The 115,343-nt window shown below is 64.1% G+C and carries 99 protein-coding genes, 2 pseudogenes and 3 riboswitches (1 of these 104 running past the window's edge); of the genes and pseudogenes, 33 read left to right on the plus strand and 68 right to left on the minus strand.

The annotated features are described in order from the left end of the window. Positions 1-266 (plus strand): hypothetical protein (locus ACODS1_RS07805; RefSeq protein WP_489085186.1); only part of this gene is annotated, 266 nt, incomplete at its 5' end. Positions 267-366: 100 nt separating this feature from the next. Here the strand turns inward: ACODS1_RS07805 and ACODS1_RS07810 are convergent. Beyond that, on the minus strand, positions 367-2,019 hold the full coding sequence (locus ACODS1_RS07810; protein ID WP_489085187.1) for a BCCT family transporter: 1,653 nt from the start codon (positions 2,017-2,019) through the stop codon (positions 367-369). Positions 2,020-2,211: 192 nt separating this feature from the next. Further along, a complete protein-coding gene (locus tag ACODS1_RS07815) occupies positions 2,212-3,879 on the minus strand; it encodes a BCCT family transporter (protein ID WP_489085188.1) in 1,668 nt (555 codons plus the stop codon). A 282-nt stretch (positions 3,880-4,161) separates the two neighbouring features. Here ACODS1_RS07815 and cls point away from each other — a divergent pair, with 282 nt between their 5' ends. Next, entirely contained in the window at positions 4,162-5,607 is a 1,446-nt protein-coding gene (cls, locus tag ACODS1_RS07820) for a cardiolipin synthase (RefSeq protein ID WP_489085189.1), read from the plus strand. 3 nt (positions 5,608-5,610) lie between these two features. Here the strand turns inward: cls and ACODS1_RS07825 are convergent, their stop codons facing one another. The 8 genes and pseudogenes from ACODS1_RS07825 to cfaB all read right to left on the minus strand — a co-directional run bounded on the left by ACODS1_RS07825 (position 5,611) and on the right by cfaB (position 17,809). Then, the gene (locus ACODS1_RS07825) at positions 5,611-6,822 is read right to left on the minus strand and encodes a PepSY-associated TM helix domain-containing protein (protein ID WP_489085190.1); all 1,212 of its coding nucleotides are present in this window, start codon (positions 6,820-6,822) and stop codon (positions 5,611-5,613) included. Positions 6,823-6,872: 50 nt separating this feature from the next. After that, positions 6,873-8,963 carry a TonB-dependent siderophore receptor gene (locus ACODS1_RS07830; protein ID WP_489085191.1) on the minus strand — a complete coding sequence of 697 codons (2,091 nt, stop codon included), beginning with the start codon at positions 8,961-8,963 and terminating at the stop codon, positions 6,873-6,875. 295 nt (positions 8,964-9,258) lie between these two features. After that, complete coding sequence (locus ACODS1_RS07835; protein WP_322980087.1) at positions 9,259-9,666, minus strand: DUF1850 domain-containing protein; 408 nt, start codon at positions 9,664-9,666, stop codon at positions 9,259-9,261. Next, entirely contained in the window at positions 9,663-11,690 is a 2,028-nt protein-coding gene (locus tag ACODS1_RS07840; protein WP_489085192.1) for a TRAP transporter permease, read from the minus strand. The genes ACODS1_RS07835 and ACODS1_RS07840 overlap by 4 nt, the downstream gene beginning before the upstream one ends. A gap of 243 nt (positions 11,691-11,933) precedes the next feature. Further along, on the minus strand, positions 11,934-12,887 hold the full coding sequence (locus ACODS1_RS07845; RefSeq protein WP_489085193.1) for a TAXI family TRAP transporter solute-binding subunit: 954 nt from the start codon (positions 12,885-12,887) through the stop codon (positions 11,934-11,936). A 491-nt stretch (positions 12,888-13,378) separates the two neighbouring features. Then, positions 13,379-14,719, minus strand: a complete 1,341-nt coding sequence (locus ACODS1_RS07850) for a sigma-54-dependent transcriptional regulator (RefSeq protein ID WP_489085194.1) — start codon at positions 14,717-14,719, stop codon at positions 13,379-13,381. A gap of 113 nt (positions 14,720-14,832) precedes the next feature. Continuing rightward, on the minus strand, positions 14,833-16,584 hold the full coding sequence (locus ACODS1_RS07855) for a sensor histidine kinase (protein WP_489085195.1): 1,752 nt from the start codon (positions 16,582-16,584) through the stop codon (positions 14,833-14,835). Positions 16,585-16,625: 41 nt separating this feature from the next. Then, positions 16,626-17,809 (minus strand): annotated as a pseudogene (gene cfaB, locus ACODS1_RS07860) (C17 cyclopropane fatty acid synthase CfaB). Positions 17,810-18,373: 564 nt separating this feature from the next. Between cfaB and ACODS1_RS07865 the strand changes: the two are divergent. Both ACODS1_RS07865 and ACODS1_RS07870 read left to right on the plus strand, forming a co-directional pair. Continuing rightward, a pseudogene (locus tag ACODS1_RS07865) lies at positions 18,374-19,360 on the plus strand (methyl-accepting chemotaxis protein); the annotation flags it as partial. A gap of 141 nt (positions 19,361-19,501) precedes the next feature. Further along, the gene (locus ACODS1_RS07870) at positions 19,502-20,215 is read left to right on the plus strand and encodes a methyl-accepting chemotaxis protein (RefSeq protein ID WP_489085340.1); all 714 of its coding nucleotides are present in this window, start codon (positions 19,502-19,504) and stop codon (positions 20,213-20,215) included. A gap of 6 nt (positions 20,216-20,221) precedes the next feature. On the opposite strand, the gene ACODS1_RS07875 is transcribed toward ACODS1_RS07870, so the two are convergent. The 7 genes from ACODS1_RS07875 to cbiE form a co-directional block, all read right to left on the minus strand. Beyond that, positions 20,222-21,229, minus strand: coding sequence for a FecCD family ABC transporter permease (locus tag ACODS1_RS07875; RefSeq protein WP_489085196.1), 1,008 nt, complete (start codon positions 21,227-21,229; stop codon positions 20,222-20,224). Continuing rightward, positions 21,226-22,254: an ABC transporter substrate-binding protein gene (locus ACODS1_RS07880; protein WP_489085197.1), complete on the minus strand. Its 1,029-nt coding sequence runs from the start codon at positions 22,252-22,254 to the stop codon at positions 21,226-21,228. Before ACODS1_RS07880 ends, ACODS1_RS07875 begins: the two co-directional genes overlap by 4 nt. Next, a complete protein-coding gene (locus tag ACODS1_RS07885) occupies positions 22,254-23,060 on the minus strand; it encodes an ABC transporter ATP-binding protein (protein ID WP_489085341.1) in 807 nt (268 codons plus the stop codon). Before ACODS1_RS07885 ends, ACODS1_RS07880 begins: the two co-directional genes overlap by 1 nt. 79 nt (positions 23,061-23,139) lie before the next feature. After that, a complete protein-coding gene (locus ACODS1_RS07890; RefSeq protein ID WP_489085198.1) occupies positions 23,140-25,239 on the minus strand; it encodes a TonB-dependent receptor in 2,100 nt (699 codons plus the stop codon). 264 nt (positions 25,240-25,503) lie between these two features. Further along, a riboswitch (cobalamin riboswitch) is annotated at positions 25,504-25,697 on the minus strand. A gap of 121 nt (positions 25,698-25,818) precedes the next feature. Beyond that, positions 25,819-26,511, minus strand: a complete 693-nt coding sequence (locus tag ACODS1_RS07895; RefSeq protein ID WP_489085199.1) for a (2Fe-2S) ferredoxin domain-containing protein — start codon at positions 26,509-26,511, stop codon at positions 25,819-25,821. Between the two features lie 230 nt (positions 26,512-26,741). Continuing rightward, a complete protein-coding gene (locus ACODS1_RS07900) occupies positions 26,742-27,461 on the minus strand; it encodes a cobalt-precorrin-6A reductase (protein WP_489085200.1) in 720 nt (239 codons plus the stop codon). Continuing rightward, on the minus strand, positions 27,458-28,660 hold the full coding sequence (gene cbiE, locus ACODS1_RS07905; protein ID WP_489085201.1) for a precorrin-6y C5,15-methyltransferase (decarboxylating) subunit CbiE: 1,203 nt from the start codon (positions 28,658-28,660) through the stop codon (positions 27,458-27,460). Before cbiE ends, ACODS1_RS07900 begins: the two co-directional genes overlap by 4 nt. A gap of 56 nt (positions 28,661-28,716) precedes the next feature. Further along, positions 28,717-28,911: riboswitch (cobalamin riboswitch) on the plus strand. Between the two features lie 92 nt (positions 28,912-29,003). Between cbiE and cobG the strand changes: the two genes are divergently transcribed. From cobG to ACODS1_RS07935, 6 genes are all read left to right on the plus strand, one after another. Then, positions 29,004-30,317, plus strand: coding sequence for a precorrin-3B synthase (cobG, locus tag ACODS1_RS07910; RefSeq protein ID WP_489085202.1), 1,314 nt, complete (start codon positions 29,004-29,006; stop codon positions 30,315-30,317). Continuing rightward, a complete protein-coding gene (locus ACODS1_RS07915) occupies positions 30,310-30,936 on the plus strand; it encodes a precorrin-8X methylmutase (protein ID WP_115290359.1) in 627 nt (208 codons plus the stop codon). Before cobG ends, ACODS1_RS07915 begins: the two co-directional genes overlap by 8 nt. Further along, on the plus strand, positions 30,933-31,676 hold the full coding sequence (locus ACODS1_RS07920) for a precorrin-2 C(20)-methyltransferase (RefSeq protein WP_489085203.1): 744 nt from the start codon (positions 30,933-30,935) through the stop codon (positions 31,674-31,676). Before ACODS1_RS07915 ends, ACODS1_RS07920 begins: the two co-directional genes overlap by 4 nt. A gap of 263 nt (positions 31,677-31,939) precedes the next feature. Continuing rightward, positions 31,940-33,595: a precorrin-3B C(17)-methyltransferase gene (gene cobJ / locus ACODS1_RS07925; RefSeq protein ID WP_489085204.1), complete on the plus strand. Its 1,656-nt coding sequence runs from the start codon at positions 31,940-31,942 to the stop codon at positions 33,593-33,595. 148 nt (positions 33,596-33,743) lie between these two features. Next, positions 33,744-34,586, plus strand: coding sequence for an AraC family ligand binding domain-containing protein (locus ACODS1_RS07930; protein WP_489085205.1), 843 nt, complete (start codon positions 33,744-33,746; stop codon positions 34,584-34,586). Positions 34,587-34,646: 60 nt separating this feature from the next. Beyond that, a complete protein-coding gene (locus ACODS1_RS07935) occupies positions 34,647-35,252 on the plus strand; it encodes a LysE family translocator (protein ID WP_489085342.1) in 606 nt (201 codons plus the stop codon). An 8-nt stretch (positions 35,253-35,260) separates the two neighbouring features. On the opposite strand, the gene ACODS1_RS07940 is transcribed toward ACODS1_RS07935, so the two are convergent. Next, positions 35,261-36,244, minus strand: coding sequence for a GlxA family transcriptional regulator (locus tag ACODS1_RS07940; protein ID WP_489085206.1), 984 nt, complete (start codon positions 36,242-36,244; stop codon positions 35,261-35,263). A gap of 93 nt (positions 36,245-36,337) precedes the next feature. Here ACODS1_RS07940 and ACODS1_RS07945 point away from each other — a divergent pair, with 93 nt between their 5' ends. Continuing rightward, on the plus strand, positions 36,338-36,949 hold the full coding sequence (locus ACODS1_RS07945; protein ID WP_322980067.1) for a LysE family translocator: 612 nt from the start codon (positions 36,338-36,340) through the stop codon (positions 36,947-36,949). Between the two features lie 5 nt (positions 36,950-36,954). Here the strand turns inward: ACODS1_RS07945 and ACODS1_RS07950 are convergent, their stop codons facing one another. Continuing rightward, positions 36,955-37,524 carry a flavin reductase family protein gene (locus ACODS1_RS07950; protein WP_489085207.1) on the minus strand — a complete coding sequence of 190 codons (570 nt, stop codon included), beginning with the start codon at positions 37,522-37,524 and terminating at the stop codon, positions 36,955-36,957. A 151-nt stretch (positions 37,525-37,675) separates the two neighbouring features. Here ACODS1_RS07950 and ACODS1_RS07955 point away from each other — a divergent pair, with 151 nt between their 5' ends. After that, on the plus strand, positions 37,676-38,983 hold the full coding sequence (locus tag ACODS1_RS07955; protein ID WP_322980065.1) for an MFS transporter: 1,308 nt from the start codon (positions 37,676-37,678) through the stop codon (positions 38,981-38,983). Between the two features lie 7 nt (positions 38,984-38,990). Here the strand turns inward: ACODS1_RS07955 and ACODS1_RS07960 are convergent, their stop codons facing one another. From ACODS1_RS07960 to ACODS1_RS07970, 3 genes are read right to left on the minus strand one after another with little or no spacing between them, the layout of a single operon-like run. After that, positions 38,991-41,249 carry a TonB-dependent receptor gene (locus ACODS1_RS07960; RefSeq protein ID WP_489085208.1) on the minus strand — a complete coding sequence of 753 codons (2,259 nt, stop codon included), beginning with the start codon at positions 41,247-41,249 and terminating at the stop codon, positions 38,991-38,993. A 22-nt stretch (positions 41,250-41,271) separates the two neighbouring features. After that, a complete protein-coding gene (locus ACODS1_RS07965) occupies positions 41,272-42,501 on the minus strand; it encodes an MFS transporter (RefSeq protein WP_489085209.1) in 1,230 nt (409 codons plus the stop codon). Beyond that, a complete protein-coding gene (locus ACODS1_RS07970) occupies positions 42,485-42,874 on the minus strand; it encodes a hypothetical protein (protein WP_489085210.1) in 390 nt (129 codons plus the stop codon). The genes ACODS1_RS07965 and ACODS1_RS07970 overlap by 17 nt, the downstream gene beginning before the upstream one ends. A 146-nt stretch (positions 42,875-43,020) precedes the next feature. On the opposite strand from ACODS1_RS07970, the gene ACODS1_RS07975 reads away from it, so the two are divergent. Beyond that, a complete protein-coding gene (locus ACODS1_RS07975; protein WP_489085211.1) occupies positions 43,021-43,974 on the plus strand; it encodes a helix-turn-helix transcriptional regulator in 954 nt (317 codons plus the stop codon). A gap of 50 nt (positions 43,975-44,024) precedes the next feature. Here ACODS1_RS07975 and ACODS1_RS07980 read toward each other — a convergent pair whose 3' ends face one another. After that, positions 44,025-44,465, minus strand: coding sequence for a helix-turn-helix domain-containing protein (locus ACODS1_RS07980; RefSeq protein WP_489085212.1), 441 nt, complete (start codon positions 44,463-44,465; stop codon positions 44,025-44,027). A gap of 138 nt (positions 44,466-44,603) precedes the next feature. Here ACODS1_RS07980 and ACODS1_RS07985 point away from each other — a divergent pair, with 138 nt between their 5' ends. The 3 genes from ACODS1_RS07985 to ACODS1_RS07995 all read left to right on the plus strand — a co-directional run bounded on the left by ACODS1_RS07985 (position 44,604) and on the right by ACODS1_RS07995 (position 48,748). Then, the gene (locus tag ACODS1_RS07985) at positions 44,604-45,773 is read left to right on the plus strand and encodes an MFS transporter (RefSeq protein WP_489085213.1); all 1,170 of its coding nucleotides are present in this window, start codon (positions 44,604-44,606) and stop codon (positions 45,771-45,773) included. Positions 45,774-45,993: 220 nt separating this feature from the next. Continuing rightward, on the plus strand, positions 45,994-48,150 hold the full coding sequence (locus ACODS1_RS07990; protein ID WP_489085214.1) for a TonB-dependent receptor family protein: 2,157 nt from the start codon (positions 45,994-45,996) through the stop codon (positions 48,148-48,150). 16 nt (positions 48,151-48,166) lie between these two features. Then, positions 48,167-48,748: a hypothetical protein gene (locus tag ACODS1_RS07995; protein ID WP_489085215.1), complete on the plus strand. Its 582-nt coding sequence runs from the start codon at positions 48,167-48,169 to the stop codon at positions 48,746-48,748. Positions 48,749-48,791: 43 nt separating this feature from the next. Here the strand turns inward: ACODS1_RS07995 and cobF are convergent, their stop codons facing one another. The 5 genes from cobF to cobW all read right to left on the minus strand — a co-directional run bounded on the left by cobF (position 48,792) and on the right by cobW (position 56,410). After that, the gene (gene cobF / locus ACODS1_RS08000; protein WP_489085216.1) at positions 48,792-49,559 is read right to left on the minus strand and encodes a precorrin-6A synthase (deacetylating); all 768 of its coding nucleotides are present in this window, start codon (positions 49,557-49,559) and stop codon (positions 48,792-48,794) included. Next, positions 49,556-50,266 carry a vWA domain-containing protein gene (locus ACODS1_RS08005; protein ID WP_489085343.1) on the minus strand — a complete coding sequence of 237 codons (711 nt, stop codon included), beginning with the start codon at positions 50,264-50,266 and terminating at the stop codon, positions 49,556-49,558. The genes cobF and ACODS1_RS08005 overlap by 4 nt, the downstream gene beginning before the upstream one ends. After that, entirely contained in the window at positions 50,248-51,249 is a 1,002-nt protein-coding gene (locus tag ACODS1_RS08010) for a magnesium chelatase ATPase subunit I (RefSeq protein WP_489085217.1), read from the minus strand. The genes ACODS1_RS08005 and ACODS1_RS08010 overlap by 19 nt, the downstream gene beginning before the upstream one ends. A gap of 235 nt (positions 51,250-51,484) precedes the next feature. Continuing rightward, entirely contained in the window at positions 51,485-55,231 is a 3,747-nt protein-coding gene (gene cobN / locus ACODS1_RS08015) for a cobaltochelatase subunit CobN (protein ID WP_489085218.1), read from the minus strand. Positions 55,232-55,360: 129 nt separating this feature from the next. Continuing rightward, entirely contained in the window at positions 55,361-56,410 is a 1,050-nt protein-coding gene (gene cobW / locus ACODS1_RS08020; protein ID WP_489085219.1) for a cobalamin biosynthesis protein CobW, read from the minus strand. A 94-nt stretch (positions 56,411-56,504) separates the two neighbouring features. Further along, positions 56,505-56,700: riboswitch (cobalamin riboswitch) on the minus strand. Between the two features lie 86 nt (positions 56,701-56,786). Here cobW and ACODS1_RS08025 point away from each other — a divergent pair. Further along, positions 56,787-57,218 carry a cobalamin biosynthesis protein gene (locus tag ACODS1_RS08025; RefSeq protein ID WP_489085220.1) on the plus strand — a complete coding sequence of 144 codons (432 nt, stop codon included), beginning with the start codon at positions 56,787-56,789 and terminating at the stop codon, positions 57,216-57,218. Next, a complete protein-coding gene (gene cobM / locus ACODS1_RS08030) occupies positions 57,215-57,970 on the plus strand; it encodes a precorrin-4 C(11)-methyltransferase (protein ID WP_489085221.1) in 756 nt (251 codons plus the stop codon). The genes ACODS1_RS08025 and cobM overlap by 4 nt, the downstream gene beginning before the upstream one ends. A gap of 222 nt (positions 57,971-58,192) precedes the next feature. Here cobM and ACODS1_RS08035 read toward each other — a convergent pair whose 3' ends face one another. From ACODS1_RS08035 to rpmH, 24 genes are all read right to left on the minus strand, one after another. Beyond that, positions 58,193-58,423 (minus strand): hypothetical protein, encoded by a 231-nt coding sequence (locus ACODS1_RS08035; RefSeq protein ID WP_119692619.1) that lies wholly within the window; start codon positions 58,421-58,423, stop codon positions 58,193-58,195. Further along, positions 58,420-60,270, minus strand: a complete 1,851-nt coding sequence (glmS, locus tag ACODS1_RS08040) for a glutamine--fructose-6-phosphate transaminase (isomerizing) (protein ID WP_489085222.1) — start codon at positions 60,268-60,270, stop codon at positions 58,420-58,422. Before glmS ends, ACODS1_RS08035 begins: the two co-directional genes overlap by 4 nt. An 11-nt stretch (positions 60,271-60,281) precedes the next feature. Then, positions 60,282-61,052 carry a DeoR/GlpR family DNA-binding transcription regulator gene (locus tag ACODS1_RS08045; protein WP_489085223.1) on the minus strand — a complete coding sequence of 257 codons (771 nt, stop codon included), beginning with the start codon at positions 61,050-61,052 and terminating at the stop codon, positions 60,282-60,284. 73 nt (positions 61,053-61,125) lie between these two features. After that, complete coding sequence (locus tag ACODS1_RS08050; RefSeq protein ID WP_489085224.1) at positions 61,126-61,737, minus strand: LysE family transporter; 612 nt, start codon at positions 61,735-61,737, stop codon at positions 61,126-61,128. 50 nt (positions 61,738-61,787) lie between these two features. After that, positions 61,788-62,297: a M23 family metallopeptidase gene (locus ACODS1_RS08055; protein ID WP_489085225.1), complete on the minus strand. Its 510-nt coding sequence runs from the start codon at positions 62,295-62,297 to the stop codon at positions 61,788-61,790. Between the two features lie 14 nt (positions 62,298-62,311). Beyond that, entirely contained in the window at positions 62,312-63,673 is a 1,362-nt protein-coding gene (gene glmU / locus ACODS1_RS08060) for a bifunctional UDP-N-acetylglucosamine diphosphorylase/glucosamine-1-phosphate N-acetyltransferase GlmU (protein WP_489085226.1), read from the minus strand. Between the two features lie 116 nt (positions 63,674-63,789). Continuing rightward, the gene (locus ACODS1_RS08065) at positions 63,790-64,215 is read right to left on the minus strand and encodes a F0F1 ATP synthase subunit epsilon (RefSeq protein ID WP_322980045.1); all 426 of its coding nucleotides are present in this window, start codon (positions 64,213-64,215) and stop codon (positions 63,790-63,792) included. An 80-nt stretch (positions 64,216-64,295) separates the two neighbouring features. Then, the gene (gene atpD, locus ACODS1_RS08070; RefSeq protein ID WP_268180114.1) at positions 64,296-65,672 is read right to left on the minus strand and encodes a F0F1 ATP synthase subunit beta; all 1,377 of its coding nucleotides are present in this window, start codon (positions 65,670-65,672) and stop codon (positions 64,296-64,298) included. A gap of 30 nt (positions 65,673-65,702) precedes the next feature. Further along, positions 65,703-66,563 (minus strand): F0F1 ATP synthase subunit gamma, encoded by an 861-nt coding sequence (gene atpG, locus ACODS1_RS08075; protein WP_013717978.1) that lies wholly within the window; start codon positions 66,561-66,563, stop codon positions 65,703-65,705. Positions 66,564-66,613: 50 nt separating this feature from the next. Beyond that, complete coding sequence (atpA, locus tag ACODS1_RS08080; RefSeq protein ID WP_322980044.1) at positions 66,614-68,158, minus strand: F0F1 ATP synthase subunit alpha; 1,545 nt, start codon at positions 68,156-68,158, stop codon at positions 66,614-66,616. A gap of 21 nt (positions 68,159-68,179) precedes the next feature. Further along, the gene (locus tag ACODS1_RS08085; protein ID WP_013717980.1) at positions 68,180-68,716 is read right to left on the minus strand and encodes a F0F1 ATP synthase subunit delta; all 537 of its coding nucleotides are present in this window, start codon (positions 68,714-68,716) and stop codon (positions 68,180-68,182) included. A gap of 14 nt (positions 68,717-68,730) precedes the next feature. Then, positions 68,731-69,201 (minus strand): F0F1 ATP synthase subunit B, encoded by a 471-nt coding sequence (locus ACODS1_RS08090; RefSeq protein WP_442443678.1) that lies wholly within the window; start codon positions 69,199-69,201, stop codon positions 68,731-68,733. Between the two features lie 56 nt (positions 69,202-69,257). Continuing rightward, the gene (gene atpE, locus ACODS1_RS08095; protein WP_003097235.1) at positions 69,258-69,515 is read right to left on the minus strand and encodes a F0F1 ATP synthase subunit C; all 258 of its coding nucleotides are present in this window, start codon (positions 69,513-69,515) and stop codon (positions 69,258-69,260) included. Between the two features lie 151 nt (positions 69,516-69,666). After that, positions 69,667-70,533, minus strand: a complete 867-nt coding sequence (atpB, locus tag ACODS1_RS08100; RefSeq protein ID WP_489085227.1) for a F0F1 ATP synthase subunit A — start codon at positions 70,531-70,533, stop codon at positions 69,667-69,669. A gap of 17 nt (positions 70,534-70,550) precedes the next feature. Next, a complete protein-coding gene (locus ACODS1_RS08105; protein ID WP_489085228.1) occupies positions 70,551-70,955 on the minus strand; it encodes a F0F1 ATP synthase subunit I in 405 nt (134 codons plus the stop codon). A gap of 159 nt (positions 70,956-71,114) precedes the next feature. Then, positions 71,115-71,984: a ParB/RepB/Spo0J family partition protein gene (locus tag ACODS1_RS08110; RefSeq protein ID WP_322980040.1), complete on the minus strand. Its 870-nt coding sequence runs from the start codon at positions 71,982-71,984 to the stop codon at positions 71,115-71,117. An 11-nt stretch (positions 71,985-71,995) separates the two neighbouring features. After that, the gene (locus ACODS1_RS08115; protein WP_489085229.1) at positions 71,996-72,784 is read right to left on the minus strand and encodes a ParA family protein; all 789 of its coding nucleotides are present in this window, start codon (positions 72,782-72,784) and stop codon (positions 71,996-71,998) included. Between the two features lie 12 nt (positions 72,785-72,796). Next, positions 72,797-73,444, minus strand: coding sequence for a 16S rRNA (guanine(527)-N(7))-methyltransferase RsmG (gene rsmG, locus ACODS1_RS08120; RefSeq protein WP_489085344.1), 648 nt, complete (start codon positions 73,442-73,444; stop codon positions 72,797-72,799). Then, positions 73,441-75,333, minus strand: a complete 1,893-nt coding sequence (gene mnmG, locus ACODS1_RS08125) for a tRNA uridine-5-carboxymethylaminomethyl(34) synthesis enzyme MnmG (protein ID WP_489085230.1) — start codon at positions 75,331-75,333, stop codon at positions 73,441-73,443. The genes rsmG and mnmG overlap by 4 nt, the downstream gene beginning before the upstream one ends. An 811-nt stretch (positions 75,334-76,144) precedes the next feature. Further along, positions 76,145-77,512 (minus strand): tRNA uridine-5-carboxymethylaminomethyl(34) synthesis GTPase MnmE, encoded by a 1,368-nt coding sequence (mnmE, locus tag ACODS1_RS08130; RefSeq protein ID WP_489085231.1) that lies wholly within the window; start codon positions 77,510-77,512, stop codon positions 76,145-76,147. Positions 77,513-77,668: 156 nt separating this feature from the next. Beyond that, positions 77,669-79,411, minus strand: coding sequence for a membrane protein insertase YidC (gene yidC, locus ACODS1_RS08135; protein ID WP_489085232.1), 1,743 nt, complete (start codon positions 79,409-79,411; stop codon positions 77,669-77,671). Between the two features lie 2 nt (positions 79,412-79,413). Continuing rightward, entirely contained in the window at positions 79,414-79,659 is a 246-nt protein-coding gene (gene yidD, locus ACODS1_RS08140; RefSeq protein WP_322980018.1) for a membrane protein insertion efficiency factor YidD, read from the minus strand. Beyond that, a complete protein-coding gene (rnpA, locus tag ACODS1_RS08145) occupies positions 79,652-80,056 on the minus strand; it encodes a ribonuclease P protein component (RefSeq protein ID WP_322980017.1) in 405 nt (134 codons plus the stop codon). Before rnpA ends, yidD begins: the two co-directional genes overlap by 8 nt. A 13-nt stretch (positions 80,057-80,069) precedes the next feature. Further along, positions 80,070-80,204 carry a 50S ribosomal protein L34 gene (gene rpmH, locus ACODS1_RS08150; protein ID WP_003246698.1) on the minus strand — a complete coding sequence of 45 codons (135 nt, stop codon included), beginning with the start codon at positions 80,202-80,204 and terminating at the stop codon, positions 80,070-80,072. A 518-nt stretch (positions 80,205-80,722) separates the two neighbouring features. Between rpmH and dnaA the strand changes: the two genes are divergently transcribed. From dnaA to gyrB, 4 genes are read left to right on the plus strand one after another with little or no spacing between them, the layout of a single operon-like run. Then, entirely contained in the window at positions 80,723-82,216 is a 1,494-nt protein-coding gene (dnaA, locus tag ACODS1_RS08155; RefSeq protein ID WP_322980016.1) for a chromosomal replication initiator protein DnaA, read from the plus strand. Positions 82,217-82,247: 31 nt separating this feature from the next. Next, entirely contained in the window at positions 82,248-83,351 is a 1,104-nt protein-coding gene (dnaN, locus tag ACODS1_RS08160) for a DNA polymerase III subunit beta (RefSeq protein WP_489085233.1), read from the plus strand. Beyond that, on the plus strand, positions 83,351-84,454 hold the full coding sequence (recF, locus tag ACODS1_RS08165; protein WP_489085234.1) for a DNA replication/repair protein RecF: 1,104 nt from the start codon (positions 83,351-83,353) through the stop codon (positions 84,452-84,454). The genes dnaN and recF overlap by 1 nt, the downstream gene beginning before the upstream one ends. Positions 84,455-84,458: 4 nt before the next feature. Beyond that, a complete protein-coding gene (gene gyrB, locus ACODS1_RS08170; RefSeq protein ID WP_489085235.1) occupies positions 84,459-86,879 on the plus strand; it encodes a DNA topoisomerase (ATP-hydrolyzing) subunit B in 2,421 nt (806 codons plus the stop codon). 161 nt (positions 86,880-87,040) lie between these two features. On the opposite strand, the gene ACODS1_RS08175 is transcribed toward gyrB, so the two are convergent. From ACODS1_RS08175 to glyQ, 11 genes are all read right to left on the minus strand, one after another. Next, positions 87,041-88,696 carry a phosphoethanolamine transferase gene (locus ACODS1_RS08175; RefSeq protein ID WP_489085236.1) on the minus strand — a complete coding sequence of 552 codons (1,656 nt, stop codon included), beginning with the start codon at positions 88,694-88,696 and terminating at the stop codon, positions 87,041-87,043. 746 nt (positions 88,697-89,442) lie between these two features. Further along, positions 89,443-90,375: a phosphatidate cytidylyltransferase gene (locus ACODS1_RS08180; RefSeq protein ID WP_489085237.1), complete on the minus strand. Its 933-nt coding sequence runs from the start codon at positions 90,373-90,375 to the stop codon at positions 89,443-89,445. A gap of 1 nt (position 90,376) precedes the next feature. Next, positions 90,377-90,997, minus strand: a complete 621-nt coding sequence (locus tag ACODS1_RS08185) for a lysophospholipid acyltransferase family protein (protein ID WP_489085238.1) — start codon at positions 90,995-90,997, stop codon at positions 90,377-90,379. A gap of 9 nt (positions 90,998-91,006) precedes the next feature. Then, positions 91,007-91,441: a hypothetical protein gene (locus ACODS1_RS08190; protein WP_489085239.1), complete on the minus strand. Its 435-nt coding sequence runs from the start codon at positions 91,439-91,441 to the stop codon at positions 91,007-91,009. Beyond that, positions 91,431-92,768 (minus strand): phosphatase PAP2/dual specificity phosphatase family protein, encoded by a 1,338-nt coding sequence (locus tag ACODS1_RS08195; RefSeq protein WP_489085240.1) that lies wholly within the window; start codon positions 92,766-92,768, stop codon positions 91,431-91,433. The genes ACODS1_RS08190 and ACODS1_RS08195 overlap by 11 nt, the downstream gene beginning before the upstream one ends. Beyond that, positions 92,768-94,522 (minus strand): bifunctional alpha/beta hydrolase/class I SAM-dependent methyltransferase, encoded by a 1,755-nt coding sequence (locus ACODS1_RS08200; protein ID WP_489085241.1) that lies wholly within the window; start codon positions 94,520-94,522, stop codon positions 92,768-92,770. The genes ACODS1_RS08195 and ACODS1_RS08200 overlap by 1 nt, the downstream gene beginning before the upstream one ends. A 28-nt stretch (positions 94,523-94,550) precedes the next feature. Next, on the minus strand, positions 94,551-95,156 hold the full coding sequence (locus ACODS1_RS08205) for a CDP-alcohol phosphatidyltransferase family protein (protein WP_489085242.1): 606 nt from the start codon (positions 95,154-95,156) through the stop codon (positions 94,551-94,553). Between the two features lie 212 nt (positions 95,157-95,368). Continuing rightward, positions 95,369-96,136 (minus strand): lysophospholipid acyltransferase family protein, encoded by a 768-nt coding sequence (locus tag ACODS1_RS08210; protein WP_489085243.1) that lies wholly within the window; start codon positions 96,134-96,136, stop codon positions 95,369-95,371. A gap of 13 nt (positions 96,137-96,149) precedes the next feature. Further along, positions 96,150-96,680 (minus strand): D-glycero-beta-D-manno-heptose 1,7-bisphosphate 7-phosphatase, encoded by a 531-nt coding sequence (gmhB, locus tag ACODS1_RS08215; RefSeq protein WP_489085244.1) that lies wholly within the window; start codon positions 96,678-96,680, stop codon positions 96,150-96,152. A gap of 66 nt (positions 96,681-96,746) precedes the next feature. Continuing rightward, positions 96,747-98,801, minus strand: a complete 2,055-nt coding sequence (gene glyS, locus ACODS1_RS08220) for a glycine--tRNA ligase subunit beta (RefSeq protein WP_322980004.1) — start codon at positions 98,799-98,801, stop codon at positions 96,747-96,749. Further along, positions 98,798-99,790 (minus strand): glycine--tRNA ligase subunit alpha, encoded by a 993-nt coding sequence (glyQ, locus tag ACODS1_RS08225; RefSeq protein WP_322980003.1) that lies wholly within the window; start codon positions 99,788-99,790, stop codon positions 98,798-98,800. Before glyQ ends, glyS begins: the two co-directional genes overlap by 4 nt. A gap of 173 nt (positions 99,791-99,963) precedes the next feature. Here glyQ and ACODS1_RS08230 point away from each other — a divergent pair, with 173 nt between their 5' ends. From ACODS1_RS08230 to ACODS1_RS08265, 8 genes are all read left to right on the plus strand, one after another. Beyond that, positions 99,964-100,518 carry a DNA-3-methyladenine glycosylase I gene (locus ACODS1_RS08230; protein WP_489085245.1) on the plus strand — a complete coding sequence of 185 codons (555 nt, stop codon included), beginning with the start codon at positions 99,964-99,966 and terminating at the stop codon, positions 100,516-100,518. After that, entirely contained in the window at positions 100,515-101,123 is a 609-nt protein-coding gene (locus ACODS1_RS08235) for a pyridoxamine 5'-phosphate oxidase family protein (RefSeq protein ID WP_489085246.1), read from the plus strand. The genes ACODS1_RS08230 and ACODS1_RS08235 overlap by 4 nt, the downstream gene beginning before the upstream one ends. A gap of 54 nt (positions 101,124-101,177) precedes the next feature. Then, positions 101,178-102,065: a lysophospholipid acyltransferase gene (locus tag ACODS1_RS08240; protein ID WP_489085247.1), complete on the plus strand. Its 888-nt coding sequence runs from the start codon at positions 101,178-101,180 to the stop codon at positions 102,063-102,065. A 130-nt stretch (positions 102,066-102,195) separates the two neighbouring features. Continuing rightward, complete coding sequence (locus ACODS1_RS08245; protein ID WP_489085248.1) at positions 102,196-102,462, plus strand: PilZ domain-containing protein; 267 nt, start codon at positions 102,196-102,198, stop codon at positions 102,460-102,462. Positions 102,463-102,602: 140 nt separating this feature from the next. Beyond that, the gene (mprF, locus tag ACODS1_RS08250) at positions 102,603-105,245 is read left to right on the plus strand and encodes a bifunctional lysylphosphatidylglycerol flippase/synthetase MprF (RefSeq protein WP_489085249.1); all 2,643 of its coding nucleotides are present in this window, start codon (positions 102,603-102,605) and stop codon (positions 105,243-105,245) included. Between the two features lies 1 nt (position 105,246). Next, positions 105,247-106,500: a virulence factor family protein gene (locus ACODS1_RS08255; protein ID WP_489085250.1), complete on the plus strand. Its 1,254-nt coding sequence runs from the start codon at positions 105,247-105,249 to the stop codon at positions 106,498-106,500. A 310-nt stretch (positions 106,501-106,810) separates the two neighbouring features. Beyond that, on the plus strand, positions 106,811-107,182 hold the full coding sequence (locus ACODS1_RS08260) for a C40 family peptidase (RefSeq protein WP_489085251.1): 372 nt from the start codon (positions 106,811-106,813) through the stop codon (positions 107,180-107,182). Between the two features lie 139 nt (positions 107,183-107,321). Next, positions 107,322-107,972 carry a 7-cyano-7-deazaguanine/7-aminomethyl-7-deazaguanine transporter gene (locus ACODS1_RS08265; protein ID WP_489085252.1) on the plus strand — a complete coding sequence of 217 codons (651 nt, stop codon included), beginning with the start codon at positions 107,322-107,324 and terminating at the stop codon, positions 107,970-107,972. A 163-nt stretch (positions 107,973-108,135) separates the two neighbouring features. Here ACODS1_RS08265 and ACODS1_RS08270 read toward each other — a convergent pair whose 3' ends face one another. The 5 genes from ACODS1_RS08270 to def form a co-directional block, all read right to left on the minus strand. Continuing rightward, complete coding sequence (locus ACODS1_RS08270; protein ID WP_489085253.1) at positions 108,136-108,462, minus strand: tetratricopeptide repeat protein; 327 nt, start codon at positions 108,460-108,462, stop codon at positions 108,136-108,138. Between the two features lie 75 nt (positions 108,463-108,537). Continuing rightward, complete coding sequence (trkA, locus tag ACODS1_RS08275; protein WP_322979994.1) at positions 108,538-109,911, minus strand: Trk system potassium transporter TrkA; 1,374 nt, start codon at positions 109,909-109,911, stop codon at positions 108,538-108,540. Between the two features lie 11 nt (positions 109,912-109,922). Beyond that, the gene (rsmB, locus tag ACODS1_RS08280; RefSeq protein ID WP_489085254.1) at positions 109,923-111,236 is read right to left on the minus strand and encodes a 16S rRNA (cytosine(967)-C(5))-methyltransferase RsmB; all 1,314 of its coding nucleotides are present in this window, start codon (positions 111,234-111,236) and stop codon (positions 109,923-109,925) included. Beyond that, on the minus strand, positions 111,233-112,165 hold the full coding sequence (gene fmt, locus ACODS1_RS08285) for a methionyl-tRNA formyltransferase (RefSeq protein WP_489085255.1): 933 nt from the start codon (positions 112,163-112,165) through the stop codon (positions 111,233-111,235). Before fmt ends, rsmB begins: the two co-directional genes overlap by 4 nt. 56 nt (positions 112,166-112,221) lie before the next feature. After that, positions 112,222-112,728: a peptide deformylase gene (gene def / locus ACODS1_RS08290; protein WP_322979991.1), complete on the minus strand. Its 507-nt coding sequence runs from the start codon at positions 112,726-112,728 to the stop codon at positions 112,222-112,224. A gap of 152 nt (positions 112,729-112,880) precedes the next feature. Between def and ACODS1_RS08295 the strand changes: the two genes are divergently transcribed. The 3 genes from ACODS1_RS08295 to tsaC form a co-directional block, all read left to right on the plus strand. Then, positions 112,881-113,918 carry a LysM peptidoglycan-binding domain-containing protein gene (locus ACODS1_RS08295; protein ID WP_489085256.1) on the plus strand — a complete coding sequence of 346 codons (1,038 nt, stop codon included), beginning with the start codon at positions 112,881-112,883 and terminating at the stop codon, positions 113,916-113,918. 82 nt (positions 113,919-114,000) lie between these two features. After that, positions 114,001-115,104 (plus strand): DNA-processing protein DprA, encoded by a 1,104-nt coding sequence (gene dprA, locus ACODS1_RS08300; protein ID WP_489085257.1) that lies wholly within the window; start codon positions 114,001-114,003, stop codon positions 115,102-115,104. Positions 115,105-115,178: 74 nt separating this feature from the next. Continuing rightward, on the plus strand, positions 115,179-115,343 hold the 5' portion of the coding sequence (gene tsaC / locus ACODS1_RS08305; RefSeq protein WP_489085258.1) for an L-threonylcarbamoyladenylate synthase type 1 TsaC. 393 nt of this gene lie beyond the right edge of the window; only the first 165 of its 558 coding nucleotides appear in the window; it begins with the start codon at positions 115,179-115,181; its stop codon lies beyond the right edge, outside the window.

Consider the following 115,343-nt stretch of genomic DNA (forward strand, 5'->3'; position numbering starts at 1 on the left):
GATGGCCCACCGCGGCGGGCCTCTGGAACGACGATGGAGTGAGCGAACCCTGGCGCAGCCAGGGCCGGATGAACGGGCGGAGGGTTTTGGTTACTTTTGCCCGTCAAAAGTCACTCGCCCGGGAGGGCGAAACCAGAAACATCAACAAAAACGCGGCAATTCGGAACAGATATCCAAAACATCAACACAAATTTGCCAATCCGGTATCAATCAAACAGCCCCTGCTAGCCCACGCCATGCACCAAGTCTCCAGCCTTGAGCAGTGACGCTCATCCATGCTCAACGCCCATAAACGACAACGCCCCTATCCCGAGATAGAGGCGTTGTATCGGGCCAAGGCCGCCGACAGCGGCACCGGCTTACTGCTTAGCGCGGTTCGCTCATCAGCCCTTTGATGATCGCCACGCAGCCGACCAGCAGCACGATGGTGAACGGCAGACCGGTGGACACCGCCATGGCCTGCAGGGCCACCAGGCCACCGCCGAGCAGCAGTGCCACAGCCAGCGCACCTTCCATGACCACCCAGAACACCTTCTGCGAAACCGGCGAGTTGATCTTGCCGCCTGCGGTGATGGTGTCGATCACCAGCGAACCGGAGTCCGACGAGGTGATGAAGAACAGCACGACCAGGACGATGGCAGCGAACGAGCTGATGGCGCTGATCGGCAACTGATCGAGCATGACGAACATCTTCAGCTCCAGCGCAGCCTGGCTCAGCTCGGTCAGACCACCCAGGGCCTGGTGCAGCGCGGTGCCACCGAAGGTGCTCATCCAGATCACCGAAACCAGCGACGGTACCAGCAGCACGGCAGTGAGGAATTCACGCACGGTACGGCCACGGCTGACGCGCGCGATGAACATGCCCACGAACGGCGACCAGCTGATCCACCAGGCCCAGTAGAAGGCCGTCCAGCCTTGGCTGAAGTTGGCGTCTTCACGACCGACCGGGTTGGACAGCGCCGGCAGGTATTGCAAGTAAGCGCCGAGGTTGTCCAGCACACCACTCAGCAGCAGCGCGGTGGGGCCGGCGATCAGCACGAACAGCAGCAGCACCAGGGCCAGACCCATGTTGAGTTCGGAGAGGATCTTCACACCCTTGTCTACGCCGGTCACCACCGAGCACAGCGCGATCAGGGTGATCACGGCGATCAGCACGACCTTGGTGGTGGTATCGGCCGGCAGGCCGAACAACACATGCAGGCCCGCCGTGGCTTGCTCGGCACCCAGACCCAGCGAGGTCACCAGACCGAACAGGGTGGCGAATACCGCCAGGATGTCGATGATGTGGCCTGGCCAGCCCCACACGCGCTCACCGAGCAGCGGGAAGAAGATCGAGCGGAACGACAGCGGCAAGCCTTTGTTGAAGGCGAACAGACCCAGCGCCAGGGCGACGATGGCGTAGATCGCCCAGGGGTGCAGGCCCCAGTGGAAAATGGTGGTGGCCATGCTCAGACGCGCCGCTTCAGCGGAGTCGCCGGCAGCCCCGCCCAGCGGTGCCCAGTCGGTGCGCACGCCATTGGCATCGACCACCGTACCGCCCAGGGCGGTGCCGTAGTGCGACATCGGCTCGGCAACGCCGTAGAACATCAGGCCAATGCCCATGCCCGCCGCGAACAACATGGCGAACCAGGAGAAATAGGAGTAGTCGGGGCGGGCCAGGGTGCCGCCAAGACGTACCTTGCCCAACGGAGAAACGATCAGACCCAGGCACAACAGCACGAAGATGTTGGCCGAGCCGATGAAGAACCAGGAAAGGTGTACGGTCAGCCAGTCACGCACGGACTTGAACAGGGGTTCGACCTGATCGTGCATGGCCATGGCCAGGGTGACGAAAACCAGTGCGGCAACGGCCGATACCAGGAACACCACACCGTGGATATCCAGATTGACCAGATAGCGGCCACGGATGTTGTCCTGGCCGACCACGTAATCGGTGTCGATGAGATTTGCCGCGCCACTTGGGGCGGGAATACCGTCTGCTGTTGAGTCGTTCTTGCGTGACGCGGGGCCTTGGCTCAAGGGGCTGCTCCTTCTTTTTTTATTCGCGAGCAATGCGGCGATTGCCGCTGCTATACGCGGATGCAGACGCTATCAGAAGGAAAATCGGCCCTGCGCTGCGCAAGCGGCGCGGGCTTTCCCATTAGCGACCGCCAGGCGGGAATGAAAAAACGCGCCCGAAGGCGCGCTCTTTTCATCCAGCCGACGGGCGCGTCAGCGTGGTTCGCTCATCAGCCCCTTGACGATGGAAATGCAGCCCACCAGCAACACGATGGTGAACGGCAGCCCCGTCGACACCGCCATGGCCTGCAGCGCCACCAGGCCGCCGCCGAGCAGCAGGGCGATGGCGATGACGCCTTCGATGCTGGCCCAGAACACGCGCTGCGGTACCGGCGCATTGACCTTGCCGCCGGCGGTGATGGTGTCGATCACCAGCGAGCCGGAGTCCGACGAGGTGATGAAGAACACCACCACCAGCACGATGCCGATGAACGAGGTGATGCCGGTCAGCGGCATCTCGCCGAGCATGCTGAACAGCTTCAGCTCCAGGCCGGCGTCCTGCGCACCGGTAAAGCCATCGACCAGCAACTGGTTGATCGCGGTACCACCGAAAGCGGTCATCCACAGCACCGACACCAGCGACGGCACCAGCAGCACGGCGACGAGGAACTCACGCACGCTGCGGCCACGGCTGACCCGCGCGATGAACATGCCCACGAACGGCGACCAACTGATCCACCAGGCCCAGTAGAAGGCGGTCCAGCCCTGGCTGAAGTTGACGTCCTCACGCCCCACCGGGTTGGCCAGCGCCGGCAGGTATTGCAGGTAGGCGCCGAGGTTCTTGAAGAAGTCGGTGAAGATCACCAGGGTCGGCCCGACGATGATCACGAAAAGCAACAAGGCCAGGGCTAGGGCCATGTTGATCTCCGACAGGCGCTTGACACCCTTGTCCAGACCGGCAACGACCGAAGCCAGGGCGATCAGGGTGATGGCCACGATCAACAGCACCTTGGTCATGTCCGTGGCGGGAATGCCGAACAGGTACTCCAGGCCGGCAGCCGCCTGCTCGGCACCGAGGCCCAGCGAGGTGACCAGGCCGAACAGCGTGGCGAACACCGCGAGGATGTCGACCACATGCCCCGGCCAGCCCCAGACGCGCTCACCGAGAATCGGGTAGAAGATCGAACGGATCGACAGCGGCAGGCCCTTGTTGAAGGAGAACAGCGCCAGCGCCAGGGCGACGATGGCGTAGATCGCCCAGGGGTGCAGACCCCAGTGGAAGATGGTCGCGGCCATGCCCAGGCGCACGGCCTCCTCGGCATTGCCCTGAGCACCACCGAGCGGCGCCCAGTCCGTGCGCACACCATCGGCTCCAACGGTGATGCCGCCCATTGCCGAACTGTAGTGCGACATCGGCTCGGAAACGCCATAGAACATCAGACCGATGCCCATGCCAGCGGCAAACAGCATGGAGAACCAGCCCATGTAGGTGTAGTCGGGCGTCGCGTCCTTGCCACCGATGCGCACTCGGCCCAAGGGCGAGAAGATCAAGCCGATACAGAGCAGGACGAAGATGTTGGCGGCACCGATGAAGAACCAGGCCATGTGGTGGGTGAGCCAGTCACGTACACCGCTGAACAGCGGCTCGATCTGGTTCTGCAGGGCCAGGGCCAGCACCACGAAGATCACCGCGACCAGCGCGGAGATGGTGAAGACCTTGCCGTGAATGTCCAGGGAGAAGACGAACTGCCCCTGAATGTTGTCCTGACCGATGACGTAATCGGTGTCGATCAGGTTGGCCTCACCGGTCGGTGCCGGGATGCCCTCTTGAATTTCCGCTGCGGGTGGCGGGGTCGTGTCATGCGAAGGGACGTTTCCCATGGTTGGCGTGCTCCTTGATGCGTTTGACTCGCTAGACGAGCGTGAACAGGACGAATGCCCTCCTCCAGTTGAAGTCGACCGACGAGTAGGTCGAACCGAAAAGGGTAACACATGAATTCCGCTCACTCAGAATCCAAGACACGTGAAAGCCCCGAATAATTCCCCAGCAGATGGCTTTTTGCCCGCCTCTGCCATTGCCCACACGGGCATGGCAGGATGGTCGCGAACGCTACGCACCCCACGTGGTCAGCTGCTTACAGCTCGTGCAAAGGAAGACGCTGCATGCCCGCGGATTTCGGCATTCCCCACCTGTTCGCCTACCTGATCGCCGTCATTCACACCCTGGGCGTACTCGCGGCCATTCACGCGGTGCTCACCGTGCGCACCGCGCAGGGCGCCCTGGCCTGGGGCCTGTCGCTGTTCTTCATGCCCTACCTGACGCTGCTGCCGTATCTGGTGTTCGGTCGCAGCCGTTTCGATGCCTACGTGCGCGCCCGGCGCCAGGCCGACAGGGAAATGCGCCTGGCAATGGCCGAGCAGGATTGGCGCCCCTGGGTCGAGGAAGCCAAGGCCGCGCACCTGTCCCCTGCCTACGAGCGCCTGCGTGCGCTACCGCGCCTGTCACATCTGCCGGGTCTGACGGGCAACCGCGTACAGTTGCTGATCGATGGCGAGGCCACCTTCGAAGCGATCTTTGCCGCACTGGCCAGCGCTCGGCAGGTGATCCTGCTGCAGTTCTTCATCATCCGCGACGATGCGCTCGGCCAGCGCCTGCGCGACGTGCTGCTGGAGCGTGCTGCCGCTGGCGTGCAGGTGCACGTGCTGTACGACGGCGTTGGCAGCCACTCGCTGCCCCGTGCCTACATCGATCATCTGCGTCGGGGCGGCGTGCAGGTGCATGCCTTCCCGACGCGCGCCGGGCTGTTCAATCGCTTCCAGCTGAATTTTCGCAACCACCGCAAGATCGTCGTGGTCGACGGCGAGATCGGCTTTCTCGGCGGGCTCAACGTCGGCATCGAATACCTCGGGCAGAAGCCACCCCTGGCGCCCTGGCGCGACACCCACGTAGAAGTGCTCGGGCCCGTGGTGGCGAGCCTGCAGGAAGCCTTCGCCGAAGACTGGTACTGGGCCTGCCGCAAGCTGCCACCACTGCTGCTGCCAAGCAAACAGGACGACCCCGGCCTGCTCTGCCAGGTGATTGCCAGCGGCCCGGCCGACGCGCAGGAAACCTGCTCGCTGCTGTTCGTCGAAGCGATCCACGCAGCGCGCGAACGGGTGTGGCTGAGCAGCCCCTATTTCGTCCCCGACGAAGCCTTGTCTGCGGCCCTGCGCCTGGCGGTGATGCGCGGCGTCGATGTGCGCCTGCTGCTGCCGTCACGCCCCGACCACCGCATCGTCTATGCCGCCTCCAGCCTGTATGCCTTCGAGGCACTGCGCGCCGGAGTGAGAATCTTCCGTTACCAACCGGGCTTCCTGCACCAGAAGGCCCTGCTGATCGATCACGATGCCTGCGTGCTGGGCAGCGCCAACCTGGACAACCGCTCCTTCCGCCTGAATTTCGAGGCCAGCCTGCTGACCTTCGACGAGGCCTTCAATGCGCAGGTCGCCAGCATGCTGGAAGCGGACTTCAGCCGCTCACGCGAGCTGGTCAATGCCGACCGCCGCAACCTGCACCGCCTGCAACAGCTGGGCATGCGCGTGGCGCGGCTGATCTCGCCGATCCTCTGACGCTCAACCGACGAGCTGCGCCGTCGCCCGACTGCGCTGCTCGGCGAGCATCCGCGAGCGGCGCTTCTTCGCCCAGATCACCAGCCCGGTCAGCGACAGGCCGGCCACCGCCAGGCCCAGCAGCGACACCAGGATGCGCCCCGGCAGACCGATGATGCGCCCCGAGTGCAGCGGGAACTGCGCCTGCAGGAAGATATCCCCAGCGCTGCCGGTACCCGGCACATGGGCGCCGGCCAGTTCGCCGCTGCGGCTGTCGACATAGATCCACGGGTTGCCCAGGCCGGCATCGCCGTGATCCTCGCCGGGCGCATAAAAGCCGACGCCATAGACGCCGAACTCGGCGGAATGGAACAGGCCGCCGGGCGGCGCCTGCCAGCCCAGGCGTTTGGCCTCGGCTGCGGCGATGGCGATGGCCTCGCGACGGTCGATCTGCGGCACGATCTGCTTGTCCAGCGTCACCGGCGTACGGCTGGCGAAAGGGCTCGGCGTCAGCGGCGAAACCAGCTCCACCAAGGGGCGCACCACCTGGCGTTCGAGGTTCATCGATACCGAAGTGACCGCCAGGATCAACAGCAGCAGCCAGATCCATACGCCGCCGGAGCGGTGCAGGTCAAAGTTCAGCTTGTAGCCGCCCTGACGCCAGCGAAAGGCCAACGACTTGCGCCAACTGCGCCAGTTGGGAAACGACAGCCACAGCGCCACGAAGCAGTCCAGAAACCAGACGATGGCGACGATGCCGAAGACCAACATGCCCAACTCGATACCGAAACCATCCGGGATATGCAGGCTGTAGTGCAGCTTGTAGAGAAATGGCAGCAGGTTCTCCCGGCTCAGGGAGATCGCGCCCCACTCGCGCTGGCCCTGGACATCACCACTGACCGGATCGATGCCGAGCTGGTTGAAGCCCAGCGTGTAAGCCTTGCCGGCGGCCGGATCGATGCGCGGATCGACGAAGATATTCAGCGCATGGCCCGGTTCCAGCGCCAGCGGCATGAAGCTCACCTGCAGACGCGGATCACGCGCCTCCAGAGCATCGGCCAGTTGCAGCGGTTCCTGCGCTGGCCCTGCGCTTTGCGCGTCGAACAGGTGCGGATTGAGCCACTCGTCCAGCTCGTGATCCCAGGAAATGATCGCGCCGGTCAGACCGGCGGTGAACAGGAACAGGGCGATGAATAGACCGCACCAGCGGTGCAGCAGTACCAGAATCGGGCGCATGACAGTCTCTCGTCGAACGTGCGGGCCGCTGCAGCGAGCGGCCCGTTCGCTCAGTACTTCCAGGTCAGGGTGGCGCTGACGTTACGTGGCGCGCCGTAATAGGCCTGAGTCCAGTACAGGCTGGTCAGGTACTTCTCGTTGGTGACGTTGTTGAGGTTGGCCGACACGCTCCAGTTACGGTCGATGTCGTAGCTGGCCATCAGGTCGACCACGGCGTAGGCATCCTGCTCGGCGATACCGTTGCGAATATCGTCCTGCCAGCGCATGGCGCCCCCCACCTTGAGCTTTTCCAGGCCGGGTACACGGTAGGTGGCCGCTGTCTTGACCATGTGCTTGGGCGAATAGGTCACACCATGCGAGCCATCGGCATTGGTGATATCGACGAAGGTATAGCCCGCGCTGAGCTGTAATCCCTGCACCGGTTCGCCGGAGAACTCCAGCTCGTACCCTTCGCTGGTCAGCCCCTCCACCGCACGGTAGTAAGCGCGACCCGCATCCGTTCCCGCTTGTTCGGCAAAGTTGTCCTGCTCGGTACGAAACACCGCCAGAGCCACGTTGACCCGGTCGTCGAACAGCTCGCCCTTCACCCCCACCTCGTAGTTCACGCCCTCGACCGGTGCCAGGCGAGAGCCTGTGATATCGGTCTTGGTCTGCGGATCGAAGATTTCGGTGTAGCTGGCATAGACCGAGTACTCATCGGTGAGGTCGTAAACCAGACCGGCATAGGGCACCACCTTGCCGCTGTTCTTCGACGACTTGTCCGCACCGTAGTTGTTGCCATCACTCTTCACATCGACCACTCGGGTGCCAGTGATAAGACTGAGGTCATCGGTCAGACTCCAGCGGGCTGCGCCGTAGACACTCTTCATGCGATCAGTGAAATCACTGCCCCGAGTGGGCTGATCGTTCAAGGGTCTGCCGATGTCTCCATTCCAGTCGTCCAGGGGCGGCAACGCACTGCCGGTGGTCGAGTCGTAATAGGAGATATCGCTCAGTTCCGAGCGCGACCAACTGGCCCCAAGCGCGGCCTCATGCTGGCGCCCGGCAAGGCTGAATGGGCCACTGGCCTGCAGGTCGACGATCAGTTGCTTGTTCTCGTCCTTGTACTCGGAGGGATAGCTGGTCAGCCCTAGGCCGGTCTCCCTGTTCGGCGTGCCCGCCATGTAGAACAGAGAGCCGTCGCCCTTCTTCTCCACCCGCGTCAGCACCGCCTTGGCCTGCCAGTCGTTGGCGAAGCTGTGCGCCAGCTCGGCGAAGGTGCGGTTCTCCTTGACGTCCCAGTAGGCCCAATCAGCCGACGTACTGGTGGAACGCGAGTAGTGGGTTTTCGAACCATCGGTGTAATTCAGCGGCAATGCCCCCCACATCGGCGAGTTGGCATCGCTGGTCTGCAGGGTATGGCCCAGGGTAAAGACGGTGCTGTCGTCCAGATCGAAATCCAGCACGCCATGGAACACGTTCTTCTCACGCGAGTAGCGGTCGAGGTAGGAGTTCTTGTTTTCGTTGGCGTACACCAGGCGCCCGCGCACCGTACCAGCGTCATTGAGCGCACCGGATACGTCGGTGTCGATGCGGCGCTTGTCCCAGGAGCCGGCGGTCAGGTCGACCCGCGCCTTGGGCGTGACGGTCGGTCGCTTGCGCACGAAGTTGACCGTCGCCGACGGGTTGCCAGTGCCGGAGATCAGGCCGTTGGCACCGCGAATGACCTCGACTCGCTCGTACATGGCGGTGTCCAGATCACCCTCGACGTTGCCGTAGACGAAGGGCACGGAGATGCCGTCGTACTGAAAGTTGGTGATGTCGAAGCCACGCGCGGTGTAGTAGGTGCGATCCGTCTCGACTTCCTGCACCTGCACGCCTGGCGCTGCCTTGAGCGCATCGTTGACGCTGGTGAGCTGGAAGTCGCGCAGTTGCGCTTCGGTAATGGTGGAAACCGCCTGCGGCGTCTGCCGTGGCGTCAGATCGAGCTTGGTCGCGGCGCTGCTGCGCTTGGCTTTGTAGCTGTCGGTATCGGACATCTCGCCGCTGCCCACCACGGATATGGCCTGGAGTTCCATGCTCTGCTGCTCGTCGGCCAAGGCCTGGTTGAAGCTGCAAGCTGCCGCGACGGCCACGGCCAGATGGGTCTTTTTACTGAACAAGGGACGGTCTCCTGATGCGCTGTCGATTGCTGCTGACAGTCCCTTTGCAGCCTTTGCCTCACTGGCGCATCTGCACAACGCAAATGCTAATGATTATCCTCAATATGGTCACAGCAGATCCTCTATTGGTCAACGCTAATTATTTGCATTTGCTCTAATTTCTCGAATGAGCAGAGCCTCTCTGACAGGAATCGACGGCCCAAACGAACAAAACCCCCACAGGCTCGCACCGTATGGGGGTTTCTTCTTTGCGCCGACGCTTGTGGCGCCGGGAGCCTGGTTCGCGCTGGCGAACCTAACCCGCTGAGGGTGCGGGGGTGCTCAGCTCACAGCTCCAGAGTTCCAACGCCGGCTGGCTCGCTTTTGGCGGGCCGAGCCAGTCGCTCATCGGGCGACAACGCTGGTCGATACACAGTTGGTAATCCCCCGCTTCGGGCGTGCGCCCAACGCGCAGGGGTTGCAAGGGCGGTAGCTGACGCTGGTAGTGCCAGCTGCCATTGCGCAGTTCGGCGCCGTCAGGAATCTCCATCCCGGCGCCCGAGCCTTTGACCCGCGCCTCGCCGAGGATCAAACCCTCGGCGCTGACGCGGTAATCCTCTTCCCAGCGGATCTTCTCGATGGTGTGGTTCCAGGCCAGGGTGAACGCGGGCGTGGGCAGCGATGCCCACACCACGCCGGCCATCCCCAGGCACAGGCCGATCACGCCGTCGCCACCTGGGCGCGTCGCGCGCGCCACAGATGCTGAGCGATGAACAGCGCGCTGAGGGCGAAGCCGATTTCATCGCTCGACGGCGTGGCCAGGATCAGGCTGGCACCGGCGGCGAAGCCCAGCAGGCGCTCCCACCAGCTCAGCTTGGCCTGCAGGTAGCCGGTGAAGATTGCGCCGAGCAGACCGATAGCCAGTACCGCCTTGAACACCACGTAGACCGTTGCCAACAGGCTGTCGCCCTGCAGCATCAGGGCGGGCGAATAGACCGCCATGAAGGGCACGACGAAACCGGCCACGGCGATACGTACGGCCCACAGGCTGATCTTCAGACCCGTCTCCTTGGCGATCGGCGCGGCAGCGAAGCAGGCCAGCGCCACCGGCGGGGTGAGGTCGGCCATGATGCCGAAGTAGAAGACGAACATGTGCGAGACGATCAAGGGTACTCCCAGATCGAGCAGCGCCGGGGCAGCGATGGAACTGGTGATGATGTAGTTGGGAATGGTCGGGATGCCCATGCCCAGCACCAGGCAGGTGAGCATGGTCAGCACCAGCGAGAGGAACAGGTTGTCCTGACCGATGGCGAGGATGTAGCCGGCGAAGGTGGACGCGACCCCGGTCAGCGACACCACACCGATGATCACCCCGACCAGGGCGCAGGCGATCCCCACCGGCACCGCATGCCGCGCGCCTTCGACCAGTGCGTGCAGGCACAGAGTCAGGGTGTCGCGACCGCCCTTGACGAACCAGCACACCGCCACCAGCGCCGCGATGACGCCAAACACCACGCCGATGCCGAGCTGGAAGAAACCGGCGCAGAGCACGCCGAGGGCGATCCAGAAGGCGAAGCGCATGGCCTTGGACGACACCTGCAGGATGATCGCCGAGCCGAGGATGACCATGGCGGTCAGCGCCAGGCCGACGGTGCCGGAGAACAGCGGCGTGCGCCCGGAGAACAGCAGGTAGACCAGAATGGCCAGCGGGATCAGCAGGAACCAGCGCTCACGCACGGCCTTCCAGGGGTTCGGGCATTCATCCTTGGGTAGGCCGCGCAGGTTGGCGCGCTTGGCCTCCAGATGAACCATCCAGAACACCGAACCGAAGTACAGCAGCGCCGGAACCAGCGCGGCCTTGGCCACCTCGAAGAACGGCACGTTGATGGTCTCGGCCATGATGAAGGCCACGGCGCCCATGATCGGCGGCATGATCTGGCTGCCCATCGACGAGGTCGCTTCGACGCCACCGGCGAAGGCCGGCTTGTAGCCGAAGCGCTTCATCAGCGGGATGGTGAACTGCCCGGTAGTGACCACGTTGGCCACGCCGGAGCCGGTGATGGTGCCCATCAGCGCGGACGAGACCACCGAGACCTTGGCCGGGCCGCCCAGCTTATGGCCGAACAGGCCCATGGCGAAATCGGTGAACAGCTTGATCATCCCGGCCTGCTCGAGGAAGGCGCCGAACAGGATGAATAGGAAGATGTAGGTGGCCGAGACGTAGGTCGGCGTGCCGTACAGGCCTTCGGTGCCGAACGACAGCTGGTTGACGATCTGGTCGATGCCGTAGCCCCGGTGCATCAGGTCGCCCGGCAGGTACTGACCGAGCAGGCCATAGGCGAGAAACAGCGCGCAGATGATCGGCAGGGCAATGCCCATGACCCGGCGCGCGGCCTCGAACACCAGCACGATCAGGGTCAGGCCGACGATCATGTCGGTGCTGGTCATGTCACCCGAGCGCTGGATCAGATCCGCCTCGAAGTACCACTGGTAGAAAGCCGTGGCCATGCCCGCCAGGCCCAGCAGCCAGGCCAGCGGTTGCCACGGGCGGCCCTTGCCCAGCGCCGGAAAGCTGATGAACACCAGCAGCAGCAGGAAGCCCACGTGCACCGCACGCAGCACCTGGGTCGACACCGGGTGGAAGGCCGCCGTGATGATCTGGAAGACGGAAAACAGCAGCGCGACGGCAAAGAGTGCCTTGGGCCAATCCGAAGGACTGGCAGCCAGGTCGTTGTTCTGATCACTCATGGAGTGCAAACCTCATGACTACATAGGATGCGGAGACAGACTCGCCAACAAAACCCACCGCCGTTTAACGCCGGTTTTATTCGCGATTCTGGGAGCTCTGCCCATTCCGGTCTTTGCGCTGTAGGAGCGGCTTCAGCCGCGATCAGCTCGCAAACATCGCGGCTGAAGCCGCTCCTACAAAAGCAAGGTCGGCGTGGATGCAGAGCGATCAGGCCGCGACTCATGTCGCGGCCTGATTCGGCATTACAGCGCGCCGACTTCCTTGTAGTAACGCTCGGCGCCTGGGTGCAGCGGGATCGGCAGGTTCTTGGCAGCGTTTTCCAGCTTGATGTCCTTGGCCGCGGAGTGGGCGTTGCCCAGGCGGTCGAGGTTGTCGAACATCAGCTTGGTCATCTGGTAGGCCACCTCGTCGGACACGCCTTCATGGCTCACCAGGATGTTGGTGATGGCCACGGTGGGCACGTCGGCGTCCTGACCGTCATAGGTGCCGGCCGGGATGGTCGCCGGCTGATAGGCGGCGTTGCCGATCTTGGCGGTGACATCCGCCGGGATCGAGACGAAGTTGATCTTCATGGTCGAGGCCAGGTCGCGGATGGCCGCCATGCCCAGACCAGAGGATTGCAGGGTGGCATCCAGCTGGCGGTTCTTGATCAGCTCGACCGACTCGGCGTAGGGCAGGAACTCCACCGCAGCCATGTCCTTGTAGGTCAGGCCGGCGGCGGCGAAGATGGCGCGCGCGTTGAGTTCGGTACCGGACTTCGGTGCACCCACGGAGATGCGCTTGCCTTTCAGATCGGCCAGGGTCTTGATGCCGGAATCGGCGTTGGCGACGATCTGGATGTAGTTCGGGTAAGTACCGGCGATGGCGCGCAGCTTCTTCAGCGGCGCCTTGAAGCCGGCATCTTCCACGCCGTTCCAGGCGTCGGCGACCGAATCACCGAGGGCGAAGGCCAGTTCACCACGGCCAGCCTGCAGCAGGTTGAGGTTTTCCACCGAGGCCTTGGTGGCCTGTACCGAGGTCTTGGCGCCGTCGATGCCGGTGGTATAGAGCTGCGACAGGGCAACGCCGATCGGGTAGTACACACCGCTGGTACCGCCAGTGAGCACGTTGATGAAGGTCGGCGCAGCGAGCACGGCAGTGCTGGCAGTCAGGGCTGCAGCGGCGGCGAAAAGGCCGAATTTCTTGGTCAGTCGCATGGAAGTATCTCCGTCGTTGTTATGGCTTTATGCAGAGGTTCACTGTAGACGACGCCCTCCGCAGCACACGGCGAGCGCAGTCGTACCGCGCAATCAGCGGCGCAGGGTGCAGCGTCGGACAAGTACCGCAGCGTTGGCGGTCGGATGGCGGCCCATGCACGGCAATACAGGCGGCATGGCGCGGGGGGCATGACAGTTCATGGGCTGACCTCTTGTCGTTCTTATGGTCGCCGCATCGGCAAGACACCGCGCGGCTGACATTGCTTTAGCAGATGCCGTGCCAGCGCCTGAAAGGCCCGAGATAGAGGGGTTTTATCAAATGACTCAGGGGTCACTGAGCGGGAAACCGCTCATACCCGCGGAGCCATCGGCAGAAATCCGCCTATACGTAGCCCGGATGCAATCCGGGGCCGGAGCGCGCTGTTTACCCGGATTGCATCCGGGCTACGCTGAAAAACTTTCTCGGCAGGCTGGCTAGCGCAGAACCCGCTTCATTCCTCACCGGCGGGCAGATAGTCGCTGCGCGCCAGCCCGTGGCGCTGCATCTTCTCGTTGAGGGTGCGCCGTGGCAGTTGCAGCATCTCCATCACCGCGGTGATGTTGCCCTGGCATTGCTGCAGGGCGTTGTGCAGGCAGCGCGCCTCGAAGGCTTCCATCTGCTCGGCCAGCGCCTGGCCGGCAAAACGCTCGTCCGGCGACGGGCGGGACAAGCCCAGGGCATGGCGCTCGGCGGCATTGATCAATTCGCGCACATTGCCCGGCCAATCATGCCCGAGCAGGCGCGCCAGCTCGCTCGGCGCCAGCGGCGGCGCCTCGCGCCCATGGCGCAGGGCAGCCTCGTGGGCGAAGTGGTCGAACAGCAGGGGAATGTCCTCACGGCGCTCGCGCAGAGGCGGAATATGCAGGGTGGCGACGTTCAGGCGATACACCAGGTCTTCGCGGAAGCGCCCGGCCTTCACCTCGTCGAGCAGATCCGGCTTGGCCGCGCTGATCACCCGCAGATCGACCTTGATGCTCTTGTTCGAGCCGAGGCGTTCCAGGGTCTTTTCCTGCAACACGCGCAGCAGCTTGACCTGCTGCGCCAGTGGCATGCTTTCCACCTCATCGAGAAACAGCGTGCCGCCATCGGCATGCTCGATGCGGCCGATGCGCCGCGCCTGAGCGCCGGTGAAAGCGCCGCTCTCGTGGCCGAACAGCTCGCTTTCGAAGATGGTCTCGGGGATCGCCGCGCAGTTGAGGGCGGCGAAAGCCTTGTCGGCACGCGGGCTGAAGTCGTGCAGGCAGCGCGCCACGCGCTCCTTGCCGCTACCGGTTTCGCCGCGGATCAGCACATTGACCGAGGTGCCGGCCAGTTCGAGGATCTGCCGGCGCAGGTTCTCCATCGGGCGCGAGATGCCGATCAACTGGCTCTCGATGCGCCCCTTGTCCGCCACCTGCTGGCGCAGCAGGCGGTTCTCGCAGACCAGGCGGCGCTTGTCCAGCGCACGGCGCACGCTGTCGAGCAGGCGTTCGGGGGCGAAGGGTTTTTCGATGAAGTCATAAGCGCCGTTGCGCAGCGCCTGCACGGCCATGGGCACATCGCCGTGGCCAGTGATGAGGATCACCGGCAGGTCACTATCGATCTGCAGCAGCTTGTCGAGCAGTTGCAGGCCATCACTGCCGGGCATGCGCACGTCGCTGACGACGATACCGGGGTAATCGCGGTCCACCGCAGCCAGGGCCTCGGCCGCGCTGGCGCAGGTGCGTACGGTGAAACCGGACAGTTCCAGCCACTGCTGCACCGCCTCGCGAATCGCCGCCTCGTCGTCGACCACTATGACCTGAGCGCTCATGCCACCTCCTCATCAAAACGGCAGGCAGTGTAGCCCGAGCGCGCTTATGTGGGAGGGGCTTTAGCCGCGAACATATGACATCGCCGTCGCGGCTAAAGCCCCTCCCACCGGTATTACGGTGCGGCGGGCAAACGCAGGGTAAACGCCGCGCCCAGCTCGCCATTGTCGGCCTCCAGGCTACCGCCCAAATCACGCACGATGCCGTAGGACACCGCCAAGCCGAGCCCCAACCCCTGCCCCACCGGCTTGGTGGTGAAGAAAGGCTCGAAGACGCGCCCCAGCGTCTCTTCGGCAATACCGCCGCCACTGTCCTCGACGCTCAGCACGCAGTCATCGCCGTCACGGGCGATACGTACCCGCAGCACGCGGGCATCGCACTCGGCCATGGCATCGAGAGCGTTGTGCAGCAGGTTGAGAATCACCTGTTCGAGGCGGATGGCATCGCCCAGCACCTGCACCCCGGCATCGACCTCACGGCGCAACTCCACCTGTTCGCTGCGCATGCGGGGCGCCAGCAGTTGCAGGGCCTGCTCCAGCACGTCGGCCAGGCTCAGGCGTTCGCTCAAGCCTGCCGGGCTCTTGCGGGCGAAGGTCTTCAGGTGGCCGGTCAGCGCGGCCATGCGCTGCAGCAGGCCGTCGACACGCTGCAGGCCGTCGCGCACGGCCTCCGCGCGGCCGCTATCGAGCAGCAGACGCAGGCTGCCGAGCTGCATCTGCAGGGCGGTCAGCGGCTGGTTGATCTCGTGTGCCAGGGCCGCCGACATCTGCCCCAGCGCAGCCATCTTGGCGGCATGCACCAGGCCTTCCTGGGCTTCGCGCAGCTCGCTGGTGCGCAGCTCGACCTCCCGCTCCAGGCGCTCGCGGATGCCGGCCTGCAGGCGCTGGTTCTTGCGCCGCTGAACGAGGAACAGCAGCAGGAAGGCCAGGGTCGTCCACACCCCGGCGGCGGCCAGGCGATAGCTGCGCACGCTGTCGGCCAGGCCGGAGGGCTCGCTGAGCAGGTGCAGCGTCCAGCCTTCCTCGGGCATCAGCAGGCGCTGCCAGAGGTAATCACGATTGCCATCCGGGCCGTCGACCCGCGCCCACTCGGCGTCATCGTCGATGCGGCGGTGCTGCACGCTGGTCAACGGCTGCAGCGATTGCTCGGCGTACTTGCGCACCTCCACCAGCTCGGCGCGCGCCGCCTCGTTCAACGGTTGCAGGGCACGGAAACGCCAGGCCGGACGATTGCTCAGGATCACCACCTGGTAGCTGTCGGCCACCAGCAGCACGCCAGGCTGGCCGACCCATTCGCGCTGCAGCTCTTCCAGCTCCAGCTTGACCACCAGCACGCCGAGCAGGCGGCCGTCGTCGTCACGCACCACATGGGAAAGAAAGTAGCCGGGAATGCCGGTGGTGACCCCCACCGCGAAGTAACGCGAGCCTTCGTTGCGCAACGCGCCCTGGAAGTACGGACGAAAGGCGTAGTTGTTGCCGACGAAACTGCTCCAGTCGCGCCAATTGCTGGCCACCAGGGTGTCGCCGTGGGTGTCGAGCAGATACAGCACGGTCGAGCCCGCTGCGGCATTGAGGCGTTCGAGGCGATGGTTCAGGGCTTGGCGCAACTGTCGATCATGTGGCGTACGCAGCAGCGCCTTGATGTCGCTGTCCAGCGCCAGCACCTCGGGCACCGAGCTGAAGCGCTCGACCAGGGTGCGAATCGACTGCGCATAGAGCTGCAGTTGCCCGCGCGCCTCGACGCTGCGCTCGTCCCAGGCGTGGCGCTCCGCATAGCGGCCGCCCAGCCAGGCACTCAGCAGCAGGCCGACGAGGATCGCCAGGGCGGTGAGCGGAACGCGGTAGCGGGGGCGCTGCAGCAGGGGCATGGGCGGCTCGCGGAGGTGGGCACGAGCCGCATGTTACTGCATCAGCGATAGAGGTCGGCACGCGTCCAGGGCAGATCGTGGCTGCCGTCCTCGCGTGGCTTCACCGCGAGAATCTGGTGCAGGTTCATCCAGCCATGCTGGAAGCCGTAGGCGCAGCCGGCCAGGTACAGGCGCCAGATACGCAGGGCTTTCGCCGGCACCCACTGCGCGGCCTTGTCCAGTTGCTGCTCCAGGCCCTGGCTCCACAGCTGCAGCGTGCGCGCATAGTGCAGGCGTAGGCTCTCGACATCGACGATCTCCAGCCCGGCTTCGCTGATCGCCGTGGCGATGGTCACCAGATGCGGCAGCTCGCCCTGCGGAAACACGTAGCGGTCGATGAACTCGCCCGCGCCCCGACCGACCGGGCGGCCATCGGTGAAGCGCGAGGTGATGCCGTGGTTCATCACCAGCCCGCCGGGCCTGACCGCGCCGAACAGACGCTGGCAATACAGCGCCAGGTTGGCGTGACCGACATGCTCGAACATGCCGACGCTGATCACCTTGTCGAAACGGCCATCCTGCGGCAGGTCGCGGTAGTCGAGGCGCTCCAGGGTCACGCGCTCGCTCAGATCCTCTTCGGCCACGCGCTGCAAGCCCAGCTCCAGTTGCGCCTGGCTGAGGGTGATGCCATACACCTCGGCCTCGAACTCGCGGGCGGCGAAACGCGCCAGGCCGCCCCAGCCACAACCGACGTCGAGCAGCTTGTCGCCCGGCTGCAGGCGCAGCTTGCGGCACAGGTGGCGCATCTTCGCCTGCTGGGCCTGGTCGAGGCTTTCCTTGCCAGTCTCGAAATAGGCGCAGGAGTAGACCATGTCGCGATCCAGCCACAGCCGATAGAACTCGTTGGACAGGTCGTAGTGGTAGCTGATCGCCTCGGCGTCGCTGCGCTTGTCGTGGGCCGTGTGCAGTTCCACCGGCGCGCTGTCGTCACCCAGCAGCGCGCTGCTCAGTGCATCGCCCAACTCGATGGCCGCCTCGATGGGGCCTTCCAGCTCCACCCGGCCCTCGACATAGGCCGCGCCCAGCGCATCCAGGCTGGGGTGGGCCAGTTGGCTAACCAGGCTGGGATCCTTGACCACCAGCGTCAGCCGCGGTTTCGGCCCCAGATCCATCTGCTTGCCGTCCCACAGTTTCGACGCAGCGGCAGTTGCAGGTCACGAAGTGCGGTGGGCAGTTGCGCAAGCATGGTCGTCCCTCCTGATCAGGTGTGATGGAACCTGAAGCAGATGACCGGGCCATGCCTGGCCAGGTTCGCTCAAGCTGACTAACGGCAACAGGCTGCTCTGAACCACCCGTCAGAAGCGCAGCACAGGCCGCACTGATTAATGCTTCAAAAGAAATAAAAGACGCCAGAATTGCATTGGATCGATTTATCCAGCCCTGTCATAGTCCCGCAAGGCTGACTCCACCCTACAGGTCAGGGCGATCCTCTAGCGCCTGCCGCCAGATGATGGGTAAGCCGCCTACTCATAAAGAAAACCTGGCCGATACCATCGAAGCTAATAAGACAACAAGAACGACTGCCCATGCCCTCGACTCCCTGCCTGACTCCACGAGTCATCCGCTGCCAAGAGAATCCTGACGTGGCTCCGTTCAATCGGTGCTGGACTGCTGTGTGCCTGCCCTCGAACACACGCACCGTCCATCCGCCACTCAAGGAGCACGTCGTATGAATCGCTGGTTGGTAAACCTGAGTGTCGCCAAGAAACTGATCGCCGGCTTCGGCCTGCTGCTGATCATGAGCGTTCTGATGTTCTCGGCTGGCTGGTACGCCCTCTCCAACCTGTCCTACCGCATGGATCGCATGAGTGCGGTCAACCAGTTGATGCAGCATCTCTCGGACATGCGCCTGGCGCGTGCCGCGTATCTGCAGAGCAACGGCGAAGAGAAAGCGGCTGCCGAGCTGAAGCAGCAGATCGTCACCATCGAGCAGAATCTGGCCGACCTGCGCGGCTATTTCATGACCCAGGAAAACCAGCAGAAGATCGCCCAGATGGACGAGGCGCTGGGCAACTACCAGGCGCTGATCAAGGACATGGAAGGGGCTTACCAGCAGATCGCCTCGTCGCGAAACTTGCGCCGCAGCAGCGGCGATCAGGCCCTGGCATCCCTGGACAAGCTGGACAGCTATGTCAGTAGCGACACACTGGACGTCGAGCGGACATACGCACGCTACAAGGTGGTGAAGACCATCCAGATGCAGTTCCTCTTCGCCCGCTTCGAGACGCGCGCCTACAGCTACAGCGGCAAGACCGATCAATACCAGTCGACCCTCGATGCCATCGACAAGACCCTGGGCAATCTCCAGCCCCTGCGTGCGACGCTGAGCGATGCGCCGCCCGCACTGTTTCAGGAGATGGAGCAGTCCATCCGCACCTACCGCGATACGCTCGACACCCACCAGGCCGCCCTGCTGCGCATCGATCAGGATCAGAAGAAAGCCAATGCGCTGGTTCTGGCAATGGTCGAGCACTGTCAGGCGCTGTATGACAACCAGATGCAACGGCGCAACGAAGACACCCAGCAGGCCTCGGGGATGCTGCTGGGCTGCCTGGCACTGGCGCTGATCTTCGGCATCGTCGGCGCCCTGCTGATCACCCGGCAGATCGTCCCGGCCCTGCGCAGCGTGCTACACAACGTGCAACGCATCGCCAGCGGCGACCTCAGCCATCAGGATCAGGTGCAGCGCAGTGACGAGATCGGTCAGTTGCAGCAAGGCATGAATGCCATGACCAGCAGCCTGCGGCAGTTGATCGGGCATATCGGCGACGGCGCCGCGCAGATCGCCAGCGCCACCGAAGAGCTTTCCGCCATCACCCAGCAGACCCGTGCCGGCGCCAACGAGCAGAAGCTGGAAACCGATCAGGTGGCCACCGCCATGCACGAGATGGCCACCTCGGTGCAGGACGTGGCGCGCAATGCAGTGGAAACGGCGCACGCGGTCGAGCACAGCGCCCAGGAAGCCAGCAGTGGTGCGCAGATCGTCAACAAGGCCATCGCCCAGATCGACAGCCTGTCCAGCGAGGTGGAGCTGACCGGCGAGGCCATCAGTGCCCTGGCCGAGGAAAGCGGACGTATCGGCGGCATGCTCGATGTCATCAAATCGGTGGCCGAGCAGACCAACCTGCTGGCGCTCAATGCCGCCATCGAGGCAGCGCGTGCCGGCGAAGCCGGGCGTGGTTTCGCCGTGGTCGCCGACGAAGTCCGTGGCCTGGCCCAGCGCACGCAACAGTCCACCCAGGAAATCGAGACGCTGATCGCTGCCCTGCAGCAAGGCACGCTCAAGGCCGTGCAACGCATGGAAGGCAGCCGCAACCTGACCCACAGCAGCGTCGAACTGGCCCGCCAGGCCGGCGCGGCCCTGCACAGCATCACCGCGAGCATCGGCAACGCTCAGGGCATGACCCAGCAGATCGCTGCCGCCGCCGAACAGCAGGGTGCGGTGGCCGAGGAGATCAACCGCAGCGTGCTCAACGTGCGTGGCATCACCGAGCAGACCTACACCGCCAGCGAGCAGACCAGCCAGGCCAGCCAGGAGCTGGCACGCCTCGGCAGCTCGCTGCAAAGCCAGGTGCAGCGTTTCCGTCTGTAAAAGCGACTAGCGGCGCCTGAGCAGGGCCACGAAGAACACCCCGCCGATAGCCGCGGTGACGATGCCGATGGGCAGATCCTGCGGCGCCAGCCAGGTGCGCGCGGCGACATCGATCCAGACCAGGAACAGCGCCCCCAGCAGCGCCGCCACCGGCAACACGCGGCGGTGCTCAGCGCCGACCAGAAAGCGCGCCACATGCGGCAGCATCAGGCCGACGAAGCCGATGGCGCCGGACAGCGACACCAACACGCCGGTGAGCAGGGAAGCCACCACGAACACCAGCAAGCGCACGCGGCGCGGCTCCAGGCCCAGGCTCACGGCGCTCTGCTCGCCGGCCATCAGCGCGTTGAGTGCGCGGCCCAGGCCGAGCAGCACGATCATGGCCAGGGCCAGGCACAACGCCGGTAGCCAAAGCAGTTCCCAGCGCGCCAGGCCGAGGCCGCCGAGCATCCAGAACAGCACCGAGCTGGCCGCATGCGGGTTGCCCAGGTACAGCAGCAGGTTGCTCGCCGCCATCATCACGAACGACACCGCCACCCCGGCCAGCAGCAGGCGGTCGCTCTCCAGACGCCCGCCCCGGCTGGCGATGGCCAGTACCAGCAGCATGCTCGCCAGGGCGCCGATGAAGGCCGCCAACGGCAGGCTGAGCAGCCCGGCGAACTCGCCCAGATAGAGCACCACGATCACCGCACCGAAGGCCGCACCGGAGCTAACTCCGAGTAGATGCGGATCGGCCAGCGGGTTGCGCGTCACCGCCTGCAGCACGGTGCCGACCAGCGCCAGCCCGGCGCCGACCAGCGCACCGAGCAGCACCCGTGGCGCGCGCAGTTGCCAGACGATGCTGTCCTGGCCGCTGTTGATCGGCATCTCGGGCGTGATGCCGAACAGGTGCTGGCCGAGGATCGCCAATACGCGATCTAGCGGCACCTGCGCCGCGCCGAAGGCCAGCGACCAGGCGCAGGACAACGCCAGCAGCCCGGCCAGCCCAAGCAACAGCAGGCGATAACGACTCACCGAGCGAAGGCCTCCGGATGCAGCGCAGCGGCCAGGGTCTCGATGGCGGCGGCATTGTCCAGGCTCGGCGTCACCGCCAGGTAAGGCAGCACCACGAAGCGTTGTTCACGGATCGCGGTGACACCCTGCAGCGCCGGGTGCTGCAGGAGGAAGTCGCGCTTCTGCGCCGCCGTGCGCTCGCCGTAGTCGACGATCAGGATGACTTCGGGATCTTGCTCGACCACCGATTCCCAGCCCACCTTGATCCAACTGCCGGCCACACCGTCCATCACGTTGCGCCCACCAGCGGCCTCGATCAGCGGCTGCGGCATGCCCTGGCGCCCGGTGCTGAAAGGCAGGTCTTCGCCACTGTCGTAGACGAACACCCGTGGCCGCTTGGGCTGTTCACCCAGGCGCGCCTGCACCGCCGCCACCCGCGTCTGCATGCCCTGCACCAGCGCCTCAGCGCGATCCTCGACGGCGAAGATGCGCCCGAGGTTGTGCAGATCGGTGTAGACATCGTCGAGGCTGGCGACGCGTCCCGGCATGACATGCGCGCAGGACTCGCTCAGCTCGTACACCGGGATACCGAAGCGCTCCAGGCTGGCCGGCGTGACCTCGCCGCCGATGCGCATGCCGTAGTTCCAGCCGGCAAAGACGAAATCGGTGCCGGCGCCCAGCAGGTTTTCCAGCGACGGATAGCGCGCGGCCAGTTCAGGCAGGCCGTCGAGCTGTTCGCGCATGCTCGGATCGAGGGTCTTCCAGCCGCTGATACCGGTGTAGCCGGCCATGCGCTCTTTCAGGCCGAGGGCCAGGAGCATGGCGGTCATGTTCACGTCATGGCTCACGGCCCGTTGCGGCGGCTGGGCGATGGTGATTTGTCGGTCACAACTGGTGACGGTGACGGCCCAGACGGGGCTGGCCAGCGCCAGCAGGATTGCACCAATGAATGTAGGAGCGAGCTTTGCTCGCGAAGCTTTTGTCTTTACCCACGATTCGCGAGCAGAGCTCGCTCCTACAGGTTCGACCGTTCGTGAGCGCTTCATCAAAGGATCCAGGTAATACGCGGGTAACCCGCCAGTGGATGGGTGTCGACCAGCGCCTGCACACCGAACACCTGTTGCAGCAGCTCGGCAGTGAGCACCTCGGCAGGCGTGCCGACGGCCACCAGGCGGCCCTGGTCGATCACGCAGAGACGGTCGCAGAAAGCCGCCGCCAGGTTCAGGTCATGGAAGCTGGCCAAGGTCGCCAGCCCCAGCGATTTGATTTGCCGTAACAGTTCGATCTGGTAACGCGGATCGAGGTGGTTGGTCGGCTCGTCGAGGATCAGCAGTTGCGGCTGCTGCACCAGAGCACGGGCGAGCAAGGCACGTTGCTTCTCGCCACCGGACAGGCGGGCGAAATCCTGCTGCGCCCGCTCGCTCAGGCCGACCCGCGCCAGCGCCTCATCGACCAGGCGCTGATCCTCGCTATCGTCGCCGTCGAACAGCCCCTTGTGCGGCGTGCGGCCCATGGCCGCCACCTCGTGCACACGTAGGCCGAAGTCCTGCGGGAATTCCTGCAGCACCACGGCCACGCGCTGCGCGCTCCAGCGTGGCGGGCGCTGCCACAGCGCCTCGCCGCCCAGCTCGACACTGCCGCTGCACGGCCGCTGGAAGCGATAGGCGCAACGCAGCAGGCTGGTCTTGCCGCTGCCGTTGGGGCCGATCAGGCCGAGCAGCTCGCCGTCACCGATGTCCAGGTCGATGGCTTCGAGCAAGGCGCGCTGGCCATCCGGCGACCAGGCCAGGTCACGGATGCGCAGGCGCGGCTCGGGTGCCGCCGTACGGCGGCTCGCGGGCGGCGAGAACAGGCTGAACGACCAGCCCGAGGCGCTACTCACTGACACAAGAACTCTCCACGTGCGGCGCGCCGAGACAGGCACGCGCGCTTCAAAAGCTGTAATCCGCCGTGACGAACAGCGAACGCGGCGCGCCAAGGAACCACTGCTGACCATCGCTGCTGGCACTGGTGGCGTACTGGCGGTCGAACAGGTTATTCAACTCCAGGCCCAGGCGCACGTCCGACAGCATCTGCCAGGCGATATTCGCATCGACCACCGTGTAACCCGGCACCTTCTCGGTATTGGCCGTATCGACATAACGTGCATCGACATAACGCGCGCCGATGCCGGCCTCCACACCACTGCCGAGAGCCTTGTTCAGCCACAGGTTGGCCGTGCGCCTGGGCACGTCGACCGGGCGATTGCCGCTGCGGTCGCCGCCGCCATCGACAAAATCGTCGTACTCGGCACGCACGAACGCCGCGTTGGCCGAAACCTGCCAGCCACGCCCCAGCGCCAGTTCAAGCGTGGCCTCCAGGCCATCAGAGGACTGCTGACCGATCTGCTCGGTGGGTGATGTCGGTGTCTCACGGCTGAGCAGCTTCTCCTTGACGATGTGATAGGCAGCCAGCGTCCACTCGCCCTGCCCGCCCCAGAAAAGCTGCTTGAGGCCGATCTCGGTCTGCTTGGCTTCACTCAAGTCGAACTGTTGCTGGCTCGGGTTGAGAGTGAGCAGGTTGCTCACCCCTTCGGTGCTGGTGGCGTACTGGCCGTACAGCGACAGTTCCGGGGTCAGGGCGAAGACCAGGCCGGCACGCCAGTTGTCGCCCGTGAGGCTGCGGTCGACACGGCTGTCATCGACCCGATTGCTGCGCTCGAGATGCACCTGATCGCGGCGCACGCCAGTGACCAGCGCCAGGCGCTCGGTGAGCTGGGTGCGGTTCTCGGCAAACAGCGAGAACTGCCGGGCCAGGTTCAGCTCGCGTGGGCGGTAACTGTCGGTGCTCTGGTAGCTGCCGCCGCCGGACTGACCGAGCGGTACGCTGTCAGTGAAGGTGTTGTCGAAATCGTGGTGGCGGGAGAAGCGAATATGGTTGTAGTCGACACCGACCACCGTGCGACTGTCGAGGCCGAGCAGGGCGTGATCGAGGCTGAAGCTCTGGCGGTCGCCGAGCTGCTCCTGGTTGTGCTTGATGCGCCAGAAGTCACCGCGCTCGACCGTATCGCCCGGCTGCCAGCGGTAGGCCTCGCTGTTACGCCAGTAGCGCTGGGTCTTGACGTAGTAAAGCTGGTTGTTGGCCGTCAGTGCGTCGTTGATGCGCCAGTCGGTCACCAGGCGGGTGATCTGGTCGTTGTAGTGGATATCGGCGTTGGCGACGTTGTAGTTGCGCTCGCGCAGGCTCTCGCGGAACTTGCCATCGACCAGCGGCGTGCCGAGGTAGCGCTCCGGACTCTGCTCACCCTGGTCGTGGAACAGGGTGAAACTCAAGTCTTCGCTGGCATCCCAGCGCAGCGCGGCGCTCAGCGCCAGGCTGTCGGAATCACCCCGGTCGACCCAGCCATTGCTGGCCTGTTGATTGAGGTTGAAGCGATAGCTCAGTGCGTCGCTCAACGAACCGCCGCTGTCCAGCGCGGCCTGGCGGCGGTCGTCGCTGCCATAACCCAGGCGCAGGTGATTCTCCACCGGCCCAGCGAAGGGCTTCTTCGGCACTACGTTGATCACCGCGCCGGTGGCGCCTTCGCCATAGAGCACCGAGGCTGGGCCTCGCAGCACATCGATACGCGCCACCGACCAGGTGTCCACCGGAAAGGTCACGGTGCCGGCGCCGACGTACTGGCGGGTGCCGTCGTAGAGCTGCATGGTCGCCGAGTGGCCGGTGAAGCCGCGTGCCGATAGCGCGGTGCCACCATTGCCGGGCGTGCCGATAAAGCTGATGCCGGGCGTGCGGGTTACTGCATCCTGTACCGTCAGGTTGTTGCGTTCACGCACCTCGGCGCCGCTCAGGCTGCTGGTGCTGGCCGGGGTTTGCATGGCCGAAAGCTCCAGACGCGAACCGCTGGTGGTGGGCGTGCGCAGGTCGCTTTCGCCCTCCTCGGCGGCCTTGGCCTGGACATCGAGTGCGGGCAGATCGACAGCCTTGTCGGCCAGGGCCAGGCCGCTGAACAGCAGGGCCAGCGGCCAGGTGCAGTGAAGAACAGGGTTTCGCACGGCAGTAGTTCCGTTGTTGCGCGGAGAATCGAAGGATGGAATGTAATTGTTATAACATAACATTATCGATCTTCGCAGCCTGGAATACAGGCAAGCAGGAGCCGTGACCGAAATGGCCAGAGAAGGTTGTTTGAAGCGGAAATGGCGCGCCATGAGTGTTCCATCGTCAGGGAAAAGGCACGGCAATCCGATGGAAATGCGCAACAGCAGACAGGAGCGCGAGCGCGCCCTACTGGAGTCAACGCCCGCCCACCGCGGGTTGCCAGACACAAACGACTCCAGGCCGGTCTCCGGGCTTGCGAGGGTCATGAACGCATCGCCTTCCCATGCGCGTGGCGCACAGTGGCGTATCGATGCGGTCGCTCGCTTACCGTTGCGGGGGCAGCGTCGGACTTCAACCGACTTCCCGTTTCACCTCACGCGCGGCGGCGTGAGACACCTGAAGCGGGGCGGATATGACCACCCGCCTCCGTTCAAGTCAAGGCGCGGGGCCGACTGTGGGAGGCGCTTTAGCGGCGATTGCTCTTCTATAGGAGCAGTTGGGCGGCATTGCGCGTCAGCCGCGAAAGGGGGCGGACATTAAGCCTGCTCATCGATCCGCAACTCCGGCAACGCCCTGCCCGCCACCAGACGCTCGTCGACCAGGCGGATCACCGCCGCTTCATCCTTGATGCCATACCACTCGCCCTGTGGATAAAGGCTCGCGGTCGGGCCCAGGTCGCAGGGAAACTGGCACTGGCTGCGGGTGATATGCACACCGCCCTCGCACTCCAGCTTGCCGGCGGCCTTGAGCCGCTGACGCAGGGTTTTCCACAGGCCCAGCGCGCCCTTGCGCGTGCAGCGCGGGCCGTTGCACAGCAGCAGGCGCTGCGCATGCGGCGGAATCTGCGACCAGGCATGGTGTTCCGGCACGGCTGGCACGTCGCTGCAGGGGATATGCGCTTCGCGGCGCTCGAGCAACGCGCCCAGGCCATCGAGCCAGGTGTCTTGCATGGCGGTGCAAACCACGAATACCTCGCTCCCGTTCCCGCGTTCGGCGATGCACTCGCGCAGCCAGTCGCGGTGCGCAGCATCGGCGCGCGGCTCCAGATCGACCACCAGCAGCGGGCGTGGCGCCTCAATGATGGCCTGCCAGAAGCTGTCCTGCTCGCTGTCATGCAGATGCGCCTCGCCCAGCAGCGTTTCGATACGCTGCTGCAGGCGCTCGGACGATGCACCACGCCCCAGGCCGGGGCCGATAAACAGGATGCGCGCGTAAGGGGCTTGGCTCATGACAGTCTCCAAAACGGGGCGGCAGTCTAGCAGCGCAACGGCAAGCGTAGGGCGGGTGCAACCCGCTAGACCGACATTGGCGGGTTTCACCCGCCCTACAGAAGCAGCGCTTCGCCCCAGGCATCCAACTCGGTGAACTCGCGCGTCACCACTGGCAATGGCAGGCGGCGTGGCGTCAAGCGTAGGGCGGGTGTAACCCGCCGGGCTGACGTTGGCGGGTTTCACCCGCCCTACAGGGGCAGCGCATCGCAGAGGGCGTCCAACTCCGCAAACTCGCGCGTCACCACCGGCAATTCGGGACGACGCAACAGCAGCACCGGCAGGCCCAACTCACGCGCCACCTGCAGCTTCGGCTCGGTGGACGCGCTGCCGCTGTTCTTGCTGATCAGCACGTCGCAGCGGATGCGGGCGAACAGTGCACGCTCCTCGTCCAGGGAGAACGGCCCGCGCGCGCCGATGATCTCGGCGCGCGGCGGTGCCAGCTCGGCCTGCAGGCAGCGCACCGTCCAGTGCTGGTGCTCAGGAATCTCATGCAGATGCGCCAGCGGCTCGCGTCCGGAGGTGAAGAAGGGCCGTTCGAATGGCGCCAATGCGCGGGTCAGTTCATCCCAGCCGTCCACCTCGCGCCAGTCATCCTCCACGCCTGGCTGCCAGCCGGGTCGACGCAGCGCCCAGCAGGGCACGCCGGCGATTTCGGCGGCACGGGCGGCGTTATGGCTGATCTGCGCGGCGTAGGGGTGGGTCAGATCCAGCAGCAGTTCGATGCCTTCGCTGGCGATAAAGGCGACCAGTCCTTCGGCACCACCGAAACCGCCGACGCGCACACGGCAGGCCAGGTCGTCCGGCACGCGTCCCAGACCGGCCAGGCTGTAGACCGTCTCCGGCCCCAGCCGGCGCGCCAGGCGCAGCGCCTCGGTGGTGCCGCCGAGCAGCAGGATCCGCGCACTCATGGCTTGCGCACCGTCAGCAGGGTGATCGGCAGCGCCGCACGCCAGGTGTCGAAACCACCCAGCGGCTGCGCCTGGGCCACGGTCAGACGCAACAGCTCACCGCCGTGCTGCTCGCGAAAACTTACCAGCGCCGCCTCACTCTGAAGGGTCACGGCATTGGCCAGCAGACGCCCGCCCGGCTTGAGCGCAGCCCAGCAGTCATCCAGCACACCGGGCACGGTGACGCCGCCACCGATAAAGATCGCGTCCGGCGCGGGCAGCCCCACCAGCGCCTCGGGCGCATGCCCCGCGACCAGTTGCAGGGCCGGCACACCGAGGGCATCACGGTTATGGCGGATATGCTCCTGGCGCCCCTCGTTGGCCTCGATGGCGATAGCGCGGCAAGCCGGGTGCGCACGCATCCACTCGATGCCGATGGAGCCGCAACCGGCGCCGACATCCCACAGCAGCTCGCCAGGCAGCGGCGCCAGGCGTGCTAGGGTGACGGCGCGGACGTCACGCTTGGTCAGTTGACCATCGTGGCGATAGGCGTCATCGGGCAGGCCACAGGTCGGTGGCAACAATTGCGCCCCGGCATCGGCCAGACATTCCACGGCCAGCAGGTTGAGATCGGCGCCACGCGGCAGGTTCCAGCTTGCGGCCTGGCCATCGAGGCGGCGCTCATCAGGGCCACCAAGGTGCTCCAGCAGGGTCAGACGACTGGCGCCGAAACCACGGGCACGCAGGGCTTCGGCGACCTGAGCGGGCGTGTCGCCATCGGCGCTCAATACCAGCAGGCGCATGCCGGGAAAAAGTTTGCCGTGGAGCATGGCCAGCGGCCGCCCCACCAGCGAAACGACCTCAACCTCCTGCAACGGCCAACCCAGACGCGCGGCCGCCAGGGACACCGAGGACGGCGCGGGTAAAACCAGCAGCTCGTCGGCGGCAACCTGGCGCGCCAGGCTGGCACCGACGCCATAGAACATCGGGTCACCACTGGCCAGCACGCACACCGCCTCCCCACGCCGCGCCAGCAGTGGTTGCAGGTCGAAGGGGCTCGGCCAGGTTTCCCGCTCGCCACTGATGCACGGCGGCAGCAGCGCCAGTTGCCGTGGCGCGCCGACGATGCGAGTCGCCGCCAGAAGGGCGCGGCGCGCGGCCTTGCCGAGACCGGAGTAGCCGTCTTCGCCGATGCCGACCAGGGTCAACCAGGGTTTCATCCAATGTCCTCGCACGGGCCCGACAGAGCGCCTGTCCGCGCTCCGGGCAAAGCGGGCATAATACAGGCTTCGTCGGTGCCCTTGAGTCGATACGACTCCGCAACGGGCCTAAGAGGGAACACGGCTAAACCGTGGCTGCCCCCGCAACTGTAAACAGCGAGTCTGCTGCACCCACGCCACTGGATGTCCGGGAAGGCCGCAACAGACCAAGACCTGTCAGCCAGGAGACCTGCCGACGAACGCTGGTCGCGAGTGCCAACATCGGGCGGGGTGTACCGATGCCATGGAATCCCTTGAGGATTTCGCTGGTTTGGTCGCCGCGTCGTTATCCACAGGTGATCCTTTGCCCGCATCCGTCCGCCCTTCCGCCTGCCCCGGCCTGCTGCGCATCGTGCCTGCGCTGGACGGCGGCATCTGCCGGGTCAAACTGCCCGGCGGCGTGCTGCGCAGCACCCAGGCGCGGGCGATTGCCGAGGCCGCGCTGCACAAGGCCAGCGGCGTACTGGAGCTGACCAACCGCAGCAACCTGCAGATTCGTGGCGTGCTACCCGGCCAGGAAGCACCGCTGATCGATGCCCTGCTCGCTGCCGGGCTCGGCCCGCGCGTAGCCGCCGCCGATGACGTGCGCAACCTGATGCTCAGCCCAGCCGCCGGCCTCGACCCGCAGGCGCGGATGGATGTGCGGCCGCTGGCCAGCCAATTGCTCGACCTGTTGCAGGACACCCCGGCGCTACATGCCCTGTCACCCAAGTTCGCCCTGCAACTGGACGGCGGCGAAGCCCTGGCCATGCGCGAACACCCGCACGACCTGTGGCTGGCCGCCGAGGACAAGCAGCACTTGCTGCTGGGCCTGGCTGGCTGCCCCGGCGACACGCCGCTGGTGCGCATCGAAGCGTCACAAGCGCTCGATGTGGTACGCGAACTCCTGCTGTTGTTCCTCGAACGCGCCACGCCAGAACAATCCCGCATGCGCCATTTGCTGGCGCAGATCACGCCCAGCGAGCTGCTGCAGCAATTGCAGGCACGGCTGGCCTTTGCCCTGCAGCCTGCTGCTAACCCTCGGCAGCCCGCCGTTGTTCACCAGAGTGCGCCGGCAGGAATTTATCCACAGGCGCAGAACGGCCTGTGCATGGTGGTGGCCGGTGCGCAGTTGGGCCGTCTGCATGCCGAACAGCTGCTGACGCTCGCAGAGCTCAGCGAGCGATTGGGCGACAGCGAGCTGCACCTGACACCCTGGCAGGGCGTGCTGCTGGGCAACGTGGCGAAGGAAAGGGCTGACGAATTACTGGCCGCACTGAGCGAACTGGGCCTTCTGACCCAGCTCGACGAACCGCTTCTCGGCCTGGTTGCCTGCACCGGCTCGGCGGCGTGCGCGCGCGGCCTGGCCGACAGCAAGCACCACGCCCTGCATCTGGCCGAGCTGCTGCGCGCAAACGGCGCGCGCCCACAGTTGCACTTAAGCGCCTGTCCGCGCAGTTGCGCCAGCGCTCGCGTGCAGCCCTACACCCTTTTGGCCAGCACGCCCGACCACTACCAGCTCTATCAACGCACGCCCGAGGCGCCCGGTTTCGGCCGTCTGCTGGTGCCGGCCATGACCATCGACGAGGCCGGCGCCTGGTTCGCCCGCCAACACCCCGCAGGAAAACCCGATGCTTGATTACATCCGCGACGGCCAGGAAATCTACCGCCGCTCCTTCGCCACCATCCGCGCCGAGGCCAACCTCGACGGCATCCCAGCCGACCTGGAAAAACTCGCCGTGCGGGTGATCCACGCCTGCGGCATGGTCGACGTGGTCGAGGATCTGCGCTTCTCACCCGGTGCCGGCGCCGCTGGCCGAGCAGCGCTGCTGGCTGGTGCGCCGATTCTCTGCGATGCGCGCATGGTCGCCGAGGGCATCACCCGCCCGCGCCTGCCGGCGAACAACGAGGTGATCTGCACCCTGCACGACGCCGGCGTACCGGAGCTGGCCCGCGAAGTCGGCAACACCCGCTCGGCGGTGGCTCTGGAGCATTGGCGCGAGCATCTGGAGGGCAGCGTGGTGGTGATCGGCAACGCGCCCACCGCCCTGTTCTACCTGCTGGAAATGCTCGATGCCGGGGCACCCAAGCCGGCATTGATCATCGGCATGCCGGTGGGCTTTATCGGCGCGGCGGAATCCAAGGATGCGCTGGCCGCAGACAGCCGTGGCGTGCCCTACGTGATCGTGCGTGGCCGCCGTGGCGGCAGCGCAATGGCGGTGGCAGCGGTCAACGCCCTCGCCTCGGAGGTGGAATGATGGCTGGCCGTCTGCTCGGCCTCGGCGTCGGCCCTGGCGACCCCGAGCTGCTCACCCTCAAGGCCCTGCGCCTGCTCAAATCCGCCCCCGTGGTGGCCTATTTCGTAGCCAAGGCCAAGCATAACGCCGGCCACGGTGGTAATGCCTTCGGCATCATCGAGGCGCACCTGAGCGATGCCCAGCAGCGTCTGCCATTGGTCTATCCGGTAACCACCGAGAAACTCGCCCCGCCGCTGTCCTACGAAGATGTGATCGCCGACTTCTACGACACCTGCGCCGAGCAGATCGCCCAGTTGCTCGATGCCGGCCAGGACGTGGCGGTGATCTGCGAGGGCGACCCGTTCTTCTACGGCTCCTACATGTACCTGCACGACCGCCTGGCCGAGCGCTACGAGGTGGAGGTGGTGCCCGGCGTCTGCTCGATGCTCGGATGCGCCTCGGTGCTCGGCACGCCACTGGTGTACCGCAACCAGAGCTTGAGCGTGCTCTCCGGCGTGCTGCCGGAAGACGAACTGGAACAACGCCTGCGCGACGCCGAAGCGGCGGTGGTGATGAAACTCGGGCGCAACTTCGACAAGGTACGCCGCGTGCTGCGCAAGCTCGGCCTGGACGACCGCGCCCACTATGTCGAACGCGCCACCATGGCCAGCCAGAAGATCGTGCCGCTCGATGAAGTAGAGCCGATGGATTCGCCGTACTTCTCCATGATTCTTGTGCCTGGCCAGAAATGGCGGGGGTGAACGAGCTGCTGCGCGTCGGCCCTACGGCGTTAAAAACAGGCTCGGACTGCTCATTTACAACTCGTAAACTCCGCGTCCTCGCCTGTTTTTGCCTTGTAGGTCTCTAGCTCGCAAGCTCGTCCGGATAAGATTCTTAGGGCGGGTGCAACCCGCCAACAGCGAACTGGCGGGTTGCACCCGCCCTACCCGTCATAAGGCCGTAGCCCGGATGAAATCCGGGAGCCCCATTCCCCGGATTGCATCCGGGCTACAGGATTTACCGCATGAACATCGTCATCCTCGGCGCTAGCGCGCTGGCCACTGCACAACGCCTCAAGGCACTTTATCCACAGGCCGTGATCCATGGTCTGCGCGGCCGTGCCGACGGTGCAGAGCGCCACTACGACGAGTTCGGCGAGCACCTGCGCGCGCTGTATCGCGCCGGTCAGCCGCTGCTGGTGCTGTGCGCCGCCGGCATCGTTATCCGCAGCCTTGCCGCGCTGCTGGCGGAAAAAGGCGCCGAGCCACCGGTGCTGGCCCTGGCCGAGGATGGCAGCGCCGTGGTGCCGTTGCTCGGCGGCCTGGCCGGGGTCAACCGCCTGGCCCGCGAGATCGCCGCGCACCTGGGCGTCACGCCAGCCATCACCACCAGCGGTGAGCTGCGCTTCGGCACCTGCCTGCTGGAGCCGCCTGCCGGCTATGCACTGGCCGATCTGCAGCAAGGCAAGCGATTCGTCAGCGACCTGCTCGGCGGCGAAACGGTGCGTATCGAAGGCCAGGCGCCCTGGCTGGAAGCCGCGCAGTTGCCTGTGGATAACGCCGCCAGTCGGGTCATCCACATCACCCCGCAGGCACGCCCGGCGCAGCCGGACGAACTGCTGATCCACCCGCGCAGCGCCGCCGCACTGATCGAACGCCCCGATACAGAGTTGCCGGCACGTCTGCAGCAGGCGCTGAGCGATGCCAAGCTGGCGCCGCAAGCACTTGCCTGCCTGCTTGCGGACAAAGGCTGGATGGCCAACGCCGAGCTACAAGCCGCCGCAGACGAGTTGAAGCTGCCGCTGCGCTTTATCCACAGCACCACCGAGCTGCCAACCGAGCACCATGCCGGCGACGGCCTGCGCCTGCTGCTGAGTGAACAGCCGCTGGATATCGAACGCCTCGGCCAGCGCCGTGGCCGCCTCAGCGTGGTCGGTCTCGGCCCCGGCGCGGCCGAGCACATGACTCCCGCCGTACGCCGTGCCCTTGACGAGGCCGAAGACCTGCTCGGCTACGACACCTACGTGAAGATGGCTGGCCCGCTGCGTGCCGATCAATGCCTGCACCCCAGCGACAACCGCGAGGAGCTGCAACGCGCCGCCCATGCCTTCGAGCTGGCCGCCAGCGGTCGGCGGGTGGTGATGATCTCCTCCGGCGATCCCGGCGTGTTCGCCATGGCCGCCGCCGTGATGGAGGCGCTGGAAAGCCCGCAGGACGAGACCTGGCAAGGCGTCGAACTGGAAGTACTGCCGGGCGTTTCCGCTGCCCTGGCCACGGCTGCCAAGGCCGGCGCGCCGCTGGGTCATGACTTCTGCCTGATCTCGCTATCGGACAACCTCAAGCCCTGGGCGGTGATCGAGAAACGCCTGGAGCACGCCGCCCTCGCCGACCTGGCCATGGCCTTCTACAACCCGATCTCCAAATCCCGCCCCTGGCAGCTCGGCCGCGCGCTCGACTTGCTGCGCCAGCACCGCGCGCCGGAAACCCTGGTAGTGCTCGGCCGCGATATCGGTCGCCCCGCCGAGGCGCTGCGCAGTCTCACCCTCGGCGAGCTGACGCCGGAGATGGTCGACATGCGCACCCTGGTGATCATCGGCTCCAGCCAGACCCGCCGCTTCCCGCGCGCCGATGGCGGCGAGTGGGTGTATACGCCGCGCTGGTATCCAGCGCCGGCCGACTAGAGCATCGCCCTCAAGCAGGATTGCCAAACGTTTGTAGGGCCAAGGCACTGAGTTTTATCCACAGCCCCAGCCATCTGCACAAACGTTCTAGGCACGCCCGGCAAAGGGGTTAAGCTCAGGCGTTCCACTTTCCAACGCGAGCCGGGCAATGAACGCGCAATCATGGGTCGACCTCAAGCAGGATGCCGATACCGGCATCGAGGTGATCCGTGCGCATTTCGAGGGCCATGCCTACGATCCGCACTGGCACGACAGCTACCTGATCGGCTTCACCGAACAGGGCGTGCAGCAATTCCACTGCCGTCGTGCGCTGTTCAGCAGCGTACCGGGGCAGACCTTCTTCCTCGAGCCCGGCGATATTCACGACGGCCATGCGCCGACGCCGGGCGGTTTCACCTACTCCACGCTCTATCTTGAGCCGGCCTGGCTGCAGCGTGCGCTGCCGGCGTTGTTCGAGCAGGCACCTGGCGACTGCCTGCCCGGCGTGCCGCGCACCCAGCCGGACGACCCCGGCCTGCTGCCGTGCATCGCCAACGCCCTGCAGGCATTACGCGACGGAGAGCCACGCATGGTGCGCGACGCAGCACTCGATACGCTGCTGGAACGCATCTCACGTAGCCTGCACTGGCGCCAGCGCCTGCCGGGTAATCCGCAGATTCCCAGCGTGGCCCTGCGCGCCCGCGACTACCTGCACGCACATTTTCAGCAGAACATCGGCCTCGACGAACTGGCGCGGGCTTGCGGCGTCGACCGCTTTCGCCTAAGCCGCGCGTTCAAGGCAGCCTTCGGCATCGCCCCGCATGGTTACCTGATCCAGCTGCGCCTGGTACGCGCCCGCCGTCTGCTGGCCCTCGGCACGGCGCCAGCGGATGTCGCCAGTGATCTGGGCTTCGCCGACCAGAGCCACCTGGGCCGCTGGTTCCGCCGCGCCAATGGCCTGACCCCAGGCGCCTACCGCAACCGCTGCACAAAGCTTCAAGACCACGGATAGACCGAGCCGGACAATCGCGCCACACCTGATATGGAGCGATGCCCAATGCCCTTCACTGCCATGAACCAGTGGCTGCCCTTCATCCTGTTCGCCTCGGTAGCCTCGATCACCCCCGGCCCGACCAACCTGCTGATCCTTGGCAGCGCCGCCCGCTTCGGTCTGGCCATCGCCCTCTCCATTGCCATCGGGGCGAGCCTGAGCGCCAGCCTGATGTTGCTGGTAGTCGGTCTGGGTCTCGGTGAACTGCTGGCCCATGCGCCGCTGCTGCAGACGGCGATGAGCTGGGCCGGCGCCGCCTGGATCAGCTGGATGGCCTGCAAGCTGATGCGCGCTGACACCGCCGGTCTGGACGAGCGCAGCGTCGACCGGCGTCAGGGCTTCGTCCAGGGCGCCGGCCTGCAACTGATCAATCCCAAGACCTGGCTGATGACCCTGTCGGTCACGGCGATCTTTCTCGACGGCCAGGCCTCGTTCGGCGCGGTGGCGAGCTACGCAACGCTGTTCCTGCTGGTGTCCACTCCCTGCCTGCTGGCCTGGGGCCTGCTCGGCATCGGCAGCGCGCGCCTGTTGCGACAACCGGCCAGGCTGCTGTCGTTCAACCGCTGCATGGCCCTGTTGCTGCTGGCCTCGGTGTGGGTGCCGTTGCTGTCCCAGCTTCGCGGCTGAAGCCGCTCCTACGCCGTGGGTTTGGCCTGGCGGCGCATCACACCAGGCGTGGTACCGAAGCGCTGGCGGAACAACTTGCCCAGATGACTGGCATCGCTGACGCCGATCTCGTCGGCGATCTGCGCCAGGCTGTGGCTGGAGTTGAGCAGGCGCCAGCGCACGTGCTGCAGGCGCAGTTCGTTCCAGTATTCGCGCGCGCTCATGCCCTGGCTGGCCTGGAACAGGCGGTCGAGCTGACGGCGGCTGATGCCGACACTGGCCGCCAGTTGCTCGATGCCGTCGGCACTGGCCAGGCCGTGGCGCATCAGGGCGATGGCGCGGTCGACATGGCGTTCGCCACTCGACGTGGTATGCAGCGAACGCAACGCATGCTGGCCGCTGCGCGTCTCGTCCACCAGCATGTCGGCCAACCCCTTGAGCGCCCGCGCCCGACCGCTGCCCTGGGCCAGCAACTCCACCGCCAGGTCGATGGCCGCAGCGCCACCGGCGCAGGAAATCCGCGCACCATCGATGCAATACAGGCGCTCACGAGCCAGGCGCAGATGCGGAAAACTGGCGCGAAACTCTGCCTCGTGGCGCCAGTGCACCGCCACCCGATGCCCGTCGAGCAGGCCGCAAGCGGCGAGAAGGAAGCTGGCATTGTCGATCGCCACCAGTTTCACTCCGGCGCGTGCAGCGCGCCGCAGTAACGCCTGATAGTCCGGCGCCAGCGCGGCCGTGGCCTGCGCGTTACGCCCACCGAACAGCACCAGATAGTCATAGTCGGCCAGGTCGAGTTGCTCCGGCGTGGCCTCGATACGCAGCGCCGCACCGCTGCTGGACTGAACATGCCCTGGCTGCAGGCCGAGAATCGTCCAGGCGCAGTAGCGCTGACGGCTGTAGTCCTCGTCGTCGGCGCTGAAGCGCAGCTTGTCGAGAAAGCCACCGAATGGCAGCAGGGCGAACTCCGGCAACGGCAGCAGGAGAAAACGCAGATCGGGGCTTTCGACCATGACCGTCCAGAATCAACCGTTAGATGACCAGAATCTACCTCATTACCACACCTGCCGCTGACTAGACTGGCCGCGCCTTCACAGGAGACCCGCATGGCCCTCGAACTCTGGCTCGTCTACTTCGTCGCCACACTCGGCCTGGCGCTGACGCCCGGCCCCAACAGCCTGCTGGCGCTAACCCACGGCGGGCTGTACGGCGCGCGCATGGCCTTGGCGACCATTCTTGGTGGCGTAGTCGGCTTCAGTACCTTGATCGCCCTGGCCATGTTCGGCCTCAGCGCGCTGCTCAAGACCGCACCCACCGCGCTGTTGGCGCTGAAGTGGATCGGCGGTGCCTACCTGATCTGGCTGGGCGTGCAACTGTGGCGCTCGCCGCCGATGAACCTGACCCTGGCCGACAGCGGCACCCGCCCCAGCGCCGCCCGGCTGTTTCGCCAGGGCCTGCTGTCGGCGCTGTCCAATCCCAAGGTGATCCTGTTCTACGGCGCCTTTCTGCCACAATTCCTCGACCCGCAACGCGGCCTGGCCATGCAGTTCGTGGTGATGGCAGCGACCTTCGCCGTGGTCGAGTTCCTCGTCGAGCTGCTGCTGGCGCTGCTGGCCTTCCGCGTGCGGCCCTGGCTGCAGCGCGGCGGTCGTACCTTCAATCGCAGTTGCGGCGTGCTCTTCGTGCTGATCGGCGTAGCGCTGCCGCTGGCACGCTGAGTGCGTCAGGCCTTGAGTGCTTCGCCAATCGCGTAGTAATGCCCGCCCGCCACATGATGCAGGCTGCGCAGGCTCGGGTCGGCCGTCTCGAAATGCCAGCGACCATCGCGGAACACACGCTCGTCGGCCCAGGCCGCGATCACCTCGCCGATGAACAGATCGTAGGCCTGCTGGTTGTGCGGCTCCTCGATCAGCCGGCAGACCAGCCAGGCCGAGCAGCCCGCTACCAGCGGCAGATCGTGGCCATCCAGGGTGAACAGCTCGACGCCGGCATGTGCCAGCTTCGCCGGATCATCGGCCAGGCTGGCACTGCCCACTGCTTGGGTCAGTTGCAGTTGCGCCACGGTCGGCACCTGGATGACAAACAGACCGCTGCCCTCGATCAACGCGCGGGTGCGGGTGGCCTTGTCCAGCACCACGCTGAGCTTCGGCGGATCGAAGTCCAGGGCGCAGCACCAGGCCGCCGCCATGACGTTATCCACAGCCTGGTGACGGGCCGATACCAGCACGGTGGGGCCGTGGTTGAGTAAACGGTAGGCCTTGACCAGGTCGACCGGGGCGAGATGGGGCTGCATGGTGTCTCCAAACTGGGCATGGATGAGAGATGGCGATACTCGCCCAGCCAGGTCGCTCACGGCAACGTCACCGTCGCCTGCGTGGCGCATGCCCCGGTCATCGCTCCGTAACCTGCCTGAAGCCGTCTAAATCAGGGATCAGGAGCGTTGCATGAATGGCACACACAGCAGTCAGCAGGTCAGCCCGGCCACCTTGCGCAAGGTGATCGCCGCCTCGGCCATCGGTAATTTCGTCGAGTGGTTCGACTTCGCCGTCTACGGTTTTCTCGCCGTGACCATCGCTTCGCTGTTCTTCCCACCGGGCAATCCGACCCTGGCGCTGCTGCAGACCTTCGCGGTGTTTGCGGTGTCGTTCGCCCTGCGCCCGCTGGGCGGCATCGTCTTCGGCATTCTTGGCGACCGCATCGGGCGCAAGCGTGTGCTGTCGATCACCGTGCTGATGATGGCTGGCGCCACCACGCTGATCGGCCTGCTGCCGACCTACGCCAGCATCGGCCTGCTCGCGCCGCTGCTGCTGGCGCTGGCGCGCTGCCTGCAAGGTTTCTCCGCCGGTGGCGAGTATGCCGGCGCCTGTGCCTTCGTCATGGAGCATGCGCCCACCGAGCAGAAGGCCCGTTACGGCAGCTTCGTGCCGGTGTCGACCTTCCTCGCCTTCGCCTCGGCAGCCGGCCTGGTGTTCGGCCTCGATCAGTTGATCAGCAGCGAGCAGATGCAGGCCTGGGGCTGGCGCCTGCCTTTCCTGATCGCCGCACCGCTGGGGCTGGTGGGCCTGTATATGCGCCTGCGCCTGGATGAATCGCCGGCATTCAAGGCCATGGCGTCCGAACCAGCGCCGGAACATTCGCCGCTGAAGGAAACCCTGCGCCTGCACGGCGCGACCATCGCCTGCCTGGGTGCCTTCATCTCGGCCACGGCGCTGTCGTTCTACATGTTCACCACGTACCTCACCACCTACATGCAGGTGGTCGGCGGCGCCACACGGCCGACCGCCTTGCTGGCCAGCCTGATGGCGCTGATCTTCGCCGGTTTGCTGTGCCCCTTCATCGGCCGTTATTCGGATTACGTCGGCCGTCGGCGCACCATTCTCACCGCTGGGGTGGCGCTGATCGTCGCGGTGTACCCGGCCTTTACCCTGGCCACCTCCGGCGCGCTGCTGCCGTCGGCGCTGGGCGCCATGCTGCTGGCCGTCGGTGCGGTGATCTGCGGCGTGGTGACGGCAGTGCTGCTGTCCGAGCAGTTCCCTACTCGGGTGCGCTACACCGCCTCGGCCTTCACCTACAACCTGGCCTATACGCTCTTCGGCGGCACCGCGCCGCTGGTGGCCACCTGGCTGATCGAGCAGACCGGCGATCGCATGGCGCCGGCCTACTACCTGATCGTCATAGCCCTGATCGCCCTGGCGGGCGGCCTGGCGCTGCCGGAATCGTCGAAACGGCCGCTGAACTACCGCGCGGACTGAAAGCCGATCAGTACGCCACCGAGTAGCTGAGGCCAAAGGTGCGTCCGGCTGCCGGCAGGCTGGAGATGGCGCCGTAGGTGGCCTCGGCCTGCTGGCCGTAGACGGTCTTGTAGTCGCGGTCGGCCAGGTTGTAGATGCCGAAGCCGACCTCGCCACCTAACCAGGGCGCATGGGCGATCAGGTCGACCACGGTGTAACCCTGGATCTTGCTCGCCGGGGTGGCACGGATGCTCGGGCTGATCGCCGCCTTCTGGGCGTCGTCGTAGGCACGGTCGCTGCCACCCACGGTCAGCGCCTGCAGGCGCACGCCGTAGCCCTCCTGGAATTTCCAGTCGCTGTAGACGGTGGCCTTCAGCGGCGAGACGCGGAAGGCATTCAGCTCGCGCCAGTCGCCGGCGGCGTCCTTGTACTGGCCACGGGTGTAGGCCAGGGTGCCGCCCAGCGTCCAGCCCTCGGCGACCGGCACCTGCAGGTTGCCCTCGGCGCCCCACACGCGCTCGTCGGTATCGGCCACCGAGACGCTGAAATCACGGTTGAACTGCACCACCTTGTCGGAGGTGTTGTAGAAGGCGGTCACCCCGGCGTTGAGGCCGCTGGCCTCGCCCAGACGCCAGCCCAGTTCGTAGTTGTTGACCTTGATCGAATCGATGCTGCTGCTATCGATGACGAAGCTGGCCGGCACGTCGCGCAGCATGCGCTGGGTGTCGGGCAGGCTGAAGCCCTGGGAGAAGTTGGCGAAGAGTTGTTGGCTGTCGGTCAGCTTGTACACCGCGCCGAGGTTGAACAGGGTTTCACTGTGGCGCACGTTACCGCCTTCCAGGGTGCGCGCCTGGTAGCCGGCCACGGTGGCGGCGGTGACTGCCTCGCCATAGGGGATGGAATCGTCCACTTTGTTGCGGATGGTTTCGCGGCGTACCCCGGCCTGCAGGCTGAGGCGCTCGGTAAGCTGGTAGTCGCCCTGCAGGAACGCGCCGGTCTTGCTCACTTCCACGTCCGGGCCCATCGAGGAGCTGTAGGTCTCGCGGTAGTCCAGGCCGTTGCTGGTGAAGAACGTGGTGAAGTCGTAGAACTGGCCGTCCTGACGATCCTGCTCGCGCTCGTAGTCGAGGCCATAGCTCAGTTGCAGGTCGCGCCCGGCCAGCTCGAAGCCTTTCTGCAAGGCGGTGCGTAAGCCCCAGACGTCGATGTCGGTACTCGACTGCATCGCCACGTAAGCGGCACCGCCCGGCAACGCCGAGTTGGTCACGGCACTGGCGAAGGGGAACCAGCGCGACTTTTCCTTGCGGTAGTAGGCTTCGGCGGTCAGTTGCTGACCACCCAGCAGATCGCGGTTGAGGTACTGCACATTGGCGCCGTAATGACGGGTGCGCGGCTGGTCGTCGAGTTGCAGGCCATCCACGGCCTTGTGGCTGGGGGCAGCGCTGTTGAGCAGGACATTGAGATTGGGGCCGTAATCAGGGCCGTAGTCGCTGTCCTGCTCGTCGTCGTAGTAGCGTACGCCGCCGCTCAGTTGCTGGTCGTCGTCCAGGTGCCAGGTCAGGCGACCGTTGAAATCGAAGCTGGTGGTGTCCTGGCGGTCGGTCTGAGAGATTTCCGGGCCGATGCGATCACCGTCGGCGTCGCGAATCTCGCCCTGCTGGGTGTAGCTCAGGCCGGCGAAACCACTGACCGCGCCCTGGTGGAAGGTGGCGGTCTGCGAGGCCTCGTAGGCCATGGCGTCACGCGCAGCCTTGCCGGGAGTACGCAGGCCGATGCGGCTGCTGAAGTCGCTGGTTTCGTCGTCGGCATTGCGCGTGATGATGTTGATCAGGCCGCCGGTGGCACCGGCGCCGTAGATGCTGGTGGCGCCGGAGATCACCTCAATGCGCTCGATCATCGCCGGGCTGACACTGTTGAGCTGGCGCGCACCGTCACGCGAACCGGTCAGCGGCACACCGTCGATCATCACCTGCACGGTGCGCCCGCGCATGGTCATGCCGTAGTTGCTGGTGGTGCCGCTGCTCGGCGCCAAGGAAGGCACGAGCTGGCCGAGGATATCCGCCGTGGAGCGCCCGGCCGTGGCCTGCTCGGCAACCTGTTCGTGCTCGATGCTGTACACCGTGCCGGCGATCTCGGCGACGCTCTTGGCCGAACGGGTGGCGGTGACCACCACCGGGCCGAGCTCTTGAACCTGGCTGGTCGATGTGTCGTCGGCCTGCGCGTGGAGCGCGCCGCTCACCGCCAGGCTGAGCAAGGTGACCTGCATGGATGCCGAAAGATGCCTCATGGTTTCCCCCAGAGAAAGCGCGTCAATGATTGTCGGTGCCGGCCTGAATGCGCCGGACGATGGGTTTGCAGAGCAGGACGCTGAGCACGGAAAGCGCGCCCAGCAGCAGGTAATAGGTTTCGTAACCCAGGCCCTTGGCGAGGAAGCCCGACAGCGAACCGCCAACGAAGAACACCAGCAGTTCGAAGCACACCAGCACGGTGAAGTCGGTGCCGGCCTGCTGCCGCGAACAGAGCTGCATGAAAAGGGCGTAGAGGCTGGTCATCGCCAGGTAGCGGATGGCCAGGAGCACCAGCACCATGGCGCCGAGCCACAGCGGTGAGCCGTCGGCCAGGCCGCTGAACAGCAGCCCGGCGACCGCCAGATAGGCCAGGCTGCGCAGCCAGCCGGCGCGCAGCAGCAGGGTCGCCGCACGCTGGCGCTGCAACAGGCGCGCAGCCGCCACGGCGGCGAGCAGCCCGACGCTGGCGCCAGCCACCGACATCAGCAGGCCGATCTGTGTCAGCGACCACTGGCGATCCACCAGCATCGGCGTGAGCATGGCCATGGCCGGTGCCTCGACCAAGCGATAGACCAGGATCAGCAGCAGCGCCCAGCGGATCTCCGGGCGCTTGAAGGTGGCGATGAAGCCCGGCCTGGCCGCCTCGGCTTGTGCCGGCAGGCGGTCATCGACCCGCACCACCGCCAGCATGGTCAAGGCACTCAGGCCGGCCAGGGTCAGCAGCGCGCTCTGCCAGCCGACCACCTGGTACAACCACAGCACGCCGGCACCGCCGAACATACTGCCCAGAGCCACGCCGATGCTTTGCGCCATGCTGCCGAGACGATGATCCTCGCTGGCCAGCGACTCCACGGTGTAGCCGTCGATGGCGATGTCCTGGGTGGCGGCGAAGGTGGATATCCACAGGCTCACCAGCACGAACAGCAGCAGGCCGTGCTCCAGCCCGGTCAAGGCAAGCACCAGGATGCCGGCCACCAGCGCCGCCTGAGTCAGCCACAACCAGGTACGACGCCGGCCGAGGCTGTGCAGGTAATGCCGGTCGACCAGCGGCGCCCAGAGAAACTTGAACGCCCAGGGGATGTACAGCAGCGAGAGCATGCCGATCCAGCGCAGGTCGACACCCTGGCTACGCAGAATGGCCGGCATCGCCACGTTGAAGAAGTACAGCGGCAGCGCGTGGGCCAGGTACAGCACCACGATCACCGCCAGCGCCAGCCGGGTCACCGGCACCTGCTCAGACGGACGCTGCATGATTCACCATGCGCTCGGCGATCCAGCGATAGCCGTGCGTCCTGTCCAGGGTGACGAAATAAGGCACGCCCCAGGCGGCATGCAGCGCCGGGGTGTCGAGCCGGGCCTGCTCGTCGGCGTCAGCGGCGATGCGCACCAGCCCCTGGCAAATCTCGCGGAACGCCGCCTTGTGCTGCTTGTACCAGACGCCCTGGATGGCCCGGTAATCCTCGGCGAAGGTGCTGCCCTCGCGGGTGCTGGAAATGAAGAAGAACGGCTGACGGCCCTCGATCAGACGCTCGATGCCGTCCAGCCACTGGCGTATCTGCGCCGCGTCGACATGGTCGTGGAAGACCGCCTCGACCACCGTCGTTTGCGTGAGGAGCAAACCCATCGCTGTGTGATTCCCATGATCATTGGTGACGCAACCAGGACGATTGCGACCTCATTGCACATGAGAATAATTCTGAACAATGTTGCGCGCTTAGGCGAAAAGAAGGAAAAATTAGCCGCAACGAAACTTCCATCGGTCACGCCACCATGACGGTCTTCACCTGCGGTCAGCTCAGCGATGTCGCCCACACCCTCGGCGGCAACCTGCGTTTCCAGCGCGAGCTGCCGGGCGAACAGCCGGTGCTCGACGGTGAACAACAGGTGCAGGTGCTGAGCGAAGGCCTGGTGCTTTACTTCAGCCACAGCCGCGATCTGGTCGACGCCAGCAGCGACAACCGCCTGGCACCGGGCATCACTGCCGCCTTCCTGCTGCAGGGTGAAGCCGAAGTCAGTCTGCCGCGCCAGCGCCTGCAGTTCGACGCCCGTCCCGGCGGCCAGCGCGCCATGCTGGTCAACCTCACCGATGCCGACCAGTTCCAGCGCCACTGGCGCAGCGGCCGCGAAGAAACCAAGGTGTGTCTGAGCATCACCCCGGACTGGCTGCAACAGGTCGCCCTCGGCAGCCAACTACGTAGCGACGCCCTGCTGCGCTTTAGCCGCAGCCACTGGCACAACCTGCCCTGGCAACCCTCGCTGGACATCCTCCAGCGCGCCCACCAGTTGCTCGAACGTGACGCGACGCTGCCGCCGTTGTTGCAGCGCCTGCAACGCGAGAGCTTCGCCCTGGATCTGGCCTGCGACATCCTGCGCGGCATCGACACGCCCCAGGAGAAACGCCTCGGCAGCCACCTCGAACGCTGCCTGGCGCGCCTCAAGGAGTGGCTCGACAGCGGCGAGGCCGACACCCTGAGCATCGCCGACATGGCGCGCCAGCTCGGCACCAACCCGGTCGACCTGCAGAACGCCTTTCGCAGCCGCAACGGCACCACCATTGCCGCCTACCTGCGCCGCCAGCGCCTGGCCCGGGCTTATCACGCCATACGCCAGCAGGGTCTGTCGGTGGAGGACGCCGCCAGCCTGGCCGGTTACGAACACCTCAGCAGCTTCAGCGCCGCGTTCAAGCGCCAGTATGGATTTCCGCCGTCGCAGGCCCGGCGCTGATCTCGATAGCCGAGCGCACGCCCTGAACCCCACCGAGGGAATGAAGCCCCTCAACCGACGCCAGGGTTGGTTTCGCGCTTGCCGCTTTTGCGCTTGGCACCACGCCTGCCAGCCACCTCGACCAGACGGCGAAAGGTCGGGCATTCCAGGTGCGAGGGCGCCGGGCAGTCAGCGACATGCCGCAGCGTGTCGCGCAGCGCACTCAGCTCACGGATCTGCCGGTCGATGGCATCGGCCTTCGTGCGGATCAACTCGCGCGGCAGCTCCGGTACGCCGTTCGCGCCAAACATGCCGGCGATCTCCTCAAGCGAAAAACCCGCCGATTTGCCCATGGCGATCAGCTTGAGTTGCAGCAGCACTTCGGCTGGGAACTGGCGGCGCAAGCCGATGCGGGTCACCGAGGCGATCAGCCCGGCTTCCTCGTAGTAACGCAGGGTCGAGGGCTTGAGACCACTGCGTTGCGCGACCTCTCCGATATCCAGAAATTTCATGCTTGACCTCAAGTCGACTTGAAGTTGCAAGCTTCTCACGACCATCAATTTCGGCAAGAGGGCACGGCAATGAACGCGATCGACTCACCATCTTCGAGGCGGACTCAGACAGGCATCACAGTGACTCTGGCGCTGTCGATGCTGCTCGCCTCGCTCGGCACCAGCATCGCCAATATCGCGCTACCGGAACTGGCGGCCGCCTTCCCAGCCCCCTTCGCCCAGGTGCAGGCAGTGGTGGTGGCCTATCTCGCCGCGCTGACGCTATCGGTCGTCAGTGCTGGCCGGCTCGCTGATCGATATGGCGCGAAGAACATCCTGCTGGCCGGCCTTGCCCTCTTCGCCAGCGCCTCATTGCTCTGTGCCCTGGCCCCAAACCTCTGGCTGCTGATCGCCGCACGGGCGCTGCAGGGCATCGGCGCCGCCTTTCTGATGATGCTCGCCATGACGTTGATGCGGCAAACCGCCAGCGCAGCGCGTATCGGGCGCGCCATGGGCCTGCTCGGCACCGTATCGGCTCTCGGCACCGCACTCGGCCCGACACTGGGCGGCCTGCTGATCCCGCTGGCCGGTTGGCGCGCCGTCTTCTGGGTACTGGTGCCACTGGCAGTGCTGGCGCTGATCCTCGCCGTCTCGCTGCTGCCGAACGGCAGCCAGCGCAAGTCGACCCAGCCCTCACGCCTCTGGTCGGTGATCAATCGCGAGTTGCTGCCCAATCTCCTGATCAACTTGCTGGTGGCTGCCGTGATGATGACGACGCTGGTGGTCGGCCCCTTTTACCTCGGTGCCGGTCTCGGCCTGACGGCGACGCAGGTAGGGCTCGTCATGTCGGTCGGGCCGCTGATCTCCATTGTCAGTGGCGTTCCCAGCGGGCAGTTGGTCGACACCTGGGGCAGTCGCCGCGTACTCGTCATGGGGCTCCTTCTGCTGGCTGCAGGTTCGGGGCTGCTGGCACTGCTGCCCAATGCGATCGGCATGGCCGGCTATGTCCTGGCGATCATCGTCCTGACCCCGGGCTACCAGCTCTTCCAGGCGGCCAACAACACTGCAGCACTCGCCCAAACGCCATCGCAACAGCAGGGTACGGTCTCCGGCCTGCTTGGCCTGTCACGCAACCTCGGCCTGATCGTTGGCGCATCAGCGATGGGCGCCGTATTCGCTGCCGCAGTGGGTACGGATGCATTCGCGCTTGCACCGGCCTCGGCCATCGCAGCAGGGATGCGACAGACCTTTCTCCTGGCCGGCGTACTGATGCTCGCGGCGCTGGCCATTGCCTCACGGCAGCAGGCAGCGGATGCACAGCCTCTGTAACGGATAAAGCGAGCGCCTTGATGGGCTCAGCCAGGCCTGGCGGCTGGGCATGTTCGTCACGTCGGCCGGGTTGTCTCGCCAGAACGGGTCGACCTGGCAAGCCCAGAGTGCAAGACTCGCCGCGCCGGTTTGCCATCCGCCCGATGCCGCCCCTGCTTCGTGACCAATCCCCCGTCGTCTCCATCAGACTCACTCGCCGCCCGCTCAATGGAGCCCTTGCATGCTGCCCCTGCCGCTTCCCCGCCACCCTGCTCGTCTTACCCTGCTGACGCTCGCCTGCCTGAGCGCTCACAGCGCCTTCGCCGAAGAGCCCGTGCAGCTCGATGCCCTGCAAGTCAGCGGCGTACGGATGAGTGAAGAGGACGCCGCACGCGAAGACCTCGAGCAGGTGCCCGGCGCCAGCAACCTGGTGGACATGAGCAAGGTCGAACAGGGCCGTGTAGCCGGCGTTGCCGATGTGCTGGCCTACCAGCCCGGCGTCTACGCGCAGTCCCCCGGCAACGAAGGGGTGAAGATCAGCCTGCGTGGCTCGGGCATCAACCGAGGCCCCGGCTCGCACGCCTCCGGTACCCATATCCTGCTCGACGGCCTGCCGCTGACCGGCTCCGGCGGCACGCCCTACGAACTGCTGGAGCCGCTGTGGATAAGTCGCGCCGAAGTATTGCGCGGCGCCAATGGCTTCGAGCGGGGTTCGCTGGCCCTGGGCGGCGCCATCGACTACATCACCCACACCGGCTACACCGCGCCCAAGCTGCAACTGCGCTATGAAACCGGCAGCTACGGCTACCAGAAACGCAACATCGCCTCCGGTCAGGTGCTGGGCGATTTCGACTACTACCTGGCGCTGACCGACAGCCATACCGACGGCTATCAGGATCAGGCCTCCGGCAAGGGCAAAGGCATCGCCGCCAACTTCGGTTATCGGCTCAACGAGAATCTGGAAACGCGCTTCTACCTGCGCTACCGCGAGACCGAGCACGAAACGCCCGGCCGCCTGACCAAGGCCCAGCTCAAGGATGACCCGCGTCAGGCAGTTGCCAACAACCTGCGCATCGACGCCCACCGCGACCAACCCGGCAGCACCTGGCTGGCGAACAAGACCACCTGGCAGATCGACGACGACTCCACCCTGGTCGCCGGACTGGCCTACCACCACTACCCGATGGATATCACCGAGACCTTCTATCGAAGCGGCGCTTATCGCATCCGCGTGGACTACAGCGATATCAGTGGCACGCTGAACTACACCCGCCGGCACAGCTTGTTCGGCCTGAACAGCGTGACCACCCTTGGACTACGCAGCACCACCAACCTGCCGAGCAGCAAATCCAAGGAAACCGTGGCGCTGCCAATCACCGTAACACCGGTTGTTGGAACCCCAGTCACCTATCCAGCCGGTACCCTGATGCGCGACTACGAGCACCTGGGTTCGGACAACGTGCTGCACTTCAGCAACGATACGGAGCTGATGCCCGATCTGTGGCTGACCAGTGGCCTGGCACTGGTCTACACCCGCCGTGAAGCCGAAGTGACCTGGCCGGCCACCGACAACAGGCTCAGCGAACACACCTGGGACTACGCCCCGCGCCTCGGCCTGCGCTATCAGCTCAACCCCGATGTGCAACTGTTCGGCAATATCAGCCGCTCGGTGGAGCCGCCGCATGCCTGGTCGATGCTCTGGAGTTCGCCGCTGCGCTTCCCCACCAGCAACCAGCCATGGAGCAACCGTCAAAGCGCTGCCATCAGCCTGGACAACCAGACCGCCACCACCTTCGAGGTCGGCGGGCGGGGCGAGTCCGCACTGGGCCAGTGGGAGCTGACCTACTACTACTCGCAGGTGCGCCATGAACTGCTCACCGTCGAGATCGAGCCCAACGTCTTCGCCGAATCCAACGCCAGCCCCACCGTGCACCAGGGCATCGAAGCCGGCCTGACCAGCCCGCTATGGCAAGGTGGTGCGGCGGGCGCCCTGAGCCTGCGCCAGGCCTACACCTTCAGCGACTTCCACTACCGCGACGACGACGTATTCGGCGACAACCGCCTGCCCGGCCTGCCGCGCCACTACTATCAGGCCGAGCTGCGCTACGACCACCCGAGCGGCTTCTACGCTGGCCTCAACAGCCAGTACGCCTCCAAGGTGGCGGTGGACTACGCCAACTCCTACTACGCCGATGCCTACGCCACCTTCGGCGCCACCCTCGGCTACGCCTCGCCCAAGGACGACTGGCAAGCCTGGCTCGACCTGCGCAACCTGACCGACAAACGCTATGCCGCCACCGTGACGCCGGGCTATAACGACAACGGCGCAGACACGGCGCGCTCCACGCCTGGTGAAGGGTTTGGGGTGTATACGGGAATTTCTTGGAGTTGGTTGTAAGACAGGGAGAAAACCGATGAAGAAGTTCCTGTATGCAGCACTGGCCTTTTCTTCATTTGCGGCTGGCAACGAACTGCCAGCAAGCATTATCGAGCAGATTCCTGCCGGCTATTCGATGTGGCTTTATGAGTCTGGCGAGCTGGATGGCGACACGCTGACCGATTACCTCGTCGTTGTGCATAACCCCGAAGAAGCGACATTGGCCAAAGAGCAGGAGGCACCACCCCGGCCTCTCCTGGTCTTCACCCAAACAGTGGATGGCACTTACGCGCTGCGTGCTCGCAATGACCAAGTGGTGTTCAAGATAAATGAGGGCGGTCAATGCGACCCGTTTGATGCCGATGCCCAGGGGCTAGCCATCAAACATCGATACTTCACCGTCGAAAACGGTGTTGCCTGCGGTCAGCACTGGACGGACTACCTTACCTTCCGCTACGACCCGGCCTCGAAGGACTGGGTATTTCACAAGCGAATCTTCGAGAACTGGGTTCTGAATAGCAGCCAGGATCCTGATGCCGGTGCGCTGGTTCTCGACGTATACAAAGTCACGACCGCAAAACGCGAAGCACCCGTTCGGTTCGAGGCTTATCGTCCTTAGCGCGTAGGGTGGACAACGCTCTTCTTGTCCACCGCTTCTAACCTCAATTCCCCGCCGCCCCCTCCTTCCTCAGCAGATAACTATCCATGATCCACCCATTGCGCTCCCGCGCTTCGGCGCGGGTGGTGACGATACGTTCGGCCACTTCATCCAGCGGTCCGGCAATGAGGATTTCATCGGCAGTGCCCACGTAAGCGCCCCAGTAGATATGCAGCCCCTGGCCGACGTAGCGGCGGTAGGTGTCCTTGGCGTCGAGCATCACCGCCACGCTGTCCACACCCTGCGGCCAGCCTTCGGCGAGCAGGCGGCCGGTGGTGATTTCCACCGCGCGGCCAATGCTGTTGAGCGGGATGCGGTGGCGTGCGGTCAGCGCCTGCAGGCTGGTGATGCCGGGGATGACGTCATAGGTGAAGTCGCTACGGCGCGCGGCGATGGCGTCGATGATGCGGATGCTGCTGTCGTACAGCGAGGGGTCGCCCCAGACCATAAAGGCCGCCGTTTCGCCATCGGCCATCTGCTCGTCGATCAGTTGCTCGAACACCGCCTGTTTGTCACGGTTGAGCTCGTCGACGCTGGCGCGATAGTCCGCCGCCTCGCGTTCACGCTCCGGCTGCAGGCCTTCGGCGAAGCGCGGGGTGTGGCCGTCGAGAAAGCGCGCGCAGATCTCGCGGCGCAGGGCGTTGAGCTTGTGCTTGGCCGCGCCCTTGTCCATCAGGAAGATAACGTCACTGCGGCGCAGCGCCTTGATTGCCTGGTAGGTGATGTAGTCCGGGTCGCCGGCGCCGATGCCGACCAGCAGCAGGGTTTTCATGGGGTTCTCCAGGTGCGGCCCGGCGCGCCGGGCGCCAGGTCGTCGATATGGTGGTAGTCGGCTTCCAACGCCTGCGCCAGTTGCCGGGCGCGACCCAGGCGGATTGGCGCGCGCTCGGTGTCGAGTAGCAGGGTTGGGCACGGCAGCGGCGCCAGGTTTGGCAGGTCACGCAGGCGACCGTCGGTCAGGATCAGCAGGCGCTGGCGTTCGCTCGGCTTCGCTCGTTGCCGACGCGACAGCCAGTCACCCGCCTGATTCAGCGCATCGAGCAGCGGCGTGCCGCCACCGGCGCCCAGCTCCTGCAACCAGCGGTGCAGCTCGGCACTGGCCTTGCGCCCCTGCCACAGCCATTGCGCTTCGCGGCCACCGGCATGCAGCACGGCCAGGCGCGCGCGCTGGCGATAGGCGCTGTCGAACAGCTCGGCGAGCACGCCCTTGGCCAGGCTCAGGGCGCCATGGCGACGGGTCGAGGCGGAGGCATCCACCAGCACCAGCCACAGCTCGTCGGCCTGCTGGCTGCGCGGGCGCAGCATCAGTTGTTCGCGGCGTTGCGGTCGGCCCTGGCGCAGGGTCGCCGGCCAATCGATACGACCAGCCACACCGCTACGTGCGGCACCACGCAGGCCGCCGCCGAGTCGTCCGGGCCGGTTGCGGGCATCCGCGCCTGTGGCTGTGCGCGGGCGGATGCTCAGGGCTTTTTTGGCCAGCGCGGCGGCACCCGCCGCTCGCCCATGGCCTGCGGCTGCGCCGGCAGCTCGCCCCACTGACCTTCCCCCTGACTCTGTTCCTGCGCCTGTTGCGGCGCCTGGCTCCGCTCGGGCGGCGTGGCAGCCGGCGGCTGTGGCTGGCGACGGCGATGGCGCAGAACGAAGTCTTCCACCGCCTCGATATCCACAGGCTCGATACCCGCCGCGCCACGCCAGGCGGCATGGGCACGGGCGGCGCGCAGCCAGACCAGATCGGCACGCAGGCCATCGACGCCGGCAGCGAAACAGCGCTGGCTGATCTCGCCCAGGGCGGCGTCATCCAACGGGATATCGGCCAGGCGCTGGCGGGCGTTCTGGCAACGGGCCGCGAGGGCAGCCTGCTCGGTTTGCCAGCGCTGCAGGAAGGCAGCGGGGTCAGCATCGAAGGCCAAACGGCGACGGACGATCTCGGCACGCTCGGATGGCTGCGGCTGGCCATCCAGCGCCAGATTCAGGCCGAAGCGGTCGAGCAGTTGCGGGCGCAACTCGCCTTCCTCGGCGTTCATGGTGCCGATCAGCACGAAGCGTGCGGTGTGACGATGGGAGATGCCGTCACGCTCGACATGGTTGATCCCGCTGGCGGCGGCATCGAGCAGTAGATCGACCAGATGATCCGGCAACAGGTTGACCTCATCGACATACAACACACCGCCGTCGGCGCGGGCCAGCAGGCCGGGGGAAAACTGCGCGCGGCCCTCGCCCAGCGCGGCGTCCAGATCCAAGGTGCCGACTATGCGCTCCTCGCTGGCGCCCAGCGGCAGGGTGACGAAGCGACCACCCTCCAGCAGATCGGCCAGGCCACGGGCCAGGGTCGACTTGGCCATGCCGCGTGGGCCTTCGATCAGCACGCCGCCGATGGCCGGATCGATGGCCGCCAGGCACAGCGCCAGCTTCAGCGAGTCAGCGCCGACCACGGCGGCGAGGGGGAAGTGATGTTCGGTCATGGCTCTGGCCTGTGGATAAACATGGTTCCGACGGTAGCCCGGATGAAATCCGGGAATGGCGGTACGGGCAATTGGCGATTGCAGCGGATCAGAGAGATTCCTCCCCTCTCCCATTTATGGGAGAGGGGCCGGGGGAGAGGGTTTATCCAGCGACACCGAGCGACCTGAACCACCCTCTCCCCAGCCCTCTCCCGCAAGCGGGAGAGGGAGCACAACCCCGCCGCACTCAAGCGCTTCATGACTCCTCACTATCGAGCAGCAGGTTTTCCAGCGCTTCGCGGTACTCGCCGGGATTCTCCCACAGGCCGCGCTGCTGGGCTTCCAGCAGGCGTTCGAGGATGTCGTTGAGCGCACCGGGGTTGTGCTGCTGGATAAAGTCGCGGGTGTCCTTGTCGAGCAAGTAGGCATCGGTGAGCAGCGCGTACTGGTGATCGTCGACCAGCTCGCTGGTGGCGTCGAAGGCGAACAGGTAGTCGATGGTCGCGGCCAGCTCGAAGGCGCCCTTGTAGCCATGGCGCTTCATGCCCGCGATCCACTTGGGGTTGGCGGCGCGAGCCCGTACCACTCGGTTCAGCTCTTCCTTGAGGCTGCGGATGCGCGGGGTGTCCGGCTGGCTGTTGTCGCCAAAGTAGCTGGCCACCTTGAGCCCGCGCAGGGTTTCCACCGCTGCCAGCATGCCGCCCTGGAACTGGTAGTAGTCGTTGGAATCGAGGATGTCGTGCTCGCGGTTGTCCTGGTTGTGCAGCACCGCCTGCATCTGCTCCAGGCGCTCGACGAAGCGCTGGCGTGCCGGTGCACCCTCGGCGCCGCTGCCATAAGCGTAACCGCCCCAGTTCAGATACACCTCAGCGAGATCCGCGCGGCTCTGCCACAGACGCTCCTCGATGGCGTTCTGCACCCCGGCGCCATAGGCACCCGGTTTGGCGCCGAACACTCGCCAGCCGGCCTGGCGGCGCGCTTCGGCTTCATCCAGGCCACCGTCCTTGAGTGCCAGCGACTCGCGCCAGACCCGCGCCGACAGCGGGTTCATGTCTTCCGGCTCGTCCAGCTCGATCACCGCTTGCACGGCCTCGTCGAACAGGCGAATCAGGTTGCTGAAGGCATCGCGAAAGAAGCCCGACACGCGCAGGGTGACGTCCACCCGTGGCCGGCCAAGCTGCTCCAGCGGCAATACCTCGAAGCGCTCGACGCGCTGGCTGCCTGGCTGCCACACCGGACGCACGCCCAGCAGCGCCATGGCCTGGGCAATATCGTCGCCGCCGGTGCGCATGGTCGCCGTGCCCCACACCGACAGGCCGAGCTGGCGCAGGTGGTCGCCTTCGTCCTGCAGATGGCGTTCAAGCAGGCGATCCGCCGCCTGCACACCGAGGCGCCAGGCAGTCGGCGTGGGCAGATGGCGCACGTCGACGGTGAAAAAGTTGCGCCCGGTGGGCAGCACATCCAGACGCCCGCGACTCGGCGCGCCGCTCGGCCCGGCAGGGACGAAACGCCCCTCAAGCGCCGCCAGCAAGCCGCCCATCTCGGCGTCGCCGCAGGCATCCAGCAGCGGTGCGATATGCTCGGCCAGGCCGTCGAGGATCAGCGCCACCTCGGCGCCGAAAGCGTCGGTTTGCTCTCCGTTCAGGCGCCGTACGATCAACTCCAGTGCCAACAGCTCCAGGCGCTCACGGGTATCGCCGACGGTACGCCACAGGCTGTTATCCACAGCCTGCAACGCCTGTGGACGTAGCCCTTCCCAGAGCTGGCCCATATCACAGTCCAGCGGATCGAGGCCCAGCTCAAGGCCACGGGCCAGCGCGCGCAGCAGGCTGGCATTGGCGCCCTGGCCATCGCCACGGGGGATACGCAGCAGCGCCAGCAGGGTGTCGCGGCGCAGTTGCCCAGCCGGCGACTCACCGAATACATGCAGGCCATCGCGAATCTGCGATTCCTTGAGGTCGCACAGGTAGGCGTCGAGCTGCGGCAGCCAGCTGTCGGCATCGTCGTTGAGTTGCAGGCCCAGTTCGCGGTCGAGGCTGGCCTCGCGCACCTTGGCCAGAATCTCGCCACGCAGCTCGACGGCGCGACGCTGGTCGAGCTGGCTGGCGTCGTAATACTCGTCAGCCAGGCGCTCGAGATCGCGCAGCGGGCCGTAGCTCTCGGCGCGGGTCAGCGGCGGCATCAGGTGGTCGATGATCACCGCCTGGGTACGCCGCTTGGCCTGCGCGCCCTCGCCCGGGTCGTTGACGATAAAGGGGTAGACGTTGGGCAGCGGCCCGATCAGCGCCTGCGGCCAGCAGCCCTCGGACAGACCGACACTCTTGCCTGGCAGCCATTCCAGGTTGCCGTGCTTGCCGACGTGGATCAGCGCATCGGCAGCGAAGGCCGTGCGCAGCCAGGCGTAGAAGGCGATATAGCCGTGCGGCGGCACCAGATCGGGGTCGTGGTACACCGCCGCCGGGTCGAGCTGATAACCGCGCGCCGGTTGGATGCCGACGAAGGTCAGGCCGAAGCGCAGACCGGCGACCATCATCCGCCCGCTGCGGAACATCGGGTCGGCCTGCGGCTCGCCCCAGCGTTCGCGCACTGCCTGCTGGTTGGCAGCCGGTAGGCTGTGGAAAAACGCCAGGTAGTCGTCCAAAGCCAAGCTCTGCGCACAGGGCCGTGTATCCAGCCCATCGAGATCGTTGGTGACGCCACCGAGCAGGCTGTGGACAAGTGCGGTACCGCTCTCCGGCAGGTTATCCACCGGATAGCCCTGCTGTTGCAGCGCCTGCAGGATATTCAGCGCGGCGGCCGGCGTATCCAGGCCCACGCCATTACCAATACGACCATCGCGGGTCGGGTAGTTGGCCAGAATCAGGCCGATTCGCTTCTGATCGTTGCTTTTGATCGCCAACTGACACCAGTTGCGCGCCATTTCGGCGACGCAGGACATACCCGGCTCGTGCGCCTGGTAGCACACCACATCGCTCTGGCTACGCTCGCTGCGCCAGGCCAGGCCCTTGAAGCTGATGGCAGTGCCGATCAGCCGGCCATCCAGCTCGGGCAGCACCACATGCATGGCCAGGTCACGCGAGCCCAGGCCTTGGGCGCTGGCCTGCCACTGCGTGTGGTTATCCAGCGAACAGATGGCCTGCAGCACCGGGATATCACGGCGAAACACCCGCGCCTGCGGCGCCTCGGGATTGGACAGGGCAAAGCCGGTGGTATTGATGATCAGCGCGGTGCTCGTCTCGTCCAGCCAGGCCTGCACCTGATCCAGGCAGGCCGGTTCCTTGAGGCTGGCCACGGCAATCGGCAGCGGGTTGAGCCCCTGAGCGACAACGTGCTGGCAAAAGGTATCGACGAAAGCGGTGTTCGCCGATTGCACATGGTTGCGGTAGAACAGCAGCGCCACCACAGGCGCATCCGGTTGCCACTGCGCCTGCCAGTCAGCCAGCGCCGCCGGGCTGCGCTGCGGATGATAGAGGCCGACACGCGGCAGCGGTTGCGGCTCCTGCCAGCTGTCATCACGGCCCAGCCAGCGGCTGCCGATGCAGCGAAATAGCTGGCGAGCATTATCCAAGCCGCCCTGGCGCAGGTACTGCCAGAGGCGCTGGCTGTCTTCTCCACTGACGTTGCCGAGCGCATTCAGCTCCGGGTCGGGCTTGTCGTCACCGGGCACCATGATCACCGTAGCGCCGCGCGCGCCCAGTTCCACCAGGCGCTCGACGCCATAGCGCCAGTAACTCACCCCGCCATGCACGGAGATCAGGATGACCTTGGCATGCTGCAGCACCTGCTCGACGTAGAAATCGACCGAGGCGTTGTTGCTCAGTTGCGCCGGGCTGGCCAGGCGCAGGCTGGGGTAGTCGTCCGGCAGTTGCCGGGCGGCTTCAGCCAGCAACGACAGATGCGAATCCCCCGTGCACAGCAGCACCAGCTCGGCAGGCGTCTGGCCAAGGTCGGCGATGCTGTCGGCCGGCAGTTGGGCGCCGGGCTGGGTGCGCAGTAAGTGCATATTCGGCTCTGTGGGAGGGGGCTTTAGCCGCGATTGGTCTTAGCGCCGTAGGGTGGACTCAGTTATCCGGCGGACTGTTCGCTTCGCTCCTGAGCCCGCCCTACGATCAAGTACGCCCTACGCTCTGTATCAAGCCAGCGCCGCTTTCAGCTCGGCCTCGATAGCCGCGCGGTCGAGCTGCTGGCCGATCACCACCAGGCGGCTCAGGCGCGGCTCGTCGGCCTGCCAGGCGCGGTCGAAGTGGCGGTCGAAGCGCTGGCCAACGCCCTGCACCAGCAGGCGCATGGGTTTGCCAGGGATCGCCGCAAAGCCTTTAACCCGCAGAATGCCGTACTTGGCCACTGCGTCCTTCAGCGCGGCCAGCAGGCGCGCCTCCTCTGTTTCCGGTAGTTCCACGTGGAACGAGTCGAATTCTTCGTGATCGTGATCCTCGTCTTCATCGTCATGATGAGTACGGCGACTGTCGATATGCAGCTCGGTCTCGCTGTTCAGGCCCAGCAGCACATCCAACGGCAGTTCGCCGCCGTGCGCCTCGATCACCTTGACCGCCGGCGGTAGTTCTTCGGCCACCTCGGCACGTACGGCGGCCAGCGCCTCGACGTCGAGCAGGTCGGCCTTGTTGAGGATCACCAGGTCGGCGCTGGCCAGCTGGTCGGCGAACAGTTCGTGCAGCGGCGATTCGTGGTCGAGGTTGGGGTCGAGCTTGCGCTGTTCGTCCACCTGATCGGGGAAGGCGGCGAAGGTGCCAGCGATCACTGCCGGGCTGTCGACCACGGTAATCACCGCGTCGACCGTGCAGGCATTGCGGATTTCCGGCCAGTTGAAGGCCTGCACCAACGGCTTGGGCAGGGCCAGGCCGCTGGTCTCGATAAGGATATGGTCGAGGTCACCACGACGCGCCACCAGCTCGCGCATCACCGGGAAGAACTCTTCCTGCACGGTGCAGCACAGGCAGCCGTTGGCCAGCTCGAAGACGCGGCCATTCGCCTCCTCCTCACTGCAGCCGATGGAACATTGCTTGAGGATCTCGCCATCGATGCCCAGCTCGCCGAACTCGTTGACGATCACCGCGATACGGCGGCCGCCGGCATTGGCCAGCAGGTGGCGCAGCAGGGTGGTTTTGCCGGCACCGAGAAAACCGGTGACGATGGTGACTGGCAGTTTGGCGAGGGTTTTCATGGAGGGCCCCGTGGCGTCATTAAGTTCGGCGGACGGGTACGCGCAGGCGGGCACGCAAGAGCGTGCTGGCCGCGTCGGATCACCCCGTCCGAGCATGTGGCTGTGTATCGAGGCAGGTCTCCTGGCTCACGGCTTGCGCTACGCGCATCCCTTCACCTTCCCGCCGATGGCAGTGGTATGTCGAAGGGTTTACGACCGTTTACAGTTGCGGGGGCAGCCAGGGCATCGACCCTGTTCCCTCTTAGCTTCCCGGCGGCTTGCCGGGAAGAACCTCGAAAGCGAGAAGGCTACGCAGGCCGCGGCGGCCGGTCAATCGCGGTTGACCGCTGGCAGGTGTCATGATGAGCTACGCCACCGCTCAGCCCGAATGTCACTCATGTTGCCGACCACCTCCGCTCACCCTTCTGCGATACAAGTCGTTGCCGGGCTGGGATGTCGCCGTGGCTGCAGCCTGGACGAGTTGCTCGACCTGCTTATCCACAGCCTGGCCCGGCATGAGCTGACGGTGGACAACCTCGCCGGCCTAGCCAGCATCGCCCACAAGCGCGACGAAGCCAGCCTGCATGAACTGGCCGAGCATCTGGGCCTGGAGCTGGTGTTCTTCGCCCCCGAGCAACTGAGCACCTATCAAGCCATGACCGCCGGCAGTGCATTGACCCAGGCAGCTACCGGTAGCCCTGCCGTCGCCGAGCCCTGCGCCCTGGCATTGGCAGCGCGCCTGGGCACATCGCCCTGCCTGCTCGGCGAGAAAAACCGTAGTGCCAGCGCCACCTGTGCGCTGGCCTCCTTCGATAGAGAACCTGCATGACCGTCTACTTTATCGGTGCTGGCCCCGGCGACCCCGAACTGATCACCGTCAAGGGACAACGCCTGATCCGCTCGTGCCCGGTGATTCTCTACGCCGGCTCGCTGGTGCCCGAGGCGGTGCTGCAGGGTCACAGCGCCGAACAGGTGGTGAACACCGCCGAGCTGAACCTTGGCGAGATCATCACGCTGCTGCAGGAGACCCATGAACGCGGCCTGGACGTGGCCCGCGTGCACTCAGGCGACCCGTCGCTGTACGGCGCCATTGGCGAGCAGATTCGCGAGCTGCGCGCGCTCGGCATTCCCTTCGAGATCATTCCCGGCGTTACCGCCACCGCTGCCTGTGCGGCGTTGCTGGAATCCGAGCTGACTCTGCCGGGCATCGCCCAGACGGTGATTCTTACCCGCTACGGCACCACTTCGCCGATGCCTGAGGGCGAGCAACTGCATGACCTGGCGCGGCACCGCGCGACCCTGGCCATCCATCTCGGTGTGCGCCATCTGCCGGCCATCGTCGAAGAACTGCTGCCGCACTATGGCGCCGACTGCCCCATCGCGGTTATCCACAGAGCGAGCTGGCCGGATCAGGACTGGGTGCTGGGCACACTGACCGATATCGAAGAGAGGGTCGCCGCCAAAGACTTCCGCCGCACGGCGCTGATCGTGGTCGGACGCGTACTCGATCCAGGTGCCTTCGCGGAATCTGCGCTGTATGACGCAGCGCATCGGCACCTCTACCGTCCCGGCAGTGATTGAACCCTGGCGAGAAACTGTACAAAGCGCTGAAAGCCTTGCTATGTATGGCTTTCAGCGCTTTATCAACAGGATAGAAAGCGACTTATCCAATCACCCTGTGGATAGTGGGCAAGCTGGCGAGCACTTTCTGTACAACTGGCTGTAAGGCCCTATTCGCAAGGGCTTCAGCCAGCTGTCACGAGGATATCCACAGCTTGATCCACGCTAACTGTGAGCAACTGCTCAGAGCTGCACTTCTACCCGTTTGATACCCAAGCCACGCAGCTCGACCATCAGCGCATCCAAACTGGTAAAGGTCTGCACCTGCTCAGCATCGTCCACCAGAAAGAAGCTGCGGCCCGCATCCTTGTTGAAGAACACGATCCATTCGCTGGTATTGGCCGGGTTGACCATGACCTGGGTGTGGAAAACCACGCCATCGGCCAACCGCTCGATCACGTCCTGGCGCTTCATTCGACTGTCACGCTCTTGGCCAGGTTACGCGGCTGGTCGACGTCGGTGCCCTTGAGCACGGCAACGTAATACGACAGCAACTGCAGCGGCACGGTGTAGAGGATGGGCGCGAGCAGGTCGTGGATATGCGGCATGGCCACCACATGGGTGCCCTCGCCATTGCTCATGCCGGCCTGCTGGTCGGCGAAGACGATCAGCTCGCCGCCACGGGCGCGCACTTCCTGCAGGTTGGATTTGAGCTTTTCCAGCAGCTCGTTATTCGGCGCCACCGTGACCACCGGCATGTCGGCATCCACCAGGGCCAGCGGGCCGTGCTTGAGCTCGCCCGCCGGGTAGGCCTCGGCGTGGATGTAGGAGATTTCCTTGAGCTTGAGTGCCCCTTCCATGGCCACCGGGTACTGCGCACCACGACCCAGGAACAGGCTGTGGTGCTTCTCGGCAAACAGTTCGGAGATCTTCTCCACGGTCTTGTCCATGGCCAGCGCTTCGCCCAGGCGGGTCGGCAGGCGGCGAAGCTCGTCCACAAGCTGTGCTTCCAGTGCCTTGTTCAGCGTGCCGTGTACCTGGCCGAGGGCCAGGGTCAGCAGCATCAGGCCGACCAGTTGGGTGGTGAAGGCCTTGGTCGAGGCCACGCCGATTTCCGGGCCAGCCTGGGTCAGCAGGCACAGGTCGGATTCACGCACCAGTGAGCTGGTGCCGACGTTGCAGATCACCAGGCTGGCCAGGTAGCCGCCCTGCCCCGGTGCCTTCTCCTTGGCATTACGCAACGCGGCCAGGGTGTCGGCGGTCTCGCCGGACTGCGAGACGCTGACGAACAGGGTATCCGGCTGCACCACCACCTTGCGGTAACGGAACTCGCTGGCCACCTCGACCTGGCAGGGAATGCCGGCCAGCTCTTCCAGCCAGTAACGGGCGACCATGCCGGCGTGGTAGCTGGTGCCGCAGGCGACGATCTGCACGTTCTTGACCTTGGCGAACAGCTCGGCGGCCTGTGGGCCGAAGGCCTGCACCAGTACGTGATCACTGCCCAGGCGGCCTTCCAGGGTACGTTGTACCACCTTGGGCTGCTCGTGGATCTCCTTGAGCATGAAGTGGCGGTACTCGCCCTTGTCGGCGGCCTCGGCGCCTTCGTGGTACTGCACAGCTTCGCGCTGCACCGCCTGGCCAGCGGCGTCCCAGATCTGCACGCTGTCGCGACGGATTTCGGCGACATCGCCTTCTTCCAGGTACATGAAGCGGTCGGTGACCTGGCGCAGGGCGAGTTGGTCGGAGGCGAGGAAGTTTTCGCCCAGGCCCAGACCGATCACCAGCGGGCTGCCACTGCGCGCGGCGAGCAGACGATCCGGCTGTTTGGCGCTGATCACCGCCAGGCCATAGGCGCCATGCAGCTCGGGAATCGCGGCCTTGAGCGCGACGGTCAGGTCGCCGAGCTGCTGCAACTTGTGATCGAGCAGATGGACGATGGTTTCGGTATCGGTGTCGGAGGTGAAGACGTAACCCAGGCCCTTGAGGCGCTCGCGCAGCTCTTCGTGGTTCTCGATGATACCGTTGTGCACCACGGCCAGCTCGTGCCCGGAGAAATGTGGGTGAGCGTTACGCTCGCTCGGCGCGCCATGAGTGGCCCAGCGGGTATGGGCGATGCCCAGACGCCCAGCCAGCGGTTCGGCCTGCAGGGCGGCCTGCAGCTCGCTGACCTTGCCGACCCGGCGGCGGCGATCCAGCGCGTCCTGTTCGGTCAGTAACGCCACGCCGGCGCTGTCATAGCCGCGATACTCCAGGCGCTTGAGCCCTTCGACCAATACCGGGGTGATGTTGCGCTCGGCGATGGCGCCTACGATTCCGCACATGGTGCTCTCCTTCAGTTTTCCAGCGGCGCGAGGATCAGCTGGATGCCGCGCGCGCGTATCTGTTCGGCGGCCTGGGCATCCAGGCGCTCGTCGGTGATCAGGGTATGGACGCTGCTCCAGGGCAGCTCCAGGTTGGGAATGCGCCGGCCGATCTTGTCGCTTTCGACCATGACGATGACTTCGCGTGCCACTTCGGCCATGACCCGCGACAAGCCCAGCAGCTCATTGAAAGTGGTGGTGCCACGCGCCAAGTCGATGCCGTCGGCGCCGATGAACAGTTGGTCGAAATCGTAGGAACGCAGCACCTGTTCGGCGACCTGGCCCTGGAACGACTCGGAATGCGGATCCCAGGTGCCGCCGGTCATCAGCAGCACCGGCTCGTGCTCCAGCTCGCGCAAGGCATTGGCCACATTCAGTGAGTTGGTCATCACCACCAGGCCGGGCTTGTGGCCGAGCTGCGGAATCATCGCTGCCGTGGTGGTGCCGCTGTCGATGATGATGCGCGCATGCTCGCGGATACGCGCCACACCGGTGCGGGCGATGGCCTGCTTATGCGGGGAAATGGGCTGCGTCGGCTCGCCGATCAGCTCCTGTGGTACGGGCACAGCGCCACCGTAGCGGCGCAGCAACAGGCCATTGCTTTCCAGGGCGGCGAGATCCTTGCGAATGGTCACTTCGCTGGTGGCAAAGTGCTGCGCCAGGGCGTCCACGGACACTTCGCCCTGCTCGGCGAGCAAGGCGAGAATGGTGTGGCGACGTTGCGGCGTGTTGCGCTTCGACATGCTTAAGTTTCGATTCGAAAGATAATGGCGCGAATCAAAACATATGATCGAAAAACCCGCAAGCGTCCGTCGCTCAGTTCAGCGTCAGTTTGACCCCGAAACCGACCAGACAGAGCCCTGCCAGTTTCTCCAGGCCTCTGGCAATACGCGGATTGGCGCGCATGCGCTCGGCGAGAAAGTGCGTCAGCAGCACGATCAGCAGGCCATAGAGGAAGGTCAGCGCCATGATGGTCACGGCCATGAAACCGAATGTCACCAGCCCCTGATGCCGCTCGGGGTCGATGAACAGTGGGAAGAAGGCCATGTAGAAGATGATGGCCTTGGGATTGAACACGGTGATCACCAGGGTCTGCCACAGGTAACGGCGTGGCTTGATCTCCAGCGTCGGCGCTGCACCGGGTTTGGCCAGGATCATGCGCAGGCCAAGGTAGATCAGGTAGGCCGCACCGAGCCATTGCACGACATGGAAGGCCGCCGGATAAGCCTTGAGCAGCGCGGCAACCCCGGCCACCGCCAGCCACAACAGCACCTGGTCGCCGAAGATGATGCCGAAGGTCGAGGCCAGCCCACCGCGAATACCGCCCTTGCCGGTGGACAGAATCAACGCCAGGTTACCCGGCCCGGGAATCGCCAGCAGAATGATGAAGGCCACCACGAAGGCGGCGTAATCCGTCACACCGAACATGCCAAAGCTCCTCGCTACGCGAAGTTATCAACAAGCAGGCCTCGGACTCCTCAGCGAATCGGCAGAATCGCGTTGGGATCGAGGTAGAACATTTTCTTCCAGCCCTGGGTAGAGTCGTCCGCGCGCCAAGGCAATGGCAGCAAGCTGACGAGCGAATAGTGTAGATGGGCCGGTTTGCCGCGTGCGTTCCCCGTATCGCCAACGCTACCGAGCAGACTGCCCGTCAGCAGTGGCTGGCCTGGATAGACGTCGATGCTGTGCAAATGAGCGTAATAGTGCAGACGCCACTTAGGGCCCAGTACCAGCACAACCTTGCCACCTTGCTGGATTTCCCCGCGGAACAGCACCACGCCGTAGCTGGTAGCACGCACGGGTGTACCCAGCTTGGCGAAGATATCGATGCCCTTGTGCACACCGGAACGGCCCCAGGGCTCGAACCAGAAGGTCTGCGGATTCCAGTCCCGAGCGCTCGCGCCCTCCACCGGAATTCGCGGCCATTCAGGTAATACGCCCCAGATCAGCACCAGCCCTAGCAGAATCCAACGTTTACGCAGTGGCATCCTTGCCGTCTCCTTCAGGATTTCTTGGTCGGCCGCTTCCAACCTTCGATATTACGCTGCTTGGCGCGGCCGACCGCCAGCGTGTCGGCCGGTACATCGCTGGTCACCACCGAGCCGGCGCCCGTGGTCGCACGATCGCCCAGGTTCACCGGGGCCACCAGCGCGCTGTTGGAACCGATGAACACGTCCTCGCCCATGACGGTGCGGAATTTGTTGGCACCGTCGTAGTTGCAGGTGATGGTGCCGGCGCCGATGTTGGTGCGCGCACCGATCTCGGCATCGCCCAGGTAGCTCAGATGGCCAGCCTTGGCGCCCTCGCCCATGACCGCGTTCTTCAGTTCGACGAAGTTCCCCACATGGGCCTTGGCACCCAGCTTGGTACCGGGGCGCAGACGCGCGAACGGGCCGCAATCGGCGCCCTCGCCCATCTCCGCACCTTCCAGATGGCTGTTGGCCTTGATGATGGCCCCCCTGCGCAGCACCGAGTCCTTGATCACGCAGTTCGGGCCGATCTGCACATCGTCCTCGATGATCACCTTGCCTTCGAGGATGACGTTGATGTCGATGGTCACGTCGCGGCCCACCGTCACCTCACCGCGTACATCGAAGCGCTGTGGATCGCGTAGGGTCACGCCCTGAGCCATCAGGCGACGGGCCATGCGCTGCTGGTAGTGAGATTCGAGCTGCGAGAGCTGGATACGGTCATTGGCGCCCAGCACTTCCATCTCGTCTGCGGCACGCTCGGTGGCCACGGTCAGGCCATCGGCGACCGCCATGGCGATCACGTCCGTCAGGTAGTACTCGCCCTGGGCATTGCTGTTGGACAGACGCCCCAGCCAGTCGGCCAGGCGCTTGCCCGGCACGGCGAGGATGCCGGTGTTGCCTTCGCGGATCTGTCGCTGCGCTTCGCTGGCGTCCTTGTGCTCGACGATGGCCTGCACCACACCGCTGCCATCCCGGACGATACGCCCGTAACCCGTCGGGTCAGCCAGCTCGACGGTGAGCAGGCCCAGTTGATCGTCGCTGACCAGTGCCAGCAGACGCTGTAGGGTCGCAGGCTCGATCAGCGGTACGTCGCCATAGAGAATCAGCACGGTCTCAGCACTGAGCTGCGGCAGGGCTTGGGCCACTGCGTGACCCGTACCCAACTGCTCGGCCTGGATGACGAAGTTCAGATCATCGGCTTCCAGGCGCTCGCGCACCTTGTCGGCGCCGTGCCCGATCACCACCTGAATGCTGCTCGGCTGCAGGCTACGCGCGGTGTGGATGACATGACCGAGCATGGGCTTGTCAGCCACCGGGTGCAGCACCTTGGGCAAAGCGGAACGCATGCGGGTGCCTTGGCCGGCAGCGAGGATGACGATATCGAGCGACATGAACGAAGATTCCTTGGCGACCACCGGCACAGGGGTGCCAGCAGAATCAAACGGCAGAAAAAGAAAAAGGGTAGCCAAGGCTACCCTTTCTCAAACAGCGATTGAAGCCGGTGGTATCAACCGCCGAACTTCTTGCGCAGCTGCTGGACGGTACGCAGCTGAGCTGCGACTTCGGCCAGGTGAGCGGCGGCGGAACTGTAGTTGAACTCAGAACCCTGCTCGCTCAGCGCCTTCTCAGCGGCCTTGAGGGCCTCCTGAGCAGCGGCTTCGTCGATGTCGGCGGCGCGCTGCACGGTGTCGGCGAGAACCTTGACCATGTTCGGCTGCACTTCGAGGAAACCACCGGAGATGTAGAACACCTCGTCCTCGCCACCTTGCTTGATCAAGCGGATCGGACCCGGTTTCAGGTCAGTGATCAGCGGCGCGTGGCCCGGAGCGATACCCAGATCACCCAGGTTGCCGTGCGCAATCACCATCTCCACCAGGCCGGAGAAGATCTCCGCTTCCGCGCTGACGATATCGCAATGGACTGTCATAGCCATACGCTTGCCTCAGGTTACAGGCTGTGGACAACCTGAGTTATCCACAAACCTGATGCGCCCGTTGCCAGGCGCATGGGTGATTACAGTTTCTTCGCTTTCTCGATGGCTTCGTCGATGCTGCCGACCATGTAGAAAGCCTGCTCCGGCAGGTGGTCGTAGTCGCCCTTGAGGATGCCGCTGAAGCCAGCGATGGTGTCCTTGAGGGAAACGTACTTGCCTGGCGAACCGGTGAAGACTTCGGCCACGAAGAACGGCTGGGACAGGAAGCGCTGGATCTTACGAGCGCGCGATACCAGCTGCTTGTCCGCTTCGGACAGCTCGTCCATACCCAGGATGGCGATGATGTCCTTCAGTTCCTTGTAACGCTGCAGCACGTACTGAACGCCACGAGCGGTTTCGTAGTGCTCGTTACCGATGACGTTCGGATCCAGCTGACGGCTGGTGGAGTCCAGCGGGTCAACGGCCGGGTAGATACCCAGGGAAGCGATGTCACGGGACAGTACGACGGTGGCGTCCAAGTGGGCGAAGGTGGTCGCCGGGCTCGGGTCGGTCAGGTCGTCCGCAGGTACGTAGACGGCCTGGATCGAAGTAATGGAGCCTTTCTTGGTGGAGGTAATACGCTCCTGCAGAACGCCCATCTCTTCGGCCAGAGTCGGCTGGTAACCTACTGCCGACGGCATACGGCCGAGCAGTGCGGATACTTCGGTACCGGCGAGGGTGTAACGATAGATGTTGTCGACGAACAGCAGAACGTCACGACCTTCGTCACGGAACTTCTCGGCCATGGTCAGGCCGGTCAGTGCTACGCGCAGACGGTTGCCTGGTGGCTCGTTCATCTGACCGTAGACCAGGGCTACCTTGTCGAGAACGTTGGAGTCCTTCATCTCGTGGTAGAAGTCGTTACCCTCACGAGTACGCTCACCCACACCGGCGAACACGGAATAACCGCTGTGCTCGATGGCGATGTTACGGATCAGTTCCATCATGTTTACGGTCTTGCCGACACCGGCACCACCGAACAGACCTACTTTACCGCCCTTGGCGAACGGGCAGACCAGGTCGATAACCTTGATGCCGGTTTCCAGCAGGTCGTTACCGCCGGCTTGCTCGGCATAGCTCGGTGCAGCGCGGTGGATTTCCCACTGCTCTTCTTCACCAATGGGGCCGGCTTCGTCGATCGGGTTGCCCAGTACGTCCATGATACGGCCCAGGGTCGCTTTACCGACCGGTACCGAGATGGCCTTGTGGGTACGGGTGATGTCCAGACCGCGCTTGAGGCCTTCGGTCGAACCCATCGCAATGGTACGTACCACGCCGTCGCCCAGCTGCTGCTGAACTTCCAGGGTGGTTTCGGCGCCGACTACTTTCAGCGCCTCGTATACGGCTGGCACCTGATCACGCGGGAATTCCACGTCGATAACGGCGCCGATGATTTGAACGATACGTCCGCTACTCATCTTTGGTTCCTCTGAATATTTGAACCGTTCTTAAACCGCGGCAGCGCCGCCGACGATTTCCGAAATCTCTTGGGTGATCGCTGCCTGACGCGCCTTGTTGTAGATCAGCTGCAGGTCTTTGATGAGCTGGCCAGCGTTGTCGGTGGCGTTCTTCATCGCGATCATCCGCGCAGCCTGCTCGGCCGCACTGTTCTCGACCACTGCCTGGTACACCTGCGATTCGACATAGCGAACCATCAGGCCATCGAGCAGTTCCTTGGCATCGGGCTCGTACAGATAGTCCCAGTGATGCTTGAGGTCTTGATCCGGATCGGCCACCAGGGGAACCAACTGCTCCACTGTAGGCTTCTGCGTCATGGTATTGATGAACTTGTTCGAGACCACGGACAGACGGTCGATACGCCCCTCGAGGTAAGCGTCGAGCATGACCTTGACACTACCGATCAGGTCGTTGATCGACGGCTCTTCACCGAGGTGGCTGATCGCAGCGACGACATTGCCACCAAAGTTGCGGAAGAATGCCGCACCTTTGGAGCCAATCACGCAGAGATCGATCTCCACGCCTTGCTCACGATCTTTCGCCATGTCCTTGACCAGGGCCTTGAACAGGTTGGTGTTCAAGCCACCGCACAGACCACGGTCACTGCTCACCACCACATAACCGGCGCGCTTAACAGGGCGCTCGATCATGAAGGGATGGCGGTACTCCGGGTTGGCGTTGGCCAGATGACCAATCACCTGGCGGATACGCTCCGCGTAGGGACGGCTAGCTGCCATGCGCTGTTGAGCCTTGCGCATTTTGCTGACCGCCACTTTTTCCATGGCGCTGGTGATCTTCTGCGTGCTTTTGATGCTCGCAATCTTGCTGCGAATCTCTTTTGCGCCTGCCATTTCACACCTATCGGGTTAGCAGGCGGGCGTCTTGCGACGCCCGCTGCGGCTTACCAGGTTTGGGTGGCTTTGAACTTCTCGATACCGGCTTTGATGCCCGCGTCGATTTCGTCGTTGAAGTCACCTTTCACGTTGATCTTGGCCATCAGATCGGCCAGCTCACGGTTGAAGTAGCCCAGCAGGGCTGCTTCGAAGGCGCCAACTTTGTTCACTTCCACGTCGGTCAGGAAGCCGCGCTCGGCAGCGTACAGGGACACGGACATGTCGGCGATCGACATGGGCGCGTACTGCTTCTGCTTCATCAGTTCGGTAACACGTTGACCGTGCTCGAGCTGCTTGCGGGTGGCTTCGTCCAGGTCAGAGGCGAACTGAGCGAATGCTGCCAGTTCACGGTACTGAGCCAGAGCGGTACGGATACCACCGGAGAGCTTCTTGATGATCTTGGTCTGGGCTGCACCACCCACACGGGATACCGAGATACCGGCGTTGACGGCCGGACGGATACCCGAGTTGAACATGGCCGATTCCAGGAAGATCTGACCGTCGGTGATCGAGATCACGTTGGTCGGAACGAACGCGGAAACGTCGCCAGCCTGGGTTTCGATGATCGGCAGAGCGGTCAGGGAACCGGTCTTGCCAGTCACGGCGCCATTGGTGAACTTCTCGACGTACTCTTCGGAAACGCGGGAAGCGCGCTCCAGCAGACGGCTGTGGAGATAGAACACGTCGCCCGGGTAGGCTTCACGGCCTGGCGGACGGCGCAGCAGCAGGGAGATCTGGCGGTAAGCCACAGCCTGCTTGGACAGGTCGTCGTACACGATCAGAGCGTCTTCGCCGCGGTCGCGGAAGTATTCGCCCATGGTGCAACCGGCGTAAGGAGCCAGGAACTGCAGTGCAGCGGATTCGGAAGCGGAAGCGGCGACCACGATGGTGTTGGCCAGCGCACCGGATTCTTCCAGCTTGCGCACGACGTTGGCGATGGTCGATTGCTTCTGACCGATTGCCACGTAGACGCAGCGGATGCCGCTGTCTTTCTGGTTGATGATGGCGTCGACGGCCAGAGCAGTCTTACCGATCTGACGGTCACCGATGATCAGCTCACGCTGGCCACGGCCTACCGGGATCATGGCATCGACCGACTTGTAACCGGTCTGTACCGGCTGGTCGACCGACTTACGCCAGATCACGCCCGGTGCAACCTTCTCAACGGCGTCAGTAGCCTGCGCGTTGATCGGGCCTTTGCCGTCGATCGGGTTACCCAGTGCGTCGACCACGCGACCCAGCAGTTCCGGACCAACCGGGACTTCCAGGATGCGGCCGGTGCACTTGGCGCTCATGCCTTCTGCAAGGCTGGTGTAAGCACCCAGCACTACGGCACCAACGGAGTCTTGCTCCAGGTTCAGCGCCATACCGTAGACGCCGTCCGGGAACTCGATCATTTCGCCGTACATGACGTCGGCCAGACCGTAGATGCGCACGATGCCGTCGGAAACGGAGACGATGGTGCCTTCGTTGCGGGCTTGGGAGGCGACGTCGAGTTTCTCGATGCGCCCCTTGATGATTTCACTAATTTCGGAAGGATTGAGTTGCTGCATAGCTCTGCTGCCCCTTCAAACTCAAGATTTCAATGCTTCGGCCAGTTTCGCGAGCTTGCCGCGAACAGAGCCATCGATTACCAGGTCGCCGGCGCGGATCAGTACACCACCGATCAGGGTGGCATCTTCCGCGGCGTGCAGACGCACTTCTCGGCCGAGCCGTGCACTGAGAACCTTGGCGAGTTTGTCTTGCTGTTCATCGCTCAATGCGAAGGCACTGGTTACATCCACGTCGATCGACTTCTCCTGCTCGGCCTTGTACAGCTCGAACAGGGCGAAGATGTCCGGCAACAGGGCCAGACGGTCGTTCTCGGCGATAACGCGGATGAAGTTCTGTGCCTGGGCGTCGAACTTGTCACCACACACCTCGTTGAAGGTGGTGGCCTTTTCTGTACTCGTCAGACGCGGGGCCTTGAGCACGCGCTGCATGGTGTCGTCGAGCGACACCGCCGCAGCCAGGCCGAGCATGGCTGACCAATTGGCCAGTTGCTGGTGGGCCTGGGCGTGCTCGAAGGCAGCCTTAGCGTAAGGTCGGGCCAGCGTGGTCAGTTCTGCCATGATCGCGCCCTCGCTTAAATTTCGGCTGCCAGTTTGTTAACCAGCTCCGCATGCGCGTTTTGGTCGATGGATGCGCCCAGGATCTTCTCCGCACCGCTGACTGCCAGGCTACCCACTTGGGCACGCAGGGCGTCTTTGATGCCGTTGATTTCCTGTTCGATCTCGGCCTGAGCCTGAGCCTTCACGCGGTCAGCTTCGACACGGGCCTGATCACGGGCTTCGTCGACGATCTGAGCAGCACGCTTATTGGCTTGCTCGATGATTTCGGCAGCCTGCCCTTTGGCTTCGCGCAGTTGCTGGGCCACTTTCTCGTGGGCCAGCTCCAGATCACGAGCCGCGCGGTTGGCAGCGTCCAAGCCGTCTGCGATCTTCTTCTGACGCTCCTGCAAAGCCGTAATGACCGGAGGCCACACGTACTTCATGCAGAACAGCACGAAGATGAAGAAGGCAACGGACTGGCCTATCAGGGTTGCATTAATGTTCACGCCAACACCTCGCTCGTTCGTTGTCCGTCACACCAATTCACTCGAAAACGAGTGAATTAGCCTGCGATTTGACCAACGAAGGGGTTCGCGAAGGTGAAGAACAGTGCGATACCAACACCGATCATGGTCACGGCGTCCAGCAGACCGGCGACGATGAACATTTTGACTTGCAGCATCGGGACCATTTCCGGCTGACGCGCAGCGCCTTCCAGGAATTTGCCACCCAGCAGACCGAAACCAATGGCGGTACCCAGGGCACCCAGGCCGATCAGCAGTGCAACGGCGATAGCGGTCAAACCAACTACAGTTTCCATTTTTCCTCCCGACTTACAGTCGTATTGGTTAGGTTTTTGTTGAAGCGGTAAAGCGAAATCGTTTGTTTACAGCGCCCTCACGCCCGCAGGCAGTGAGGGGTTGTCCTGGCCGGCACCGCCTGGGCGGTGCCGAGGAACCTCACTGACAGCCTTAGTGGCTGTCTTCGTGCGCCATCGACAGATAGACGATGGTCAGCATCATGAAGATGAATGCCTGCAGCACGATGATCAGGATGTGGAAGATGGCCCAGGCCACCTGCAGCACACCACCCAGCGAGCCCAGCAGCATGCCGCCGCTGAACATGATGGCGATCAGGATGAAGATCAGCTCGCCGGCATACAGGTTGCCGAACAGTCGCAGTGCCAGGGAAACCGGCTTGGCGATCAGGGTGACGAACTCGAGCAGGAAGTTGACCGGAATCAGAATGATCTGCACGGCCATGTTCTTGCTGCTGAACGGATGCAGGGTCAGCTCACCGAGGAAGCCGCCGATGCCTTTGACCTTGACGCTGTAGAACAGCAGCAGGGCAAAGACCGACAGGGCCAGGCCCAGGGTGGCGTTCGGGTCGGTGGTCGGTACCACGCGGAAGTACAGGTGCGGGTCACCGGCGATGGTGGCTGCGAGTTTCGGCAGCCAGTCGACCGGGATCAGATCCATGAAGTTCATCAGGAAGACCCAGACAAAAATGGTCAGGGCCAGCGGAGCGATGAGCGGGTTACGACCATGGAAGGTGTCCTTGACGCTGCCGTCGACGAACTCGACCAGAACTTCGACGAAGTTCTGCAGACCGCCAGGCTGATCCGAGGTGGCCTTGCGAGCCGCCAGACGGAACAGAACGATGAAGATCAGGCCGAGAACCACCGACACCGCCAGGGTGTCTACGTGGAAGGCCCAGAAGCCCATTTCTTTGGCTTCCTGTGCGGTGTGGGCGAAACTCCAGCCATTCACCGGGTGCTGACCATAGGTCAGGTTGGTGAGGTGGTGCTGGATGTAACCCGAAGCGGTTTCTGCTGCCATTATTTGCCTCGAACGCTTTAAGGTCTTGAAAATTTCGTTATCAGCAGCGGGGCAAACCAGCTGACCATCAGGGTCAGCAGGTAGACACCGAACAACATCGGTGCCTCCAGGGGTTTCACGCCCGCAAACGCCAGTGCGAAGAGCACGAACGTCAGAATCAGTTTTCCCGCTTCGCCCGCATAAAAAGAACGGACGATTTCCCTAGCAGCCCGCGCCCCGCTGTAACGGAACGCCTTGTGGGCGAAATACAGATTCGGCAACCAGGCGATCATCCCGCCGAGCAGCGCCGAATAACCGGCTACGTTGCCTCGCCATTGCCAGCACAGCGCAGCGGCCAGTAGCAGGACGATGAGTTGGGCCACCAGCACCGGAAAAACCGGTAGACGATGGAAGGGCAAGCGCTTCGGCATGCGGCGTTCCATCAACAGTTGACCTCGACTATCGACCGCTTTAAATCAATGAATTGGCATAAAAAGTGCCAACAAAATTGCGCGCAGAGTATAGGGGGCGTATGCCCCCCATTCAACTGCCAGGTAGTGTTTTCCGACCGTGCGCTACACGATCAGGTGTGCCGAATTGTTTCAGCGGATATGGGCGAGCACGCCCTGCAATTCGTCGAGGGAGTTGTAACGGATCACCAACTGGCCTTTGCCCTTGGCACCGTGTTTTATCTGCACCGGCGAGCCCAGGCGCTCTGCCAGGCGCTGTTCCAGGCGGCTGATATCCGGATCGGCCTTGGCTTTGACGGGAGCCGGTTTGGCGGAGAGCCACTGGCGCACCAGGGCTTCGGTCTGACGCACGGTGAGGCCACGTGCGACAACGTGTCGCGCAGCTTCGATCTGCTGTTCGAGGGGCAAACCGAGCAGGGCACGGGCATGGCCCATCTCCAGATCACCATGGGCGAGCAGGGTCTTGATCTCTTCCGGCAGGGCGATCAGGCGCAGCAGGTTGGTGATGGTGACGCGGGATTTACCGACGGCATCGGCGACCTGTTGCTGGGTCAGCTCGAATTCCTGCTGTAGGCGCTGCAGGGCAACGGCTTCCTCGATCGGATTGAGATCCTCGCGCTGGATGTTCTCGATCAGCGCCATGGCGATGGCGGCCTCGTCGGGCAGCTCGCGCACCATGGCCGGGATCTTGTCCTGGCCGGCCAGTTGGCTGGCTCGCCAACGGCGCTCACCGGCAACGATTTCGAAGCGACCGCCGCCGATGGGGCGCAGCACGATGGGCTGCATGACACCCTGGGCACGGATCGAAGCCGCCAGCTCTTCCAGCGCGGTCTGATCCATGTCACGACGCGGCTGATACTTGCCGCGCTGGATCAGCTCCAGGGGCACGTATTGCAGCTCACGGGTGTCGACCTGGGCGGCCTCTTCCTGTAGTGCACTGACGGTGTTGCCGCCAAGCAGGGCGTCCAGACCTCGACCCAGACCTCGTTTCTTCGCAGCCATGCGGATGTTCCTTAAGCGGTAGCGGTTTTCGCGGCGGCGCGCTGACGGCGCACCAGCTCGCCGGCCAAGGCCAGGTAGGCGATGGCACCACGGGATTGTTTGTCATAGACCAACGCCGGCATGCCGAAGCTCGGTGCCTCGGCCAGGCGCACGTTGCGCGGGATCACGGCGTCGTAGAGCTTGTCGCCGAAGTGTTCCTTGAGCTGAGCCGTGACGTCGTTAGTCAGGCTGATGCGCGGGTCGTACATGGTGCGCAGCAGACCTTCAATCTGCAGCTTGGGATTGAGCAGCTCGCCGATGCGCTGGATGCTGTTGACCAGATCGGAAAGCCCTTCGAGCGCGTAGTACTCGCACTGCATGGGGATGATCACGCCATCGGCGGCGACCAGGGCGTTGATGGTCAGCATGTTCAGCGACGGCGGGCAGTCGATGAGGATGTAGTCGTAGTTCTCGCGGATCGGCGCCAGGGCATAACGCAGGCGACTCTCCTTCATCTTCATTTCCAGCAGCGCGACTTCGGCAGCAGTCAGGTCGCGGTTGGCCGGCAGCAACTGGTAGCCTCCGTGCTCGGAAAACTGCATGGCGTCGCTCAGATCGCACTCACCGATCAGCACGTCATAGATCGAATGCTCAAGGCCGTGCTTGTCGACACCACTGCCCATGGTCGCGTTACCCTGAGGATCGAGGTCGATCAACAGCACGCGACGCTTGGTCGCCACCAGAGAAGCAGCCAGGTTGATACACGTCGTGGTCTTGCCCACGCCGCCTTTCTGATTGGCGATCGCGAATACCTTGGCCATCTTCCTTCCCCCTTAGACCGAGCGACGCAGTATCAACAGATGGCGCTGGCCTTGGCAACCGGGAACCCGCAGCACATGCGTGGCACTGAGACGGAAGTCCGCCGGCAGTGCCTGCAGCTCGTCATCCGGGTGTACGCCCTTCATCGCCAGCCATTGAGTGTCGGCATTGCCGAGGTGACGCGTCCAGTTGCTGAAATCTTCCAGGCTGCTGAAAGCCCGCGAGCTGATGCCGTCGAAAGGCTGCTCGGGTCGATACGCTTCGACCCGGTTGTGGACAACCTCGAGGTTGGCGAGTTTCAGCTCCAGCTTCACCTGGACGAGAAAACGGGTCTTCTTGCCATTGGAGTCGAGCAGGGTGAAGTGGCGCTCGGGGAACATGATCGCCAGCGGCACGCCGGGCATACCACCGCCGCTGCCGACGTCGAGCCAGTTATCGCCACGCTCGGCCACGAATGGCACCACTGACAGGCTGTCGAGCAGATGGCGAGAGACCATCTCGTCCGGATCGCGCACGGCGGTCAGGTTGTAGGCCTTGTTCCACTTGATCAGCAGGCCCAGGTAGGCAAGCAGTTGTTCCTGCTGCAACGCGCTGAGCTCGATACCCAGTTCGCGGGCGCCCTGGAGCAGTTCTTCGGCGTGACGTTGAGTGACCGACATCAGGCGCTCTGCTCCAGTTTCTGTCCTGCGCTGCGCTTCTTCAGGTGAATCAGCAGCAGGGAAATCGCCGCCGGCGTGACGCCAGGAATGCGGCCTGCCTGGCCGAGCGTGGCCGGACGCGTGTTGCCGAGCTTGAACTGGATCTCCTTGGACAGCCCGGAAATGCTGCTGTAGTCCAGATCTTCCGGCAGCTTGGTGTCCTCACTGGCGCGCAGCTTGGCGATCTCGTCCTGCTGACGGTCAATGTAACCGGCGTACTTGGTCTTGATCTCGACCTGTTCGGCCACTTGGTTATCCACAGCCGGCGCCTCGGTCACTTCAGCCAGGGCGGCGTAGTCGATTTCCGGGCGGGCCAGCAGGTTGAGCAGGTTGTACTCGTGAGCCAGCGGCGTGCCAAAACGCGCGGCGATGGCATCGCCCTGCGGCGTGCCCGGGCGCACCCAGGTGCTCTTCAGGCGCTGCTCTTCCTGCACGATGCCTTCACGCTTGGCCTCGAAGGCCGCCCAACGCTCATCGTCGACCAGGCCCAGCTCGCGGCCTTTCTCGGTCAGGCGCAGGTCGGCGTTGTCCTCACGCAGGATCAGCCGGTATTCGGCGCGTGAGGTGAACATGCGGTACGGCTCCTGGGTGCCCAGGGTGATCAGGTCGTCGACCAGCACGCCGATGTAAGCCTCATCACGGCGCGGGCACCAGGCCTCTTTGCCTTGCGCGCGCAGCGCGGCGTTGCAGCCCGCCAGCAGACCTTGCGCACCCGCTTCTTCATAGCCCGTGGTGCCGTTGATCTGGCCGGCGAAGAACAGACCGCCGATAACCTTGGTTTCCAGGCTGTACTTGAGATCACGCGGGTCGAAGTAGTCGTACTCGATGGCGTAACCGGGACGCATGATGTGTGCGTTTTCCATGCCACGGATGCTGCGTACCACCTGCAGCTGCACGTCGAATGGCAGCGAGGTGGAGATGCCATTGGGGTACAGCTCATGGGTGGTCAGGCCTTCCGGCTCGATGAACACCTGGTGGCTGTCCTTGTCGGCGAAGCGGTGGATCTTGTCCTCGATCGACGGGCAGTAGCGCGGGCCGACGCCTTCGATCACACCGGAATACATCGGCGAACGGTCGAGGTTCGCCGCGATGATCTCGTGGGTACGTGCGTTGGTGTGGGTGATCCAGCAACTGATCTGCTTGGGCTGGTGCTCACGCTTGCCGAGGAAGGACATCAGCGGCGTCGGTGTATCGCCTGGCTGCTCGGTCATCACCGAGAAGTCCACGGAGCGGCCGTCGATACGCGGCGGCGTACCGGTCTTCAGGCGGCCGACACGCAGCGGCAGCTCACGCAGGCGATGGGCCAAAGCGATGGAAGGTGGGTCGCCAGCACGGCCACCGGAGTAATTTTGCAGGCCAATGTGGATAAGTCCACCGAGAAAGGTGCCTGTGGTCAACACCACGGAATCCGCGTGGAACCTGAGGCCCATCTGGGTAACCACGCCTTTGACCTGAGCGTTTTCCACAATCAGGTCATCGGCAGCCTGTTGAAAAATCCACAGGTTGGCCTGGTTTTCCAGAATCTCGCGTACGGCTGCCTTGTACAGCACACGGTCGGCCTGCGCACGTGTGGCGCGAACGGCTGGGCCCTTGCGGCTGTTGAGGATACGGAACTGGATGCCGCCCTTGTCGGTAGCAGTGGCCATGGCGCCACCGAGGGCATCGATTTCCTTGACCAGATGGCTCTTGCCGATCCCACCGATGGCCGGGTTGCAGCTCATCTGGCCGAGGGTCTCGACATTGTGGGTGAGCAGCAGGGTCTTCACGCCCATGCGTGCTGCAGCCAGGGCTGCTTCGGTACCGGCATGACCGCCACCGATCACGATCACGTCAAAACGGGAAGGGAAATCCACCACGCACCTCGTGCCTGTTGAGAAAGGGGGTTTTCAGAAAGGCGTCAAGTATAGGGACTTCAGCCTGCTGAATGAAGCCTTCTGCACAAAAAATAGCCAACCGGATAGCACGGGCCTTTCCCATCGACTTCCTTACCTGATCACCCTCCGGCCCGTGAGAAATACGCTCAGGCTTATAAAGAATAGAAAGAGAGAATTTTTATAAAGCTTGTTCTTTATGTTTATGTATAGAGCAAGCCATTTCTGTGGATAACCTTCTGTATCCCTTGCTGTTATTGGTGTACAGCGAATGATAAGCCTGTGTCGATCCTGCTCGCTTCCACTGAGAAAGCTGCTGAACCACTGTGGATGGAAGTGCCAGTTACCCACAGGGGTGGTTACGCCCAGCTTTTTCATAGGGTTATGGGCAGGGTTTATGGACGGTTTTCCACAGGGTTTATTTCGTCCTGAATAACTCAGGAAAATGCCTGGTGGACATCTCTTGACCTAGGTTCAGGGCATGCCTGGAGGAGTCTGCTGGTTGCAGGAAGCGACAATTGCCACGCTCTCGCCTGCCAGCGGGACACGCTCGGGAAGACCATGGCAGTCACCGGTGTGCTGCTTCGCGCATACGAGGCCCAGGCTATTAAGGGCTGGGAACAATCGGTAGGAGCAGATTTATCTGCGATAGGGTTGTGCACAGCAGGCAGCAGACATTGCGAATGAATTTGCGCGGGTGCTGTGGATAAGCGTGCAGAACCGCCGGCACCGTTGCGCTGCCGGGGTGAGTTGGCTACATCAGCCTATGCACGACAACGTGCTGCTTGCCGCATCACTTGCCGATGCAGAAGCTGGAGAAGATGCGCCCCAGCAGGTCATCGCTGCTGAAGGCGCCGGTGATCTCGCCCAGGGCCTGCTGAGCCATGCGCAGATCCTCGGCCAGCAGCTCGCCAGCGCCCATCAGGGTGAGCTGGTTGCGGCCGTGTTCGAGGTATTGCTCGGCCTGGTGCAGCGCTTCCAGGTGGCGGCGGCGGGCGCTGAAGCCACTTTCGGCGGTCTGTTGATAACCCATGCAGGCTTTCAGGTGTTCACGCAGCAGCTCGAGGCCCTCGGCGGATTTGGCCGACAGGCTCAGCGTGACATGACCATCGGCGCTGGTTTCCAACGTGACTGCTTCACCGGACAAGTCGGCCTTGTTGCGGATCAGGGTGACCCGCGTCGGATCCGGGCGCTGTTCGAGGAATTCCGGCCAGAGGGCGAAGGGATCGGAGGCTTCCGGCGCGGTGGAGTCCACCACTAGCAGCACGCGGTCAGCCTCGCCGATGGCCTTGAGCGCACGCTCCACGCCGATGCGCTCCACCTGGTCGTCGGTATCGCGCAGGCCGGCGGTATCGACCACGTGCAGGGGCATGCCGTCGATGTGGATATGTTCGCGCAGCACGTCACGGGTGGTGCCGGCGATATCGGTGACGATGGCCGCTTCACGGCCAGCCAGCGCATTGAGCAGGCTGGATTTGCCGGCATTGGGGCGGCCGGCGATGACCACCGTCATGCCATCGCGCAACAGGGCACCTTGACCCGCTTCGCGCAGCACTGTGGATAAGTCGGCACGCACACCATCGAGCTGATTCAGTACGTGGCCATCGGCGAGAAAATCGATTTCTTCCTCGGGGAAGTCGATGGCGGCTTCGACGTAGATGCGCAGCTGGATCAGAGATTCGGTCAGCGCATGCACACGCTTGGAGAACTCGCCCTGCAGCGAACGCAAGGCATTGCGTGCGGCTTGCTCGGAGCTGGCCTCGATCAGGTCGGCGATGGCCTCGGCCTGGGCCAGGTCGAGCTTGTCGTTGAGGAAGGCGCGCTCGCTGAACTCACCGGGGCGAGCCAGGCGTGCGCCAAGCTCCAGGCAGCGGCGCAACAGCAGGTCGAGCACTACCGGGCCGCCGTGGCCTTGCAGCTCCAGCACGTCTTCGCCGGTGAAGGAGTTGGGGCCGGGGAAGTAGATGGCCAGGCCTTCGTCCAGGGTCAGTTGCTGATCCGCGTAGAACGGCCCGTGGTGGGCGAAGCGTGGCTTCAGCTCGCGCCGGCAGATGGCCTGTGCCAGTTGCCCCGCCAGTGGGCCAGACACCCGCACGATACCCACACCACCCCGACCCTGGGCGGTAGCGACGGCGGCGATGGTATCTCGGGTGTGGTTCATGGCGGTTTACTCGATGTTTACGGGGCTAGTAGGCGCGAGGGAGAAAGCTGTGGATAACAGCGATTCGCGAGCAGAGCTCGCTCCTACGATAAATGCTTGGATAGCAAAACGCCCCAATCATGGGGCGTTTGCGTGATGCTTGGAAGCCTTGGCGAATCAGGCGTTGGTCGCTTTCGTTGCCGCTTCGATCTTGCGCGTAATGTACCACTGCTGGGCGATGGACAGGCAGTTGTTGACCACCCAGTACAGCACCAGACCGGCAGGGAACCACAGGAAGAAGAAGGTGAAGATGATCGGCATCAGCTTCATCACACGCGCCTGCATGGGATCCGGCGGCGTCGGGTTGAGCTGCTGCTGGATGAACATGGTCGCGCCCATGATGATCGGCAGGATGAAGAACGGATCCTTGATCGACAGGTCGGTGATCCACAGCAGCCAGGGCGCCTGACGCATTTCCACGGATTCCAGCAGTACCCAGTAGAGGGACAGGAACACCGGCATCTGCACCAGGATCGGCAGGCAGCCGCCCAGCGGGTTGATCTTCTCTTTCTTGTACAGCTCCATCATCGCCTGGGACATCTTCTGGCGATCGTCACCGAATTGTTCCTTCAGCGCCTGCAGCTTTGGCGACACGGCGCGCATGCGTGCCATGGAGCGATAGCTGGCGGCGGACAGCGGGAAGAAGATGGCCTTGATGATGATGGTCAGGAAGATGATCGACCAGCCCCAGTTACCGACCAGACCGTGGATCACTTCCAGCAGCCAGAAGATCGGTTGGGCGAGGAACCACAGCACGCCGTAGTCGACGGTCAGCTCCAGGCCCGGCGACAGGCTGCCGAGGTATTCCTGCAGTTTCGGGCCGGCGTAAAGCACGGCGCCGGTTTCGCCCTTGCCGCCAGCAGGAATCTGCAACGCCGAGCTGGTGAAGCCGACGATGTAGTTGCCCTGGCTGTCCTTACGGGTCTGGATCTGGTTGCTGCTGTCCTTGGACGGCACCCAGGCGGTGACGAAGTAGTGCTGCAGCCAGGCAACCCAGCCGCCTTGTACGCTTTCCTTGAAGCTGTGTTTGTCGATGTCCTTCATCGACAGCTTCTTGTACGGCTCGTCCGGGGTCCAAACGGCGGCACCCAGATAGGTGGCGGTGCCGGTAGCGGTGGTCGAGGACGGGTCACCGCTGTTATCGCGCTTGAGCTGGGCGAACAGATTGCCGCTCCAGGCCTGGTCGCTCTGGTTGTCGATCAGGTAACGCACGTCGACCTGGTAGGAGGACGGATCGACGCAGCCAGGTTTTTTCAGTTGTTGCTCACGCGCCGAACACTGCGGGTTCAGGCCACGCTTGAAGCTGTAGCGCTTGATGTAGCTGACGCCGTTGTCGCTGTAGGTGAGATCGACCACCAGCTTGTCCTGGCCTTCGGCCAGTTCGTAGCTCTTCTTCTGGCTCGACCACAGGGCACGGCGACTGGAGCTGTCCGGTGCGTTCTGGCCGATCAGACCGCTTTGCGCGAGGTAGGTGCGCTCGGTGCCGTTATCGAACAGCTGAAAAGGTACGTCCGGGCGATCCTGCCGACGCGGATACTGCGGCAGACGCAGTTGCACCACGTCACCACCACGCGGATCGATGGCCAGCTCGAGAACATCGGTCTTGACGCGAATCAGCTCGTCACTGCTGGCAGTGGTCGATGCCACGGCTGCAGCGCTGGGATCTGCCACGGTGCTGGGAATGTCGTCGCCGTTGCTGGCGGCTGCGCTGGAGGCATCCGGCAAACCGGGCGTGGCGGCTGGAGCGGACTGAGTCTGCGCCGGCAGAGCGGCCTGGCCGTAGTCCTGGTTCCATTGCAGGACCATCAGATAGGACACGACTGCCAGGGCGACGATCAGGATCGAACGTTGGATATCCATGATTATTCGGCCATCGAAGGGGAACGGGATGTTTTCGCGGGAGGAACCGGGTCGAAGCCGCCGGCATTCCAGGGATGGCAGCGACCGAGCCGGCGCGCAGCCAGCCAGCCGCCACGCACGAGGCCATGTTGCTCGATGGCTTCGTAGGCATAGCAGGAACAGCTTGGGTAAAAGCGGCAGTGACTGGCCATCAGGGGGCTGATGGCGTAGCGGTAGACCTGAATGCAGGCGAGGGCCACTTTACGCATGAGGATGGTCGCTTGTCCCGGGGGACGCTTCTGCTTCGCGACTGGGGCGGTTCCGGGCCAGGCGTTTCCAGAGTTTGTCGAACTGCTTGGCGAGTTCGGCGTTTTCCAGATCACCTAGACCTTTGCGCGCGACGACCACGATATCCCAGCCGATCAGGTTGTCCTGATTCTGGCGGAAGGATTCGCGGATCTGACGCTTGATGCGGTTGCGCTCGACAGCGAGCTTGACACTCTTCTTGCCGATCACCAGACCAAGGCGGGGATGATCGAGCTCGTTGTCGCGCGCCAGCAGCAGGACACTTTTGCCCGGCGCTTTACCGCTTGGGGAGTCGAAGACTGCCTTGAATTGCCGGGGGGTCAGCAGTCGCTTTTCCCGGTCGAAGCCTCGACTCACCACCTGTCCGGATGAATTAGACAGTCAGACGCTTACGGCCTTTGGCGCGACGACGCGACAGGACGGCGCGGCCGTTCTTGGTGGCCATACGGGCACGGAAACCGTGGGTGCGAGCGCGCTTGATGGTGCTGGGTTGGAAAGTGCGTTTCATGGTGCGTTACCTGGGTGATCGACTAGGGCCGGTATGGCCCCCGTTTTAAGAGACCGGCGATTGTAGAGAAAGCCGCTGGGCAGGTCAATTTCCAACCAACCTTTTGTCCGACTATTAAGAAGAAGAGAAGAAGATCTTTTTAAACCCTTTTCTCTTTTTATGATGATTAGCGGCATGCGGCTCTGTGGAAAACTACCCGCGGACGAGTGAGAGCGGCACCTGCAAGGGATGATAAGCCTGTCAACAAGACGTGCGGGGGCTGTGCGGGTACTGGGCAAACCTTGGGGGTAAACAGGTGGTTTACCCACAGGACGGTTTTCCCGCGAGTTATCCCTGTGCTTGTCCCGAGGGCTCAAGGGCTGTTATCCACAATGTTCCTGGCGGTTGTATAAGCCTTGTGAATGTTATTTAAGGCTTTGATTTTACTTGGCCATCTCCTCCAGGGGATGTGGATAAGTGAGTCTTTGGCCGCTACAATGGGCGCTTGTTTCGTATCGCCACCTGGTAGGGGATTGTCAGTGTCAGTGGAACTATGGCAGCAGTGCGTCGAGCTCTTGCGCGACGAATTGCCGGCCCAGCAATTCAACACCTGGATCCGTCCTCTGCAGGTAGAAGCCGAAGGCGAAGAGCTGCGCGTGTATGCGCCCAATCGCTTCGTGCTTGACTGGGTCAATGACAAGTACCTGAGTCGCTTGCTCGAGCTGCTTGCCGAGCGAGCCAATGGCCTGGTGCCCGCGCTGTCCTTGTTGATAGGGAGCAAGCGTGCGGCTACCCCACGAGTCGCGCCTACTGCCCCACGTCCGGCTGCGGCGCGTCCAGCGCAGCCCGTGCAGCCGAATCTGGCAGTGAATAAACCCGCTCCTCCACCCGTTCAGGAAGAGCCATCGCGAGCCAGCTTCGATTCCATGGCCGGTGCTGCGCCGCAACCTCCCACGCCTGCTGTTGCGCCTCGTAGTGAGCGTAACGTCCAGGTCGAGGGCGGCCTCAAGCACACCAGTTATCTCAACCGCACCTTTACCTTCGATAACTTCGTCGAGGGCAAGTCGAACCAGTTGGCTCGCGCTGCCGCTTGGCAGGTTGCCGACAATCCCAAGCATGGTTACAACCCGCTCTTCCTTTATGGAGGCGTTGGCCTGGGTAAGACTCACTTGATGCACGCTGTGGGTAACCATCTGCTGGCGAAGAATCCCAACGCCAAGGTGGTCTATCTGCACTCCGAGCGTTTCGTTGCCGACATGGTGAAAGCGCTGCAGCTCAATGCCATCAATGAGTTCAAGCGTTTCTACCGTTCGGTGGACGCGTTGCTGATCGACGACATTCAGTTCTTTGCCAAGAAGGAGCGCTCCCAGGAGGAGTTCTTCCACACCTTCAATGCGCTGCTGGAAGGGGGTCAGCAGGTGATCCTCACCAGCGACCGCTACCCGAAGGAAATCGAAGGCCTTGAAGAGCGCCTGAAATCGCGTTTCGGCTGGGGCTTGACCGTTGCGGTTGAACCGCCGGAACTGGAAACCCGCGTGGCGATCCTGATGAAGAAGGCCGACCAGGCCAAGGTCGATCTGCCGCACGATGCCGCATTCTTCATCGCCCAGCGCATCCGCTCCAACGTGCGTGAGCTGGAAGGTGCGCTGAAACGTGTGATCGCGCACTCGCACTTCATGGGCCGCGATATCACCATCGAGCTGATCCGCGAATCGCTCAAGGATCTGCTGGCTCTGCAGGACAAGCTGGTCAGCATCGACAACATTCAGCGCACCACCGCCGAGTACTACAAGATCAAGATTTCCGATCTGCTGTCCAAGCGCCGTTCGCGTTCGATCGCCCGGCCGCGCCAGGTAGCCATGGCGTTGTCGAAAGAGCTGACCAACCACAGCCTGCCGGAAATCGGTGTGGCCTTCGGCGGGCGTGATCACACCACGGTATTGCACGCTTGCCGTAAGATTGCTGAACTTAGGGAATCCGACGCGGACATCCGCGAGGACTACAAGAACCTGCTGCGTACCCTTACAACCTGATCCGCAGCTCCACGAGGCAAGGGACTAGACCATGCATTTCACCATTCAACGCGAAGCCCTGTTGAAACCCCTGCAACTGGTCGCCGGTGTCGTGGAACGACGCCAGACGCTGCCGGTTCTGTCCAACGTCCTGCTGGTGGTCGAAGGCCAGCAGCTGTCGCTGACCGGTACCGACCTCGAGGTCGAACTGGTTGGTCGCGTCACGCTGGAAGACGTCGCCGAGCCGGGTGAAATCACCGTGCCGGCGCGCAAGCTGATGGACATTTGCAAGAGCCTGCCAAGCGATGCAGTGATCGACATTCGGGTCGATGATCAGAAGCTGTTGGTCAAGGCGGGGCGTAGCCGCTTCACGCTGTCGACGTTGCCGGCCAATGATTTCCCCACTGTGGAAGAAGGTCCGGGTTCGCTGACCTTCAATCTGCCGCAAGCCAAGCTGCGCCGCCTGATCGAGCGCACCAGTTTCGCCATGGCTCAGCAGGACGTGCGCTACTACCTCAACGGCATGTTGCTGGAAGTGCAGAGCGGTCTGCTGCGTGCTGTCGCTACCGACGGTCACCGTTTGGCCATGTGCTCGATGGAAGCCGCGATCCAGCAGGACGGCAAGCATCAGGTGATCGTACCGCGCAAAGGTATTCTCGAACTGGCCCGCCTGCTCACCGAGCAGGACGCCGAAGTCGCCATCGTCCTGGGTCAGCACCACATCCGTGCCAACACCGGCGAGTTCACCTTTACCTCCAAGTTGGTGGATGGCAAGTTCCCGGACTATGAGCGCGTACTGCCGCGTGGCGGTGACAAGCTGGTGCTGGCGGATCGTCAGGGCCTGCGTGAAGCATTCAGCCGTACCGCGATTCTGTCCAACGAGAAGTACCGTGGCATTCGTCTGACCCTGGCCGCCGGCCTGCTGAAAATCCAGGCCAACAACCCGGAGCAGGAAGAGGCCGAGGAAGAGATCGTGGTCGACTACAACGGCGGCGGCCTTGAGATTGGCTTCAACGTCAGCTACCTGCTGGACGTGTTGGGCGTGATGGGTACTGAACAGGTGCGCCTGATCCTCTCCGACTCCAACAGCAGCGCCCTGCTGCAGGAAGCCGACAACGACGATTCTGCCTACGTTGTCATGCCGATGCGCCTTTAATGTCCCTGAGCCGTATCATGGTCACCGCGGTGCGTAACCTGCACCCGGTGACCCTCTCCCCCTCCCCCCGCATCAACATCCTTCACGGCGCCAACGGCAGCGGCAAGACCAGCGTGCTGGAGGCGATCCATCTGCTCGGCCTAGCCCGCTCGTTTCGCAGCACACGCCTGCAACCTGTCATTCACTACGAACAACCCGCCTGTACCATTTTTGGCCAGGTGCAGTTGGCCGAGGGCGGCTCTAGCAATCTCGGTATTTCGCGTGATCGCCAAGGCGAGTTGCAGATTCGTATCGATGGGCAGAATGCGCGTAGCGCTGCTCAGCTCGCAGACTTGTTGCCACTGCAGCTGATCAATCCGGACAGTTTTCGCTTGCTGGAAGGCGCTCCGAAGATTCGTCGGCAGTTTCTCGATTGGGGTGTGTTCCACGTGGAACGTCGCTTCCTGGGGGCCTGGCAGCGCCTGCAGAAAGCCCTGCGGCAGCGGAACTCGTGGCTGCGCCATGGTACACTTGACGGTGCTTCGCAGGCCGCGTGGGATCGCGAATTGTGCAGTGCAAGCGAAGAAATCGACACCTACCGCAGGGCCTATATCCAGGCGTTGAAACCGGTGTTCGAAAGCACGCTAGCTGAGCTGCTGCAATTGGAAGGGCTGACCCTGAGCTATTACCGCGGCTGGGACAAGGATCGAGAGCTGAGCGAAGTGCTCGCCTCTTCCCTGCTCCGTGACCAGCAGCTCGGGCACACCCAAGCCGGACCGCAGCGCGCTGATTTGCGTCTACGTCTAGCGGGGCATAACGCGGCAGAAATCCTGTCGCGAGGGCAACAGAAACTCGTGGTGTGTGCTTTACGCATCGCCCAGGGCCACTTGGTCAATGAAGCCAAGCGTGGCCAGTGTATCTATCTGGTGGACGACCTACCGTCGGAACTGGATGAGCAGCATCGTCAGGCATTGTGCCGGTTGCTGGAAGATTTGCGCTGCCAGGTGTTCATCACCTGTGTGGATCATGAATTGTTGAGGGAAGGCTGGCAGATGGATACGCCGGTTGCCATGTTCCACGTGGAACATGGCCGTATCACCCAGACCCAAGACCATCGGGAGTGAAGGCATGAGCGAGAACCAAACGTACGACTCCTCCAGCATCAAGGTGCTGAAAGGATTGGATGCCGTACGCAAACGTCCCGGGATGTACATCGGTGACACTGACGATGGTAGTGGTCTGCACCACATGGTGTTCGAGGTGGTCGATAACTCGATCGACGAAGCGCTGGCAGGCTATTGCAGCGAAATTACCATCACCATCCACCCAGATGAGTCGATCAGCGTGCGTGATAACGGCCGTGGTATTCCGGTCGACATGCACAAGGAAGAAGGTGTATCCGCGGCCGAGGTCATCATGACCGTGCTGCACGCCGGCGGTAAGTTCGACGACAACAGCTACAAGGTGTCCGGCGGTCTGCACGGTGTGGGTGTCTCGGTGGTGAATGCCCTCTCCAAGGAGCTGGTACTGACCATCCGCCGTAGCGGCAAAATCTGGGAACAGACCTATATCCACGGCGTTCCGCAAGCACCGCTGGCCGCTGTTGGTGACACCGACGGTACCGGTACGCAGATCCACTTCAAACCTTCCGAAGAGACCTTCGCCAACATTCACTTCAGCTGGGACATCCTGGCCAAGCGTCTGCGCGAGCTGTCTTTCCTCAACTCTGGCGTGGGCATCCTGCTGCGTGACGAGCGCACCGGCAAGGAAGAACTGTTCAAGTACGAGGGTGGTCTGAAGGCCTTCGTTGAGTACCTGAACATCAACAAGACGGTGGTCAACCAGGTATTCCACTTCAACATCCAGCGCGAAGAAGACGGCGTTGGGGTGGAAGTCGCCCTGCAGTGGAATGACAGCTTCAACGAGAACATCCTCTGCTTCACCAACAACATCCCACAGCGTGACGGTGGTACCCACCTGGCAGGCTTCCGCTCTGCCCTCACCCGCCACCTGAACAACTACATCGAGGCCGAAGGCCTGGCGAAGAAGTTCAAGATCGCCACCACCGGTGATGATGCCCGTGAAGGCCTGACTGCGATCATTTCGGTCAAGGTACCGGATCCGAAGTTCAGCTCGCAGACCAAGGACAAGCTGGTTTCCAGCGAGGTGAAAACGGCTGTCGAGCAGGAAATGGGCAAGTACTTCGCCGACTTCCTGCTGGAAAACCCGAACGAAGCCAAGGCCGTGGTCGGCAAGATGATCGACGCCGCCCGTGCCCGTGAGGCCGCGCGTAAGGCGCGTGAGATGACCCGCCGCAAGGGCGCACTGGATATCGCCGGCCTGCCCGGCAAACTGGCGGACTGCCAGGAAAAAGACCCGGCGCTGTCCGAACTCTACATCGTGGAGGGTGACTCCGCGGGCGGTTCTGCCAAGCAGGGCCGTAACCGCAAGACCCAGGCCATCCTGCCGCTCAAGGGCAAGATCCTCAACGTCGAAAAAGCGCGCTTCGACAAGATGCTCTCCTCCCAGGAAGTGGGCACCCTGATCACCGCGCTGGGCTGCGGCATCGGGCGTGAGGAGTACAACATCGACAAGCTGCGTTACCACAACATCATCATCATGACCGATGCTGACGTCGACGGTTCGCACATCCGTACCTTGCTGCTGACCTTCTTCTTCCGCCAGCTGCCGGAGCTGATCGAGCGTGGCTACGTCTACATCGCCCAGCCGCCGCTGTACAAGGTCAAGAAAGGCAAGCAGGAGCAGTACATCAAGGACGACGAGGCCATGGACGAATACATGACTCAGTCGGCCCTGGAAGACGCCAGCCTGCACGTCAACGAGACTGCCCCGGGTCTGTCCGGCGGCGCACTGGAGAAGCTGGTCGGCGACTATCGTCGCGTGATGAAGACCCTGGATCGCCTGTCGCGCGTCTATCCGAAGGAGATCACCGAGCACTTCGTCTACCTGCCGAGCATCGGCCTCGAGCAGCTGGCCGACCACGCCGGCATGCAGGCCTGGCTGGAGCGCTTCAGCGCGCGCCTGAAGGCCACTGAGAAGTCCGGCCAGACCTACACCATCAGCCTGCGTGAAGACCCCGAGCGCCACGTCTGGCTGCCTGAGGTGGAGATCAAGGCGCATGGCCTGTCTAGCTACACCACCTTCAACCGCGATTTCTTCGCCAGCAATGATTACAAAACGGTCACTACCCTCGGCGACCAACTGAATAATCTGCTGGAAGAAGGTGCCTATGTGCAGCGCGGTGAGCGCAAGAAGCCGGTCAATACCTTCAAGGAAGCGCTGGATTGGCTGATGAGCGAAAGCACCAAGCGTCACAGCATCCAGCGATACAAAGGTCTCGGAGAGATGAACCCGGATCAGCTATGGGAAACCACCATGGATCCGGAAGTACGCCGCATGCTCAAGGTGACCATCGAGGACGCCATCGCTGCCGACCAGATCTTCAACACCCTGATGGGCGACGCTGTGGAGCCGCGCCGCGACTTCATCGAGTCCAACGCCCTGGCGGTGTCGAACCTGGACTTCTGATACTCCAGGCCCGGGCGCACATTCGTGCGTCCGAGGGGCGCTAAGGATTTGCTTTCCAAGAAAAACCCCAGCGATTAGCTGGGGTTTTTCTTTGTCTAACTGATGGGCTGCTCTTCAGCTGCACACACTGTGCACCCGTCCTCGCCTGGGCCATCGTGGCGCTACGGACCAGCCCGCCCCTCCTTGGCCAACATGCCGCTTGGCTGCCGGCAGTTCGCGAACAGATCGAGACTGCGCTGGTACTCGCGGGTCTCGACCTGTAGCAGGCCGAGCATGGAGTGGAACAGGTTGTCCTGACTGTAGGCTTGTCCACTCGCATCACGCAGGCAGTCCTGGTCGAGACCGAACTCCTGCCTGTAGCCATCGGAGAACCACATCAGCATGGGTATATGCGTCTGTTGTGGCGGGGCCAGGGCGTAAGGCGTGCCGTGCAGGTAGAGGTTGAACTCGCCCAGCGACTCGCCATGATCGGAGAGGTAGATGAGACCGGTGTCGAGCCGATTCGACTGGGTGCGTAGGATGTCGATGGCACTGGCCAGCACATGGTCGGTATAGCCGATGGTGTTGTCGTAGGCATTGATGATGGCCTGCTGCGAGCAGTCATTCAGAGCATTGCTGGCACAGATCGGCGAGAAGCGCTGGAACGCCTGCGGGTAGCGCTTGAAATAGTCGGGGCCGTGGCTGCCCATCTGATGCAGGACCAGGACGTTGTCGCCCTGCAGGTCGTTCAGATAGCGCTGCAAGCCATCGACCAGGATGGCGTCATGGCATTCGCCGTCGGCGCAGAAGCTGGAGTCTTTGGCATCGCGCAGGCTTTGGTGTTCGACGCGGTCGCAGGCGCCCTTGCAGCCGGATTGGTTGTCCAGCCAAGTGACCTTCAGGCCGCTGCGCTGGAGGATATCGAGCAGGCCGTCCTGATGCTCTGCGACAGCGGCTTTGTAATCGCTGCGGTTCATCCGCGAGAACATACAGGGCACCGACACGGCGGTTTCGGTGCCGCATGAGGTCACCTGTGGAAACGTCAGCAGGCCGGCTTCATGGGCCAATTCTGGAGTGGTGTCGCGTGGGTAACCGAGCACGCCGAAGTGGTCGGCACGGGCGCTTTCGCCGATTACCAGTACAGTCAGCGATGGACGATGATGCTGTTGCCAGGCGCTGCTTCGATGGGCGTCTTCGCCAATCGTCTGCCAGGGTTTGGTATCACTCACCAGGCTGTCGCGTGCAAAGCCGTAAGCCGCCGAGAGGTAGTTGCTGGGCACGGCCAGCAGACGCAATTCATGGTGGTTACGTAGTAGCGAAGCCAACCCCTGATACTGAGCCAGGGCCACGCCAAGCAGAACGCTGAATGCTACGGCGGCTACACCGACACGGCTAAGCACGGCACGTAGTGCGCTGCCATGGCGTGCCAGCGGCAGTTTGTAGAGCAGAACCGAAGGCAGAACGCCTAGCAGCAGCAGGTAGGCGAAGAGTTTCCACGACAACAAATCGCGTACTTCGCTGGCATCGGTCTGTACCACGTTGCGCAGCATGTCCCGGTCGAACAATGTGCCGTATTGCTGCATGAAGTACAGGCTGGCCGCGCTGCAGAGGAACAACCCAACCAGCACAGGTTTGAGCAGTCGCGGCGTGGAGAGGGCGAGCAACACCAGGGAGAAGACTGCCCAGAGCATGGCACCAAAGCCAAGGCGTAGGGCCAAGGCATCGTTACCGCCGCCCAGGATCTCATTCAAATGCCCCCACAACGGCTGGTTGTAGAACAACACCAGGACGATTGCTGCTACTGGAGCGAGAAATTCGGGATGAATTCGAGTACGCACGCCGGACATACTGGCCCTGCCCTTTTGGGTTGATCGAAAACGTCGGGGCAGGATATTGAGGTGGTTGTCGAAAAATCGTGAAGCGCCTGGCTCCTGAGATGTTACGGAGCCTTATTCGAAACGCTGTCAGGTATGAGAAAGGTTGAGTCGCTTGCAGAGCAAACCGCTAACCAGGGCATCACCCCTGAGCAAGCACTGGATCGCATAGCTCTCGCTCCCTTTGGATGAGTAGACGGGGCTGGAAAATGCGCGGCTGATCACAATTCCGCTTAGAAGCCTCCGCCTATGGCAAAAGGCTTACACGGCGAAGCGCAACGGGCCTCTGCCCTCGCCTGCGAGCCTTGGCTAATCTACACACACGTACCGGGAAATGGATAACCCGAGTCAAGGAAGACAGACCGCGCCAGGAGGGCAAACGACAGGATGTCGGAAGGTCATTAAAAAACCCGCTTCGGCGGGTTTTTTGTTGCCTGTCATCTGACCGCCAGGGATGGCGGAAATGCCGGTTTTGCAGGAGCGAAAACCGGCTTTGGCAGCAACCCCTCGGGCCGTCGCAAGCTACGTCATGAACCGTTCCCGACGGTTTTTTTGTTGGCTCAGGAAAGGCGGGCGGTCAGGCTAATGCCGCTCAGATAAGGTTGCCAAAGCGGCCTTTCGTAGGAGCCCCGCTCCGGGGCGAAGCTATTCAATTGCGTACCGCCGTTGTTCGCGGCGAGGCGCCGCCCCTACACATTCGCCGCCAGACGTCAGGCCCACCAGTAGCGCACCATATGGAAGAACACCGGTGCGGCGAAGCACACCGAGTCCAGGCGGTCGAGCATGCCGCCGTGGCCTTCGATCATGTGGCCCCAGTCCTTCACCCCGCGGTCGCGCTTGATCGCCGACATTACCAGGCCGCCGGCGAAGCCAAGGATGCACACCAGCAGCGCGAACAGTGCGGCCTGCCAGAACGCGAACGGCGTGATCCAGCACAGCAGGGCGCCGATCAGCGTGGCCAGGGCCACGCCACCGACGAAGCCCTCCACGGTCTTCGAGGGCGACAGGTTGGGCGCGATCTTGTGTTTGCCAGCCAGCTTGCCGCAGACGTACTGCAGCACGTCGGAGAGCTGCACGACGATGATCAGCCAGGCGATCAGCAGCAGGTTGCGCCCTTCGTAGCCGGGGATATCCAGGGTCAGCAGCGCTGGCACGGAGGAGATGCAGAACACCGCGATCATCAAGCCCCACTGCACCTTGGCCGCACGCTCCAGATAGCGCGTGGTGTCACCGCCCAGTGAGGCGAGGATCGGCAGCAACAGGAACAGGTACACCGGGATGAAAATGGCGAACAGCCCGTACCAATCGAAGGCGATCAGCAGGTACTGCATCGGCAAGGCGAAATAGAAGGCGGCCACCAGCGCCGGATAGTCGCTGCGTCGGGTCGGCGTCAGCGTCATGAATTCGCGCAGCGCATAGAAGGACACGAAGTAGAACAGCACGATCACGCCAATATTGCCGAACAGGAAGGCGATGCCGATCACCAGCACCATCACCCACCAGGCATTGATCCGCGCGTTGAGGTTGTCGATCACCGGGTTGGGCTGATCGCCACTGCGCCGCTTGAGGACGAAGCCGACCAGACTGGCCAGCAGCAACAGGGCACCGATACCGGCGAACAGCAGCAAGGTGTTGTTATCCATCTCAGGCCTCCTCGGGTGCCAGTGCCAGCAGGGCGTTACGCGCGCGTTCCAGGAAGGCCTCTTTGCCCTCCCCCTCAATGGGCTCCAGTGCCGCACCGAAGCTCAGGGTGCACAGCAGCGGCAGCGGTAGTGCCCTGCCCTTGGGCATCACCCGATTCAGGTTGGCGATCCACACTGGCACCAGCTCCACATCCGGGCGCGCCTGCGCCAGGTGATAGAGGCCGCTCTTGAACGGCAGCAGCGGCTCGTCGCCGAGGTTGCGCGTGCCCTCGGGGAAGATGATCAGTGAGTCGCCGCCGTCCAGCGCATCGAGCATCGCCTGCAGCGGGTTGCTGCCTTCCTTGCGTTCGCGGTCGACCAGCACGCCGTTGAATACGTTATTGATCAGAAAGCTGCGCACGCCCGGCTTCTGCCAGTAGTCGGCGCCGGCCACCGGCCGGGTGCGCTTGCGCAGCTCCGGCGGCAGTGAGGCCCAGAGCAGGACGAAGTCGCCATGGCTGCTGTGATTGGCGTAGTACAGGCGTTGCGTCGCCTGTGCGGTGCTGCCGAGCCACAGGGCTCGGGCACCGGTCAGCAGGCGAGCTGCCGAGGTGATGGCGAAAGCGGTCAATGCGGCGAGCATGGCGACTCCTTAAGCGAAGACGATGAGAAACCCGAATACGACGATGACGACCTGTAGCAGCAGGCAAAGCGCCTGTTTGCGCAGCAGGCCGAGCGCGCCTTGGCAACGATGGCTCCAGGCACGTTCATTCTGTGGTGCATTGTGCAGGCCCAGGTTCTGCAGCGCCTGATCCAGGGCATAAGTCTGCTGCTCGAGCTGTTCGCCGGCTTCAGCCAGACGCTGGAACAGCTCGGCATCCAGCGCCACACGCAGCGCCCAGTATTTCTCGGCCAGGCCGGCGATCAGCAGCGACGTGCAGATCAGCGCCAGTCCCAGGCTCGCTTGGACGCCAAGCCACGGCGCCAAACCGAAGACGACGGCGACCAGGCTCAGCGCGCTGGAAAGGTGATCGAGGCTACGCCCGCGTCGCAGCAGTGCGGCGACCAGCAGCAGATCAGCCTGCATGGGCGACCTCCAGCTTCGGTTGTGCATTGACCATGGATTGGAGCGTAGTCAGGTGCTGGGCGCCGAGCACGACCTCTGGCCGAGCCTGGCGGATCAGTTGCACTGCGGACTCGACGCTCTGGCAGCGGCCGCTATGCAGCAGCCAGGCCGCCACAGCCGTGGCGCTGCGCGAATAACCCAGTGCGCAGCACACCAGCAGTGGGCCGTGATGACGCAGGCGTTCGATGGCCTCGGCGGCGCGTTGGCAGGTCAGCGCATCCGGTGCCACCAGATCCAGCGACGGCAGGCTGCAATAGGTTGTTGGTATACGTTGCAGGGGCAACTCGGCACAGAGGTCGACCAGGGCGGTAAATCCCTCGAGATCCTGAGGCGCAGGGAGTCGACCCAGGTAGATACCCTCCACCACCTGGCTGGGCGCCGGCTGGCGAAACGTCCATAGCCGGGAGTTGATCCAGGCACCGAGCAGATAGGGCGCGAGCAAGACCGTGGCGGCTGGGCTGAGGCGACCGTCGGCCTGCTTCTGGAAACCATCAGCGCCGAATAGCAGGTAGTTGAGCGCGACCATGGCCAGGGCAACCGCCGGCCAGAACAGCCATAGCCAGGCACCACCCAGGTTGACGGCTAGCGCAGAGCACAGCAGCGCCCCCAGGCTGTAGCGCAGCGCCAGGCGCCAACGCCGTGGATCGCTGCTCAGGTGCATCTGCCGCAGCGGTACATCGCCCTGCAGCGGCAGCAGCCACAGGCAGACAAAGCCGGCCAGCGCCCCGGCGGGCACATCGATGAAGTGATGCTGCCAGGTGGTCAGTACGGAAATACCGATCAATGCCATCCACAGGTGCAGCAGGCCACGCCAGAGCAGCCCACGGGTGTGATTGGCGAACATCGCCCAGATGATCACCAGCAGGGTGATATGCAGCGACGGCGCCTGGTTGAAGGGTTTATCGAAGCCCATCAGCACGTCGAACATCAGGCCGAAGGTGCCGTCCAGCGGTGGCCGTTCGAAGGTAAAGCGCAGCGGCCAGAGCAGGAAGCAGGCCACGCAGATGACCTGAGCGGCGAGCAGGCGCAGGGCATGCCGATCCATCTCGCGGCGGCAGGCCGGTAGCAAGAAGGACAGGCCGTAGAGCAGGTCGATCGACCAGTACGGCACGATGGTCCAAGGCCACAGCGGTATCTGTGGTTCCCAGGCGAAGACCAGGCTGCCGACGTCATCGCGCTGCCCGCTGATCCAGTTGGCGAAACCGTAACTGGCGAAGAACAGCGGGCCAAGCAACAGCAGCCAGAGTACGCCGCGCTTCCACAATCCCTGTTTGCGGGCGCTGTCCATCACTTCACTCGCTGCGCCAGGGATACGCTGAAGATGCCCCACTGGTCGATACGCTGTGCCACCTTGCGAAAACCTGCGGCTTCCACCAGTTGATCCATCTCCGCCTGGCTGCGCCGGCGCATGACCCAGGCCTGTCCGCCACGATGACTGGTCAGGGCGCGGGCGATCAGCTCCAGCTGCGGGTGCCAGGGCTGGCCGGTGTAGACCAGATAACCCCCCTCTTCGACCGCAGCCGCCAGCCCGGCCAGCGAGTCGCCGACCATCTGGTTGCTGCCGAACAGTTCGTACAGGCCGGAGACCACCGCCAGGGTGGGCTTGGGATCCAGCGCGGCAAGATCGTCACGGTCGAAGGCATCGCCTTTGACGAAGCGGGCGATATCACCCAGGCCTTTCTGTTGAATCAGCGCATTGCCGTCGCGCACGTTGATGTCGCTGTAATCGCGCAACAGGATCGAGTCGGGGCGTTGCGCCTGGCCTTCCAGCGATTCGAGGATGTAGCGGCCATGGCCGGCAGCGATATCGACGATGCGCACGGCGCTGCCCGTTTCACGCAGGCGCGCCATGGCCAGGCGCAGCAATTCTTCGGCGTGCAGCTTGCGCTGACGGATGCCACGCCAGCCGATGGAGTCCAGGTAGTTCTGGTCGATCAGGCGGCCCAATGCGCCCTTGCCGGTTGGCTGATTGCGGTAGACGTAATCGAGGGTGCTGCCGGAGTCGAAGCCGGAGTCGAAGCCCAGCTTCACCCCGGCCGACAGCGTGCTGCCAATGCGCATGCCGGCACGGGTGGCGCGCCAGTACAGGTCGCGTAGCGAGTTTTTCGGCAGCGGTGCGGCCAGCTCTTCGGCTTCGGCGCAGGTTGCGCCCAGGCGGTCGGCATCGAGCAACGAGGGGCGCGATACCGGCTCCTCGAAGTTGCGCAGGATGAAGCGCCGCGCGCGGCTCAGGGCGTGGGCGCGGTCGCGCTCACCCAGGGTGTCGTGGAAGAAACCCGGTAGCAGGTGCTTTTCCTTGCGCAGGCTGCCGAGGCGCTCGAAGAAGTCTTCCTGCGGTTTGCGATGGACGACAAAGTCGGCGCCGGAGATCAGCAGTTGCGTCGGTACCTGAATCGCCTGGGCGTCGGCGACGACGCGATCGGCCGCTTCATACAGGCCGAGCAGCATGGTCACCGAAATTGGCCGGGCGATCAGTGAATCATTGTCGAAGGAGGCAATGCGCTCCGGATCGTGGCTGAGGAACTTGGCCTTGACGTAGCTGTTGACGAAGAAGTTGCCACGCCAGGCGTGCAGCAGCTTCAGGCCGGGGCGGGCGAAGGGCACGTAGAGCTTGACCTTGAAGGCTGGCGAGGCGAGCACCAGGCAGCGCACCTTCGGCGCGTAATCGTGGGCCCAGGTGGAGACGATCACCGCACCGACGCTTTGCGCCACCACGGCCAGATCCTCTTCGGCGATGCCGTGCCGGGTGCCGATGTGCTCGATGAAGGTCTGCACGTCACGCACGCTGCTGGCGAAGCTCGGGCTGTCGCCGCGCGCACCGGGCGACAGGCCATGGCCACGGGCATCCCAGGCGAAGAAGTCGCAGTGTGGCAGCTCCAGCTCGTCCACCAGATGGGCCATACGTCCACCATGTTCGTGGCCGCGATGGAACAGCACCACCGCCTGGCGTGGGCCTTCGGCGGGCGCAGTGGCCGGCCAGTGGCGATAGCTCAGGTCGACGCCATCATGGGTGGTGAAGGTGTGCAGGTTTACAGGGCGCATGGAATCTCCTTATTCCGTTGGGGTTGGGTCAGGCCGTTTCGGCCAACCCATGGCGAATGCGGTTGTAGAGGGTATAGAGCAGCAGCACGAGGATCAGTGCCAGCAATGCATTGATCCATGTGGCCGCGAGCAGGCCACTGGCGACGCCGGCGCCGAGTACGCCGAAGCAGAAGGCGCGGTCGCTCTTGCCCATCGGCCCGTCGTAGCGCCGTGAGGCCCCGACCATGGGGCCAAGCACGCCGGCGTATTCGCTGATCACGGCCAGCAGCACCACGACGATCACCAGCAGCGGCGAGACGCCGGCCAGCAGCGCGAAAGGCAGATACAGGGCGCTGTCGGCGATCACGTCGCACAGCTCGTTGAGGTAGGCGCCGAGCTTGGACTGCTGGCCGAACTCACGGGCGAGCATACCGTCGACGGCATTCAGTGCCATGCGCAGCAGCATCCAGACTGGTATCAGCGCGAACAGCCAGGTATTCGAGGGGAACGCAGCGAGCAACGCGCCGAGCAGCAGCGAAGCGATGGCCGCAGCGAGGGTGACCTGATTAGCGGTCACCCCACGCGCGTAAAGGCGCTCGACGCCAGGGCGCAGCAGGTTCTGGAAGGCGGGTTTGAGCTGGTAGATCGATGGCATGGCAGTGAATTCCCTTTCCTGAACGAATCATCGGCCATCTGGGAGAACGAGACTGTGCGCTCGTCGTGGCTTATGCACGCATGCATGGCTGCTCGGGCAAGTTATACCCTGCCGCCCGATTTTCCTAGTGCTGCTTGTAACGCAGGAAAATCAGGCACATGAGTTCATATGGTGGCGCTTTGCTTGCATTCCATGCACAGCTTATCCACAGATCAGGCAGGCTCGCCGATGCGGCTGAGTACGGGCTCTTCGCCGCGCATCTCGGTCTGTTGTTGCCGCACCCACTGGAACGCGCGCTCGTTGAGTTCGGCGATGGCGCGCGGGCCTTCGCCCTCGGCATGCATCGGCGCGCCGATGACGACCTGGATGGTGCCGGAGCGTTTGCCCCAGCCTGCCTTGGGCCAGAACTCACCGGCGTTATGGGCAATCGGCAGCACTGGCAGACCGGCATTGACTGCCAGGGCGGCACCGCCACGGGAGAACTTGCCAATCTGGCCAGGCGGGATGCGCGTGCCTTCGGGGAACACCAATACCCAGGCGCCCTGCTTGAGGCGCTCGTCGCCCTGCTTGGCCACTTGCTTGAGCGCCGCCTTGGGGTTGCTGCGGTCGATAGCGATGGGCTTGAGCAGTGCCATGCCCCAGCCGAAGAACGGCACGCGCAGCAGCTCACGCTTGACCACCTGCGACAGTGGCTCGAAGAAACCACAGAGGAAGAAGGTTTCCCAGGTGCTCTGGTGGTTGGCGAGAATCACACAGGGGCGCGCGGGGATGTTCTCCAGGCCGCGCACTTCATAGCGAATGCCGACGATGACCTTGGCCAGCCACACACCGCAGTTGCACCAGGCCTGGACGACGAAGCGATAGCGCTGGCGGAACGGCAGCAAGGGCGCCACCACCAGGCTGATCAGACACCAGAAGAACGAGCTGGACGACAGCAGCAGGTAGAAAAGCGTGACTCTGAGGGCCTGCAGGATCGCCATGTACCTTCACACCTTATGAGAGCAGTTGATCGGCGACAGCCGCCAGATCATCGAAAACCAGGGTTCCTGGCGGCAGGGGCTTGGCCAGGGTTCGTTCGCCCTTGCCGGTTTTCACCAACACGGGCTGACAATCGACGGCGAGCGCGGCCTGCAGGTCACCGCCGGTATCGCCAACGAACCAGGTTCCTGCCAGATCCGTGGCGTAATGCGCGGCGATCTGTTTGAGCATGCCCGGTTTCGGCTTGCGGCACTCGCAGCCGTCGTCCGGCCCGTGCGGGCAATGGACGATCAGGCCGACCTCACCGCCCTGCTCGGCCACCAACTGGCGCAGGCGTGCGTGCATCGACTCCAGGGTCGCCAGGTCATAGTAGCCACGGGCGATGCCGGACTGGTTGGTGGCCACCGCTACCGTCCAGCCGGCCTTCGACAGGCGGGCGATGGCGGCGATCGACGAGGCAATCGGGAGCCACTCGTCGAGCGTCTTGATATAGGCGTCGGAGTCTTCGTTGATGACTCCGTCGCGGTCGAGGATCAGTAGTTTCATTCAGTCGTTTCAGAGTCTGCCGTAGGAGCGAGCTTTCACGCGCGGAGCTTGCTCCTACAGAAGGGATCAGCCCAGCACCGAAATATCCGCCACGCCGAGGAACAGCCCGCGCAGGCGGGCCAGCAGGGCGTAACGGTTGGCGCGTACGCGTGCGTCTTCGGCATTGACCAGCACCGCCTCGAAGAAGGCGTCGACCGGCTCACGCAGGCTGGCCAGCTTGGCCAGGGCTTCGTTGTACTGGCGGTCGGCAGCCAGCGGCTGGACGGCCTGGTCGGCTTGCTGGATGGCAGCGTGCAGGGCGAACTCGCTGGGGTTGTCGAAGTAGTGCGCCTCGACCTGGGCGGCGACGCCACCTTCGGCCTTGCTCAGCAGGTTCGATACGCGCTTGTTGGCGGCAGCCAGGGCAGCGGCCTGCGGCAGCTTGCGGAAGGCCTGCACGGCCTGCACACGCTGGTCGAAGTCCAGCGGCGAGGTCGGGTTGACCGCACGCACCGCCTGGTACACCGCCACTTCGATGCCTTCGTCCTCGTAGCGCGCCCGCAGGCGGTCGAAGATGAATTCCAGCACCTGGGCGGACAAGCCCGCGGCCTTGATCTTGCCGGCGTACTGGGCGACGGCGAAGTCGACCGCAGCGGCCAGATCCAGATCCAGACCCTTCTCGATCAGGATGCGCAGCACGCCGAGGGCGGCGCGACGCAGGGCGTAGGGATCCTTCGAGCCGGTCGGCAGCATGCCGATGCCGAAGATGCCGACCAGGGTGTCGAGCTTGTCGGCCACGGCCACCGCTGCACCGGTCAGGGTGCTCGGCAGTTCGGCGCCGGCACCGCGCGGCATGTACTGCTCGTTCAGGGCCAGGGCGACGTCTTGCGGCTCACCGTCGTTGAGCGCGTAGTAGTAGCCGGCGATGCCCTGCATCTCGGGGAACTCGCCGACCATCTCGGTGGCCAGGTCGCACTTGCTCAGCAGGCCGGCGCGGGCGGCGCGCTTGGCGTCACCACCGACTTCGCGGGCGATGAAGCCGGCCAGGGCAGAAACGCGCTGGGCCTTGTCGAACACCGAACCGAGCTGGGCCTGGAACACCACGTTGGCCAGGCGCTGGTTGAAGCCTTCGAGCTTCTGCTTCTTGTCCTGCTTGAAGAAGAACTCGGCGTCGGTCAGGCGCGGGCGCACCACTTTCTCGTTACCCGAGACGATCTGCGCCGGGTCTTTGGACTCGATGTTGGCCACGGTGATGAAACGCGGCAGCAGCTTGCCGTTGCCATCGAGCAGGCAGAAGTACTTCTGGTTGTCCTGCATGGTGGTAATCAGGGCTTCCTGCGGCACGTCGAGGAAACGCTCCTCGAACGAGCAGACCAGCGGCACGGGCCATTCGACCAGAGCGGTCACTTCGTCCAGCAGCGCTGGCGGCACGATGGCCTTGCCCTGCTCGGCGGTAGCCAGCTCGTCGACGCGGCGGCTGATGATCTCGCGACGCTCGTCGAAGTCAGCCAGTACGAAGGCGCTGCGCAGGTCTTCGGCGTAGCTCGCCGGGCTGCTGATGCGCACGTCGCGGTTGGCGTGGAAGCGGTGACCACGGGAGATGCGCCCGGCTTTCTGGGTGAGGATCTCGCAATCGACCACGCTGTCGCCGAAGAGCATCACCAGCCACTGGGTCGGACGCACGAATTCGTCGCGACGGGCGGCCCAGCGCATGCGTTTGGGGATCGGCAGGTCGTTCAGCGAGTCGGCCACGATGGTCGGCAGCAGGTTCACTGCCGGCTGGCCGGGGATGTGCTGGGCGAAGCGCAATTTTGCGCCGCTGCGGTCAATTTCCGAAATATCCACACCGCACTTGCGGGCGAAGCCCAGGGCGGCCTGGGTCGGATTGCCGTCGGCGTCGAAGGCGGCCTGGATGGGCGGGCCGTCGAGGTTCATGCTGCGGTCGGCCTGCTGCTCTTCGAGCTGCCCGACCAGCACCGCCAGGCGGCGCGGCGCGGCGTACACGCGCGTACTGGTGTAGTTCAGGCCGGCGGCCTTGAGGCCTTTTTCGATGCCGGCCAGGAAGGCTTCACCAAGGCTTTTCAGCGCTTTCGGTGGCAGCTCTTCGGTGCCCAGTTCGACCAGGAAATCTTGTGCACTCATGCTTGTGCCTCCGCGTTGTTGCCTTGCCCTTCGTCTTCCAGCAGACCCGACTCCCTGAGCTTGGTCAGCACTTCGTCACGCAGCTCGGGCGTGGCCATCGGGAAGCCGAGGCGGGCACGTGCCTTGAGGTAGCTCTGCGCCACGTCGCGGGCCAGCGTGCGCACACGCAGGATGTACTGCTGACGCGCGGTCACCGAGATTGCGCGGCGGGCATCGAGCAGGTTGAAGGTGTGCGAGGCCTTGAGCACCATTTCGTAGGTCGGCAGCGGCAGGTCGAGGGCGATCAGGCGGTTGGCCTCGCTCTCGTAGAAATCGAACAGCTCGAACAGCTTCTCGACGTTGGCGTGCTCGAAGTTGTAAGTGGACTGCTCCACCTCGTTCTGGTGGAACACGTCGCCGTAGGTCACGGTGCCGAACGGGCCATCGGTCCAGATCAGGTCGTAGACCGAGTCGACGCCCTGCAGGTACATGGCCAGGCGCTCCAGGCCGTAGGTGATCTCGCCGGTTACCGGATAGCACTCGATGCCACCGGCCTGCTGGAAGTAGGTGAACTGGGTGACTTCCATGCCGTTGAGCCAGATTTCCCAGCCCAGGCCCCAGGCGCCGAGGGTCGGCGATTCCCAGTTGTCTTCGACGAAGCGCACGTCATGCACTTCCGGGTCGAGGCCGATGGCTTTCAGCGAGCCCAGGTACAGTTCCTGGAAGTTTTCCGGGTTGGGCTTCAAGACCACCTGGAACTGGTAGTAGTGCTGCAGGCGGTTGGGGTTTTCGCCGTAGCGGCCATCGGTCGGGCGACGCGAAGGCTGCACGTAGGCGGCATTCCAGGTCTCCGGGCCGACGGCACGCAGGAAGGTAGCGGTGTGGAAGGTGCCGGCGCCCACTTCCATGTCATAGGGTTGCAGCACCACGCAGCCCTGCTCGGCCCAGTAGTTCTGCAGGGCCAGGATCAGATCCTGGAAGGTGCGCACGGCAGGCTTGTTCTGGCTCACGAAAAAATCACCTGTGGAGGCTTGCGAGGGAAAGCCGGGGAGTATATCGAAACTCGACGCAGGCCGCAGGGTACGGCACATCGGCATCATTCGCAGTTGGCGCTAACTGTATTTATATCCAGTTATTTTGCCGCTATAGTCAGCGCTTCGACCCCTGACCGAGGCCTACGACCATGCCGCGCTGCTTCTGGTGTACCGACGATCCGTTGTACCAGGCCTACCACGACGAGGAATGGGGCGTGCCGCAGCGCGACGCCCGGCATCTGTTCGAGATGCTGCTGCTCGAAGGTGCGCAGGCCGGGCTGTCGTGGATCACCGTGCTGAAGAAGCGCGAACGCTATCGCCAGGTATTGCATGGCTTCGATCCCGAGCGCCTGGCGCGGCTCAGCGATGAGGAGATCGAGGCGCTGATGCAGGATCCGGGCATCATCCGCAATCGCCTCAAGCTCAAGGCCGTGCGACAGAACGCCCAGGCCTGGCTGAAGCTGGAGGATCCGGTGACGCTGCTCTGGTCGTTCGTCGGTGGCGTGCCGAAGATCAACCACTTCAGTGATCGCAGCCTGATGCCGGCGGTGACGCCCGAGGCCGAGGCGATGAGCAAGGCGCTGAAGAAGGCCGGCTTCACCTTCGTCGGCCCGACCATCTGCTATGCCTTCATGCAGGCCACGGGTATGGTGATGGATCACACCACCGACTGCGACCGCTACGCGCATTTGAAGGGCTCATGACCACCATCACCACCCTGGACGAACTGCAGGCCCTGTACGGCGACAGCCACGAGCGTTCACGACGCAAGGAGCTGCCGCATCTGATCGAACCCTACCGCGCGTTGATCCAGGCCTCGCCCTTCGTGGTGCTGGCCAGTGCCGGCGCGGATGGTCTGGATTGCTCGCCGCGTGGCGATGCGCCGGGCTTCGTGCACATCCTCGACGACCACACCCTGCTGCTGCCGGATCGCCCGGGTAATAACCGCATCGACAGCCTGCGCAACATCGTGCACAACCCGCAGGTGGCGCTGCTGTTCCTGATTCCGGGCGTCGGCGAGAGCCTGCGGGTCAATGGCCAGGCGGAGATTTCCCTCGACCCCGAACTGCTGGAATTGGGCCGCGCGCAGGGCAAATTGCCGCGCAGCGCGCTGCGCATCCAAGTGCAGAGCTGCTACTTCCAGTGCTCCAAGGCCGCAGTGCGCTCGGGCCTGTGGGATGCCGCGCGTCAGGTCGAACGCGCCAGCCTGCCCAGTGCTGGCGATATCTTCCGCTGCATCTATGAGGAGTTCGACGTCGAGGCTTATGAGCGCGACCTGCAGCAGCGGCTTCGGACGAGCCTGTACTGACTGCATCGGCCCACGTCGCTACACTTGGCGCTTTTCTGAGCGGTGGAGTCTGTCGTGGATAAACTCAAGGGCGCCCTGGTGGTGGGTTTCCTGCGCCTGTTCGCGCTGCTGCCCTGGCGTGCCGTGCAGACGGTGGGCAGCGCCATCGGCTGGCTGATGTGGAAATTGCCGAATGGCTCGCGTGATGTGGTGCGCATCAACCTGGCCAAGTGCTTCCCGGAGCTGAGCGAGGCCGAGCGCGAGAAGCTGGTCGGGCAGAGCCTCAAAGACATCGGCAAGACCCTGACCGAAAGCGCCTGCGCCTGGATCTGGCCGGCGCACAAGTCGCTCAAGCTGGTGCGCGAAGTCGAGGGCCTGGACGTGCTGCAGCAGGCGCTGGCCTCGGGCAAGGGCGTGGTCGGCATCACCAGCCACCTGGGCAACTGGGAAGTGCTCAATCACTTCTACTGCAACCAGTGCAAGCCGATCATTTTCTACCGCCCGCCCAAGCTCAAGGCGGTCGACGAGCTGCTGCAGAAGCAGCGCGTGCAGATGGGCAATCGCGTGGCGCCGTCGACCAAGGAAGGCATCCTCAGCGTCATCAAGGAAGTGCGCAAAGGCGGCGCTGTGGGCATCCCGGCGGATCCGGAGCCGAGCCGCTCGTCGGGTGTGTTCGTGCCCTTCCTCGGCACCACTGCGCTGACCAGCAAGTTCGTGCCCGGCATGCTCACCGGCGGCAAGGCGGTTGGTGTGTTCCTGCATGCGCTGCGCCTGCCGGATGGCAGCGGCTACAAGGTGATACTCGAAGCCGCCCCCGAGGGCATGTACAGCGACAGCGTGGAGGAAGGCGTGGCGGCCATGAGCGAGGTGGTATCGCGCTACGTACGCAACTATCCGAGCCAGTACATGTGGAGCATGAAACGTTTCAAGAAGCGCCCGGACGGCGAGGCCAAGTGGTACTGATGTACCGCCTGTGTACGCGATGATGAAGGAAGGCGCCTCGATGGCGCCTTTTTTCCGTCACCCGCTGGGCCTCTTCACGGGAATGAGCTATTAAAGGCAAGGTCACCGTTCGCCCATTCCTGGAGCCGTCATGCCGAATCAGCGTCAGCAGGTACGAACCCCGATGAAGTGCCGGATCAAGATCAGCCATCCGAGCTTCGGTGAGTTGCTGGCGCAGACCCGTGACCTGTCCGACAGCGGCGTGTACGTGAAGCACCCCAACATGAGCGTCCTGACGGTGGGCACCGAAGTCACCGGCCAGGTGCAGGATCTGCCCTTCCCCGCTCCGGTTCTGCGCATGGAAGTGATGCGAGTGGATGGCGAAGGCGCCGGCCTGCGCTTTCTGGGTGAAGCCTGACGCCTGCGGGCGCGTTGTGGGGAGCATGCTTTACTGGGAAGGGCATGTACTAAATTTCCGGATTAATGGAACATTTGGTTACATCTGAACTCTGACCAACACCTCAATCCGAGGTTGCGTCCACCCGAGGCGTTTTCGACATGAGTCGAGCGGTACCCGAAGTTCCCCTGGACAGCGCTCAGGCGCAGGCTCCCATTCCCCCCGTTTCTTCCTCTTCCAGCTGGCTGCAACGTAATCGCCAACTTCTTGGCCTCAGTGTGTCGCTGCTGCTGTTCGGTCTGGCATTGGTGGCCTGCTGGCATCTGGTGCGCGAGATCAACCCGGATCAGGTGCGCGATTCGCTGGCGGCCGTACCGCCGCAGGCGCTGTTTGGCGCGCTGTTGGCCACGGTTCTTGGCTTCATGGTGATGCTGGCCTATGAGTGGTCGGCCAGTCGCTATGCCAATGTCAGCCTGCCGGCGCCGATGCTGGCGCTCGGCGGCTTCTGCGCCTTCGCCATCGGCAATGCCGTGGGCTTGTCGGCACTGTCTGGTGGTTCGGTGCGTTATCGCCTTTACGGACGTAATGGCCTGGGCGCCGGTGACGTCGCGCGCATGAGCCTGTTCGCCAGCCTGTCGCTCGGCGTCAGCCTACCGATCCTGGCCGCGCTGGCGGCGCTGTTCGACCTGCAGGATGCTTCCGCTGCGCTGCGCCTGCCCGAACCGGTGCTCAGGGTGCTGGCGCTTGCCGTGCTGGCTGCCGCACTGGTCGTGGTGGTGCTGGTCAGCCGCAAGCGCCTGCCTGAACGTCCGGCGCCCGGCTGCTGGCAGGTGGATATGGGGCGCTTCAGCCTGCGCCTGCCTGGCCTGCGCATGAGCCTGACGCAATTGCTGATCAGCAGCCTCGACGTGCTGATCGCGGGTAGCGTGCTCTACCTGCTGCTGCCGGAAGCGCCACCGTTCTCCAGCTTCATCCTGGTGTACATGCTGGCGCTGGCCGCCGGTGTGCTGAGCCATGTACCGGGCGGCGTCGGGGTGTTCGAAGCGGTGCTGCTGGCGGCGTTCTCGTCGCGCATCGATCCGGCTGCGCTGGTCGCGGCGATGCTGCTCTACCGGTTGCTGTACGTGCTGTTGCCGCTGGTGGCCGCCGGTTTGCTGCTGTTGGCTGCCGAGGCTCGACGCTTGTGGTTCCCGCGCCAGGTCGCGCGGATGGCCAGTGGCATGGCCGTACCGTTGCTGGCCATGCTGGTATTCGGTGCTGGCACCGTCCTGCTGTTCTCCGGGGTTACGCCGATCATGGACGAGCGCCTGGAGGCGCTGGGTTTTCTCATGCCGCCGCAGCTGATTGCGGCCTCCCACCTGGCGGCCAGCCTGGTCGGCACCTTGTGCCTGCTGTTGGCGCAGGGGTTGCGGCGGCGCCTGTCGGCAGCCTGGGCGCTGACGCTGGTGCTGCTGTGCCTGGGCGTGGTGCTGTCGTTGCTCAAGGGCTTCGACTGGCCGGAGGCGCTGGCGCTGGCAGCCATTGCCGGGCTGCTGGCGCTGTTTCGCCGTGAGTTCTACCGCCGTAGCCGGCTGATGGATGTACCCGCTTCCGGCCTGGGCCTGGCGGCCACGGTTGGGGTGATTGCCGCCTCGGTCTGGCTGCTGCTGTTCGCCTATCAGGATGTCGCCTACAGCCACCAGTTGTGGTGGCAGTTCGAGCTGGATGCCAATGCGCCGCGTGGTCTGCGTGCAGCGCTGGGTAGCGCCCTGGTGCTCCTGGCGGTCGGCCTGACCTGGCTACTACGTGCGACACCGCCGAGCATCCTTCTGCCGGACAGCGAGGCGCTGCTGCGTGCGCGTGCCATCGTCCAGGCTTCGCGCCAGCCTGAAGGCGGTCTGGCCCTCAGTGGCGACAAGGCGCTGCTGTTCCACCCCGACGGCGAGGCCTTCCTCATGTACGCGCGGCGCGGGCGTAGCCTGGTGGCTCTGTTCGATCCGATCGGGCCGGCAGCCGCGCGTGCCGAGCTGATCTGGCAATTCCGCGACCTGTGCGACCGCCACCATGCGCGGCCGGTGTTCTACCAGGTGCGTGCCGAGAACCTGCCCGGCTACATCGACATCGGCCTGACCGCGCTGAAGCTCGGCGAAGAGGCCCTGGTGGATCTGAAAACCTTCGACCTGGCCAGCAACGGCAAGGAAATGAAAGCCCTGCGCTACACCTGGAACCGTGGCCAGCGCGATGGCCTGAGCCTGGAGTTCCATGCCCCGGGCCAGGTGCCGATGGAGGAGCTGCACGCCATTTCCGATGCCTGGCTACAGGGCAAGAGCGTGCGCGAGAAGGGCTTTTCCCTCGGCCGTTTCAGCCCCGAGTACCTGGCGCATTTCCGCGTCGTGGTGGTGCGCTTCGAGGGCCGCGCGGTCGCTTTCGCCAATCTGCTGGAATGCGAGACGCGCGCGGTGGCCAGCCTCGACCTGATGCGCGTGCTGCAGGATGCGCCGAAGTCGACCATGGAATTCCTCATGCTCGGCCTGATCCAGCAGTTCCAGAGCGAAGGCTATGCGCGCTTCAGCCTGGGCATGGTGCCACTGGCCGGCCTGCAGACGCGCAAGGGCGCGCCGCTGCCGCTGCGCCTGGGCGCGCTGGTGTTCGACCGTGGCGAAAGCTTCTATAACTTCCAGGGTCTGCGTCGCTTCAAGGACAAGTTCCTGCCACAGTGGGAGCCGCGCTACCTGGCCGTGCCGGCCGGGCTCGACCCCTGGGTGGCGTTGGCCGACACCGCGGCGCTGATCGCTGGCGGGTTGGGTGGATTGGTGAGGCGTTGAGATGAGCAGGATGAAAAGAACGCTGGGTGGTGTCGTGCTGGTCGCGGCACTGGCCGGCGGTGCGGCAACCTGGTGGTGGTCGATGCGCGCGGTACCGCATCTGGAAACGGTGCAGGTGCAAGGCGCGCCAGCGCAGTTGCTGAGTCAGGGCGAGGCACGCCAGCGCGTGCTGCTGATCGCCCCGGCCGATCAGGCGCTGGATGGTGCGACGCTGCGGCGCTTGGCCGAAGTGGGCGATCTGCGCCTGCTGCAGGTGCCGTTCATGGCCGGTGACTGCGCTGCTCAGCAACGCCTGATCGACCAGGCGCGCGAGCAGTTGGACGGCGAGCCGACCCTGGTCGCCGGCATCGGCCCGGCGGCTGCCAGCGCCTGGCGCTGGTTGGCGACGCAGACGGACGATCAGGCGCAGGCGCTGTCGGTGGGCTTCGATCTGGCCACCCCCGACTGCCCCGATCCGTTACCGCAAAAGGCCGCGCACGGTCACTGGGTCGCCCTGTGGAACGACAATCCGGGTGATGACAACGCACGTTTCCTGCGCGAGCAGGCCAATGGCGAGCCGCGCATCGGCACCTTGGAGGCGCCCTTGCAGAGCCTGCTGGCCGATCAGTTGCAACACATGCTGGCCGGCCAGGGCAGCACCATGCCAGTGATCGAGCATCCGGCGGTGCAACCGGCCGACACCCTAACCCTGTTCTACTCCGGTGACGGCGGCTGGCGTGATCTGGATCGCGCCTCGGCCGAGCACATGGCGACTGCCGGCTATCCGGTGGTGGGCATCGACACCCTGCGCTACTACTGGCAGCACAAGAGCCCGGAGCAGAGCGCTGCCGACCTGTCGCGGCTGATGCAGCAGTACCGTGACAAATGGCATGTGAAGCGTTTCGTGTTGGCCGGTTACTCCTTCGGCGCGGACGTCTTGCCCGCTATCTACAACCGCCTGCCGGCCAGCGACCAGCAACAGGTCGACGCCATCCTGCTGCTGGCCTTCGCCCGCAGTGGCAGCTTCGAAATCGCTGTCAGTGGCTGGCTCGGCAAGGATGGTGCGGAAGCGCCGACCGGCCCGGAAATGCAGCGCCTGCCGCCGGCCAAGGTGCTGTGCATCTACGGCAGCGAAGAGGCGCCGGACAGTGGCTGCACGGCACCGGGCGCCGTGGGCGAGCGCCTGGAAATCACGGGCGGCCATCACTTCGACGAAGACTACGACGCGCTGGCGCAGAAGATGCTGGCGGCGATCAAGGCGCGGCAGACGCCCTGAAATGCACCGCGAACGGCACCAGAGAGGGTGCCGTTCGTCGGTCAAGCGCTACCCAAAATGAACCCTGAGCCTGCATCGGCAGTCCGTGATCCGGATGGGTTGGATGCCATTTTCGATGCAACGCCATGATTTGGAAGGGAATCCGAGCATAGGCCGCTGACCAGGGTTACTGGGTTTGAATAAGATTTTCATGTCATTTTGTCTTGGAGGCGCTCTTTTATTCGGGATTTGTGCCGAAGCCTCCGCCACCTTTCGCATACAGACCATTCCGGCTCCCAGCCAACAGGCTGACCCTGCACCGACCCGTGAGGTGATCAATCGCGCCCTCGCTGCCCTGGGCAAGCCCTATCGCTGGGGCGGTGCCAGCCCCAAGCAGGGCTTCGATTGCAGCGGTCTGGTGCAGTACGCCTTCAAACCCCTCGACGACCTCGATCTGCCGCGCACCTCGCATGAGCTGTCGCGCGTCGATGCGCCCTCGGTCGAGCGGCGCGATCTGCAGCCGGGGGATCTGCTGTTCTTCCGTATTCGCAGCCGCTCGGTGGATCACGTTGCCATCTATCTGGGTGAGGGACGTTTCATCCACGCGCCGCGGCGCGGCGCCAACGTGCGCATCGATCGACTCAACACGCCTTACTGGAAGCGCCATTTCCAACTGGCCAAGCGCGTGGTGCCTGAGGCATGAACAACGGATGAGCGGTGTGCCGATGGCCGCCGCAAACCTATCTCCAGGGTCAAGATCGCGTTAGAATGCGCGCCGCTCGCGGCCATGTCGGCTGCGGCAGTGGGTTCCCTCACCCCACTCTACGAAAAAGGACATCGACATGACCCTGATTCCCGCGTCGGTCAGTCGGCCTGTGCTGGCCGGCTTGATCGCCTTCCACATCCTCATCATCATCGCCAGCAACTACCTGGTGCAGCTGCCGATCACCCTGTTCGGCTGGCATACCACCTGGGGCGCGTTCAGCTTTCCGTTCATCTTTCTGGCCACCGACCTCACCGTGCGCCTGATCGGCAAGCATTCCGCGCGCGTCGTGATCGCCCGCGTCATGCTGCCGGCGCTGGTGGCTTCCTACGTGGTTTCTGTACTGTTCCACGAGGGCGCGTTCGGCGGCCTGGCGACGCTGGGTGAGTTCAACCTGTTCGTGTTCCGCATCGCCGTGGCTAGCTTCCTCGCCTACGCTTTCGGCCAGTTGCTCGACATTCAGGTGTTCGACCGCCTGCGCAGGATGCGCCAGTGGTGGGTCGCACCGACGGCATCGACCATTCTCGGCAACCTGCTCGATACCTTCCTGTTCTTCTCGGTGGCCTTCTGGCACAGCGACGATCCCTTCATGGCGGCCAACTGGGTGGAGATCGCCACGGTGGACTACGTGATCAAGCTGAGCATCAGCCTGATGCTGTTCGTGCCGCTGTACGGCATGCTACTCAGCGCCATCGTGCGTGCCCTGCCGCAGCGTGCCGCTACCGCGTGAGTCGTATCGCAACTGCCGTAGCCCGGATGCAATCCGGGGCGGTTCCGGCAGTATGTCCCCAGATTGCACCGGACTAAGCTGATCGGCGAGCGCTTGATTCAAGGCGCAGGAGCTCGCCGCTAAAGCGCCTCCTACTGGGTAGCCTGAGCTTGTGGCAGGGGCTTTAGCCGCGATTGCTCGCGGACTTGTCCAGCTTGCGCAGAAACACGCTCATTTCCTTCTCGGCCTGTTTGTCGCCCTTGGCCTGGGCGGCGGTGATGCCCTGTTGCCAGGCTTGGCGCGCGCCATCCTCATCGCCTTCGACTTGCAGCGCCTTGCCCAGCAGTTTCCAGGCGGCGGAATAGCTCGGGTCGAAGGCGACGCAGCGCTGCAGGTGCTCGGCGGCCTGGGCGGTATCGCCGGCATCCATATGGCCTTTACCCAGGCCGAAGCGCAGCAGGGCATTGTCCATGCCCTTGGCCAGCATCTTTTCCAGTGCTTCGGTGCTCATGACGCTTCTCCGCTGATGTAGCTCGGATGCAATCCGGGGAGGATCCGTGCCGGTGCATCCGTGCGACGGTTTGGCTCAGAAGAACGTCAGGCCGGCCTGGAACAGGCGCTCGACGTCACGGATGTACTTCTTGTCGACCAGGAACAGGATGACGTGGTCGCCGGACTCGATCACTGTATCGTCATGGGCGATCAGCACTTCCTCGTCGCGGATGATGGCGCCGATGGTGGTGCTGGGCGGCAGGGCGATATCGCCGATCATGCGGCCGATCACCTTGCTCGACTTGGCGTCGCCGTGGGCGATCACCTCCAGCGCTTCTGCCGCGCCCCGGCGCAGGCTGTGCACGCTCTCGATGTCGCCACGGCGTACATGGGTCAGCAGGGTGCCGATGGTGGCGAGCTGCGGGCTGATGGCGATGTCGATCTCGCCGCCCTGCACCAGGTCGACATAGGCCGGGTTGTTGATGATGGTCATCACCTTGCGCGCGCCCAGGCGCTTGGCCAGCAACGAGGACATGATGTTGGCCTCGTCGTCGTTGGTCAGGGCGAGGAAGATGTCGGCGTCGCTGATGTTCTCTTCCACCAGCAGATCGCGATCCGAGGCGCTGCCTTGCAGGACGATGGTGCTTTCCAGGTGCTCCGACAGGTAGCGGCAGCGCGCCGGGCTCATCTCGATGATCTTCACCTGATAGCGGCTCTCAATGGCTTCGGCCAGACGTTCGCCGATATGCCCGCCACCGGCGATGACCACGCGCTTGTAGCTATCCTCGAGGCGGCGCATTTCGCTCATCACCGCGCGGATATGCGCCTTGGCGGCGATGAAGAAGACTTCGTCGTCCGCTTCGATGATGGTGTCGCCCTGCGGCATGATCGGCCGGTTGCGGCGGAAAATCGCGGCGACGCGGGTGTCCACGGTGGGCATGTGCGCGCGCAGCTGGCGCAGTTGCTGGCCCACCAGAGGGCCGCCGTAGTAGGCCTTGACTGCCACCAGCTGCGCCTTGCCTTCGGCGAAGTCGATGACCTGCAGGGCGCCGGGGTATTCGATCAGGCGCTTGATGTAGTTGGTCACCACCTGCTCGGGGCTGATCAGCACGTCGACCGGGATCGCCTCGTTGTCGAACAGCGCCTCGCGGGTCAGGTAGGCCGATTCGCGTACGCGGGCGATGCGCGTCGGGGTGTGGAACAGGGTGTAAGCGACCTGGCAGGCGATCATGTTGACTTCGTCGCTGTTGGTCACCGCCACCAGCATGTCGGCGTCGTCGGCACCGGCCTGGCGCAGCACGGTGGGGAAGGAACCCTTACCCTGCACCGTGCGGATGTCCAGGCGGTCGCCGAGGTCGCGCAGGCGGTCGCCATCGGTGTCGACCACGGTGATGTCGTTGGCTTCGCTGGCCAGGTGTTCGGCCAGGGTGCCGCCTACCTGGCCGGCGCCGAGAATGATGATTTTCACTGATCGCTCCGTTAGCTGTGGTCGGTCACAGCGGTCTTGAACAGCTTGGCATAGTAGAAGCCATCGTGGCCGTCTTGCTGCGGTAGCAGCTGGCGGCCGTGCGCCGGCTGCAGGCCGAACTCACCGGCGATGGGCAGTTCCCGGGCATCCGGGGTGCGGGCGAGGAACGCAGCGATGCTCTCGCTGTTTTCCGTCGGCAGCACCGAGCAGGTGGCATAGAGCAGGATGCCGCCGGGCGCGAGGGTTGGCCACAGGGCATCGAGCAGCTCGCCCTGTAATTGGGCCAGGGCGGGAATGTCCTCGGGCTGCCGGGTCAGCTTGATGTCCGGGTGACGGCGGATTACTCCGGTGGCCGAGCAGGGCGCGTCGAGCAGAATGCGCTGGAACGGTTGACCATCCCACCAGGTGGCGCTATCGCGGCCATCGGCGGCAATCAATACGGCGTCCAGGCGCAGGCGGTCGAGGTTCTCGCGCACGCGCGCCAGGCGCTTGGCCTCCAGATCGACGGCGACCACTTCGGCCAGCGCCGGTTCGACTTCCAGCAGGTGGCAGGTCTTGCCGCCCGGTGCGGCGCAGGCGTCCAGTACGCGTTGGCCCGGCGCCAGTTCGAGCAGGTCGGCGGCCAGTTGCGCAGCTTCGTCCTGCACGCTGACGCGCCCGTCCTTGAAGCCTGGCAGGGTGGTCACGTCGCAGGGTTGCAGCAGGCGCACACCGTCACGGCTGAAGGTGCAGGGCTCGGCGGCGATGCCGGCACTGCGCAATTCTTCGAGGTAGGCGTCGCGGCTGCCATGGCGGCGATTGACCCGCAGGATCAGCGGCGGATGCGCGTTGTTGGCGGCGCAGATGGCTTGCCAGTGCTCAGGCCAGAATGCCTTGAGCTGTTTTTGCAGCCAGCGCGGGTGCGCGGTGTGCAGCACCGGGTCGCGATCCAGTTCGGCGTACAGTGCCTCGTGTTCGCGCTGGGCACGGCGCAGCACGGCGTTGAGCAGGCCCTTGGCCCAGGGCTTTTTCAGCGCGCCGGCGCAACCGACCGTCTCGCCGATGGCGGCGTGCTCGGGGATGCGGCTGTGCAGCAACTGGTAGAGGCCAACCAGCAGCAGCGCTTCCACATCCTTGTCGGCGGCCTTGAAGGGTTTTTCCAGCAGCTTCTCGGCCAGCAACTGCAGACGCGGTTGCCAGCGCGCGGCGCCGAAGGCCAGATCCTGGGCCAGGGCACGGTCATGATGCTCGACCTTGTCCAACTGCGGCGGCAGGCTGCTGCCCAGTGAAGCCTTGCCGGAGAGCACGGCAGTCAGGGCGCGGGCGGCAGCCAGACGGGGGTTCATTGGCCGAGCACCAGGCCGGGTGCGAACTGCTCGCGGCGACTGTTATAGATGTCGGCGAAGGCCAGCGGCTTGCCGCCGGGCAATTGCAGACGAGTCAGACGCAGCGCGCCTTCGCCGCAGGCTACGGTCAGGCCGTACTTGTCGGCGGCGAGAATGCTGCCTGGAGTGCCTTTGCCCTCGCCGATTTCGGCGGCATGCACTTTCAACGCATCTCCGCTGAGTGTTGTGTGGCAGATCGGCCAGGGGTGGAAGGCGCGCACCAGGCGCTCCAGTTCCACGGCTGGGCGGCTGAAGTCCAGGCGCGCTTCGTCCTTGTTCAGCTTGTGCGCGTAGTTGGCCAGGGCGTCGTCCTGCACTTCGCCCTTCAGCGTACCGGCCGCCAGACCGTCGATGGCTTGCAGCACGGCCTGCGGGCCGAGCTGGGCGAGGCGGTCGTGCAGGCTACCGCCGGTGTCGCTGGCGCTGATCGGCGTGCTCACCTTGAGCAGCATGGGGCCGGTGTCGAGGCCGGCTTCCATCTGCATCACGGTGACACCACTCTCGGCATCGCCGGCCTGCACCGCCCGCTGAATCGGCGCAGCACCGCGCCAGCGCGGCAGCAGGGAGGCGTGGCTATTGATGCAGCCAAGGCGCGGGGTATCGAGCACCACCTGCGGCAGGATCAGGCCATAGGCGACCACCACCATCAGATCCGGCTGCAGTGCGGCCAGCTCGGCCTGTGCCTCTTCGTTGCGCAGGCTGGCCGGCTGGTAGACCGGGATGCCGTGCTCGACGGCGAGCTGCTTGACCGGGCTCGGCATCAGTTTCTGGCCACGGCCGGCCGGACGATCCGGCTGGGTGTAGACGGCGATGATCTGGTGCGGGCTGGCCAGCAGGGCCTTGAGGTGTTCGGCGGCGAATTCCGGGGTGCCGGCAAAGATGATACGCATGGGGCAGTCACCAAAGAAAAAGGCTTGCCGTGGCAAGCCTTTGGATAAAACGGGGGTCAGGCGCGTTGGCGATGCTGTTTTTCCAGCTTCTTCTTGATGCGGTCGCGCTTGAGGCTGGACAGGTAGTCGACGAACAGTTTGCCGTTGAGGTGATCGCACTCGTGCTGGATGCACACGGCGAGCAGACCTTCGGCGATCAGCTCATAGGGTTGGCCATCGCGATCCAGCGCCTTGATCTTGACCTTCTGCGGGCGGTCGACGTTTTCGTAGAAGCCGGGCACCGACAGGCAGCCTTCCTGGTACTGATCCATCTCGTCGGTCAACGACTCGAACTCGGGATTGATGAACACCCGCGGCTCGGACTTGTCCTCGGACAGATCCATGACCACCACGCGCTTGTGCACGTTGACCTGCGTTGCGGCCAGGCCGATACCCGGAGCGTCATACATGGTCTCGAACATGTCGTCGACCAGCTGACGGATGGAGTCGTCCACGACGTCCACCGGTTTGGCGATGGTACGCAGGCGTGGATCAGGAAATTCGAGGATATTCAGGATCGCCATATGCGTTTGTGATGCACTTGTGGAATAAAGTCAAAATCCGCTGCTAAGATGATGAACAGCATTGAAAAACGGCTTCACGCCGCGGATTCAGCGGGTTTGGACGCGGCGCTAGGGCGCTACACGTGAAGGCACATAATAAAGGGATTCACCGTATGAGGAAAACACTACTCGCCCTGCTCCTGGCAGCCGGCGGATTGGCCCTGGCCGGTTTGGCTCAGGCCGCAGTGCAACTCAAGGATGGTCATCCGGATCGTTATACCGTGGTCAAGGGCGATACGCTCTGGGATATCTCCGGCAAGTTCCTCAGCCAGCCGTGGAAGTGGCCAGAGATCTGGCACGCCAACCCGCAAGTGGCCAACCCGCACCTGATCTACCCCGGTGATACCCTCAACCTCGTCTACATCGACGGCCAGCCGCGCCTGGTGCTCAATCGTGGCGAGTCGCGCGGCACCATCAAACTGTCGCCGCAGGTGCGCACCACACCGATGGCCGAAGCCATTCCGACCATTCCGCTGCAAGCGATCAACAGCTTCCTGCTGAGCAACCGCATCGTCAACTCGCCTGAAGAGTTCAACGGCAAGCCCTACATCGTCGCCGGTAATGCCGAGCGTGTGGTCAGCGGCGCCGGCGACCGCATCTACGCGCGTGGCAAGTTCGACGAGCAGCATCCGGTGTACGGCATCTTCCGCCAGGGCAAGACCTATCTGGATCCGGAAACCAAGGAATTCCTCGGTATCAACGCCGATGACATCGGTACGGGCGAGATCGTGGCCGAGGAAGGCGATGTCGGCACCCTGTTGCTGAGTCGTTCGACTCAGGAGGTGCGTCTCGGTGATCGCCTGTTCCCTACCGAAGAGCGCGCCATCAACTCGACCTTCATGCCCAGCGAACCGACCAGCGAGATCAATGGCCTGATCCTCGACGTGCCGCGCGGTGTGACGCAGATCGGTCAGTTCGACGTGGTGACGGTAAACAAGGGCGCAAATGACGGCCTGGAAATCGGCAACGTGCTAGCCGTGTACAAGACCGGCGAGACCGTACGTGATCGCGTGACCGGTGAAAGCGTGAAGGTTCCGGATGAGCGCTCCGGCCTGCTGATGATCTTCCGCACCTACGACAAGCTCAGCTATGGCCTGGTGCTGCAGGCCAGCCGGCAGTTGGCAGTGATGGACAAGATCCGCAACCCGTAATACCCAACGAGCCCCGCCCAGTGCGGGGCTCGTGCTTTCAGGTCGCCAGGATGGCGGCAGCACTCATCAGGGACGAATTGCCATGCCAGCATCCTCCTCGCTTTCCCCCGCCGAACTCGAAGCCCGCCTGCGCTTGCACCTGCTGCCGGAGCTGGGGCCGCGCCGTTTCCGCAAACTGCTCAGCGCTTTCGACAGCGCCTCGGCCGCCCTCAGTGCGCCTGCCAGCGCTTGGCGGGCGCTGGGGCTGCCGGCAGCCTGTGCCGAACCTCGGCGCAGTGCGTCGATTCGCGAGCGGGCGGCCGCTGCCTTGGCCTGGCTCGAACAGCCGGGCCAGCATCTGCTGATGTGGGACGACCCCCGCTATCCGGCTTTGCTGGCGGAGTTGAGCGATGCGCCGCCACTGCTGTTCGTTGCCGGCGATCCGCAACTGTTGGAAGCACCGCAGCTGGCCATGGTCGGTAGCCGCCGAGCATCTGGCCCAGGTCTGGATAACGCACGTGCCTTCGCCCGTAGCCTGGCGGCCGGTGGCTTCGTCATCACCAGTGGCTTGGCGCTGGGCATCGACGGGGCCGCGCATCAGGGTGCGCTGGACGGTGGCGGCAAGACCATCGCCGTCCTTGGTACAGGTCTCAAGTGCCTGTATCCGGCGCGGCACAAGCGGTTGGCAGCGCAGATCATCGAGCAGGGCAGTGCGCTGGTTTCCGAACTGCCGCTGGATTGCACGCCACAGGCCAGCAACTTTCCCCGGCGCAATCGCATCATCAGCGGCCTGGCACTCGGTGTGCTGGTGGTCGAGGCCAGCCCGTCCAGCGGTTCGCTGATCACCGCCCGACTGGCGGCCGAGCAGGGCCGCGAGGTCTACGCCATTCCCGGTTCAATCCATCATCCCGGCGCGCGCGGCTGTCATCAGTTGATCCGCGACGGTGCCACCTTGGTGGAGAGCGTGGAGCACATCCTGGAGGCGTTACGTGGCTGGCAGGTGCCGATGGCGCCAGGCAAATCCCAAGCATCCGCGGCAGTGGAACATCCCCTGTTGGCGCTGCTGCATGCCGCGCCGCACAGCAGCGAGGCCCTGGTGCAGGCCAGTGGCTGGGCGCTGTCCGATGTACTGGCGGCGCTGACCGAGCTGGAACTCGACGGCCTGGTGTGCAACGAGTCCGGGCGCTGGCTGGCGCGTAGCCGCTAGCGGGATCGCCTACGGGTTAGGGTTCTGGGGCCGGCTTGGATAGACTGCCGCTCATTCCCTAGCGAGAGACAGCCATGACCAGTAACTGGCAGGTGCAGCAAGCGGCACGCGTGGTTCATGCCGGCGGGGTGATTGCCTATCCGACCGAGGCGGTCTGGGGCCTGGGTTGCGATCCGTGGAACGAGTTGGCGGTCGACCGCCTGCTGGCGCTTAAAAACAGGCCGCTGCACAAGGGCTTG

The sequence above is a fragment of the Pseudomonas sp. FG29 genome, assembly GCF_057809355.1.

Excerpts from the sequence above, each read along its gene's own strand:
- ACODS1_RS08245 (WP_489085248.1), top strand. The coding sequence starts at position 102,196 with ATGCCGAATCAGCGTCAGCAGGTACGAACCCCGATGAAGTGCCGGATC.
- ACODS1_RS08270 (WP_489085253.1), bottom strand. The coding sequence starts at position 108,462 with ATGAGCACCGAAGCACTGGAAAAGATGCTGGCCAAGGGCATGGACAAT.
- yidD (WP_322980018.1), bottom strand. The coding sequence starts at position 79,659 with ATGCGTAAAGTGGCCCTCGCCTGCATTCAGGTCTACCGCTACGCCATC.
- ACODS1_RS08255 (WP_489085250.1), top strand. The coding sequence starts at position 105,247 with ATGAGCAGGATGAAAAGAACGCTGGGTGGTGTCGTGCTGGTCGCGGCA.
- yidC (WP_489085232.1), bottom strand. The coding sequence starts at position 79,411 with ATGGATATCCAACGTTCGATCCTGATCGTCGCCCTGGCAGTCGTGTCC.
- ACODS1_RS08110 (WP_322980040.1), bottom strand. The coding sequence starts at position 71,984 with ATGGCTGCGAAGAAACGAGGTCTGGGTCGAGGTCTGGACGCCCTGCTT.
- ACODS1_RS08025 (WP_489085220.1), top strand. The coding sequence starts at position 56,787 with ATGTTGCCGACCACCTCCGCTCACCCTTCTGCGATACAAGTCGTTGCC.
- def (WP_322979991.1), bottom strand. The coding sequence starts at position 112,728 with ATGGCGATCCTGAATATCCTCGAATTTCCTGATCCACGCCTGCGTACC.
- fmt (WP_489085255.1), bottom strand. The coding sequence starts at position 112,165 with ATGCGTATCATCTTTGCCGGCACCCCGGAATTCGCCGCCGAACACCTC.
- ACODS1_RS07940 (WP_489085206.1), bottom strand. The coding sequence starts at position 36,244 with ATGGTCGAAAGCCCCGATCTGCGTTTTCTCCTGCTGCCGTTGCCGGAG.
- ACODS1_RS08065 (WP_322980045.1), bottom strand. The coding sequence starts at position 64,215 with ATGGCTATGACAGTCCATTGCGATATCGTCAGCGCGGAAGCGGAGATC.
- cls (WP_489085189.1), top strand. The coding sequence starts at position 4,162 with ATGCCCGCGGATTTCGGCATTCCCCACCTGTTCGCCTACCTGATCGCC.
- ACODS1_RS08085 (WP_013717980.1), bottom strand. The coding sequence starts at position 68,716 with ATGGCAGAACTGACCACGCTGGCCCGACCTTACGCTAAGGCTGCCTTC.
- mprF (WP_489085249.1), top strand. The coding sequence starts at position 102,603 with ATGAGTCGAGCGGTACCCGAAGTTCCCCTGGACAGCGCTCAGGCGCAG.
- ACODS1_RS07840 (WP_489085192.1), bottom strand. The coding sequence starts at position 11,690 with ATGAGTGATCAGAACAACGACCTGGCTGCCAGTCCTTCGGATTGGCCC.
- atpB (WP_489085227.1), bottom strand. The coding sequence starts at position 70,533 with ATGGCAGCAGAAACCGCTTCGGGTTACATCCAGCACCACCTCACCAAC.
- atpE (WP_003097235.1), bottom strand. The coding sequence starts at position 69,515 with ATGGAAACTGTAGTTGGTTTGACCGCTATCGCCGTTGCACTGCTGATC.
- atpG (WP_013717978.1), bottom strand. The coding sequence starts at position 66,563 with ATGGCAGGCGCAAAAGAGATTCGCAGCAAGATTGCGAGCATCAAAAGC.
- ACODS1_RS08105 (WP_489085228.1), bottom strand. The coding sequence starts at position 70,955 with ATGGAACGCCGCATGCCGAAGCGCTTGCCCTTCCATCGTCTACCGGTT.
- ACODS1_RS07915 (WP_115290359.1), top strand. The coding sequence starts at position 30,310 with ATGCTTGATTACATCCGCGACGGCCAGGAAATCTACCGCCGCTCCTTC.
- dnaN (WP_489085233.1), top strand. The coding sequence starts at position 82,248 with ATGCATTTCACCATTCAACGCGAAGCCCTGTTGAAACCCCTGCAACTG.
- rpmH (WP_003246698.1), bottom strand. The coding sequence starts at position 80,204 with ATGAAACGCACTTTCCAACCCAGCACCATCAAGCGCGCTCGCACCCAC.
- ACODS1_RS08115 (WP_489085229.1), bottom strand. The coding sequence starts at position 72,784 with ATGGCCAAGGTATTCGCGATCGCCAATCAGAAAGGCGGCGTGGGCAAG.
- ACODS1_RS08265 (WP_489085252.1), top strand. The coding sequence starts at position 107,322 with ATGACCCTGATTCCCGCGTCGGTCAGTCGGCCTGTGCTGGCCGGCTTG.
- ACODS1_RS07930 (WP_489085205.1), top strand. The coding sequence starts at position 33,744 with ATGAACGCGCAATCATGGGTCGACCTCAAGCAGGATGCCGATACCGGC.
- ACODS1_RS07950 (WP_489085207.1), bottom strand. The coding sequence starts at position 37,524 with ATGCAGCCCCATCTCGCCCCGGTCGACCTGGTCAAGGCCTACCGTTTA.
- cbiE (WP_489085201.1), bottom strand. The coding sequence starts at position 28,660 with ATGAAACCCTGGTTGACCCTGGTCGGCATCGGCGAAGACGGCTACTCC.
- ACODS1_RS07935 (WP_489085342.1), top strand. The coding sequence starts at position 34,647 with ATGAACCAGTGGCTGCCCTTCATCCTGTTCGCCTCGGTAGCCTCGATC.
- ACODS1_RS07880 (WP_489085197.1), bottom strand. The coding sequence starts at position 22,254 with ATGAAGCGCTCACGAACGGTCGAACCTGTAGGAGCGAGCTCTGCTCGC.
- ACODS1_RS07965 (WP_489085209.1), bottom strand. The coding sequence starts at position 42,501 with ATGCAGCGTCCGTCTGAGCAGGTGCCGGTGACCCGGCTGGCGCTGGCG.
- glmU (WP_489085226.1), bottom strand. The coding sequence starts at position 63,673 with ATGTCGCTCGATATCGTCATCCTCGCTGCCGGCCAAGGCACCCGCATG.
- atpD (WP_268180114.1), bottom strand. The coding sequence starts at position 65,672 with ATGAGTAGCGGACGTATCGTTCAAATCATCGGCGCCGTTATCGACGTG.
- glyS (WP_322980004.1), bottom strand. The coding sequence starts at position 98,801 with ATGAGTGCACAAGATTTCCTGGTCGAACTGGGCACCGAAGAGCTGCCA.
- ACODS1_RS07960 (WP_489085208.1), bottom strand. The coding sequence starts at position 41,249 with ATGAGGCATCTTTCGGCATCCATGCAGGTCACCTTGCTCAGCCTGGCG.
- ACODS1_RS07985 (WP_489085213.1), top strand. The coding sequence starts at position 44,604 with ATGCTGCTCGCCTCGCTCGGCACCAGCATCGCCAATATCGCGCTACCG.
- ACODS1_RS08035 (WP_119692619.1), bottom strand. The coding sequence starts at position 58,423 with ATGAAGCGCCAGGACGTGATCGAGCGGTTGGCCGATGGCGTGGTTTTC.
- ACODS1_RS08190 (WP_489085239.1), bottom strand. The coding sequence starts at position 91,441 with ATGCAGGCTGATCTGCTGCTGGTCGCCGCACTGCTGCGACGCGGGCGT.
- mnmE (WP_489085231.1), bottom strand. The coding sequence starts at position 77,512 with ATGAACCACACCCGAGATACCATCGCCGCCGTCGCTACCGCCCAGGGT.
- gmhB (WP_489085244.1), bottom strand. The coding sequence starts at position 96,680 with ATGAAACTACTGATCCTCGACCGCGACGGAGTCATCAACGAAGACTCC.
- ACODS1_RS08200 (WP_489085241.1), bottom strand. The coding sequence starts at position 94,522 with ATGCGCCCTGTAAACCTGCACACCTTCACCACCCATGATGGCGTCGAC.
- cobN (WP_489085218.1), bottom strand. The coding sequence starts at position 55,231 with ATGCACTTACTGCGCACCCAGCCCGGCGCCCAACTGCCGGCCGACAGC.
- ACODS1_RS08055 (WP_489085225.1), bottom strand. The coding sequence starts at position 62,297 with ATGCCACTGCGTAAACGTTGGATTCTGCTAGGGCTGGTGCTGATCTGG.
- ACODS1_RS08295 (WP_489085256.1), top strand. The coding sequence starts at position 112,881 with ATGAGGAAAACACTACTCGCCCTGCTCCTGGCAGCCGGCGGATTGGCC.
- ACODS1_RS07900 (WP_489085200.1), bottom strand. The coding sequence starts at position 27,461 with ATGAGTGCGCGGATCCTGCTGCTCGGCGGCACCACCGAGGCGCTGCGC.
- ACODS1_RS08205 (WP_489085242.1), bottom strand. The coding sequence starts at position 95,156 with ATGCCATCGATCTACCAGCTCAAACCCGCCTTCCAGAACCTGCTGCGC.
- ACODS1_RS08010 (WP_489085217.1), bottom strand. The coding sequence starts at position 51,249 with ATGACCGAACATCACTTCCCCCTCGCCGCCGTGGTCGGCGCTGACTCG.
- ACODS1_RS08045 (WP_489085223.1), bottom strand. The coding sequence starts at position 61,052 with ATGTCGAAGCGCAACACGCCGCAACGTCGCCACACCATTCTCGCCTTG.
- ACODS1_RS07855 (WP_489085195.1), bottom strand. The coding sequence starts at position 16,584 with ATGCCCCTGCTGCAGCGCCCCCGCTACCGCGTTCCGCTCACCGCCCTG.
- ACODS1_RS08180 (WP_489085237.1), bottom strand. The coding sequence starts at position 90,375 with ATGGATAACAACACCTTGCTGCTGTTCGCCGGTATCGGTGCCCTGTTG.
- ACODS1_RS07850 (WP_489085194.1), bottom strand. The coding sequence starts at position 14,719 with ATGAGCGCTCAGGTCATAGTGGTCGACGACGAGGCGGCGATTCGCGAG.
- ACODS1_RS08235 (WP_489085246.1), top strand. The coding sequence starts at position 100,515 with ATGACCACCATCACCACCCTGGACGAACTGCAGGCCCTGTACGGCGAC.
- ACODS1_RS08050 (WP_489085224.1), bottom strand. The coding sequence starts at position 61,737 with ATGTTCGGTGTGACGGATTACGCCGCCTTCGTGGTGGCCTTCATCATT.
- cobF (WP_489085216.1), bottom strand. The coding sequence starts at position 49,559 with ATGAAAACCCTGCTGCTGGTCGGCATCGGCGCCGGCGACCCGGACTAC.
- ACODS1_RS07955 (WP_322980065.1), top strand. The coding sequence starts at position 37,676 with ATGAATGGCACACACAGCAGTCAGCAGGTCAGCCCGGCCACCTTGCGC.
- ACODS1_RS07845 (WP_489085193.1), bottom strand. The coding sequence starts at position 12,887 with ATGCGACTGACCAAGAAATTCGGCCTTTTCGCCGCCGCTGCAGCCCTG.
- cobJ (WP_489085204.1), top strand. The coding sequence starts at position 31,940 with ATGAACATCGTCATCCTCGGCGCTAGCGCGCTGGCCACTGCACAACGC.
- cobM (WP_489085221.1), top strand. The coding sequence starts at position 57,215 with ATGACCGTCTACTTTATCGGTGCTGGCCCCGGCGACCCCGAACTGATC.
- ACODS1_RS07995 (WP_489085215.1), top strand. The coding sequence starts at position 48,167 with ATGAAGAAGTTCCTGTATGCAGCACTGGCCTTTTCTTCATTTGCGGCT.
- ACODS1_RS07895 (WP_489085199.1), bottom strand. The coding sequence starts at position 26,511 with ATGAGCCAAGCCCCTTACGCGCGCATCCTGTTTATCGGCCCCGGCCTG.
- ACODS1_RS08185 (WP_489085238.1), bottom strand. The coding sequence starts at position 90,997 with ATGCTCGCCGCATTGACCGCTTTCGCCATCACCTCGGCAGCTCGCCTG.
- atpA (WP_322980044.1), bottom strand. The coding sequence starts at position 68,158 with ATGCAGCAACTCAATCCTTCCGAAATTAGTGAAATCATCAAGGGGCGC.
- ACODS1_RS07980 (WP_489085212.1), bottom strand. The coding sequence starts at position 44,465 with ATGAAATTTCTGGATATCGGAGAGGTCGCGCAACGCAGTGGTCTCAAG.
- rsmB (WP_489085254.1), bottom strand. The coding sequence starts at position 111,236 with ATGAACCCCCGTCTGGCTGCCGCCCGCGCCCTGACTGCCGTGCTCTCC.
- ACODS1_RS08230 (WP_489085245.1), top strand. The coding sequence starts at position 99,964 with ATGCCGCGCTGCTTCTGGTGTACCGACGATCCGTTGTACCAGGCCTAC.
- dprA (WP_489085257.1), top strand. The coding sequence starts at position 114,001 with ATGCCAGCATCCTCCTCGCTTTCCCCCGCCGAACTCGAAGCCCGCCTG.
- ACODS1_RS08195 (WP_489085240.1), bottom strand. The coding sequence starts at position 92,768 with ATGGACAGCGCCCGCAAACAGGGATTGTGGAAGCGCGGCGTACTCTGG.
- recF (WP_489085234.1), top strand. The coding sequence starts at position 83,351 with ATGTCCCTGAGCCGTATCATGGTCACCGCGGTGCGTAACCTGCACCCG.
- gyrB (WP_489085235.1), top strand. The coding sequence starts at position 84,459 with ATGAGCGAGAACCAAACGTACGACTCCTCCAGCATCAAGGTGCTGAAA.
- ACODS1_RS07945 (WP_322980067.1), top strand. The coding sequence starts at position 36,338 with ATGGCCCTCGAACTCTGGCTCGTCTACTTCGTCGCCACACTCGGCCTG.
- cobW (WP_489085219.1), bottom strand. The coding sequence starts at position 56,410 with ATGAAAACCCTCGCCAAACTGCCAGTCACCATCGTCACCGGTTTTCTC.
- ACODS1_RS07815 (WP_489085188.1), bottom strand. The coding sequence starts at position 3,879 with ATGGGAAACGTCCCTTCGCATGACACGACCCCGCCACCCGCAGCGGAA.
- ACODS1_RS07870 (WP_489085340.1), top strand. The coding sequence starts at position 19,502 with ATGCACGAGATGGCCACCTCGGTGCAGGACGTGGCGCGCAATGCAGTG.
- ACODS1_RS07975 (WP_489085211.1), top strand. The coding sequence starts at position 43,021 with ATGACGGTCTTCACCTGCGGTCAGCTCAGCGATGTCGCCCACACCCTC.
- ACODS1_RS07990 (WP_489085214.1), top strand. The coding sequence starts at position 45,994 with ATGCTGCCCCTGCCGCTTCCCCGCCACCCTGCTCGTCTTACCCTGCTG.
- glmS (WP_489085222.1), bottom strand. The coding sequence starts at position 60,270 with ATGTGCGGAATCGTAGGCGCCATCGCCGAGCGCAACATCACCCCGGTA.
- ACODS1_RS08210 (WP_489085243.1), bottom strand. The coding sequence starts at position 96,136 with ATGGCGATCCTGCAGGCCCTCAGAGTCACGCTTTTCTACCTGCTGCTG.
- ACODS1_RS07970 (WP_489085210.1), bottom strand. The coding sequence starts at position 42,874 with ATGGGTTTGCTCCTCACGCAAACGACGGTGGTCGAGGCGGTCTTCCAC.
- ACODS1_RS07825 (WP_489085190.1), bottom strand. The coding sequence starts at position 6,822 with ATGCGCCCGATTCTGGTACTGCTGCACCGCTGGTGCGGTCTATTCATC.
- ACODS1_RS07920 (WP_489085203.1), top strand. The coding sequence starts at position 30,933 with ATGATGGCTGGCCGTCTGCTCGGCCTCGGCGTCGGCCCTGGCGACCCC.